This is a genomic window from Paramesorhizobium salinisoli (assembly GCF_003335045.1).
GTDB classification, from domain to species: Bacteria; Pseudomonadota; Alphaproteobacteria; order Rhizobiales; family Rhizobiaceae; genus Paramesorhizobium; species Paramesorhizobium salinisoli.
This window is the reverse complement of sequence record NZ_QOZG01000003.1, coordinates 284,754-400,096: the sequence shown is the minus strand read 5'-3', so window position 1 is coordinate 400,096 and position 115,343 is coordinate 284,754. Positions and strand designations below refer to the sequence as shown.

At 59.7% G+C, this 115,343-nt stretch carries 108 protein-coding genes and 2 tRNA genes (1 of these 110 only partly in view); 66 read left to right on the top strand and 44 right to left on the bottom strand.

Features of this window, described 5'->3' with window-relative positions:
• On the bottom strand, positions 1-993 hold the 5' portion of the coding sequence (locus DUT91_RS08870) for an SLC13 family permease (protein WP_114439998.1). 780 nt of this gene lie to the left of the window's left edge; 993 of the gene's 1,773 nt are visible here — the first part of the coding sequence; it begins with the start codon at positions 991-993; its stop codon lies off the left edge, out of view.
• 234 nt (positions 994-1,227) lie between these two features.
• Between DUT91_RS08870 and DUT91_RS08865 the strand changes: the two genes are divergently transcribed.
• The gene (locus DUT91_RS08865; RefSeq protein ID WP_147272168.1) at positions 1,228-1,704 is read left to right on the top strand and encodes a hypothetical protein; all 477 of its coding nucleotides are present in this window, start codon (positions 1,228-1,230) and stop codon (positions 1,702-1,704) included.
• Between the two features lie 86 nt (positions 1,705-1,790).
• On the opposite strand, the gene DUT91_RS08860 is transcribed toward DUT91_RS08865, so the two are convergent.
• Entirely contained in the window at positions 1,791-2,705 is a 915-nt protein-coding gene (locus tag DUT91_RS08860) for an aminoglycoside phosphotransferase family protein (RefSeq protein ID WP_114439996.1), read from the bottom strand.
• A 143-nt stretch (positions 2,706-2,848) separates the two neighbouring features.
• On the opposite strand from DUT91_RS08860, the gene DUT91_RS08855 reads away from it, so the two are divergent.
• The gene (locus DUT91_RS08855) at positions 2,849-3,643 is read left to right on the top strand and encodes a DUF899 domain-containing protein (protein ID WP_200834928.1); all 795 of its coding nucleotides are present in this window, start codon (positions 2,849-2,851) and stop codon (positions 3,641-3,643) included.
• Between the two features lie 55 nt (positions 3,644-3,698).
• Here the strand turns inward: DUT91_RS08855 and DUT91_RS08850 are convergent, their stop codons facing one another.
• Both DUT91_RS08850 and parE read right to left on the bottom strand, forming a co-directional pair.
• Positions 3,699-6,059, bottom strand: a complete 2,361-nt coding sequence (locus DUT91_RS08850) for a heavy metal translocating P-type ATPase (RefSeq protein WP_114439994.1) — start codon at positions 6,057-6,059, stop codon at positions 3,699-3,701.
• Between the two features lie 76 nt (positions 6,060-6,135).
• Complete coding sequence (parE, locus tag DUT91_RS08845; RefSeq protein WP_114439993.1) at positions 6,136-8,256, bottom strand: DNA topoisomerase IV subunit B; 2,121 nt, start codon at positions 8,254-8,256, stop codon at positions 6,136-6,138.
• A gap of 275 nt (positions 8,257-8,531) precedes the next feature.
• On the opposite strand from parE, the gene DUT91_RS08840 reads away from it, so the two are divergent.
• Positions 8,532-9,470 carry a DMT family transporter gene (locus tag DUT91_RS08840; RefSeq protein ID WP_245419638.1) on the top strand — a complete coding sequence of 313 codons (939 nt, stop codon included), beginning with the start codon at positions 8,532-8,534 and terminating at the stop codon, positions 9,468-9,470.
• A gap of 56 nt (positions 9,471-9,526) precedes the next feature.
• A complete protein-coding gene (locus DUT91_RS08835) occupies positions 9,527-11,536 on the top strand; it encodes an acetyl-CoA carboxylase biotin carboxylase subunit (protein ID WP_114440192.1) in 2,010 nt (669 codons plus the stop codon).
• A gap of 12 nt (positions 11,537-11,548) precedes the next feature.
• Here the strand turns inward: DUT91_RS08835 and lipB are convergent, their stop codons facing one another.
• The 5 genes from lipB to folE form a co-directional block, all read right to left on the bottom strand.
• Entirely contained in the window at positions 11,549-12,355 is an 807-nt protein-coding gene (gene lipB, locus DUT91_RS08830; protein WP_114440191.1) for a lipoyl(octanoyl) transferase LipB, read from the bottom strand.
• 226 nt (positions 12,356-12,581) lie between these two features.
• A tRNA-Leu gene (locus DUT91_RS08825) sits at positions 12,582-12,666 on the bottom strand.
• 179 nt (positions 12,667-12,845) lie between these two features.
• Positions 12,846-13,772, bottom strand: a complete 927-nt coding sequence (locus DUT91_RS08820; RefSeq protein ID WP_425373772.1) for a patatin family protein — start codon at positions 13,770-13,772, stop codon at positions 12,846-12,848.
• Between the two features lie 166 nt (positions 13,773-13,938).
• Positions 13,939-14,394, bottom strand: a complete 456-nt coding sequence (gene hisI / locus DUT91_RS08815; protein WP_114439991.1) for a phosphoribosyl-AMP cyclohydrolase — start codon at positions 14,392-14,394, stop codon at positions 13,939-13,941.
• Between the two features lie 88 nt (positions 14,395-14,482).
• Positions 14,483-15,106, bottom strand: coding sequence for a GTP cyclohydrolase I FolE (folE, locus tag DUT91_RS08810; RefSeq protein WP_114439990.1), 624 nt, complete (start codon positions 15,104-15,106; stop codon positions 14,483-14,485).
• Between the two features lie 266 nt (positions 15,107-15,372).
• Here folE and DUT91_RS08805 point away from each other — a divergent pair, with 266 nt between their 5' ends.
• The 4 genes from DUT91_RS08805 to thrS all read left to right on the top strand — a co-directional run bounded on the left by DUT91_RS08805 (position 15,373) and on the right by thrS (position 19,646).
• Complete coding sequence (locus DUT91_RS08805; RefSeq protein WP_114439989.1) at positions 15,373-15,813, top strand: iron-sulfur cluster assembly scaffold protein; 441 nt, start codon at positions 15,373-15,375, stop codon at positions 15,811-15,813.
• A 3-nt stretch (positions 15,814-15,816) separates the two neighbouring features.
• Positions 15,817-16,188: a membrane protein insertion efficiency factor YidD gene (gene yidD / locus DUT91_RS08800; RefSeq protein WP_114439988.1), complete on the top strand. Its 372-nt coding sequence runs from the start codon at positions 15,817-15,819 to the stop codon at positions 16,186-16,188.
• 113 nt (positions 16,189-16,301) lie between these two features.
• Positions 16,302-17,501, top strand: coding sequence for a D-alanyl-D-alanine carboxypeptidase (locus DUT91_RS08795; protein WP_114439987.1), 1,200 nt, complete (start codon positions 16,302-16,304; stop codon positions 17,499-17,501).
• Between the two features lie 150 nt (positions 17,502-17,651).
• Complete coding sequence (gene thrS / locus DUT91_RS08790; RefSeq protein ID WP_114439986.1) at positions 17,652-19,646, top strand: threonine--tRNA ligase; 1,995 nt, start codon at positions 17,652-17,654, stop codon at positions 19,644-19,646.
• 132 nt (positions 19,647-19,778) lie between these two features.
• Here the strand turns inward: thrS and DUT91_RS08785 are convergent, their stop codons facing one another.
• Entirely contained in the window at positions 19,779-20,681 is a 903-nt protein-coding gene (locus DUT91_RS08785) for a hypothetical protein (protein WP_245419660.1), read from the bottom strand.
• Between the two features lie 241 nt (positions 20,682-20,922).
• Between DUT91_RS08785 and DUT91_RS08780 the strand changes: the two genes are divergently transcribed.
• Entirely contained in the window at positions 20,923-21,513 is a 591-nt protein-coding gene (locus tag DUT91_RS08780; RefSeq protein ID WP_114439985.1) for a nitroreductase family protein, read from the top strand.
• 1 nt (position 21,514) lies between these two features.
• Positions 21,515-22,129 carry a flavin reductase family protein gene (locus DUT91_RS08775; protein ID WP_114439984.1) on the top strand — a complete coding sequence of 205 codons (615 nt, stop codon included), beginning with the start codon at positions 21,515-21,517 and terminating at the stop codon, positions 22,127-22,129.
• Here DUT91_RS08775 and DUT91_RS08770 read toward each other — a convergent pair.
• A complete protein-coding gene (locus tag DUT91_RS08770; RefSeq protein ID WP_114440189.1) occupies positions 22,118-22,987 on the bottom strand; it encodes an HpcH/HpaI aldolase/citrate lyase family protein in 870 nt (289 codons plus the stop codon). The two genes, DUT91_RS08775 and DUT91_RS08770, sit on opposite strands and share 12 nt — an antisense overlap.
• A complete protein-coding gene (locus tag DUT91_RS08765) occupies positions 22,987-23,445 on the bottom strand; it encodes a MaoC family dehydratase (protein WP_114439983.1) in 459 nt (152 codons plus the stop codon). Before DUT91_RS08765 ends, DUT91_RS08770 begins: the two co-directional genes overlap by 1 nt.
• Before the next feature lie 160 nt (positions 23,446-23,605).
• Here DUT91_RS08765 and DUT91_RS08760 point away from each other — a divergent pair, with 160 nt between their 5' ends.
• Positions 23,606-24,745 (top strand): DUF2336 domain-containing protein, encoded by a 1,140-nt coding sequence (locus DUT91_RS08760; protein WP_114439982.1) that lies wholly within the window; start codon positions 23,606-23,608, stop codon positions 24,743-24,745.
• 11 nt (positions 24,746-24,756) lie between these two features.
• Here DUT91_RS08760 and DUT91_RS08755 read toward each other — a convergent pair whose 3' ends face one another.
• From DUT91_RS08755 to DUT91_RS08735, 5 genes are all read right to left on the bottom strand, one after another.
• Complete coding sequence (locus DUT91_RS08755; RefSeq protein WP_114440188.1) at positions 24,757-25,455, bottom strand: polysaccharide deacetylase family protein; 699 nt, start codon at positions 25,453-25,455, stop codon at positions 24,757-24,759.
• Positions 25,456-25,466: 11 nt separating this feature from the next.
• A complete protein-coding gene (locus tag DUT91_RS08750; protein ID WP_114439981.1) occupies positions 25,467-26,201 on the bottom strand; it encodes a glycosyltransferase family 25 protein in 735 nt (244 codons plus the stop codon).
• Between the two features lie 27 nt (positions 26,202-26,228).
• The gene (locus DUT91_RS08745) at positions 26,229-26,582 is read right to left on the bottom strand and encodes a VanZ family protein (protein ID WP_114439980.1); all 354 of its coding nucleotides are present in this window, start codon (positions 26,580-26,582) and stop codon (positions 26,229-26,231) included.
• A 7-nt stretch (positions 26,583-26,589) separates the two neighbouring features.
• The gene (locus DUT91_RS08740; protein WP_114439979.1) at positions 26,590-26,940 is read right to left on the bottom strand and encodes a hypothetical protein; all 351 of its coding nucleotides are present in this window, start codon (positions 26,938-26,940) and stop codon (positions 26,590-26,592) included.
• Positions 26,941-27,012: 72 nt separating this feature from the next.
• Entirely contained in the window at positions 27,013-27,546 is a 534-nt protein-coding gene (locus DUT91_RS08735; RefSeq protein WP_245419637.1) for a dual specificity protein phosphatase family protein, read from the bottom strand.
• A gap of 359 nt (positions 27,547-27,905) precedes the next feature.
• On the opposite strand from DUT91_RS08735, the gene mgtE reads away from it, so the two are divergent.
• On the top strand, positions 27,906-29,324 hold the full coding sequence (mgtE, locus tag DUT91_RS08730; protein ID WP_114439977.1) for a magnesium transporter: 1,419 nt from the start codon (positions 27,906-27,908) through the stop codon (positions 29,322-29,324).
• A gap of 84 nt (positions 29,325-29,408) precedes the next feature.
• The gene (locus DUT91_RS08725; RefSeq protein ID WP_114439976.1) at positions 29,409-29,795 is read left to right on the top strand and encodes a MerR family transcriptional regulator; all 387 of its coding nucleotides are present in this window, start codon (positions 29,409-29,411) and stop codon (positions 29,793-29,795) included.
• Positions 29,796-29,885: 90 nt separating this feature from the next.
• Here DUT91_RS08725 and DUT91_RS08720 read toward each other — a convergent pair whose 3' ends face one another.
• Positions 29,886-30,869, bottom strand: coding sequence for a heparan-alpha-glucosaminide N-acetyltransferase (locus DUT91_RS08720; protein ID WP_114439975.1), 984 nt, complete (start codon positions 30,867-30,869; stop codon positions 29,886-29,888).
• Positions 30,870-30,995: 126 nt separating this feature from the next.
• Between DUT91_RS08720 and DUT91_RS08715 the strand changes: the two genes are divergently transcribed.
• From DUT91_RS08715 to DUT91_RS08705, 3 genes are all read left to right on the top strand, one after another.
• Entirely contained in the window at positions 30,996-31,835 is an 840-nt protein-coding gene (locus tag DUT91_RS08715) for a YdcF family protein (RefSeq protein WP_114439974.1), read from the top strand.
• A gap of 538 nt (positions 31,836-32,373) precedes the next feature.
• Positions 32,374-33,777, top strand: coding sequence for an L-serine ammonia-lyase (locus tag DUT91_RS08710; protein WP_114440187.1), 1,404 nt, complete (start codon positions 32,374-32,376; stop codon positions 33,775-33,777).
• A 67-nt stretch (positions 33,778-33,844) separates the two neighbouring features.
• Positions 33,845-34,282, top strand: a complete 438-nt coding sequence (locus DUT91_RS08705) for a DUF1489 family protein (RefSeq protein ID WP_114439973.1) — start codon at positions 33,845-33,847, stop codon at positions 34,280-34,282.
• A 52-nt stretch (positions 34,283-34,334) separates the two neighbouring features.
• On the opposite strand, the gene DUT91_RS08700 is transcribed toward DUT91_RS08705, so the two are convergent.
• Both DUT91_RS08700 and DUT91_RS08695 read right to left on the bottom strand, forming a co-directional pair.
• The gene (locus DUT91_RS08700) at positions 34,335-34,607 is read right to left on the bottom strand and encodes a hypothetical protein (protein ID WP_114439972.1); all 273 of its coding nucleotides are present in this window, start codon (positions 34,605-34,607) and stop codon (positions 34,335-34,337) included.
• Between the two features lie 74 nt (positions 34,608-34,681).
• A complete protein-coding gene (locus DUT91_RS08695; RefSeq protein ID WP_425373763.1) occupies positions 34,682-36,058 on the bottom strand; it encodes a D-alanyl-D-alanine carboxypeptidase family protein in 1,377 nt (458 codons plus the stop codon).
• A 482-nt stretch (positions 36,059-36,540) separates the two neighbouring features.
• Between DUT91_RS08695 and clpS the strand changes: the two genes are divergently transcribed.
• From clpS to DUT91_RS08675, 4 genes are all read left to right on the top strand, one after another.
• Positions 36,541-36,897: an ATP-dependent Clp protease adapter ClpS gene (clpS, locus tag DUT91_RS08690; protein ID WP_200834927.1), complete on the top strand. Its 357-nt coding sequence runs from the start codon at positions 36,541-36,543 to the stop codon at positions 36,895-36,897.
• A gap of 6 nt (positions 36,898-36,903) precedes the next feature.
• Positions 36,904-39,357 carry an ATP-dependent Clp protease ATP-binding subunit ClpA gene (clpA, locus tag DUT91_RS08685; RefSeq protein ID WP_114439970.1) on the top strand — a complete coding sequence of 818 codons (2,454 nt, stop codon included), beginning with the start codon at positions 36,904-36,906 and terminating at the stop codon, positions 39,355-39,357.
• 216 nt (positions 39,358-39,573) lie between these two features.
• Positions 39,574-40,221: an AzlC family ABC transporter permease gene (locus DUT91_RS08680; protein WP_114440185.1), complete on the top strand. Its 648-nt coding sequence runs from the start codon at positions 39,574-39,576 to the stop codon at positions 40,219-40,221.
• Positions 40,218-40,565, top strand: a complete 348-nt coding sequence (locus DUT91_RS08675) for an AzlD domain-containing protein (RefSeq protein ID WP_114439969.1) — start codon at positions 40,218-40,220, stop codon at positions 40,563-40,565. The genes DUT91_RS08680 and DUT91_RS08675 overlap by 4 nt, the downstream gene beginning before the upstream one ends.
• A gap of 11 nt (positions 40,566-40,576) precedes the next feature.
• Here the strand turns inward: DUT91_RS08675 and DUT91_RS08670 are convergent, their stop codons facing one another.
• The 4 genes from DUT91_RS08670 to DUT91_RS08655 form a co-directional block, all read right to left on the bottom strand.
• On the bottom strand, positions 40,577-40,999 hold the full coding sequence (locus tag DUT91_RS08670) for an HIT family protein (RefSeq protein ID WP_114440184.1): 423 nt from the start codon (positions 40,997-40,999) through the stop codon (positions 40,577-40,579).
• Positions 41,000-41,060: 61 nt separating this feature from the next.
• A complete protein-coding gene (locus DUT91_RS08665; protein WP_114439968.1) occupies positions 41,061-42,251 on the bottom strand; it encodes a GNAT family N-acetyltransferase in 1,191 nt (396 codons plus the stop codon).
• A 103-nt stretch (positions 42,252-42,354) separates the two neighbouring features.
• Positions 42,355-43,080, bottom strand: a complete 726-nt coding sequence (locus DUT91_RS08660; RefSeq protein WP_114440183.1) for a glycerophosphodiester phosphodiesterase — start codon at positions 43,078-43,080, stop codon at positions 42,355-42,357.
• Between the two features lie 2 nt (positions 43,081-43,082).
• A complete protein-coding gene (locus DUT91_RS08655; RefSeq protein WP_114439967.1) occupies positions 43,083-43,547 on the bottom strand; it encodes a RidA family protein in 465 nt (154 codons plus the stop codon).
• Positions 43,548-43,669: 122 nt separating this feature from the next.
• On the opposite strand from DUT91_RS08655, the gene DUT91_RS08650 reads away from it, so the two are divergent.
• The 15 genes from DUT91_RS08650 to lpxB all read left to right on the top strand — a co-directional run bounded on the left by DUT91_RS08650 (position 43,670) and on the right by lpxB (position 58,740).
• A complete protein-coding gene (locus DUT91_RS08650; protein WP_114439966.1) occupies positions 43,670-44,509 on the top strand; it encodes a cell envelope integrity EipB family protein in 840 nt (279 codons plus the stop codon).
• Positions 44,510-44,724: 215 nt separating this feature from the next.
• On the top strand, positions 44,725-45,114 hold the full coding sequence (locus DUT91_RS08645; RefSeq protein ID WP_200834926.1) for an antibiotic biosynthesis monooxygenase family protein: 390 nt from the start codon (positions 44,725-44,727) through the stop codon (positions 45,112-45,114).
• 244 nt (positions 45,115-45,358) lie between these two features.
• Positions 45,359-46,159 (top strand): 30S ribosomal protein S2, encoded by an 801-nt coding sequence (gene rpsB, locus DUT91_RS08640; protein ID WP_114439965.1) that lies wholly within the window; start codon positions 45,359-45,361, stop codon positions 46,157-46,159.
• A gap of 115 nt (positions 46,160-46,274) precedes the next feature.
• Positions 46,275-47,198 carry a translation elongation factor Ts gene (gene tsf, locus DUT91_RS08635; protein ID WP_114439964.1) on the top strand — a complete coding sequence of 308 codons (924 nt, stop codon included), beginning with the start codon at positions 46,275-46,277 and terminating at the stop codon, positions 47,196-47,198.
• A 113-nt stretch (positions 47,199-47,311) separates the two neighbouring features.
• Entirely contained in the window at positions 47,312-48,034 is a 723-nt protein-coding gene (gene pyrH / locus DUT91_RS08630; RefSeq protein WP_114439963.1) for a UMP kinase, read from the top strand.
• Positions 48,035-48,068: 34 nt separating this feature from the next.
• Complete coding sequence (frr, locus tag DUT91_RS08625; protein ID WP_114439962.1) at positions 48,069-48,629, top strand: ribosome recycling factor; 561 nt, start codon at positions 48,069-48,071, stop codon at positions 48,627-48,629.
• A gap of 136 nt (positions 48,630-48,765) precedes the next feature.
• Entirely contained in the window at positions 48,766-49,503 is a 738-nt protein-coding gene (locus DUT91_RS08620; protein ID WP_200834925.1) for an isoprenyl transferase, read from the top strand.
• Positions 49,504-49,544: 41 nt separating this feature from the next.
• Positions 49,545-50,357: a phosphatidate cytidylyltransferase gene (locus DUT91_RS08615; RefSeq protein ID WP_114439961.1), complete on the top strand. Its 813-nt coding sequence runs from the start codon at positions 49,545-49,547 to the stop codon at positions 50,355-50,357.
• A gap of 60 nt (positions 50,358-50,417) precedes the next feature.
• The gene (gene rseP, locus DUT91_RS08610) at positions 50,418-51,557 is read left to right on the top strand and encodes an RIP metalloprotease RseP (RefSeq protein WP_114439960.1); all 1,140 of its coding nucleotides are present in this window, start codon (positions 50,418-50,420) and stop codon (positions 51,555-51,557) included.
• Positions 51,558-51,788: 231 nt separating this feature from the next.
• Positions 51,789-54,173: an outer membrane protein assembly factor BamA gene (gene bamA / locus DUT91_RS08605; RefSeq protein ID WP_114439959.1), complete on the top strand. Its 2,385-nt coding sequence runs from the start codon at positions 51,789-51,791 to the stop codon at positions 54,171-54,173.
• Between the two features lie 51 nt (positions 54,174-54,224).
• Positions 54,225-55,280 carry a UDP-3-O-(3-hydroxymyristoyl)glucosamine N-acyltransferase gene (gene lpxD / locus DUT91_RS08600; protein ID WP_114439958.1) on the top strand — a complete coding sequence of 352 codons (1,056 nt, stop codon included), beginning with the start codon at positions 54,225-54,227 and terminating at the stop codon, positions 55,278-55,280.
• Positions 55,273-55,749, top strand: a complete 477-nt coding sequence (gene fabZ / locus DUT91_RS08595; RefSeq protein ID WP_114439957.1) for a 3-hydroxyacyl-ACP dehydratase FabZ — start codon at positions 55,273-55,275, stop codon at positions 55,747-55,749. Before lpxD ends, fabZ begins: the two co-directional genes overlap by 8 nt.
• A gap of 7 nt (positions 55,750-55,756) precedes the next feature.
• Positions 55,757-56,587, top strand: coding sequence for an acyl-ACP--UDP-N-acetylglucosamine O-acyltransferase (gene lpxA / locus DUT91_RS08590; RefSeq protein ID WP_114439956.1), 831 nt, complete (start codon positions 55,757-55,759; stop codon positions 56,585-56,587).
• Between the two features lie 3 nt (positions 56,588-56,590).
• Positions 56,591-57,457 (top strand): LpxI family protein, encoded by an 867-nt coding sequence (locus tag DUT91_RS08585; protein WP_114439955.1) that lies wholly within the window; start codon positions 56,591-56,593, stop codon positions 57,455-57,457.
• A 98-nt stretch (positions 57,458-57,555) separates the two neighbouring features.
• Positions 57,556-58,740, top strand: coding sequence for a lipid-A-disaccharide synthase (lpxB, locus tag DUT91_RS08580; protein ID WP_114439954.1), 1,185 nt, complete (start codon positions 57,556-57,558; stop codon positions 58,738-58,740).
• A gap of 68 nt (positions 58,741-58,808) precedes the next feature.
• On the opposite strand, the gene gltA is transcribed toward lpxB, so the two are convergent.
• Both gltA and gltX read right to left on the bottom strand, forming a co-directional pair.
• The gene (gene gltA / locus DUT91_RS08575; protein ID WP_114440180.1) at positions 58,809-60,101 is read right to left on the bottom strand and encodes a citrate synthase; all 1,293 of its coding nucleotides are present in this window, start codon (positions 60,099-60,101) and stop codon (positions 58,809-58,811) included.
• 192 nt (positions 60,102-60,293) lie between these two features.
• Positions 60,294-61,715, bottom strand: coding sequence for a glutamate--tRNA ligase (gltX, locus tag DUT91_RS08570; protein ID WP_114439953.1), 1,422 nt, complete (start codon positions 61,713-61,715; stop codon positions 60,294-60,296).
• A 131-nt stretch (positions 61,716-61,846) separates the two neighbouring features.
• Here gltX and DUT91_RS08565 point away from each other — a divergent pair, with 131 nt between their 5' ends.
• Entirely contained in the window at positions 61,847-64,489 is a 2,643-nt protein-coding gene (locus DUT91_RS08565) for a ComEC/Rec2 family competence protein (RefSeq protein WP_114439952.1), read from the top strand.
• Here the strand turns inward: DUT91_RS08565 and lexA are convergent.
• The 7 genes from lexA to DUT91_RS08530 form a co-directional block, all read right to left on the bottom strand.
• Positions 64,483-65,214, bottom strand: coding sequence for a transcriptional repressor LexA (gene lexA / locus DUT91_RS08560; protein WP_114439951.1), 732 nt, complete (start codon positions 65,212-65,214; stop codon positions 64,483-64,485). The genes DUT91_RS08565 and lexA overlap by 7 nt on opposite strands.
• Before the next feature lie 146 nt (positions 65,215-65,360).
• A complete protein-coding gene (locus DUT91_RS08555) occupies positions 65,361-66,215 on the bottom strand; it encodes a D-amino-acid transaminase (protein ID WP_114439950.1) in 855 nt (284 codons plus the stop codon).
• Positions 66,216-66,243: 28 nt separating this feature from the next.
• Positions 66,244-67,467 carry a molybdopterin molybdotransferase MoeA gene (locus tag DUT91_RS08550; RefSeq protein ID WP_114439949.1) on the bottom strand — a complete coding sequence of 408 codons (1,224 nt, stop codon included), beginning with the start codon at positions 67,465-67,467 and terminating at the stop codon, positions 66,244-66,246.
• Position 67,468: 1 nt separating this feature from the next.
• On the bottom strand, positions 67,469-67,966 hold the full coding sequence (moaC, locus tag DUT91_RS08545) for a cyclic pyranopterin monophosphate synthase MoaC (RefSeq protein WP_114439948.1): 498 nt from the start codon (positions 67,964-67,966) through the stop codon (positions 67,469-67,471).
• A gap of 5 nt (positions 67,967-67,971) precedes the next feature.
• Positions 67,972-68,790: an indole-3-glycerol phosphate synthase TrpC gene (gene trpC / locus DUT91_RS08540; RefSeq protein ID WP_114439947.1), complete on the bottom strand. Its 819-nt coding sequence runs from the start codon at positions 68,788-68,790 to the stop codon at positions 67,972-67,974.
• A gap of 2 nt (positions 68,791-68,792) precedes the next feature.
• Complete coding sequence (gene trpD, locus DUT91_RS08535) at positions 68,793-69,812, bottom strand: anthranilate phosphoribosyltransferase (RefSeq protein WP_114439946.1); 1,020 nt, start codon at positions 69,810-69,812, stop codon at positions 68,793-68,795.
• Between the two features lie 9 nt (positions 69,813-69,821).
• The gene (locus DUT91_RS08530; protein WP_114439945.1) at positions 69,822-71,711 is read right to left on the bottom strand and encodes a peptidyl-prolyl cis-trans isomerase; all 1,890 of its coding nucleotides are present in this window, start codon (positions 71,709-71,711) and stop codon (positions 69,822-69,824) included.
• A 167-nt stretch (positions 71,712-71,878) separates the two neighbouring features.
• Between DUT91_RS08530 and tpiA the strand changes: the two genes are divergently transcribed.
• The 17 genes from tpiA (at position 71,879) to DUT91_RS08445 (ending at position 88,163) form a co-directional block, all read left to right on the top strand.
• Positions 71,879-72,643 (top strand): triose-phosphate isomerase, encoded by a 765-nt coding sequence (tpiA, locus tag DUT91_RS08525; RefSeq protein ID WP_114439944.1) that lies wholly within the window; start codon positions 71,879-71,881, stop codon positions 72,641-72,643.
• A 165-nt stretch (positions 72,644-72,808) separates the two neighbouring features.
• On the top strand, positions 72,809-73,219 hold the full coding sequence (gene secG, locus DUT91_RS08520) for a preprotein translocase subunit SecG (protein ID WP_114439943.1): 411 nt from the start codon (positions 72,809-72,811) through the stop codon (positions 73,217-73,219).
• A gap of 261 nt (positions 73,220-73,480) precedes the next feature.
• Positions 73,481-74,182, top strand: a complete 702-nt coding sequence (locus DUT91_RS08515; RefSeq protein WP_114439942.1) for a L,D-transpeptidase — start codon at positions 73,481-73,483, stop codon at positions 74,180-74,182.
• Positions 74,183-74,356: 174 nt separating this feature from the next.
• Entirely contained in the window at positions 74,357-75,985 is a 1,629-nt protein-coding gene (locus DUT91_RS08510; RefSeq protein WP_114439941.1) for a CTP synthase, read from the top strand.
• Between the two features lie 5 nt (positions 75,986-75,990).
• Positions 75,991-76,890 carry a VOC family protein gene (locus DUT91_RS08505; protein WP_114439940.1) on the top strand — a complete coding sequence of 300 codons (900 nt, stop codon included), beginning with the start codon at positions 75,991-75,993 and terminating at the stop codon, positions 76,888-76,890.
• Positions 76,891-76,895: 5 nt separating this feature from the next.
• Positions 76,896-77,735 (top strand): 3-deoxy-8-phosphooctulonate synthase, encoded by an 840-nt coding sequence (gene kdsA / locus DUT91_RS08500; RefSeq protein WP_114439939.1) that lies wholly within the window; start codon positions 76,896-76,898, stop codon positions 77,733-77,735.
• A gap of 95 nt (positions 77,736-77,830) precedes the next feature.
• A complete protein-coding gene (locus DUT91_RS08495; RefSeq protein ID WP_114439938.1) occupies positions 77,831-78,193 on the top strand; it encodes a PRC-barrel domain-containing protein in 363 nt (120 codons plus the stop codon).
• Positions 78,194-78,366: 173 nt separating this feature from the next.
• On the top strand, positions 78,367-79,644 hold the full coding sequence (gene eno / locus DUT91_RS08490) for a phosphopyruvate hydratase (RefSeq protein WP_114439937.1): 1,278 nt from the start codon (positions 78,367-78,369) through the stop codon (positions 79,642-79,644).
• 155 nt (positions 79,645-79,799) lie between these two features.
• On the top strand, positions 79,800-80,129 hold the full coding sequence (locus DUT91_RS08485; protein WP_114440179.1) for an FtsB family cell division protein: 330 nt from the start codon (positions 79,800-79,802) through the stop codon (positions 80,127-80,129).
• A 134-nt stretch (positions 80,130-80,263) separates the two neighbouring features.
• Positions 80,264-81,304: a pyruvate dehydrogenase (acetyl-transferring) E1 component subunit alpha gene (pdhA, locus tag DUT91_RS08480; protein WP_114439936.1), complete on the top strand. Its 1,041-nt coding sequence runs from the start codon at positions 80,264-80,266 to the stop codon at positions 81,302-81,304.
• 15 nt (positions 81,305-81,319) lie between these two features.
• Positions 81,320-82,744, top strand: a complete 1,425-nt coding sequence (locus DUT91_RS08475; RefSeq protein WP_114439935.1) for a pyruvate dehydrogenase complex E1 component subunit beta — start codon at positions 81,320-81,322, stop codon at positions 82,742-82,744.
• Positions 82,745-82,759: 15 nt separating this feature from the next.
• Positions 82,760-84,106, top strand: a complete 1,347-nt coding sequence (locus tag DUT91_RS08470) for a pyruvate dehydrogenase complex dihydrolipoamide acetyltransferase (protein WP_114439934.1) — start codon at positions 82,760-82,762, stop codon at positions 84,104-84,106.
• 7 nt (positions 84,107-84,113) lie between these two features.
• The gene (locus tag DUT91_RS08465; protein WP_114439933.1) at positions 84,114-84,752 is read left to right on the top strand and encodes an SGNH/GDSL hydrolase family protein; all 639 of its coding nucleotides are present in this window, start codon (positions 84,114-84,116) and stop codon (positions 84,750-84,752) included.
• A gap of 128 nt (positions 84,753-84,880) precedes the next feature.
• Positions 84,881-86,326, top strand: a complete 1,446-nt coding sequence (lpdA, locus tag DUT91_RS08460; protein WP_114439932.1) for a dihydrolipoyl dehydrogenase — start codon at positions 84,881-84,883, stop codon at positions 86,324-86,326.
• Positions 86,327-86,450: 124 nt separating this feature from the next.
• Positions 86,451-86,696, top strand: a complete 246-nt coding sequence (locus DUT91_RS08455) for a GlsB/YeaQ/YmgE family stress response membrane protein (RefSeq protein WP_114439931.1) — start codon at positions 86,451-86,453, stop codon at positions 86,694-86,696.
• Between the two features lie 39 nt (positions 86,697-86,735).
• Complete coding sequence (gene lipA / locus DUT91_RS08450) at positions 86,736-87,707, top strand: lipoyl synthase (RefSeq protein ID WP_114439930.1); 972 nt, start codon at positions 86,736-86,738, stop codon at positions 87,705-87,707.
• 6 nt (positions 87,708-87,713) lie between these two features.
• Positions 87,714-88,163 carry a type II toxin-antitoxin system RatA family toxin gene (locus DUT91_RS08445; protein WP_114439929.1) on the top strand — a complete coding sequence of 150 codons (450 nt, stop codon included), beginning with the start codon at positions 87,714-87,716 and terminating at the stop codon, positions 88,161-88,163.
• On the opposite strand, the gene DUT91_RS08440 is transcribed toward DUT91_RS08445, so the two are convergent.
• Both DUT91_RS08440 and DUT91_RS08435 read right to left on the bottom strand, forming a co-directional pair.
• Complete coding sequence (locus DUT91_RS08440) at positions 88,160-88,651, bottom strand: CinA family protein (protein WP_114439928.1); 492 nt, start codon at positions 88,649-88,651, stop codon at positions 88,160-88,162. The genes DUT91_RS08445 and DUT91_RS08440 overlap by 4 nt on opposite strands.
• Positions 88,648-89,841, bottom strand: a complete 1,194-nt coding sequence (locus DUT91_RS08435; RefSeq protein ID WP_114439927.1) for a bifunctional 2-C-methyl-D-erythritol 4-phosphate cytidylyltransferase/2-C-methyl-D-erythritol 2,4-cyclodiphosphate synthase — start codon at positions 89,839-89,841, stop codon at positions 88,648-88,650. The genes DUT91_RS08440 and DUT91_RS08435 overlap by 4 nt, the downstream gene beginning before the upstream one ends.
• A 252-nt stretch (positions 89,842-90,093) precedes the next feature.
• Between DUT91_RS08435 and dusB the strand changes: the two genes are divergently transcribed.
• The 8 genes from dusB to hflX all read left to right on the top strand — a co-directional run bounded on the left by dusB (position 90,094) and on the right by hflX (position 100,906).
• The gene (dusB, locus tag DUT91_RS08430) at positions 90,094-91,029 is read left to right on the top strand and encodes a tRNA dihydrouridine synthase DusB (protein WP_114440178.1); all 936 of its coding nucleotides are present in this window, start codon (positions 90,094-90,096) and stop codon (positions 91,027-91,029) included.
• Positions 91,029-92,198 (top strand): two-component system sensor histidine kinase NtrB, encoded by a 1,170-nt coding sequence (locus DUT91_RS08425; RefSeq protein ID WP_114439926.1) that lies wholly within the window; start codon positions 91,029-91,031, stop codon positions 92,196-92,198. Before dusB ends, DUT91_RS08425 begins: the two co-directional genes overlap by 1 nt.
• Positions 92,195-93,652, top strand: a complete 1,458-nt coding sequence (ntrC, locus tag DUT91_RS08420; protein WP_114439925.1) for a nitrogen regulation protein NR(I) — start codon at positions 92,195-92,197, stop codon at positions 93,650-93,652. The genes DUT91_RS08425 and ntrC overlap by 4 nt, the downstream gene beginning before the upstream one ends.
• Positions 93,653-93,714: 62 nt before the next feature.
• Positions 93,715-96,015: a sensor histidine kinase NtrY-like gene (locus tag DUT91_RS08415; RefSeq protein WP_114439924.1), complete on the top strand. Its 2,301-nt coding sequence runs from the start codon at positions 93,715-93,717 to the stop codon at positions 96,013-96,015.
• Positions 96,015-97,376: a nitrogen assimilation response regulator NtrX gene (ntrX, locus tag DUT91_RS08410; protein WP_114439923.1), complete on the top strand. Its 1,362-nt coding sequence runs from the start codon at positions 96,015-96,017 to the stop codon at positions 97,374-97,376. Before DUT91_RS08415 ends, ntrX begins: the two co-directional genes overlap by 1 nt.
• Position 97,377: 1 nt before the next feature.
• Positions 97,378-98,754 carry a Trk system potassium transporter TrkA gene (gene trkA / locus DUT91_RS08405; RefSeq protein ID WP_114439922.1) on the top strand — a complete coding sequence of 459 codons (1,377 nt, stop codon included), beginning with the start codon at positions 97,378-97,380 and terminating at the stop codon, positions 98,752-98,754.
• Positions 98,755-99,122: 368 nt separating this feature from the next.
• Positions 99,123-99,362, top strand: coding sequence for an RNA chaperone Hfq (gene hfq / locus DUT91_RS08400; RefSeq protein WP_068881513.1), 240 nt, complete (start codon positions 99,123-99,125; stop codon positions 99,360-99,362).
• Positions 99,363-99,511: 149 nt separating this feature from the next.
• Positions 99,512-100,906 carry a GTPase HflX gene (hflX, locus tag DUT91_RS08395; protein WP_114439921.1) on the top strand — a complete coding sequence of 465 codons (1,395 nt, stop codon included), beginning with the start codon at positions 99,512-99,514 and terminating at the stop codon, positions 100,904-100,906.
• A gap of 91 nt (positions 100,907-100,997) precedes the next feature.
• Here the strand turns inward: hflX and mazG are convergent, their stop codons facing one another.
• Positions 100,998-101,822, bottom strand: coding sequence for a nucleoside triphosphate pyrophosphohydrolase (mazG, locus tag DUT91_RS08390; protein WP_114440177.1), 825 nt, complete (start codon positions 101,820-101,822; stop codon positions 100,998-101,000).
• 145 nt (positions 101,823-101,967) lie between these two features.
• Here mazG and galE point away from each other — a divergent pair, with 145 nt between their 5' ends.
• From galE to DUT91_RS08370, 4 genes are read left to right on the top strand one after another with little or no spacing between them, the layout of a single operon-like run.
• Positions 101,968-102,975 carry a UDP-glucose 4-epimerase GalE gene (gene galE / locus DUT91_RS08385; RefSeq protein ID WP_114439920.1) on the top strand — a complete coding sequence of 336 codons (1,008 nt, stop codon included), beginning with the start codon at positions 101,968-101,970 and terminating at the stop codon, positions 102,973-102,975.
• Positions 102,976-102,989: 14 nt separating this feature from the next.
• On the top strand, positions 102,990-103,973 hold the full coding sequence (locus DUT91_RS08380) for a bile acid:sodium symporter family protein (protein WP_114439919.1): 984 nt from the start codon (positions 102,990-102,992) through the stop codon (positions 103,971-103,973).
• Positions 103,970-105,160, top strand: a complete 1,191-nt coding sequence (locus DUT91_RS08375; RefSeq protein ID WP_281032603.1) for a BaiN/RdsA family NAD(P)/FAD-dependent oxidoreductase — start codon at positions 103,970-103,972, stop codon at positions 105,158-105,160. The genes DUT91_RS08380 and DUT91_RS08375 overlap by 4 nt, the downstream gene beginning before the upstream one ends.
• Before the next feature lie 59 nt (positions 105,161-105,219).
• Positions 105,220-106,041: a methyltransferase gene (locus tag DUT91_RS08370; RefSeq protein WP_114439918.1), complete on the top strand. Its 822-nt coding sequence runs from the start codon at positions 105,220-105,222 to the stop codon at positions 106,039-106,041.
• 207 nt (positions 106,042-106,248) lie between these two features.
• On the opposite strand, the gene DUT91_RS08365 is transcribed toward DUT91_RS08370, so the two are convergent.
• The 7 genes from DUT91_RS08365 to DUT91_RS08335 form a co-directional block, all read right to left on the bottom strand.
• Positions 106,249-107,079 carry an MBL fold metallo-hydrolase gene (locus DUT91_RS08365; protein WP_114439917.1) on the bottom strand — a complete coding sequence of 277 codons (831 nt, stop codon included), beginning with the start codon at positions 107,077-107,079 and terminating at the stop codon, positions 106,249-106,251.
• 1 nt (position 107,080) lies between these two features.
• Positions 107,081-107,869: a TatD family hydrolase gene (locus DUT91_RS08360; protein ID WP_114440175.1), complete on the bottom strand. Its 789-nt coding sequence runs from the start codon at positions 107,867-107,869 to the stop codon at positions 107,081-107,083.
• Between the two features lie 11 nt (positions 107,870-107,880).
• Positions 107,881-109,437: a methionine--tRNA ligase gene (gene metG / locus DUT91_RS08355; protein WP_114439916.1), complete on the bottom strand. Its 1,557-nt coding sequence runs from the start codon at positions 109,435-109,437 to the stop codon at positions 107,881-107,883.
• A 121-nt stretch (positions 109,438-109,558) separates the two neighbouring features.
• Positions 109,559-110,632, bottom strand: coding sequence for a DNA polymerase III subunit delta' (locus DUT91_RS08350; RefSeq protein ID WP_114439915.1), 1,074 nt, complete (start codon positions 110,630-110,632; stop codon positions 109,559-109,561).
• A 7-nt stretch (positions 110,633-110,639) separates the two neighbouring features.
• Complete coding sequence (tmk, locus tag DUT91_RS08345) at positions 110,640-111,320, bottom strand: dTMP kinase (RefSeq protein WP_114439914.1); 681 nt, start codon at positions 111,318-111,320, stop codon at positions 110,640-110,642.
• Positions 111,321-111,394: 74 nt separating this feature from the next.
• Positions 111,395-112,564: a D-alanyl-D-alanine carboxypeptidase family protein gene (locus DUT91_RS08340; protein WP_114439913.1), complete on the bottom strand. Its 1,170-nt coding sequence runs from the start codon at positions 112,562-112,564 to the stop codon at positions 111,395-111,397.
• Between the two features lie 163 nt (positions 112,565-112,727).
• Positions 112,728-114,008, bottom strand: a complete 1,281-nt coding sequence (locus DUT91_RS08335; RefSeq protein WP_114440174.1) for a septal ring lytic transglycosylase RlpA family protein — start codon at positions 114,006-114,008, stop codon at positions 112,728-112,730.
• A 456-nt stretch (positions 114,009-114,464) separates the two neighbouring features.
• Between DUT91_RS08335 and DUT91_RS08330 the strand changes: the two genes are divergently transcribed.
• A tRNA-Ser gene (locus tag DUT91_RS08330) sits at positions 114,465-114,554 on the top strand.
• Between the two features lie 129 nt (positions 114,555-114,683).
• Here the strand turns inward: DUT91_RS08330 and DUT91_RS08325 are convergent.
• On the bottom strand, positions 114,684-115,199 hold the full coding sequence (locus DUT91_RS08325) for a BA14K family protein (RefSeq protein WP_114439912.1): 516 nt from the start codon (positions 115,197-115,199) through the stop codon (positions 114,684-114,686).
• Between the last annotated feature and the right edge of the window lie 144 nt (positions 115,200-115,343).

Sequence of the window (115,343 nt, the reverse complement as noted above, 5' to 3'; positions counted from 1 at the left end):
GAACAGCGCCAATTGCCGGGCCGACAGCCCAATGAGCGGCGAGCCGTCAACCACAACCGCCTCGATCGCGTCGATCTCGGCCGAGCTCTCATCTGCCGAAGGCTTGCGTTCGGCGGAAAGCACCAGTTTTCCCTGGTTGATGATCTGATCGAGCGCCTTCGGATCTCCCTCGATCAGCAGAACGTCGTTTTCGCGCAGGATGGCATCGGGGAGCGGCGGCATGTGCCGGTCGCCGCGCACGATGGAGGTGACCTTCGCATCGCCTTCGGCTGACTTTACCAGATGGGCTACCGTCTTGCCGAGCGCCGAGGATTCCTTCGACACTCTCGCCTCGGAGACGTAATTGTTGATCTCTATGGCGTCATCCATGGAGGCCGTTTCCCGGGTTCGGGCTGGAACGAGCCAATAGAACAAGATCAGGAAGACGATGCCGACGACCGCGAGCGTTGCGCCTACGGGCGTGAAATCGAACATCGTAAAACTCTGCCCGGTCATCTCGCCGCGAATGCGCGAAACGACGATATTGGGCGAGGTTCCAATCTGGGTCATCAGGCCGCCGAGCAGCGAGCCGAAGGCCATGGGCATCAGGAAGACGGATGGCGAGACATTCGAACGCTTGGCGAACTGAAAGGCGATCGGGATCATGATCGCCAGCGCACCGATATTCTTGACGAATGCCGAAAGCACGGTAACGGTGATGACCAGGACGGCCAATTGCCCTCTGACCGAGGTCAATTTCGGCGTCAGCCGCTGGATCACGGTTTCCATCAAACCTGATCTTGCCACACCGGCGCTGACGACGAGCGCGCTGGCGACGATGATCACGATCTCATCGCTAAACCCTTTGAACGCGGCATCGAAGGGTACCACGCCAACGGTGACCGCAAGGAGAAGAGAGCACGCCGCCACGATATCGTAGCGGAAACGGCCCCAGACGAACGCCGCCATCATTAGCCCGATCACGATAACGGCCAATATCTGCTGGGGTGTCATGAGGGCGCCTTCACTCCGGCTGAGTGCAAATTTCCAATTGTCCCGAGCCGCCGCAGCGGGACGGCGACTCGCCCAATATCATCCGGCTTCATGCAAAGAAAGCCGGATCGAAAACAGGTCGAGAGGAGCGTGTGGCTTTTTTCTTCAACGCATTTCCCTATTTGTCCTGCAACCAGGTTTGATGTCATAGGTTGAAATATGGCAGGCTTCGAATCTTTTCGGGAGATAGAACGGTTGAAGATCGTTTTTGGTTCGTGGCCGATTCGTGTTTTTGCGAGTATTCCCTTTCATAATTTCCTCGCGCTCGTGAACGAGGCGGGAGAGCCCTTGCGCGAGCTCAATGGTGGCGCGCGAAAACCTGACGGAACCTATCATTACCAAGCTCTCAGTGGGCCGTTGACGGCGATCGAGACGGACTATTCGCAACGCAATCCGCTGTATTTTCCGGAGTTCAGCATTCGACCGACATCGCGCGCCGCTGTCCTGTTCGAGGGAAACGCCAAAGACATCAACGAACTCTGGTCCGGGGCGCTCACCGCCGCGCAGGCCATCGAGCGTGCCAGGCTCCGTTATTCACCGCTTCGCAGGAACAGCAATTCCGTTGCCGCAACCCTCGTACAGGCCATGGGATTGGCATTGCCGAGAGCCGCGTGCAGTGTGCTGCGCGCTCCGGGCGGGCGATGCGTGTTGCTCAATGGCAATGCGCAGTAAGCCTGCCTCGGTTCGCCGTCAGAGCTATCAGTTTCATGACATTCTCGCGCCCTTTGCCCAGGGCGCAGAGAGATCGCGCGCCAATTTCAAATGCTACGCGTTGCCCGATGTTCATCCAGCAACGTGTCTATGACCTGTCGTGATTTCTCGACTTCGCGCTGATTTTTGTCTTGGCCGGCAACGACAATCAGGGCTTTCCATAGCGCCCATCCTCGGGCACGGGCCCAGGTGTCATCGTCAAGTGAAAGCGTGTTGCGAAATGTCTCGCGGCTCTCGCCTGAAAAGAGTGTCCATGCGATCACAAGATCGCTCGCCGGGTCACCCACGGCGGAACTGCCGAAATCGATGACGGCGCAAAGCTTGCCATGCTCGACGAGCAGATTGCCCCAGGAGACGTCTCCGTGCACCCAGACAGGCGCGCGCTGCCAAATCGAAGCGAGGGCGTCTGTCCAGATTTCTTCGGCAACGATCGTATCCATACGGCCCTTCATGGTAACAAGTGCTGCCCGTGTTTCGCGGTCGTAGACGTTGAGATCACCACCACGATGGAAATTGTGCGCACCGGGAGGCGGGGCGTCTGGGTCAACGTCGATCCGGTAAAGCGCCGCGAGAAAACCGGCGAGTGCGCGTGCAAATCCAACAAAGTCGCCAATCCTGAAATCGCTTGCGGGCTCGCCGTCCAGCCAACGATAAATGGACCAAGGCCAGGGATAATCCGCATCGGGCGCCCCTTGCGCCAGAGGCCGGGGGATAGGCAATGGTAGCTGTGGCGCAAGCAGCGGCAGCCAGCGATGTTCCTTTGCCACTTGAGCGGCGTAGCCGGCGGCGCTCGGCAGGCGGACCGTCATGGTGTCGCCCAAGCGGAAGGTGCGGTTGTCCCATCCTCCGGGCTCGACCATTTTGATCGGGAGATCGGACCATTGCGGAAACTGCGCCGCAATCAGGCGACGAACGAGTGCTGCATCTATCCGGGGGGCGGCTGTGTTGTCATTATTCGGCATGCAGGAAGACTAGTGGGTCCGTCGGTCGGATGCCACCCCAGGCCGCCATCAGAATGCCGCCACACTTGTTACTCCCACCTCGGGATTCCAGATGGCAAACTATCTCAGGACCCGTAACGCCAATTCGGACGAATGAGGAAGCCATGACTATATCAACAGAAAACACACGGAGAAATGGACAGTCCGCCATGCGTACACCAGCGGTGGTCTCACCGCAGGTGTGGGAGGCGGCTCGCGAGCAGCTTCTCCTCAAGGAAAAGGCGCATACCCGCGCCCGTGACGCCTTGGCCGCCGAGCGCCGGCGAATGCCCTGGATGGCGGTGGAGAAAACCTATGCATTCGATGGACCCGAGGGCAAGGCCACTCTGCTTGATCTCTTCGACGGCCGACGTCAGTTGATCGTCTACCGTGCCTTCTTCGAACCGGGTGTGTTCGGCTGGCCTGACCATGCCTGCCGGGGTTGCTCCCTGGTGGCCGATCAGGTTGCCCATGTGGCCCATCTCAACGCCCGTGACACGACCCTCGTTTTCGTCTCGCGTGCGCCCCAGGCCGATATTGCGCGGCTGAAGGCGCGGATGGGCTGGAAGATGCCGTGGTATACCATATCGGACAGCTTTGACGCTGACTTCGACGTGGGCGAGTGGCATGGCACCAACGTGTTCTACCGCGACGGCGACCGCGTGTTCCGCACCTACTTCATCAACAATCGCGGCGACGAACAGATGGGCAGCACCTGGAACTACCTCGATATCACGCCGCTTGGCCGGCAGGAGGTCTGGGAGGATTCGCCCGAGGGCTATCCCCAGACGCCGACTTACAAATGGTGGAACTGGCATGACAGCTACGCTGCAGATGCCACGCCCGACCAGAAATGGGTCGAGGTGTCGGACGCCGGAGAGGCGGCAATGCGTAACCGGGATGCGAACAAGACGGCCTGAGCCCAAACTGATGCCGAGCGGAAGTCCAGTGCGTTCGCGCTGGACTTCCGCTATCTCAAAGCTTGAGCGTGCGAAGGCGCAGGGCGTTGGCGATCACCGACACGGAGGACAGGCTCATGGCCGCCGCCGCGAGCATTGGTGAGAGCAGGATACCGAAGACGGGATAAAGCACGCCCGCCGCGATCGGCACGCCCAGCACATTGTAGACAAAGGCAAGGAACAGGTTCTGCTTGATGTTGCGGATCGTTGCTTCCGCCAGATGGCGGGCGCGGACGATGCCGCTGAGATCGCCCTTTACCAGCGTGATTCCGGCGCTTTCCATGGCCACATCGGCGCCTGTGCCCATGGCGATGCCGACATAGGCGGCGGCAAGAGCCGGGGCGTCGTTGACGCCGTCGCCGGCCATCGCGACCTTCGCGCCTTTTGCCTGCAACTGATCGACCAACGCCTTCTTGCCCTCCGGCAGGACACCGGCACGCACTTCGTCGATGCCGAGCTTCGCCGCGACTGCCTTTGCCGTGCGCTCCTCGTCACCGGTCGCCATGATGATCTTCAGGCCGCGCGCGTGCAACTGACTGATCGCCGCCGCCGCATTCTCCTTGATCGGGTCGGCAACAGCTACAAGGCCGGCGATCTTGCCGTCGATGGCGACATACATCGCGGTTTTTCCTGCTGTGCGCAATTTATCGGCCTGGTCTTTCAGGGGAACGACGGCGAGGCCGAGATCCTCCATCATCGCGGCATTGCCCAGCGCCACCAGCTTGCCGGAGATCTGACCTTTGACGCCCTTGCCGGTGACGGCATCAAATTCGCTCGTGTCTTGCAGCTTGATACCGCGTGCGTTGGCACCCTCGACGATCGCCTCGGCCAAGGGATGCTCCGAGCCCCGTTCGAGGCTGGCGGCGAGCGACAGCAAATCATCTTCGCCAAAACCCGGTGCCGCTATGACATCGGTAAGCTTTGGCCTGCCTTCGGTCAGGGTGCCCGTCTTGTCGATGATGATCGTATCGACCTTGGCGAAACGTTCCAGCGCCTCGGCATCCCTGGTGAGGACGCCCGCCTGCGCCCCGCGTCCGGTGGCGGTCATCACCGACATCGGCGTCGCCAGGCCCAGTGCACAGGGACAGGCGATGATCAGCACCGAGACCGCGGAGACGATGGCATGGATCATGCTGGGCGCCGGGCCGAATATCGCCCAGGTGGCGAAGGCCGTGACGGCGACGAGAATGACGGCCGGCACGAAATAGAAGGCGACGGCATCGGCAAGTCCCTGGATGGGCGCGCGGGAGCGCTGGGCCTTTGCCACCATCTCGACGATCTGCGATAACATGGTTTCGGCGCCGACTTTTTCAGCACGCATGATGAGCGAACCATTCCTGTTGAGCGTGCCGCCGGTAATCCTGTCGTCCGCCACCTTCTCTACCGGGACCGGTTCGCCGGTGATCATCGATTCATCGATCGAGGAGCGGCCTTCGACCACCACGCCGTCGACGGGAACAGCCTCGCCCGGGCGAATGCGCAGGCGGTCGCCTACCTGCACCTTATCGAGCGGTACGTCCGTCTCAGAACCATCCCGGGCGATGCGGCGCGCGGTGTTCGGTGCGAGGTTGAGGAGCGCGCGGATTGCCGATCCCGTGCGTTCGCGCGCTTTCAGTTCCAGCACCTGACCGAGAAAGACGAGCGCGACGATGACCGCCGCCGCCTCGAAATAGACGGGTACCGAGCCGCCATGGCCGCGGAAGGAATGGGGGAACATGTCGGGGAAGAGCGTTGCCACGACGCTGTAGCCATAGGCGGTTCCAACCCCGATGGATATCAGCGTCCACATGTTGGGGCTGCGGTTGACGACGGAATCCCAGCCGCGCTTGAAGAACGGCAGGGCAGCCCAGAGAACGACCGGCGTGGCCAGGATGAGTTCGAGCCAGGCGGCAGTGCGCTCGCCGATCCAGTCGCGGACCGGCAGGCCGAACATCGGCCCCATGGTCACGACGAGAAGCGGGATGGAACAGGCGGCACTTATCCAGAGCCGATGAGTGAAATCGACCAGCTCCGGGTTGGGACCCTCATCGCCGGTAGGCACGCCCATGGGCTCGAGCGCCATGCCGCAAAGCGGGCAGGAGCCGGGCTTGTCCCGGACGATCTCCGGATGCATCGGGCAGGTGTAGAGCGTGCCAGGCTTCGCCGGCTCCTGCGGCCTTGGCTCGCCGCTGGCATAGCGCGCAGGATCGGCCTCGAATTTCTTGTGGCATCCGGCGGAGCAGAAATGAAAGACCCTGCCTTCATATTCGGCCGTGGGCTTTCCCGCGTTGGGATCGACATTCATCCCGCAAACGGGATCGCGGGCGAGCGGCTGATCGGCAGCCCCTTTGCCGGGATGGTGATGTTCGTGCCCGTGATCGTGGCAGCACTGAGCCATGATTTGCCTTCCTTTTTCTCGACTGATTGGAAGATAGGGCTTCCAATCGTGGGAAGGTCAAGGGGCAGCGATTGCCTTAAATATCCAACTCCTCGACGAATGCCGCGTGTTCCTGGATAAAGCGGAAGCGGGCTTCCGGCTTGGTCCCCATGAGATCGTCGACGGCGATCTTGGTCTGGGATGCGGTTTCCTCGGTGAGGGCCACACGCAGAAGCATGCGCTTGCGCGGGTCCATCGTCGTTTCCTTCAACTGCTCGGCGCGCATTTCGCCAAGGCCCTTGAAGCGGCCGATCTCGACTTTCCCCTTGCCGGTGAACTCGGTCTTCAGCAATTCGTCCTTGTGCGCGTCGTCGCGCGCATAGGCCGTCTTGCCTCCCTGTGAAAGGCGGTAGAGCGGCGGCACGGCGAGATAGAGATGGCCGCCACGGATCATGTTCGTCATCTCCTGATAGAAGAAGGTGATGAGCAGCGATGCGATATGCGCGCCATCGACATCAGCGTCGGTCATGATGATGACGCGGTCGTAGCGCAAATCCTCTTCGCGATATTTCGAACCCGTGCCGCAGCCGAGCGCCTGGATCAGATCGGCGAGCTGCTGGTTGGCCGAGAGCTTGTCGCGCCCGGCGCTCGCCACGTTCAGGATCTTGCCGCGCAGCGGCAGCACGGCCTGCGTCGCGCGATTACGCGCCTGTTTGGCGGAGCCACCTGCCGAATCGCCCTCGACGATGAAGAGTTCCGCGCCTGCGGCGGCATTCTGCGTGCAATCGGCGAGCTTGCCGGGCAGGCGAAGCTTGCGCACCGCGCTCTTGCGGGTGACTTCCTTTTCCTGACGTCGGCGCACGCGCTCCTCGGCGCGCTCGACCACCCAGTCGAGCAGCTTGGAGGCTTCCTGCGGCGAGGCGGCGAGCCAATGGTCGAAGGGATCGCGGATGGCGTTCTCGACGATGCGCTGCGCTTCCGTTGTCGCCAGCCTGTCCTTGGTCTGGCCGACGAATTCCGGCTCACGGATGAAGACGGACATCATGGCGGCGGCTGAGATCATCACGTCGTCGGTGGTAACAATTGAGGCGCGCTTGTTGTTGGTGAGTTCTGCATAGGCTTTCAGCCCGCGCGTCAGCGCGATGCGCAGGCCCGCCTCATGCGTGCCGCCTTCTGCTGTCGGAATGGTGTTGCAATAGGAATTCACAAAACCATCGCCGCCATGCCAGGTGACGGCCCATTCGACCGCGCCGTGCCCGCCCTCTTTTTCGGTCTTGCCGGCGAAAATCTCGCGTGTGACCTGATATTCCTTGCCGAGCGATGCGGAAAGATAATCCTTCAGGCCGCCGGGAAAATGGAAAACCGCTTTTTCAGGCGTATCTTTCCGGGGATCGAGCAGCGAGGGATCGCAGCTCCAGCGAATTTCGACGCCGCCGAACAGATAGGCCTTGGAGCGCGCCATGCGGCAGAGCCGGACCGGATCGAACCGCGCGCTCTTGCCGAAAATATCTGGATCGGGATGGAAGCGCACGCGCGTGCCGCGGCGGTTATGAACCTCGCCCAGCTCCTCAAGTCCACCTTGCGGAATGCCGCGCGAAAAGCGCTGGCGGTAGAGCTTGCGTCCGCGCGCGACTTCCACTTCCAGAACGTCCGAAAGCGCGTTGACCACGGAAACGCCGACGCCGTGCAGGCCGCCGGATGTCTCATACGCCTTGCCGTCGAACTTACCGCCGGCATGGAGCTTGGTCATGATGACTTCGAGCGTCGATTTTCCCGGCACCTGGGGATGGTTCTCGACGGGAATGCCGCGTCCATTATCCGTGACCGTCAGGAAACCTTCTGCATCGAGATGCACCTCGATGAAATTGGCGTGGCCAGCCACTGCCTCGTCCATGGAATTGTCGATGACTTCGGCGAACAGATGATGCAGCGCCTTTTCATCCGTGCCGCCGATATACATGCCCGGACGCAGCCGCACCGGCTCCAGGCCTTCGAGAACGCGAATGGCCGAGGCATTATAGTCGTCATTGTCGACGCGCAGGGCTGCGCGCAGTGGAGCAGGCGTGGTGGTGACCGGCGGAACGGGCGAGGGCGCCTTTGCCGTCGCCAGGCCCGTGGCCAGGGGCACGGCTATAGTGGGCTCCGCAGTCTCCTGCACAGCCTGGCGCTCCCGCGCGTTGTTCACAACCCTCGAGAAGAGATCGTTACTGTCATCCATATGGTCGGATCGGCCCCATTTCACTGTAAAATCGAATCACCGGGATAGTGCCATGCTTCGCCACCGAAGGCGACAAAGGTTCGCTTTCCGTTCCCATCATTTAGCATGATATCCGGGGATTGCTTGCCAATTCTTAACCAGGAATTACGGCGAGAAAGCGAGAAAAGTCAAATGGCTGGTCGTCGCATGACGATAAACGGCAATGGCGCGGCGGGCGGCAATGGCGTATGGAATCGGTTTTGAGTTCTCCGTTCAGCCTATTTGCAGGTTCCCTGATGCAGGAAAAGATGCAGCCTTCCGTGATGCCGCCGCATGTCAGGGGCATGATCGTCATGGTCACCGCGATGATGTTCCTGCCGCTCCTCGACGCGATAGGCAAATGGCTCGCCACCGTCGACAGCCTGCCGCCGGCCACGATCTCCTTCTCCCGCTTTTTCGTCCAGTCGCTGCTGACATTGGTCATCATTCTGGGAATGAGTGGGATCAAGGGGCTCAGCACACATAATCTGACCGGAAATCTGATCCGCGGCGCACTGATGGGGCTCGGCAGCCTCTGCTTCTTCGCCGCAGTGAAATACATGCCGCTTGCCGATGCGATTGCCATCTTCTTCGTCGAGCCGCTGCTGCTGACGCTGCTTTCGGCCTTCATCCTCAAGGAAGATGTGGGATGGCGGCGCCTTACAGCCGTCGTGGTTGGCTTCATCGGCACGCTGATCGTCATCCAGCCGAGTTGGGAGCTCTTTGGCTGGGTTTCGCTGCTGCCGCTCGGCACGGCGGCGTGCTTTGCCGTCTATCTCATCATGAACCGCAAATATGGGGTCGCCGACAGTCCGATGGTCATGCAATTCTATGCCGGTGTCGGGGGAACGGCGTTTTCGGCGCTGGTGCTCATGGCCGGCGAGATTCTCGGCCACACCGACATGCGGTTCGGTCTGCCAACAATCGGGCTGTCCTGGGGACTGCTGCTGGCGATGGGGGCCATCGCCACGGTGGGCCATCTCCTGGTGGTGCAGGCCTTCCGGCTCGCGCCGGCGTCGGTTCTGGCGCCGTTCCAATATTTCGAGATCGTCATGGCGGTGCTGATCGGCCTCATCGTCTTCAATGAGTTTCCGACGCCGTCGAAATGGCTCGGCATTTTCATCATCGCCGGATCCGGCATCTATGTGTTCATGCGCGAGCGCAGTAGAACGCAGGAGGCGAAAACACTCGCCTGATGCTCTTCCGGCATCGCATGATTTTGCTGTATGACGAGGAGGGAGGAGACGGCCGGATGTTCAAGAAAATACTGATCGCAAATCGCGGGGAAATTGCCTGCCGCGTGATCAAGACCGCGCGCAGGATGGGGATTGCGACAGTCGCTGTCTTTTCCGATGCCGACCGGGACGCATTGCATGTCGAAATGGCTGATGAGGCCGTGCATATCGGTCCGTCCACGGCATCCGAGAGCTATCTCGTCGCCGAAAAGATCATCCAGGCCTGCCGAGAAACAGGCGCCGAGGCCGTGCATCCGGGGTATGGCTTTCTTTCCGAGCGCGCTTCCTTCTGTGAGGCACTGGAACGGGAGAGTATCGTCTTCATCGGGCCGAAGCCTCGAGCCATCGTCGCGATGGGCGACAAGATCGAATCGAAGAAGTTCGCCAAAGCGGCAAAGGTGAGCACAGTTCCGGGATCGCTCGACGTGATCATGGATGCCGCCCATGCCGAGCGCATCGCCGGCGATATCGGCTATCCCGTCATGATCAAGGCTTCGGCGGGCGGCGGCGGCAAGGGCATGCGCATCGCGTGGGATGCCTCCGAGGTCCGCGACGGCTTCGAACGGGCGCGTTCGGAGGCGAAGAATTCCTTCGGCGACGATCGCGTGTTCATCGAGAAGTTCATTGTCGAGCCGCGCCATATCGAAATTCAAGTCCTGGCCGACGCCTATGGCAATTGCCTTTATCTGGGCGAGCGAGAATGCTCTATCCAGCGGCGCAACCAGAAGATCGTCGAGGAAGCGCCGTCGCCTTTCCTGGACGAGGCAACGCGGCGCGCCATGGGCGAACAGGCGGTGGCGCTGGCAAAGGCGGTCGATTATCAGAGCGCCGGCACGGTCGAATTCATCGTCGACAAGGACCGCAATTTCTATTTCCTGGAGATGAATACCCGGTTGCAGGTCGAGCATCCCGTGACCGAGTTGATTACCGGCATCGATCTGGTCGCGCAGATGATCCGCATCGCCAGCGGCGAGAAGCTGGCGCTCAACCAGGCGGATATCGAACTGAAGGGCTGGGCGATCGAAAGCCGCCTCTATGCCGAGGATCCCTACCGTAATTTCCTGCCTTCCACGGGAAGGCTGACGCGTTATCGCCCGCCCGCCGAGGGACTTCAGGGCAAGGCCATCATCCGCAATGACACCGGCGTGGTGGAAGGCTCTGAAATCTCGATGTTCTACGATCCCATGGTGGCCAAGCTTTGCACATGGGCCCCGACACGGATGGAGGCGATCGACGCGATGGCCGATGCGCTCGACACTTTCGTCGTCGACGGTGTCGCGCACAATATCCCGTTCCTCTCCGCGCTTATGCAGCACCCGCGCTGGCGCGAGGGGCGGCTTTCGACGGCGTTCATCGCGGAAGAGTTTCCTGACGGTTTTCAGCCGGTCATCCCCGATGAAAGCGATCTGGAGGTTCTGGCCGCGATAACGCTGGCCGCCGAGCTCGCTCGCAAGCATCGCCTGGACCATTTCGCGGACCGGCTGCGGCCGCATTCCGGCAAAGTCAGCGCGCAATGGGAGGTCAGGATCGGCGAGCGCTATTTCCCGATTGTGCTTCATGAGGCAAAGGCAAAGCCTCCGGCCCATTTTGTCATGAATATCGGCGGGAAGACCATGGCTTTGCGCAGCGACTGGAAGCCGGGTGAGATGATCTGGAGCGGGCTGATCGGCGAGCGTGCCGTGAATGCCCAGATCAGGCCAGTGCTCAACGGTGTGCGTATAGACTGGATGGGCATGTCGGTCATTTCGCGCGCCATGTCGCCCCGGGTCGCTGAACTCGACAGGCTGATGCCGATGAAAGCGCCGCCGGACACATCGAAAATGCTGCTTTGCCCCATGCCGGGCCTCGTTGTCTCGATCAATGTCGCTACGGGGCAGGAGGTCAAGGCGGGTGAAACGCTGGCGGTCGTGGAAGCGATGAAGATGGAAAATGTTCTGCGCGCCGAGCGTGACCTGGTCGTATCCGCGATCAACGCCAAAAAGGGCGAAAGCCTCGCCGTTGATGCCGTGATCATGGAATTCGAATGATCAGCCGCCCATTCAATTATTTGGGCAATTATTCGGGGCGATAGGGCCGAAGACGCTCTGAAATGCCTTGGCAAGCGCAAGATCGAGATCCGGCATCGTCAGCGGCAGCCCAAGATCGACAAGGCTGGTGACGCCGTGCTCGCTCACGCCGCAGGGCACGATACCCCCGAAATGGGCGAGTTCCGGCTCGACATTGATGGCGATGCCGTGAAAACTCACCCAGCGCCGCAGCCTGATGCCTATGGCGGCAATCTTGTCTTCCGCAGGCGAGCCATCCGCAAGGCGCGGCTTTTCCGGACGCGTGACCCAGACGCCGACGCGATCCTCCCGCCGCTCGCCCCTGACGTTGAACTCGGCCAGTGTGCGGATGATCCATTCCTCGAGTGAGGTGACGAAGGCGCGGACATCCTCGTGGCGGCGCTTCAAATCGAGCATGACATAGGCCACGCGCTGGCCGGGGCCGTGATAGGTATATTCGCCGCCGCGTCCCGTCTGGAAGACAGGAAACCGGTCGGGCGCGAGCAGGTCGCTCGCCCTGGCGCTGGTACCGGCCGTATAGAGCGGCGGGTGCTCGACGAGCCAGACGAGTTCCGGCGCGCTTCCCTCGCGAATTGCTGCAACGCGTGATTCCATGAAGGCGAGGGCCGCGGGATAATCGGTCAACCCATCGGCGACGAGCCATTCCACCGGCGGCGAATCGTTTGCGGGAAGGAATGTGGCGGGAAGGGCGGAACGCTCCCTGCGCTCGCCTGTCTGAGAAGGTGGCAAATCGCCAGTTGAAGAGCTAGGGGCTGTGCCAATGGGGTAGCTTGTGGTCATGATCGTCCCATATGGACCTTTTGCCGCCGAACTTCCAGACAGGACATGAAAATGCGGACGGAAGCCCACCGGATCAAGGGCGATGTCATAGGGATGGAGCGAGTGTTCGAAGCAATGAACAGCGCATCCGGCGAGCCGACCTGTCCCGCGCATGGATATGATGTAGGACACATAAAAATTCAAACTGCTGATTTAAAAACAAAAAACCCTGCCGAAGCAGGGTTGTTGGTGCGGTCGAGAAGACTCGAACTTCCACGGGTTGCCCCACAGCGACCTCAACGCTGCGCGTCTACCAATTCCGCCACGACCGCACGTGGTAGAGCCGAACTCATCGGCTCGCGGCATGTAGCAAATCGGTTTGGGGGAAACAAGCCCAATGTCGGGTTTAAAGAGTCTTTTTATTGAAGCTGCCGGAGAGGGAGAAGATGACCGTCGCATGGCCGGGGTGTAACCCTGCGCCGGCATGTTTCGCTTTTGCTCTCCGCGTGAACTACACCAGCACCTTCTGCAGCCGCTTGATATCGTTCAAATGCTTCATCGTCTCCCGATAGCCCATGGCGATGGCCTCGTCGGCACGATGAAATTCGGTGAGGCCGATATGGCCGACTGTTGGCAGGAGCGAAATGTCGGGCGGATCGCCAGCCATGCGGGCGCGCGAAATCCGGTCCTGGATAATATTGAAGGCTTCCATCATCACGCCTGTGATGCCGATGCGCGTCTCACGTCCCATCCGGGCGTCACCGCCGCGGCCCATATCCGCATTCAGCAGTTGTTCCTGCTGCTGGCTGATATGTTTGACCACCGCGGCACGGCCGAATTGGTCGTAGTGCAGGTTGACGGCAAGCACGAGCGGCTGCTCGTTGGCCCGGCATACCGAGACCGGAACCGGATTGACCAATGCGCCATCGACTAGAAGCCGGCTGCCGATGCGCACCGGTTCGAACACGCCCGGCAGGGCATAGGACGCCCGCATCGCCGTTACCAGCGAACCGTTGGAAAGCCATATCTCGTGGCCCGTGCGCAATTCGGTGCAGACGGCTGTGAAAGGCTTGCTCAGGTCGGCGAAGGTCACGCCTTCCAGATGTTCGCGCAGGCGTCCGTCCAGCTTCATGCCGCCGAAAAGGCCGCTGCCGCGCAATGTGATGTCGAGGAGATTGAACATGCGACGCCGGGTCAGTCCGCGCGCGAATTCTTCAAGCTCATCCAGCTTTCCCGCGAGATAGCAGCCGCCTACCAGTGCACCTATGGAGGTGCCGGCGATCATGGATATCTCAATGCCCGCCTCATCGAGAGCCCTGAGCACGCCGATATGGGTCCAGCCGCGAGCGGCGCCGCCGCCAAGAGCCAATGCGATGGGGGTCTTGCGCTCGCTCTGGATCTCAACAGGTTCCTCAGGCGGGGAAGCCCCATCCTTCATGTCGCCATTCCGCACACCACTTCCTGCGCCGCCGCTTTCCGAAACCGCACGATTTTTCCGCGAAACCCACTCGAGCACACCAAATACTCCTCATCGAACGATGATGATGTTATGAAAATAAGGTATCGAAGGAATAAATGTCGCAGAAAAATGGCCAAGCCTATCTTTATACGATCTTTTGATCGGCCGAAGAGAGATGGACATGCGGCTCCTGTTTATCTTTGAGCAGCACGGCCTGGCCGTTTTCCAGCGACACGACACGGTAGAAGCAGGAGCGTCGGCCCGTGTGGCAGGTCGCGCCATGGCCGGCAACATTCACCTTGAGCCATACGGCATCCTGGTCGCAATCGGTGCGGATTTCGACCACTGTCTGGAGATTTCCGGAGGTTTCGCCCTTCTTCCACAGCTCGCCGCGCGAACGCGACCAGTAATGCGCTATGCCGGTTTCGAGCGTCAGGCGCAACGCGTGCGCGTTCATATGGGCGACCATGAGCAACTCACCGTCGCTCGCATCGGTGACGACAGCAGTGACAAGGCCAGAGGCATCGAAACGCGGAGCAAAGATCGCGCCTTCCTCGTTCTCGGCCTTGCTGGCGTAGGGTTGTGGAAATGGGGACGTCATTTATGCACCTTTGGCCGCCGGCAGATCTTGAAACAAACAAGGGGCCGGGCAGGGGAAAATTATCCTCCCGCCCAGCCGCCATATGCGGTCAGCCGTGCCGTACCATGGTCATGAAGCGCACCTGCTCGTTGATGTCTTCCTGATATGCGCCCCTGAAGGTCGTGGTGATCGTGGTCGATCCCTGCTTGCGGATGCCGCGCATCGACATACACATGTGATCAGCCTCGATCATCACGGCGACCCCGCGCGGGCGCAAAATGGTGTCCATCGCGTCCGCAATCTGCGCCGTTATGCTTTCCTGCGTCTGCAGGCGACGGGCAAAGATATCCACGAGACGGGCAATCTTGGACAGGCCGACGACCTTGCCGTCCGGCAAATAGGCAATGTGGGCCTTGCCGACGACGGGCAACATGTGATGCTCGCAATGTGAGTGGAATTCGATATCTTTCACCAGAACGGCGTCGTTGAAGCCCGAAACTTCCTCGAAAGTGGTGCCGAGCACCTCTTCAGGAGATTCGTTGTAGCCGGAGAAAAGTTCCTTATAGGATTTCACCACGCGTTTCGGCGTGTCGAGCAGGCCCTCGCGATCCGGATCGTCTCCAGCCCAGAGCAGAAGCGTGCGCACGGCGGCTTCCGCTTCTTTCTGAGTCGGACGCACAACCGATTTGGCCGGGCGTGCGAGAGTTCCGCGGAGGTTCAAAATAGCGTCCATCAGTATCTCCCGTAGTCTCCTTCGAGGAGGAGACGAGTTAAACGGACAATACAACGATGCGCTTTCATGAGCGGGCGGTGTATTGATGGCGAACGGTCCGTTTGGGGCTCCGTCCGGTTCTCTGGCGCGTGCAAAGGCGGTTCGGCCTTGGCGCTCACAGGTTACATATTATATAGATTGAAATTTGCATATTCAAAGAGCTCCGCAGCGACAATATTTAGCGCATGTGCGTGAAATTCAGGCTGTCTGCGCAAAGGGTCCGCCTCATGATCGACGAAATCTACAACGCCCGGATATTGGAATTTGCCGGAAACATTCAGCGAATGGGGCGTCTCGATGCGCCGGATGCAAGCGCAACGGCCCATTCCAAGCTGTGCGGATCGACCGTCACCGTCGATCTGATGATGCGGGATGGCGTAGTGGTCGATTTCGCCCATGAGGTGAAAGCCTGCGCCCTCGGGCAGGCTTCGTCCTCCGTCATGGCGCGCCATGTGATCGGCGCGACGGCGGACGAATTGAAAGCCGTGCGTGAAATCATGCTGCGCATGCTGAAGGAAAACGGCGCACCGCCGCATGGGCGTTTTGAGGATCTGAAATTTCTCGAACCGGTGCGCGACTACAAGGCGCGCCATGCCTCCACCCTGCTGACCTTCGATGCGGTCGTCGATTGCATCGAGCAGATCGAGAAGAAGAATGCGGCGGCCTGAGCCATGTGCGGAAAGGATACGCATTCGCACGACACCGTGGCGGCCCCCCGCAAGCGCTATAGCCGCAATTTCGACGGTTCGTGGCGTAAGACCCCGGGCCGCCTGTTCGGAACGGCGCTGGTGCGGCTTTACCAACTGACGTTGTCGGGTTTCATCGGCAATTCCTGCCGGCATCTGCCTACCTGCTCGGAATATGCCTATGAGGCCATCGCCCGCCACGGCCTTTGGACCGGCGGGTGGATGGGGTTGTTCCGCGTCATGCGCTGCGGACCGGGCGGCACGCATGGGCTCGACCCCGTGCCTGAAACGCTGAATCCGGATATGGCCTGGTATTTACCCTGGCGCTACTGGAACTGTTCGACCGGCAGAAAATGACCTCGCGAACTTAAATTCGGGAGTGACTGAAATCCTGGGCGACATCGTGTCTTTTTTGAGCCGCAATTCGCCTCCATTCCCCCTCCTGTCGTTCACAATCCTACGAGCCATTTATGCTGAAATTGTCTGGCCGTTTGTCGCGGTTCATCGCATCCTTTGCGCTTGGCCTTGGGGTTTTTTGCGCGTCTGCCGCAATGGCGAGCACCTCATGGGTCGTATTCGACGCCCAGAGCGGACAAATTCTCGGTCAGGATGATGCGAATGTGCAGCGCGCGCCTGCTTCGCTGGCAAAGATGATGACGCTCTATCTTGCCTTCGAAGCTTTGAATACCGGCAGGCTGCATTGGGACGATGCAATGCCGGTTTCGAAAAATGCGGCGGCCAAGGTTCGCATGAAACTCTATTTGAAGCCCGGCGAGACGATCACGGTGCGCGATGCAATCAACGGCATGATCGTCATTTCCGCCAATGACGCGGCCACCGTGCTGGGCGAACATATGGCAGGGTCGGAAGCGGCATTTGGCCGATTGATGACGAACCGTGCTCGTCAACTCGGTATGAAAAGCACGTTCTTCGTCAATCCTTCCGGGCTCACGGCGAAGATGACGCAGCTCACGACTGCTCGGGACATGGCCGTGCTGGGCATGGCGTTGCGCCGTGATTTTCCGCAGCAGTATGAGCTGTTTTCACAGCGTTCTGTCACTTTCCGGAACAGAGTGCTGAACGGCCACAACAATCTGATGTACCGTTACCAGGGTGTAGATGGCATCAAGACCGGCTATACGGATGTATCGGGCTATAACCTTGTCTCATCTGCGATCATCAACGACAAGCAACTGGTTGGCGTGGTGCTGGGCGCCGGGTCGGCGCGCCAGCGCGACGATCAGATGGCGAAGCTGCTGACGCGTTACAGCGGGGAGAGCGTGGACACCGGAAAAGAAATGGTGGCCGCGGTGAAGCCGCAGCCGGCCCCGGCCGATAGTTCACAAGCCGATCCGGTGGCCAGTTTGATCGATGATTCCCAGATCGAACAGGGTGACGGCGGTTCTTCACTTGCGCCTAATTCCGGCGTGGTGTGGGCGATCCAGCTCGGCGCGCCACCAACGCTCGCGGGTGCGCAGAAGCTTCAAACAGAACTGCGCGCCGCAGTCGACAAGGTGGCTTCGGGACTGAAAGCAGTTATTTCGCCTGCTGAAAAACGCCGCAAGGTCTATCGTGTGCGCTTTGCAGGGTTCACGAATTCAGCTTCCGCCCAAAAGGCGTGCGAGCAGTTGAAGCGCCAGAAGATCGACTGCCTTCCGATTCAAAACTGAAGACTGTAATGGCTTCGGTAAAATCTTGGCAGACGCATTTGCCGGCGGGTGCCGCGCTTTACTGGCCAGGCAAATGGGATTAGAAGCCGAACGTCAATTTTCATGTTGAACCACCCGCATTCGTTGGCGGGACTGGATAGGAATATCTCGATGAGCAACCTCGTATCCCTAGAATTCCCCGATGGTTCCAGGCGCGAATACGACGCCGCGATGACCGGTGCCCAATTGGCGGAATCCATTTCCAAATCGCTAGCGAAAAAGGCCGTGGCCTATGTGGTCGATGGCACGGTGCGGGATCTCTCTGATCCGCTGGCCGCATCAGGCAAGGTCGAAATCCTCACCCGTGAAGATCCGCGCGCGCTCGAACTCATCCGCCACGACGCCGCTCACGTATTGGCGGAAGCCGTGCAGGAGATATGGCCGGGGACGCAGGTGACGATCGGGCCAGTCATCGAGAACGGTTTTTATTACGATTTCGCCAAGAACGAGCCCTTCACACCGGAAGATTTGCCGGTCATCGAGAAGAAGATGCGCGAGATCATTGCGCGCAACAAGCCGTTCACCAAGGAGATATGGTCGCGCGAGAAGGCGAAGGAAGTCTTTGCCGCGAAGGGCGAGAACTACAAGGTTGAACTGGTCGATGCCATTCCGGAGGGGCAGGATCTCAAGATCTACGCCCAGGGCGACTGGTTCGATCTCTGCCGCGGTCCGCATATGGCCTCCACGGGGCAGATCGGCAATTCGTTCAAGCTGATGAAGGTCGCAGGCGCCTATTGGCGCGGTGACAGCAACAATCCGATGCTGTCACGCATCTATGGCACCGCTTTCGCCAATGATAATGATCTCAACGGCTACCTCACCATGCTGGAGGAGGCGGAGAAGCGCGACCATCGCCGGCTGGGGCGCGAGATGGACCTGTTCCACTTCCAGGAGGAGGGGCCGGGCGTCGTCTTCTGGCATTCCAAGGGCTGGCGGATGTTCCAGAACCTGGTTTCCTATATGCGCCGTCGTCTCGATGGCACCTATGAGGAGGTGAACGCGCCGCAGGTGCTCGATTCCTCGCTTTGGCAGACCTCGGGTCACTGGGGCTGGTACAAGGAGAACATGTTCAAGGTTCTCTGCGCCGACGACGAGGCGGAGGACCAGCGCGTGTTCGCGCTGAAGCCGATGAACTGTCCCGGCCATGTGATGATCTTCAAGCACGGCCTGAAATCCTATCGCGATCTGCCGATCCGGCTTGCCGAATTCGGCGCGGTGCATCGCTACGAACCATCCGGTGCGCTGCACGGGTTGATGCGCGTGCGCGGCTTCACGCAGGACGACGCGCATATCTTCTGCACCGAGGAGCAGCTTGCCGGTGAGTGCATGGAAATCAATGATCTGATCCTCTCCACCTATGCGGATTTCGGCTTCAAGGAAGTGGTGGTGAAGCTATCCACAAGGCCGGAAAAGCGGGTTGGCTCGGATGAATCCTGGGACCGCGCCGAAGGCATCATGATGGACGTGTTGAAGCGCATCGAGGCGGAATCGGGCGGGCGTATCAAGACCGATATCCTGCCGGGCGAAGGTGCGTTCTACGGTCCGAAGTTCGAGTATACGCTGCGTGACGCCATCGGTCGCGAATGGCAATGCGGCACGACGCAGGTGGACTTCAACCTGCCGGAACGCTTCGGCGCCTTCTATATCGACAAGAATTCGGAGAAGATGCAGCCTGTGATGGTGCACCGCGCCATCTGCGGCTCGATGGAGCGCTTTCTCGGCATTCTCATCGAGAATTATGCGGGGCATTTCCCGCTGTGGTTCGCGCCTCTGCAGGTGGTGGTGGCGACGATCACGTCGGACGCTGACGATTACGCGCAGGATGTGGCGCGCCGTCTGAAGGCGGCGGGACTGATTGCCGAGGCCGATCTTCGCAACGAGAAGATCAATTACAAGGTCCGCGAGCACAGCTTGGCCAAGGTGCCGGTCATCCTCGTCTGCGGCAAGCGCGAGGCAGAGGAGGGGACCGTGAATATCCGTCGGTTCGGCTCACGCGACCAGGAGTCGCTGACGCTCGACGAGGCAATCAGGCGCCTTTCCGAGGAAGCCACACCGCCGGACATTCGCCGGGAGCGAAAGGCGCTGGAGGCGAAGGCTACGGTGTAGTCTCCGTCGATAGGCGCATGCCCGCAAGAAGTGGAAAAGCCGCGGAGGAATTTCGCGGCTTTTTATTTTAGGTAATGATGAACACGGAATTGCGCTTCTTCACAACGCCAACGCCTCTGACAATGAAACACGTCAATCAAGCGATTCGCCGTCAGCCGGCTCGTAATCGCCGTTGGCCAGAACCTCGACTTCTTCGTTCTGGCCCGAAATCACCTTGAAATCGCGCTGGTAGATGCGGTCCTTGTTCTTGGCGATGGCGACATATTCGCCTTCCGCCAGGACCATTGAGGCAAAGGCACCGACACTTTCCCGCACAGGGTCGCCCGATGCGTTGACGACCGACCAGGAGGTATCGGCCATGGCCTCGCCGCCGCGTTCGCGCACCAGCTTCATCGTGACCTGCGCCGCGCGATGCTCCATCGTGGCTTCCGTCAGCTTGCCCGCTTCAACACGAATATCGGCACGGATGATGGCGTTGGCGGTGCCGTAATTGGATACGACGTGGTAGGTTCCGGTATTGAGGCGCACGACGCTGTTTGGCTTTACATCCGGAATGATCAGAGAACGGTCGCTGTCATTGTCGTCGTCGTCTTCATAGATCGAGAAACGCAGCAGCTTTTCGGGAATCTTGCCGCCGCTCGGCAGCACGGCGTTGAGCTTTAACCCGCCCGCATCGAGGATCATGCTTTCGTGCCGCGTGCCCTTGTGCATGGTGATGCGCTTGGTGGCGCCGGCACGGCCGAAGGCGACATGCACGAGATAGCTACCCTCCGGCAGATGAAACGCCGTCGTGCCGCCCTTTGAACTCGCAATCAGCGCCAGCTTGTCATCGTCGCCCGGTTCCGGCGAAAACACGCGCCAGACGAGGCCCCGCTCGATATCCGGGTCGCCGTCCTTGAGTTTTGCTTCCAGGATGAGCTCGGAGGTATTGGCAAGCGGCTTGTTTTCCGGCGCTTCAGGATTGGCATATTCGCTGAGACCGGGGAGTTGGATCTTCGGTGTAGCCAATTTCTCCTGCGCCGATACCGGTGGCATGGAGGCAAGAATACCCGCTCCCGCAATGAGCGGAAGCACGATTGCCAGATAGCCGAGGCGCTGCATCAAAGAGAATGGCATGCGGAGAAATCCCATGCCAAGTTTTGAGACGAATCCAATGGCAATTTCAAGGCTGAATTTTTGTCTGCATCTCTTTACACCGGTTCTTTCAACGCCGATGTATGGAGCGGCTTCCTGCCTGCCGTTCACAGGCCGAAATTCTCTCGCACAGGACAAAATCTTGACATCTCCCGTTCTCGACTTTCTGCTGCAGCGCAGCTCGACCCCGATTTCGGCCATTGGCGAGCCGGGGCCCGGCGACGACGACATCCAGACCATGATTCGCGCCGCGACCCGCGTACCGGATCATGGACGGCTGACGCCGTGGCGCTTCATCATCTATCGCGGCATGGCGCGTGATGAGGTCGGTCAATATCTGGCCGCTCTGGCGGAAGAGCGCGAGGGGCCGCTGTCCGAGGCGCGGCGCGAGCAGGAACTGAAGCGTTTTGCCCGCGCACCCATTGTCATCGGCATCATTTCATCTCCGGTCGCACATGAGCGTATTCCCGAATGGGAGCAGTTCCTGTCGGCGGGCGCGGCGGCAATGAATCTCTGCATCGCCGCCAATGCGCTGGGCTATGCGACCAACTGGGTCACCAACTGGTATTCCTCCGATGAAAAAGGGCGGACGCTGCTTGGGCTTGCGCCGCACGAGCGCGTCGCCGGCTTCGTTCATATCGGCACTTGCGACTTGAAGGTGCCGGAGCGCCCGCGTGCCGAACTCGCTGAAATCGTTTCCGAATATGCCGGCCCCTGGCGGGAGGTTCGCTGAATTGTTTTATGAACCCGCGAATGGACACGGCCTGCCGCACGACCCCTTCAAGGCCATCGTCGCGCCGCGGCCGATCGGCTGGATTTCGACGCGTTCGAAATCAGGAGCACTCAATCTCTCGCCCTATTCCTACTTCAACGTCATTTCGGCCCACCCGCATCTGGTGATCTTCTCATCGAGCGGCCACAAGGACAGCGTCGCTTTCATTGAGGAGACCGGGGAATTCGCCGCCAATCTGGTGAGCGGCCATCTGGCTGAAAAGATGAATGCAAGCTCCGTGAGCGCACCGCGAGGCGTCAGCGAATTTGATTATGCCGGGCTCACGCCCGTGCCTTGTACGCTGATTGGCGCGCCGCGCGTCGCCGAGGCCTATGCCACGCTTGAATGCGTCGTCACCGACATCCGTGTTCCGGCGGACCGGCATGGCAAGCCGTCGGGAAGTTATCTGGTGACCGGAGAGGTCGTCGGCATTCACATCGATGAAGCCATTCTGACTGAAGGCCTGATCGATATCAGGAAAGCGCAGCCCGTCTCGCGTCTCGGCTATATGGATTATGCGACGGTCAGCGACGTCTACCAGATGTGGCGGCCGCGCTGGGACGAATCAAAAGACTGAGCCGGCACGCGCCAGAAGCCGTTCGGCGCGCTTGAGGTGAGGGCGGTCGACCATCTCGCCATCCAGCGCCAGGACGCCGGTCTCCGGCGCCGCGGCAAAGGCGGCCACGATACGGCGGGCTTTGTCTATCGCTTCGGGCGAGGGCGTGAAAACTGCATTGATGACGGGGATTTGCGCGGGGTGGATAGCGAGCTTGGCGCTGAAGCCGTCACGCTCGGCGGCAGCACATTCCGTCATGAGCCCCGCATCGTCCTTCAGATTGACGTAGACCGTATCGATGGCGGCGATTTCTGCAGCCGCCGCGCCAAGAAGCGTCAGCGCGCGGGCCAGGCGGAAAGGATCGGTATAATCTCCGTTGTCGTCCCGCGCCGTTCGCGCGCCGATGGCCATTGAAAGATCCTCTGCGCCCCAGCTCAGTCCGGCAAGTCGCGGCGTGCAGCGGCGATAGCTCGCCATGGAAAGCGTGCCTACCGCCGTTTCGGTGGCGATGGCGATAATCTTCGTCACGCCTTCCGGCATGCCGGCCTCTGCCTCACGAACATTCAGCCGTGCCGAAAGCCTGGTAACATCCGTCCCGCCGTCGGATTTGGGCAGGATGATGCCTTGCGGCCGGGCGCGAACCGTCGCCGCCAGATCGTCATCGGCAAAAGCGCTGGCGAGATCGTTGATCCGCACATAGAGCCGGGGGCTGCCCGCAGGCGCATCTTGCAGGAAAGCGGCAACCATCTCGCGCGCTGCCTGCTTTCGCGAAAAGCTGACGGAATCCTCGAGATCGAGAATAAGCGCGTCGGCGCCGCTGGAAAGCGACTTTTCAAGCTTCTTTTCCGAATCGCCCGGGACAAACAGCAGTGAGCGCATCATGCGGCTTTCGTCTGCGACTTCATCATCGCCTGGCGCCTGCAGCGGGCGACGAGTACGTCATCCTGATTATAGGCGCGGTGTTCGAACTCGACGATCCCGCGGTCGGGTTTCGATCTGGAAGGTCTTACCGAAATGACCTCGGTCTCGACGTGAATCGTATCGCCGTGGAAAAGCGGAGCGGGGAAGGCAACCTCGCTCATGCCGAGATTGGCGATCGTTGTGCCGAAGGTCGTATCATGCACCGAGATGCCGATCATCAGTCCAAGAGTGAACAGCGAATTGACCAGCGGCTTGCCCCATTCCGATCTGGCGGCGAAATCGAAATCGATATGCAATGGCTGCGGATTGAGCGTCATTGTCGAGAACAGCACGTTGTCGCCCTCGGTGATCGTCTTGCGCAGTGCGTGACGAAACCGCTGGCCCGGTTCGAATTGCTCCAGATACAATCCCTGCATTTCCGCCCTTCCTCCTCCACGATGCAGCGAAGATTAAGGGCTGCCGCAGCGGCGGGCAAGCATCAACCTTCCGCCGAAGGGTTTAAGAAACATGGTGAACCATCCGTAAACCTTTTCTCCCTAGGTTCGATTCCGGGGAATATGGGTGCGGGCGGATAGAATGATCATCGAGCATTTTCTGAAATGGATCGGCGGTGCGCCTGTGGCGCAGCGGCAGGCGGCGGCAAGCGCTCTGGCGCGTGCCTATCTCCAATCGAACCTGTCGCTCGACGAGCGGTGTGCGGCGGAAGCGGCGTTGACGCTGCTACTCGACGATTCCTCGCCGAAAGTGCGGGCCGCCCTCGCTGAAGCGCTTTCCATCAGTCATCATGCGCCGCTGCAGATCGTAACGGCGCTTGCCAGCGAGCAGATAGAGATTTCAGGATTCATCCTAGCGCGCTCGCCGCTCCTGGACGATATCGACCTGATTGACCGCGTAGCCGTGGGCGAGGAGGCGGTGCAGCGGCTGATCGCCATGCGCCCTCAGGTATCGTTAGCCCTGTCGGCGGCGATTGCCGAGGTTGCCGCCCCGGCCGCCTGCGCCGATCTCTTGCGAAACAGCGCGGCGCAGATAGCTTCGGTGAGTTTTCGCCGGATGGCGGAACGGCTGGGCCATCATGCGCGAGTGCGCGCAGCACTGCTTGAACATAGCCGGTTGCCGGCTGACTGCCGCCATATGCTGGCCGTGAGAGTGGGCGAAGCGCTCGGCCGGATGGATATTGTTTTGGCGATGATGGGCAAGGCCCGGGTCGAGCGGGTGGCGCGCGATGCCTGCATGAAGGTTTCGCTCGATATTGCCGATGAGAGCGGCCCGCAGGAACATTCCGCGCTTGTCGAGCATTTGCGGCTGCGCGGCGATCTGACCACAGCCTACATCATCCGCAGCGTGGCTTACGGCAAGATCGATTTCTTCGGCGCGATTCTGGTGGCCTTGTCAGGCCAGCCGGAGCGCCGCGTGCGGGCCATACTGGCCGATGGCCGCAGCAGCGCCCTGGCGGCACTGTTGCGCAGTGCCGGCCTCGCCGACAGAACGCATCGTCCACTTATTGTCGCCCTTGATGCCTGGCGCAGAATAGCCAATCAAAAGCTCGCGGCCGGGCCACAGGAAATCTCCGGGATGATGCTTGCTGCCGCCGGCGAGGGCGGGGACAACGACCGGGTTGCAGCAAATGACGATCTCACGGCCTTGATGCGCGGCATCTATCTCGATGTGGTTCGCGAAAATGCGCGCAGCCATGCACTTGCGATCGCTGCGGCCTGAGCCGCAGACTTTTACATCAGGCACTTCTTGAGAAAGTGCAGCCAGCTATCGTTCCGTCGGATCGAGAGACGCGGCAAGCCAAAACCGTCATCGCGGGGCTGCGCCCTGCGGCGCTCGGTCGTCGTCGCGTGGTGGTAGCCCGCTTCCCGCACGATGGTCCGCAGTCGGGCATTCTCGTCGCCATAGGGATAAGCAAATGATGTGACCGGTGCGCCTGTGATATCCTGCAATATGTCGCGCGCCTGGACGATCTGCCGTCGGGCCTCCTCTGCCGGGACATCCGGCAAGCGGACATGGTCCAGCGTATGGGATCCGACTTCATGGCCGAGTGCCGCCCATTCGCGTATCTGCGACGCTGACATGCAAGAAGCGGGCGCAACGCCCAGAGGAATATCCCAGGCGTTCTGCCCGCCGATCTGATTGGCGACGAAGAAATTCGTGGCGGTGAAGCCATATTCCTGCAGCACGGGCAGCGCATTCTCGTAGACATTGCTGAATCCGTCGTCGAAGGTGATGACGGCAACTTTGCCCGATTTGCGACCCTCGATATAGGGAATGGCGTCGTGCAGCGACAATCCTTGGTAACCAAGCCGCCTCAGCCATGCCATCTGACGGCGGAAAGCATCGGGATGTACGATCATGCTTCGAAACGGCATCCGTTTTGCGGGCGGGACATCGATCTGATGATAAAGCAGGATCGGGACTGGCATGGTTGATTTCATCAGTGCTGTTTGTGAGAGGTGTGTTTTACTTTCATGCGGTAGAGCGGACGCAGGATTTCGTGGACGAACCTGTCGAGCATCGATCGATGCTGCTTGATCGTGCTGCCGCCGAGATGCGCGGAAACTTCCCTCACGCCGCCCGGATGGACCGACAGTGGGACCACGCCCGTCACCCAGTTCATCTGCAAGGTCGTGTCCACAGGCCGATCGAGTTGTTCGGTGGCGGACAGCAATCGCTTTGCCGCCTCCCGGCCGACGAGCTGAGCCACCATGCCGAGCCCGACCGGCGCCGGCTTGATGATGCAGGCATTCCCCGCCTTGAAGAGTTCCGGTCCATGCTCCCGCTCGGGCCGAAAGGGCAGGCGGATGAAATGATCCGGTTGAAGATAGGCGAGGGCGGTAGCCAGGGCAGCGGGGAAATCCTCGTTCAACGCCACATCGTCCTCGAGGACGAGGCCCGCGGCGAGGTCCCGATCGACAATGGCTTGCCATGCCTGGCGATGCGACAGGAAGCAGGCAATTTCGTTGGCACTCAGCGCAAAGGGATAGTGGGGCTTGTGCAGATGGCGGCGATAGACGCGTTGCATCTCCGTCGGGTCGAGCATGCGCCCATCGACTGCGTCGATAATCTCGGTTGCGACGGGTAGTTGGCTGGTCAGTTCTCGCACCTGACCAAGGCGATCCGTGGCACGATCGAGATGAATGATGAAGGCTTTTATCGCTGTTGAGTGCATGTTGGTATCAGGAGTAAATTTTTGGTGCTACTTCCTGGGCTTGTCTGCCAGGTACAGGAAACGGCTCATTGCATAACCGCAGATAACACCCGCGAGCCCGCCTGCCGCCTTGAACAGGAAATCGGAGACTTCGCCATGTCGCCCAGGAGCGATACGCTGCAAGAGCTCGAACAAGGCCGCCGACCCGACGACGAGCATCAGGACCGATAGCCAACGCTTGGGATAGGCCAGCGCAAACAAGGCGCCGACAATGAAGAAAGCCAGAAAACGCTCGATGACAACGGGCTCGCCCGTGACCGGACGGAGCGTGATCGGGCCGACGGTGATGATCAGAATGCCGACCAGGACAAACCAGGCGACGCAACGCAAATAGAAATTCATCTAACCATTATTCTTCTGTTGTGTCGCCGCTAGGGTCGCCGCAGGGAATATACATCGCGTCGGTCAACACCTTCTTTACCGGATTGCCGGAGGCGGGATTCTGATGTGCGATGGAATCGACGCCCATGCACCATTGTACCATTCGTGCTGAAAGACCGAATTCATTGCCAAGATAGTCGGAGGCATATGTCATGCCTTCTTCGCAGTGGTCTGTCTTGCAGAAGCCGCCTTCCTTGGCAAGGTCGTAAAGGGCCTTGTGACCTTTCGCCATCGTCCATTGCTGCAGCGCCAGTCCGGCAGCCAGAAGAACGGCGGCGAAAACAACTCCTGTGATGGTGAACTTCCTGGTGCGGCTCATTGAAAGGGTGATCTCAAGCGGCTGGGAGCAAGGCTGCGGGATACGGCATCATGCCGTTGCGCCTTACATAGCTCAAGAATTGGAAAAGCCCAAAGAAGGCTCCAGAGATTCAAACGTCCTGTTCATTGCATAGGTTGAGATGAATGGCAGGGAAAAATGACCGTAGCGGATCGAAATCTGGCGTTCAGCCGCGGCTTCTCCGGTTTTCCGGACGGCAGCGAGATATAGAGCGGAGACCAGGCCGCTTCTGTCGGCACCGGCCTTGCAGTGGATGAGGAGCGGCTTTTCCGCCTTGTCGAGTACGGCAATGATCTGTTCCGCCCTGGCCTTTGACAATTGTTTTCCGGCAGACATGTTGAAGTCGATATGGGTGATGCCAAGCTTGGCTGCTTCTGCGGTTTCGGCCTTGTACCAGGGAGCATTGGGGCTGGCGCCGCGAAGATTGATAATGGTCTTGATACCATATTGTTTTGCATAAGCATCGATCTCCGCGGATGTCGGCTGTGCCGAACGATAGGCTTCACCAGCCACAATCGTGTGAAAATTGCCGCTCAGTTGCAAGTCGGCCAGATAAAGACCGAGCGCGCAAGTCAATCCGATTGCCATCACGCATATCATTTTCCACATGTTCGCCAAACGCAGGCCGACAATGCCACGCATCGCTTTATCCCTGTAATCGATCGCCATCTGCGTGCCGCCGGCCAGCAGGTGCCGGCAGGTGGCCGGCGGGTGGTATGTGTTTCCGTATCATGGCGTTTTCACGTCCTAACCCGCCGGAAGGCGTCATTATTCGGCGAAGGTTCTGCTCTACAGAGACACATCGCTCATAGGCTATCGGGCGGGGGATGCACTGCCGCAGCAGTTTTTAAATCGTCGCAAAATTTATCCGCAAATCGATTTCGGTTTGGGGAATTATGCAGTAGTCCTCGGCTGCAGATGCGACGCATGAACCGATCGGGAACCTGATGGCTGAATCCGAAACGCAGACCAGGCATGAAGTGACGGACAGCCATGGATCCGATATCTATGGCGAGGACGGCGCAATCCGTTCCTCTTTCCTCGCCACCGTCGGAGCGGCTATCGCCGACCGTGACGTGCTGTTCCTGCGTTCCCATGTCGGCGGACTCCACCCGTCCGAACTCGGCCATATTCTCGAAGTCTTGCAGCCGGAACAACGGCAGGCCCTTGTCCAGCTTCTCGGCGAGGATTTCAATTTCGCCGCCCTTACTGAGGTGGACGAGGCGATCCGTCTTCAGATTGTCGATGCGCTGCCGAACGACCAGATCGCCGAGGGCGTCCAGGAACTCGATTCCGACGATGCGGTCTACATTCTCGAGGATCTCGACCAGGAAGACCAGGAAGAGATCCTCGCCAAACTTCCCTTCACCGAGCGCATAAGGCTTCGCCGCTCGCTCGAATACCCCGAGGAAAGCGCCGGACGGCGCATGCAGACGGAATTCGTCGCCGTGCCGCCGTTCTGGACCATCGGGCAGACAATCGACTACATGCGCGAGGATCATGACCTGCCGGATCATTTTTCGCAGGTATTCGTCATCGATCCGACTTTCCGGCTGCTGGGAGCCATCGCCCTTGACCGGGTTTTGCGCACGGGGCGCAATGTCAAGGTCGAGGATATCATGCACGAGACGCGTCATGCCATCCCGGCGACGATGGACCAGGAAGAAGCCGCGCAGATTTTCGAGCAGTACGATCTTCTGTCAGCCGCCGTCGTCGACGAGAACGAGCGGCTGGTCGGAGTCCTTACCATCGACGACGTGGTCGACGTCATCCAGGCCGAGGCCGAGGAAGATCTGATGCGCATGGGCGGCGTCGGCGATGAGGAGTTGTCGGACTCGGTCATCGCCACGTCGCGCTCCCGCGTGCCCTGGCTGCTCGTCAATCTTTTCACAGCCTTCCTGTCGGCTTCGGTCATCGGCCTGTTCGAGGCGACTATCCAGGAGATGGTGGCACTCGCCGTCCTGATGCCCATCGTCGCCTCAATGGGTGGCAATGCAGCCACGCAGACGATGACCGTGACCGTACGCGCCATCGCGACGCGCGATATCGATATCTACAATGCCAGTCGCGTCATAAGGCGCGAGGCCATCATCGGACTGCTGAACGGCCTGATCTTCGCTGTCCTGATCGGCTTGGTCGCCGGTGGATGGTTTCACAATCCGCAACTGGGCGGCATCATTGCCGCCGCCATGGTGATCAACATGCTTGCCGCAGCGCTCGCAGGCATTCTCATTCCGCTGTTGCTGCACCGTTTTGGCGCCGATCCAGCCATTGCATCCTCCGTATTCGTTACAACGGTGACGGATGTCACCGGTTTCCTCGCCTTCCTCGGCCTCGCCACATGGTGGTTCGGCGTCCATCCCTAGAAATCCCTGAAGCCACGTATGATTGACTTTTACGTAAAGCGCGGACACAACAAGGGTGTTACAGAATTTTAGTCGGGGAATGAAATGCGCGAGTACTATACGATCACCGAACTCACCCGCGAGTTCGGGATTTCGACGAGGACACTGCGCTTCTACGAAGACGAGGGCCTGATCCACCCCCTGCGGCGGGGACGCACGCGTCTCTTCCGCCCCTCCGATCGTCATCTGCTCAAACAGATCCTGCGCGGCAAGCGCCTCGGCTTTTCGATCGCTGAAATCCACGAGATCATTCAAATGTATCGCGAGCCGCCCGGCGAGTCCGGCCAGTTGCGGCTTTTGATGAAGCGCGTCGAGGAAAAGCGCGGCGACCTGCGCCAGAAGCGCCGCGACATCGAGGAGACGCTTGGCGAACTCGACCAGATCGAGGAAGCCTGCATCGAGCGGCTGGCGGAACTGGGCGTCAATACGTGATTTATCGCTGGAGCGTCGCGCGTCCCAATTGGACGCGCAAAGGACGTTCTGAGGCATTGAAATGCTGGCGCACGGAATTATTCAGTAGCCCTAATTCCTTGGCACTTCGCTTTCCCGGGTACAGATTCCGGCTATTTCCTTGACGGCAGGATCGGTCTGCGTGTCGGTTCGGCCGGCGAACACGTTGTCGAACATATCCGCCTTTTCCAATTCACCCATCACGCATGAGCAGAAGCGCTGGCAAAACTGCGTGTCGTTTGCGGCGTCGCAGCTCTGCTCGCACGACTTGGCGAATATCGCCTGCGGCGATGCGGCTGCCGGTGGGAAAAGCTGCGCAATGAGGAAGACACAGCCGATCAGCACGGGTTGATGAACCAGATAGAAGGCGAGGCTGTGCGTTCCGATAAAGCGCAGCGGGCGATCGATGAGCGGCAGGCCAGTAGCATTTTGCAGCAATGGCATCAGGCGGAAGCGCTGGAACAGGCGCGCCAGCGCCATGCCGGCCAGCACCGCGCCGAACCAAGGAAACAGCGGCACGTAGTCATTGGAGCGGTGGATGATGGTCGAAAGCCCAACCCACCACAGGGCCGGATGATTGAAGAAAGCCGATCCGAAGTAAAATGGCGTGGCAATCACCGTAGCGGCGAGCAGCAGGAGTAGCGGGATCGGAGCCCGCAGGAATATGAGGCCGAGGACGCTCGCCAGCGCGATCTGATGCAAAATTCCGAAAAAGACAAAACTGTCGGGAGTGGCGTATCTTGTCACGAGCGTGATGGCGAGTGCGGCCGCCGTGATCTGCGCCAGCCTGATGCCGAATGACTTCCAGCGAATGCCCTTTTGATGCGCCAGAACCAGACTGAAGCCGACGAGGATCAGGAAGCTGGATGCAATCGTGCGGGCAAAGAACTTCCAGCCGCCATGGCCCGTCGTGCCGGGGTCGAGATAGCCGAAGAATTCGAAATCCCAGCCGGTGTGATAGATCGCCATGGCGACCAGCGCGATGCCCCTGATGATATCGAGGCGGACGAGGCGCGGCCTGCTTTCGGGCGCTGTAACGGTTTCTTCAAGCTGCATGGGGATCCCGCATTGCCGATCTAGGATCGAGGTGATGAGATTGATTCATTCGCTCGATGTTCTGCTTTATACAAGTCCGGATCATAAAGGGAGCACGGCTTTGAACGGCCGGCTGGAGGGTGTCGCTTGTTTTTCGCCATGTCAAAGATTCTCTGGCTGCTCATCCAGCCGATAACGCTGCTTCTCGCCGGAATTCTGGCGTCCTGGCTGGCGATCGCCTTCGCCCGACGGCGACTTGCACTGATTTTCTCCACGATCACTGCGATTTCGTTGCTGCTCTTCAGCTTTACAACGTTGGGAAATATGCTGCTGCTGCCGCTCGAAGAGCGTTTTCCGGTAAATCCTGCTTTACCAGACCATATCGAGGGGATCGTGGTGCTGGGCGGGTTCATGGAAGGCGAGGTGAATGCTTCGCGTGGCGGTCACGAGATCAACGGCGCGGGCGACAGGATCATCGAGACGATGCGCCTGGCGAGGCTTTATCCCGATGCGCGAATCGTCGTGTCGGGCGGCGAGGGCACCTTTTTCAACAATTCCATTCCCGATGCGGTCAGCACGCGCGCGCTTTTCAGCGATTTTGGAATGACAGGGGAGCGGCTGTCATTCGAGGCGAAATCACGCAATACCTTTGAGAATGCCGTTTATTCCCGCGACCTCGCCAAGCCGCGGGCGGGTGAAACCTGGCTGTTGATCACATCGGCTTTCCACATGCCGCGCGCCATGGGATGCTTCCGGCAGGCAGGTTTTCAAGTGATCGCCTGGCCGGTCGATTATCTGACGCGCAGCGACAGTGGGTTTTCCATCGATTTGCAGGACCCACTGGGTGGCTTGGCGCACGTGACCATTGCCGTGCGGGAGTGGATCGGCTTGCTGTCCTATTGGTTTACCGGAAAGATCGACAACGCATTTCCAGCCCCTGAACAGGTAAATACGCCTATTTCAGCCTCAGGAATGAAAGAAGTGTAAAAGAGTAAACCGCCGGATATCTCATTGAAAAACAACCTCTTCCCGATTGTGAGTAATCTGCCGTTTTTCGGCTGGCCACACTTATGCCCCATTTTGCAGTTGCGAACAGGCCGCGCTCGCTCTATACAGCGGCCCATTCAAGGCGGCGACGCGTTCGTCGAACTGCCTTCTGCCGAAGAACAGGGTAACTGATATCACAATGAACGAAACCATTGAAAAGTCGTGCTGGGGAGTTACTCTCCGGGCAGTTCTTGGTCTGGCCTGCATCATTCTGATAACCTATCTCATAGCTGGAGCCTGAGGGCCGGCGGTATCCGGGCAAGCGCCTCCGGCGACAGGCCCCGAAATATAAATCAGGCAAAAAAGCGCGGCGTCTTCCGCGCTTTTTTGATTCAGGGCTCCCGGCTGGCGCGAAACCGTTGAACAGTGTCGTAGAGGGATAAGCGCAGGTCGGCGTCAGGCGGCGTATTCTTGTAGATGTGGTACATCATTCTTCTGAATGGCGCAGCAGGGCGTTGCCCCGGAAAATTGGAACGGCATGTTTCTGTCTGTCTTCGATCTCTACAAGATTGGAATAGGGCCATCGAGCTCCCATACGATGGGACCGATGACCGCGGCGAACCTGTTTCTGACCGAGTTGAAGGACGGACAATGGCCGCGGCCGTCCGGCGTTAGGGTATTCCGGTTGAAGGCGCGGCTGCATGGCTCGCTGGCCTTCACCGGCATCGGCCATGCGACGGATAGCGCCGTCATCCTGGGATTGTGTGGCTATCTGCCTGATCGGATCGATCCCGACCGCATGGCGCCGCTGATCGAAACGGTACGCGCCGAAAAGCGCATCCACCCCGAAGGCCATCCAGCCTATCATTTCGATCCCGATACGGATCTGGTCATGGATCGCAGGGCGGCACTTCCCGGTCATGCGAACGGTCTTGCCTTTGAAGCCTATGATGTCGACGAGCGGCTTTTGCTGCGTCGCGTCTATTATTCCATCGGCGGCGGCTTCGTCGTTACCGAGGAGGAGTTAAACAGCGTAAAGAGTGGCGGCGCGGCGCCTGCGACCGGCGCCGACGTGCCTTATCCGTTCGCTACGGCCGCCGAGATGCTGGCTATGGCTGGGGCGAGCGGCCTTTCCATTTCGGAAATGAAGCGCGCCAACGAGGAGACGCGGATGAGCCGCGCCGCGCTGGACGAGGGCCTCGACCGGATATGGGACGCGATGCGGTCGTGCATCGAGCGCGGACTGACGCAGGAGGGCATCATGCCCGGCGGACTGAAGGTGCGCCGACGGGCCCGTCATCTGCATGATCGCCTGCAGGAAGAGTGGCGGCAAAACCGCCGCAATCCGCTTCTGGCCAATGACTGGCTGTCCGTCTATGCGATGGCGGTCAATGAGGAGAATGCTTCAGGCGGGCGCGTCGTCACTGCGCCGACAAACGGCGCGGCCGGTGTCGTGCCGGCGGTCATGCGCTATTACCTGCATTTCCACGAGGATGCCGACCAGAATGGCATCCGCGATTTTCTCCTGACATCGGCGGCCATCGGCGGAATCATCAAGTACAACGCCTCGATCTCAGGGGCGGAGGTCGGCTGCCAGGGCGAAGTCGGCTCGGCGGCCTCCATGGCGGCGGCAGGTCTGGCCGCAGTGCTCGGCGGCACGCCGGAGCAGATCGAAAATGCGGCCGAAATCGCGCTTGAACATCATCTCGGCATGACCTGCGATCCCGTAGGCGGGCTGGTGCAGGTGCCCTGCATCGAACGCAATGCGCTCGGCGCGGTCAAGGCGGTAACAGCGGCTTCGCTGGCGGTGAAGGGGGACGGCACGCATTTCGTATCGCTCGACGCCTGCGTAGAGACGATGCGCCAGACCGGGCGCGACATGAACGAGCGTTACAAGGAAACCAGCCAGGGCGGGCTGGCCGTCAATGTGGTGGAGTGCTGAGCGGGCTTGTGGAGAAAAACCGCAAACCGATTGAAGCCCAGCGCCCATAGGTCTACATCCTCCCATCATGGCACTTCATATCGTAAAGCTCTGCGTGGGATGCGACAGCATCGAGGATCTCGCCGCCTGGATCGATTTCCGGCTGGAGGAGAAGCGTGCGGCGGGAGAACTGCCAGAACAGTTCCATACTACAAGGATGGCGCCGAAGCGCGTTGACGAGCTACTCGGCGGCGGCTCGCTCTATTGGGTCATCAAGGGCAATATCCAGTGCCGGCAGCGGCTTCTCGATATCAGGCCGTTTACGGATTCCGAAGGCATCCACCGCTGCCATCTGGTGCTGGAGCCGAAGTTGATCCCCACCGAATGGCAGCCGCGGCGGGCTTTTCAGGGATGGCGCTATTTGAAAACGGAAGAGGCGCCGGCTGATGAGGCGAATGGCGGCAGCGGCAGGGCCGCGCTACCGGCCGAACTGCGCCAGGAACTGGCAGCGCTGGGATTGTTGTGAGAGGGCGAATAGCAACTCTTTTCCCGTCCGCTAATCACTCAATCCGGTCACTTCAATGAAAGCTCATCCGGATCGCCGTTTTGCCTAACGGATCGGCCGTGTGGAGATGAACCGGGGCAAAAGGCAGCGATGCACGCCGGCTCCTTGCTGCATGGCAAATCAGAAGCGCTACGAGATCGCGCGTATTGAGCGAAGATCCTGCGCGATGGAGATCTGCCAGACGCACGGCCGCCTGACGCAGTGCCTGTATATTGAGAAAAGAAGACGGCTTTTCCGTCTTGCCGTGAACAGTCTGGATTTCGAGAATCGTCTGTTTGCTCGACATAGTGAAAACCCTTCTACGAACAACTCTTCGGGGTTTCGGTAAATCGACCGGACGGCATGCCGCCCGGTCGGGGTTTATTGCGCGACCGCATAGCAGCCGAAATTTTTCTTTTTCAGGACTGCGCAGGCGTTCCATGCGGCAGTCTTGGTTTCGAAGCCGACAAAGCGGGCGCGGTAGAACATCGTCGAATTCTTCTGGAATGTCTCGGTGCGGGCAGTCGCGGCTTCGAGAACGGATCCGGCTTCGGCGGCTGCCTTGGCAAGCATTGCCTGCGCCTGGTCAGAGCTCGGCAGCGAACCGATCTGAACGGCCCATCCACCCCTATCGCCGCCAGTTCTTGCGGAAGAAGTGGTGACGGGATCGACCCCGTGGGGCACGGCCCTGGGGATGGGAGCAATGGATGCGGCGGCGACAGCTGCGGCAGGACGGGGAGCCGGTGCGGCAAGCGCCGTCACCATCTCGTCGGTATCTCCCTGGCCGAAACCTTCTTCCATATCTGCGCGGGCGATCGGGACAGGCGCCTCGTGGGCAACGGGCAGATCCACCGGTGTGATCGCAAGCGGCGTCGTTTCCCGTGCGGCGATGAGAGCATCGCCGCCGCGACGTGAAGCACGAGGCAGATATTTCGAGATCAGCGAAGCCATATGCGCATCGCGGGCAGCGCCTGATTTACCGCCCATGACCACGGCAACGAGCTTGCGCCCGTCGAGCTTGACGGAGGAGACCAGGTTGTAGCCGGAATCACGCGTATACCCGGTCTTGATGCCATCCACGCCCTGGATGCGGCCCAACAGGCGGTTATGCCCCCTGATCGTGCGACCTTTGTAATCGAAGCTCTGGGTCGAGAAATAGGCGAATTCGCGCGGGAAATGCTCGCGAAGCGCAATGCCGAGAATAGCCATGTCGCGCGCGGTGGAGCGCTGCGAGCTATTGGGCAGACCGTCGGCATTGCGGAAGGTGGTGTTCCGCATGCCAAGCCGGCGGGCTTTGGCGGTCATCATCTGCGCGAAGCGCTGCTCCGAACCGCCGAGATATTCGCCGATCGCCGTTGCGGCATCGTTGGCCGAACGGGTGATGAGGGCGAGAATGGCCACTTCCGCAGGAATTGTCTGGCCGGCCTTGACGCCGATCTTTGTCGGGGGACGCGATGCGGCGTATCTGGAAACCGGTATCGGGGTATTCTTGTTTACCCGCCCGGCATGCATTGCCTCGAACAGCATGTAAAGCGTCATCATCTTGGTCAGCGAAGCGGGATAACGCCCGGCATCGGCATTGGCCGAGAAAAGCGTCTCGCCTGTGTTCGCATCAACGACGATGGCCGCATATTTGCCTGAGTCGGCATAAGCAGGAGGGATGCTCGTCGTGGAGCAGCCGGTGATGATTGTCAGCGCCAGAATGGCTTGTGCCGCTCTCGTGAACATGGAAGCGGCTTGACGGAACGCTATACGCACGATGACTACCTGCCTGAAATGCAAAACTCATTGAACTGCGATGCATCCGACATGCCGCAGCTGATTTTCATCACCGTAGCGGCGTCAGCGTTACCAATCCGTTTATGGTAACCGCCTCATTCATCATTTCTCGCAAATTTCAGGAAAACTTTATTAAGAATTTATCCAGTCCAGCGCTGTTGTGCCCCAGTTGCGCCGCAACTTGCTCCAAGACTCGGATGGCGATGTGGACATGTTCATCTTGTGGGAGGGTTTCACGCCTCCAGCGTGCCGAGGCACTGGAAAATGGTTAATCATGATCCCATATGCAGCATTCCCTCTTTTTCCCGCAGCAGTTTTTCTTTTGATTCCGTGTTATCATTTAATTCTCGGGAGAGGATTGGAACTGATGTTGCAACTACGAAATGAGGGCTTAAAATCAGTGCGACGCACCCTACATTATGTAGCAGCGCTTAGCACAGGGCCGGTGGGTGTTTGATAGAATGATCCGTTTCGATTTGGTCATGCAAGACGACGAGAATGGGAGCAACGGCAATGGCGTTGGCCGGGGTACCGCCGTCATCACGCGTACGAAGCCGAAAACGAAAAAGCCGAGCCTGTACCGGGTTTTGCTGATCAACGACGATTATACCCCCATGGAATTCGTGATCCATGTTCTGGAGCGCTTCTTCCAGAAAAACAGGGAAGACGCCACCCGTATCATGCTTCATGTTCACAATCACGGTGTCGGGGAATGCGGGGTCTTTACCTATGAGGTCGCAGAGACCAAGGTAACGCAAGTTATGGATTTCGCCCGCCAACACCAGCATCCGCTGCAATGCGTGATGGAGAAAAAGTGAGGTCTCATGCCATCATTCTCCCCAAGCCTTGAAAGGGCGCTCCATCAAGCCCTGACAATTGCCAATGAGCGGCATCACGAATATGCCACGCTCGAACATCTTCTCCTTGCCCTGATCGATGATCAGGACGCGGGCGCAGTGATGCGTGCCTGCAATGTCGATATGGAACATCTGCGGCGGACAGTCACCGATTATGTCGACCGCGAGCTCGATAATCTCGTGACCGGATATGATGAGGACTCCAAGCCGACGGCGGCGTTCCAGCGCGTTATCCAGCGTGCGGTCATCCACGTCCAGTCCTCCAATCGTGAGGAAGTGACGGGCGCCAATGTGCTCGTCGCCATCTTCGCCGAGCGGGAAAGCCATGCTGCCTATTTCCTCCAGGAACAGCAGATGACCCGCTATGACGCGGTCAACTATATCTCGCATGGTATTTCCAAGCGCCCCGGCGCTGCGGAGACGCGCATCCCACGCGGTGCGGAGGCCAACAGCGAGGATCCCCAGGCTCCCGAGCAGGAAGAAGGCGCGAAGAAAAAGCAGGACGCCTTGACCGCCTATTGCGTCAATCTCAATGAAAAGGCCAAGGCCGGTCGCATCGATCCACTGATCGGGCGCGATACCGAGATCAGCCGGACCATTCAGGTGCTCTGCCGGCGCTCGAAGAACAATCCGCTCTATGTGGGCGATCCCGGCGTCGGCAAGACTGCGATCGCCGAAGGTCTCGCCAAACGTATTGTCGAAGGCGACGTGCCTAACGTTCTCCTGAACGCGACGATCTTTGCCCTCGACATGGGCACGCTGCTTGCCGGCACGCGCTATCGTGGCGATTTCGAGGAGCGACTGAAGCAGATCGTCAAGGAACTCGAGGAATATCCGGGCGCCGTCCTCTTCATCGACGAGATCCACACCGTCATCGGTGCCGGAGCCACGTCGGGCGGGGCAATGGACGCATCCAACCTGCTCAAGCCGGCTTTGTCGTCAGGCGCGATCCGTTGTATCGGCTCGACGACCTACAAGGAGTTCCGCCAGTTCTTCGAGAAGGATCGGGCGCTTGTCCGCCGCTTCCAGAAGATCGATGTCAATGAGCCGTCGATCCCCGATGCGATCGAGATCATGAAGGGGCTGAAGCCGTATTTCGAGGATTTCCACAAGGTGAAGTACACCGTGGAGGCGATCAAGTCGGCGGTGGAGCTTTCGGCGCGTTACATCAATGACCGCAAGCTGCCCGACAAGGCCATCGACGTCATCGACGAGACGGGTGCGAGCCAGATGCTCCTGCCCGAGACCAAGCGCAAGAAGACCATCGGCGTCAAGGAGATCGAGGCGACGATCGCCACCATGGCGCGCATTCCGCCCAAATCCGTCTCCAAGGATGACGAGACGGTTCTTGCCAATCTCGATGCCGAGCTGAAGCGCGTCGTCTACGGCCAGGATCTGGCCATCGAGGCGCTTTCAGCCGCGATCAAGCTGGCGCGTGCCGGTCTTCGCGAACCGGACAAGCCGATCGGCAGCTATCTGTTCTCCGGCCCGACCGGCGTCGGCAAGACGGAAGTGGCCAAGCAGCTTGCAAGTTCGCTCGGCGTCGAGCTTCTGCGCTTCGACATGTCGGAATATATGGAGCGCCACACCGTTTCGCGGCTGATCGGCGCGCCTCCCGGTTATGTCGGATTCGACCAGGGCGGCCTATTGACGGACGGCGTTGACCAGCATCCGCATTGCGTGCTGCTGCTCGACGAGATCGAAAAGGCGCATCCGGATCTGTTCAACATCCTGTTGCAGGTCATGGATCACGGAAAGCTGACCGACCATAACGGCAAGCAGATCGACTTCCGCAACGTCATCCTGATCATGACCACCAATGCGGGCGCGGCGGATCTGGCCAAGGCGGCCATCGGCTTTGGTTCCTCGCGGCGCGAAGGCGATGATATGGAAGCGATCAACCGGCTGTTCACGCCGGAGTTCCGCAACCGTCTCGATGCGATCATTCCGTTCGGCGCACTTCCGGTTCCGGTCATCCATCAGGTCGTGCAGAAATTCGTCCTCCAGCTCGAAGCACAGCTCGCCGATCGCGGCGTCACCTTCGAGTTGACCGACGATGCGATCGGCTGGCTGGCCGACAAGGGCTATGACGAACGCATGGGTGCGCGTCCTCTCTCCCGCGTCATCCAGGAACACATCAAGAAGCCGCTCGCCGATGAGGTTCTGTTCGGCAAGCTGCGCAAGGGCGGAACGGTCCGTGTGACGGTCGGCGAAAAAGCTGATGGTGGCGGCAGCATGCTTCTTCTGGAATCTGTTGCCGACGAAGTACCGGTAAAGCCAAAGAAGGATATACCGGCGGAGAAGAAGGCTGCTGCGAAAAAGCGGGTGCCCGCCAAGAAGGCCGAGCCGGAAAAAATTGCTGCCGGGAAGTCCGGTGGCCGGCCCAAGGCATCGGTGCCCAAGGTCCCTCGCAAGAGCTGAACCCGCATCGGTTTCACGAAGGGTTGATATCAAAAGCCGCCTCCATCGAGGCGGCTTTTTCTTGCCGATGGCGATGCGCTGGTCTACTGCGGATCCATGCGCGACGATCGATCCCTCAACTCCTCCTCCGATAGCGGAACCTACGATCTGGCGACGCGCCTGCGCTGGTTCCTGCGCGGCGCATCGCGCATATTCAGCGTGCCCGCCATTCTGCTGATGAGTTCATTCGTTGGGTTTGCGGGGCTCGCCATCGAAAGCGGCATGAAGATCGAGCAGACCGTGTTCATGACCATTGTCATCTGGGCTCTGCCGGCGAAGGTGGTGCTGATCGGGGCCGTGACATCGGGTGCGACATTGCCCGCGGCAGCGCTTGCGGTCGCTCTGTCTTCGGTGCGGCTGATGCCGATGGTTGTGGCCCTGCTGCCGGAATTGCAGGGGCCGCGCACCCGCCGCATCACGCTGCTTTTTCTTTCGCACTTCGTCGCCGTGACGGCCTGGGTGATGGCGATGGAGGAACTGCATAAAATACCGCGCGACCTGCGGACCAGCTATTTCGCCGGTATCGGCGTGGTGCTGGTCGGCGTCAATGCGCTCGTGGTGGCCATTGTCTACATGCTGTCGGCGTCATTCCCGCCGATCGTTTTTGCCGCGCTCTTCATGCTGACGCCGATGTATTTCCTGACGTCGCTCTGGCGCTCGGCGCGTGAAAAAGCAGGGCAGATCGCCATGATCGCCGGCCTCGTGCTCTTCCCGGTCTTCCACGCGCTGGTGCCGGGCTCCGACCTGTTGTTGACGGGCCTGGTCGGAGGCGTCTGCGCATTCATGTTTCACCGTATCCAACGAAACCGTCTGGAGGCGAAATGACCTGGCAAAGCCTGCCCGATTGGTGGTGGCCATTCGTGTTCATCCTGGCCGCAGGATGGTTCGCGACCGATATCTGGCGGTTTCTCGGCGTGTTTATCGGCGGGCGGATCCGCGAAGATTCCGAAGTGCTGGTCTTCGTACGCTGCGTCGCCACGGCGCTCGTCGCTGCCGTGATCGCCCAGCTCATCCTTTTCCCGACCGGCGAACTGGCAAGTTCCCCGATCTGGCTTCGTGTCGGCGCCGCAGCCGGCGGTTTCGCGGTGTACCTCGTCGCCGGCAAGCGCGTTCTTGTCGGCGTCCTGGCGGCGGAGGTGCTACTCGTTACCGGGCTTCTGGCGTTATAAACCGAGTGATATCAAAGCGCTGCGATGATTTTTTGAGCGTTTCTGGAAAGAACTTCGGGGTCTTCCATTTTTCCGCTATGCGGTTTCAGCGCCACGCCTTCGAAGCGCGGGATCACATGAAAATGCAGATGGAATACCGACTGGCCGCCTGCCGGTTCGTTGAACTGCATCACCGTGACGCCATTAGCGTCGAAAGCTTTTTTCACCGCAATCGCGATCTTCTGCACGGCAGCCATCAGAGGGCCAAGCGTGTCCGGTGCAGCGTCGAGTAAATTGCGCGACGGGGCTTTGGGAACAACCAGCGTATGGCCTTCACCCTGCGGCATCACATCCATGAAGGCGATGACATGGGCATCCTCATAGACGCGGGCTGACGGAATTTCACCGCGCAGGATTCTGGCAAAGATATTGGTGTCGTCATAGGTCTCGGTCATTCCCAAAATCTCCATTTTGATCTGCATCGAGCCATAGGCGATCCGGGCCCGGACGAAAAGATCATCCTTCCGCTTTCCGAAAAGGCGTGTGCTCCTGAAGGGCCATGTTCAGCCGCTCGATCTCGCGGCGTTCGCGTTCGAGATAATCCTCGACTGCCCGGCGAAAGCCTTGGTGAACGATATAATGGGCAGAGTGCGTCGTGACAGGGACATAGCCGCGGGCCAGCTTGTGTTCGCCCTGGGCGCCGGCCTCGACGATCTTCAGCCCTTTCGAAATGGCAAAGTCGATCGCCTGATGGTAGCAGACTTCGAAATGCAGATAGGGATGTTCCTCTATACATCCCCAATGGCGCCCGAAAAGCCTGTTCGAGCCGATGAAATTGATGGCGCCGGCGATATAGCGTCCATCGCGCTTGGCCATGACGAGCAGGATGTCGTTGGCCATTCGTTCACCGATCAGCGAATAGAATTTGCGGTTGAGATATGGGCGGCCCCATTTTCGGCCGGCCGTATCCATGTAGAAGGCGAAAAACTCGTCCCAGATCGTCTCGGTCAGATCGCTTCCCGTGAGCCAATCGATACTGATGCCATCGACAAGCGCCTCGCGCCGTTCTTTCCTGAGCGCCTTGCGTTTGCGGGAGGCGAGTGTTTCCAGAAAATCATCGTAGCTGCTGAAGCCATTGTTGATGAAATGGAACTGTTGGTCGGTGCGATGCAGGAAACCTGCTTCGGTCAGGGTAGCGAGTTCGTCCTCGGGCAGAAACGTGACATGTGCTGAAGAAACGCCGCGCTGTTCCGCCATTTGGCGCAAGCCGGCGGCAAGTGCCTGCCGCACACCTTCCGGATGCAGGGATTTGTCGTGGAAAAGCCGGGGCCCCGTTGCGGGTGTGAAAGGGACGGACGCCTGATATTTCGGATAATACTCTCCGCCCGCCCGCTCGAATGCATCGGCCCAGCCATGGTCGAAGACATATTCGCCCTGGCTATGGCCTTTCAAATAGCAGGGAGCGGCACCCAACAGCCGGCCCTTGGCGTCTTCGAGCCGCAGATGCTGCGGGAGCCAGCCGGATTTGCGCGAAACGCAGCCCGACTCTTCCAGAGACGTCAGAAAACTATAGGAGATGAAGGGGTTATAGCCGTTGTCGGGATTGGACGTTCCGGAAAGTCCGTTCCATTCATCGGGCGTGAAGGCCGTCAGGCTATCGCAGACGCGCAAGACAAAACTGTACTCGTCCCGGTCCTGTTCGTTCACGCGTCCGCCCTTGCTGTCGCTGCCATTGCCTTGCCATATCGTGAGAGAGCCAGCCTACGGCAAGGACAAAACCGGATGCAAGCGTTCGAATTGCCGGCGATCGTCAAGCCATCATCGAAATCGGGTTGAAACCCTCGAAGGTGATCTGGTCGGCGAAGAGGTCGCTTTGTGCCTTCGCTGCCTGGTCCCGGACGGTCCATGTAATGACCGGCAGCCTGAGTTTCTCGCGTACGAAGGCGACGAAGGGGTTGGGCAGATGGTGGACATTATAGGAAACGAAGGCAAGTTCATGGGCCAGCATGGAGAAATGCGCTTCGATATTCCTGGTTTTCACACCTTCCGCCGTCAATCCACCGGGAATACCAGGCGCGTCGGCCGGGAAACGCCGAACGAGATGGTGGTCGAACGACATGATGGCGGCGTGGCCCTCATAGCCCTCAAGCTCACTTGCCACCGCCGCGACAAGGCCGTCATCCCGCCCGGGAATACCCTTTAACTCGATAATGACCGGGACACGTCCGGCGATCAGCGCCAGAGCTTCGCGCAGGGTCGGAACGCGGTCCTCCGTTTCGCCGATTTGGAGGGCGGTGGCCTGTGCCGCGGTCAGTTCCTGGATCTGGCCATCCTTGCCGCTCAATCGCTTCAGATCCTCGTCATGAAAGACGATCGCGACGCCGTCCTTTGAGAGATGTACATCGCATTCAATGGAAAAGCCCGCCTTGGCGGCGGCATCGAATGCTGAAAGCGTATTCTCCCAGCACTTGTTATTGAGATCATGAAGACCACGATGGGCTATGGGGCGTTTGGTCAACCAGTCGAGTTGCGTCATGATCATGCAATCTCGATGATCGCTTCGATCTCGACAGGCGCGTTGAGGGGCAGGGAAGCGGTGCCCACCGCCGAGCGCACATGCCGCCCTGCATCACCCAGAACGGCAACGAAAAGATCGGACGCGCCATTGGCGACGAGATGCTGTTCGATGAAATCCGGCGTCGAGGCGACGAAGATGGTGATCTTGACGATGCGCTTGATCCTGTTGAGATCGCCCAATGCGGCCTTGGCCTGCGCCAGGACATTGATTGCGGCGGCGCGCGCAGCTTCCTGCCCCTGCACGATCGTCAATCCATCTCCGAGGAGCCCGGTATGAACCAGCTTGCCGCCGACGAGGGGCAATTGACCTGATGTGAAAAGAAGCGAGCCGCTTTGCGTGTGGGACACATAATTGGCGACAGGCGCCGCCGCCTCGGGGATGACGATGCCGAGATCGGCAAGACGCGTCTCGATGGTAGTGCTCATAATGGATAATCCTCGCGGAATGTGTCGCAGAATCGATGGAAGTTTGATGAAGTTGCGATTTTTGCCTCGCTTCCGCCACGAGTTTTTTTAAGATGAGGCGATATTGAAACGGAGAATCCTTGATGCGTTCGATGAGTGTTCTGGTTGCCGGCGCCGGTCTCGCCGGTTTTGCATTTATATCGTCTCCGGCATTCGCGGCCGGCACGCTCGCTCTCGTTCCTCATCGCGCTGTTTACGACCTGCAACTCGACAATGCCGAGGAGAAATCCGGCATCACGGGTCTGACAGGCCGCATGGTCTATGAGTTCAACGGATCTGCCTGCGACGGCTATACCACCAATTTCCGTTTTGTGACGCGGATCGACATGGATGAGGCGCCGCCGCGTCTCACCGACCAGCAGACGACGACATTCGAGTCGGGCGACGGCAATCTGTTTCGGTTCGTCAACAAGACCTTTGTCGACAAGGAACTGGCCAAGGAAGTCCGTGGCGACGCCAAGCGGACGCCAAAGGAAACCGAGGTTACGCTCACCAAGCCCGAAGCCAAGAAGCTCGATCTTGCGCGTTCGCAGTTTCCCACCCAGCACATGGAAGAGCTGATTTCCAAGGCCGAGAAGGGCGAGGTATTTTACCAGACTTCGCTGTTCGATGGATCGGAAGATGCCGACCGCATCATGGCGACGACCGTCGTGGTGGGCAAGGAAGAGAAGCCCGCCTCCGACGAGGAGGCGAAGGCGATGGGCAAGCTTTCCTCCGACAAGATGTGGCCGGTGAGCATCGCCTATTTCGATGACAAGCAAAATCAGGAAGGCCTGCCCGTTTATCGCATCAATTTCAAGCTCTATCGCAGCGGCATCACCCGTGACCTGACCATGAATTACGGCGATTTCTCCATGAAGGGAAAACTCGTCAACCTGCAGGTGTTCGATCAGCCAAAGGATGCCTCCACCTGCAAGAAGTGAGGTAGTGCGGAATACCCTCATCCGGTCGAACGCAAGGCGGGGTGAGGGTGTTTAATATCTGTCTGCAAGTAAATATATTTAAATTTTGATATTCACTAAATATTCAAGCGGCAATCACTGATATTTGTTCGATGACGACGTTGAAATGCGAGGGTAAATATCTATCTATTATCTGCTTCGCGTCTTTGATCATCTTATTTGAAGGGGATGGTTCAATGAAGTCTGCTTCATCAATTGCCACTACGGCCAAGGGGACGACGATTGCGCCCGCAAGAGGTCGTATTCATCACTCCATCTACATTACGTTGAAAGATAAGAACCCCGCCGCCGTTGAGAAGCAGCTGGAGCTCGGGAAAAAATACCTGAACGATCACCCCGGCGAGCTATCCTTTTTCGCGACGGTCGTGGCGCACGATCTTACGCGCCACAAGCAGGTCTCCTACCTCTTCAATGAGGACGATTTTGACGTAGCCTTTCACATGGTATTCGCCGACCGTCAGGCGCATGATACCTACCAGATTTCCGATGCACACGTGAACCACTTCATCCCGCAGAGCAATCTCAACTGGGTGAAAATCCGCGTATTCGACTCGGTAGAGATCTGAGTCCATCCTCCGCTGCACATTCCGGGGTCCATCCGGGGGCTTGTACATCAGGCCCGAGGATGGAAACCATAAGAGCGATTACACGCTCCAGAATGTCAAAGCTTGCAATTCCACCTCATATCCGCTAACAGCCGCATTATTCCACACACGGGGTTGGGTTGGTATCGGGAGAAATCCGATATGACCTCCGGTGGCGGGCAACCGCCTCTTCCCGTGGAGGTTCAACCGGAAAAGGAAATACAGCATGGCATTGCCTGATTTCAGCATGCGCCAGCTTCTTGAAGCTGGCATTCACTTCGGCCACCAGACACATCGCTGGAACCCGAAGATGGCGCCGTACATCTATGGTTCGCGCAACAACATCCACATCATGGATCTGGCCCAGACCGTTCCGCTGCTGCACCAGGCGTTGAAGGTCGTTTCCGACACGGTCGCTCGTGGCGGCCGCGTTCTGTTCGTTGGCACCAAGCGCCAGGCTTCGGAGATCATCGCCGACGCCGCTGGCCGCTCGGCCCAGTATTACGTGAATGCGCGCTGGCTCGGCGGCATGCTGACGAACTGGAAGACCATTTCCAATTCGATCCAGCGTCTGCGCAAGCTCGACGAACTGCTCTCCGGCGAAGCCCAGGGCTTCACCAAGAAGGAGCGCCTGAACCTCGATCGTGAGCGCGACAAGCTTAACCGCGCCCTCGGCGGTATCCGTGACATGGGTTCGGTTCCCGACCTGATGTTCATCATCGACACCAACAAGGAAGCGATCGCCATTCAGGAAGCCAAGCGTCTCGGCATCCCGGTCGTCGCCATCATCGATTCCAATTGCGATCCGGATCAGATCGACTATCCGATCCCGGGCAATGACGATGCTGCGCGTGCGATTTCGCTTTATTGCGACCTTATCGCCAAGGCCGCTCTCGACGGCATCGCCCGTCAGCAGGGCGCACTCGGCATGGATATCGGCGCCCAGGCGGAAGTGCCTGTCGAGCCTGCGCTCGAAGTACCTGCCGCTCCCGCTGCCCCTGCCGAAGGGACTGAACCCTCCGCGTGAGGGTTCATACACCCGTTGTGACGGGTGGATAATTTTAGTTCGATCCGATGCACGAGGCGTCGGCAATGTGGGCATGCCGGAAACGGTATGCCTTCGCTTTCACGAGAGGCGACAAATGAGCATTTCAGCATCCCAGGTAAAAGAACTTCGCGAACTCTCCGGCGCAGGCATGATGGACTGCAAGACCGCGCTGGCCGAGACCAATGGCGACATGGACGCCGCCATCGACTGGTTGCGCAAGAAGGGGATTTCCAAGGCCGACAAGAAGGCGGGCCGTACAGCGGCCGAAGGCCTGGTGGGCGTTGCTTCCTCCGGCACCAAGGCGGTTGTCGTCGAGGTCAATTCCGAGACCGATTTCGTTGCCCGCAACGATGCCTTCCAGGAAATCGTCCGCAATGTCGCCACGGCGGCGCTTGGAACGGACGGCACCACGGAAGCTGTTGCCGTGGCGACCTATCCCGGCTCCTCCAAGACCGTGACGGACACCATCAAGGATGCCGTCGCCACGATTGGTGAAAACCTCAGCTTCCGCCGCTCGGCCGCACTGACCGTCGGCAACGGCGTGGTTGCCACCTATGTGCACAACGGCGTTTCCGATGGTCTCGGCAAGATGGGCGTGCTCGTCGCCATCGAGACGACGGGCAATGCCGATGCCGCTCAGGCTTTCGGCCGCCAGGTGGCGATGCATGTCGCCGCGACCAACCCGCTCGCGCTGACCCCTGCCGAAATCGATCCGGCCGCTGTCGAACGCGAAAAGGCGATCTTCGCCGATCAGGCCCGCCAGTCGGGCAAGCCGGAAAACATCATCGAAAAGATGGTCGAAGGCCGCCTGCGCAAGTTCTACGAGGAAGTTGTCCTTCTCTCGCAGGCGTTTGTCATCAATCCGGATCTGACGGTTGAGGCAGCGCTGAAGGACGCGGAAAAGACGATCGGCGCTCCGGCCAAGATTACCGGCTTCGTTCGCTTCGCGCTTGGCGAAGGCATCGAAAAGGAAGAAAGCGACTTTGCGGCGGAAGTTGCTGCAGCCGTAAAGAAGTAAGGCCTGGAAAGGCCAACGGTTTGAGGGGCATCGCGTGACATCGCGATGCCCTTCGTGTATCCGGGACCGGAATCATGTTTAGGCACGGCCAATCGCGCGAACGAGGGGATTTCATGTCTGGTACGCCCATCTACAAACGGGTTTTGTTGAAAGCCTCGGGCGAGGCGCTGATGGGGAATCAGGGCTTCGGGATCGATGTTTCCGTGGCCGACCGTATCGCAGGCGATATAGCCGAGGCGAGGTCGCTCGGCGTCGAGGTTGGCGTGGTGATCGGCGGCGGCAATATCTTCCGCGGCGTTGCCGTTGCCTCCAAGGGCGGCGACCGGGTCACCGGGGACCATATGGGCATGCTCGCAACCGTCATCAATTCCCTGGCGCTGCGCACGTCGCTCGTCAAGATCGGCGTCGATACGGTCGTCCTGTCGGCCATCGCCATGCCTGAGATCTGCGAGAGTTTTTCGCAGCGCCAGGCAACCGCCTATATGGATCAGGGCAAGGTCGTGATCTTTGCCGGCGGAACGGGAAATCCCTTTTTCACCACTGATTCCGCCGCAGCCCTGCGCGCAGCCGAAATCGGCGCCGACGCGCTTTTCAAGGGCACGCAAGTGGATGGCATCTATTCCGCCGATCCAAAGAAACATCCCGATGCGGAGCGTTTCGAACGGCTGACTCATAAGGAAGTTCTTGATCGTGGGCTCGCCGTGATGGATACAACCGCGGTTGCTCTTGCGCGTGAGAACAACATTCCGATAATTGTCTATTCCATCCATGAAAAAGGCGGTTTCGCCGAAATCTTGCTGGGCAAGGGACGCTGTACCACGGTTTCCGACGCCTAAGCGGGAATTGAGAGCGGACTGAAGGAGAAAAAGCATGAGTGACGCTCTGGACCTCAATGATATCAAGCGCCGCATGGAAGGCGCCATTCAGGCTTTCAAGCATGATCTTGGCGGCTTGCGCACAGGCCGCGCATCGGCAAGTCTGCTGGAGCCGATCACCATCCAGGCCTACGGTTCGGAAATGCCGATCAACCAGGTCGCCAACATCTCGGTTCCAGAGCCGCGCATGCTTTCGGTGTCCGTCTGGGACAAGTCGATGGTCGGTGCGGTAGAGCGTGCGATCCGCGATTCCGGCCTCGGCCTCAACCCGATCACCGACGGCACGACGCTGCGCATTCCCTTGCCGGAACTGAACGAACAGCGCCGCAAGGAACTGGTCAAGATCGCGCATCAATATGCCGAACAGGCGCGCATCGCAGCGCGTCATGTGCGCCGCGACGGCATGGATCAGCTGAAAAAGCTGGAGAAGGATAGCGTTATCGGTCAGGATGACGGACGTGTCCTTTCCGAAAAGGTACAAAAGCTGACCGACGAGACCATTTCGGAAGTGGACAAGTTGCTGACGGCCAAGGAAGCGGAGATCATGCAGGTCTAGAGCTTCCGCGCGTCCATTGGATGCGCAAAGCACGCTCTGGCACTTCAAGATGCTGCATATTGTCCTTTAATTCGATTTCGATTTAGGAAATTATGCAGTAGCCTGCATTCCGTTTCCGCACTCAAACGGGGGAGCAATGCCCATATCCAATCCGCGCCACATCGCCATCATCATGGATGGCAATGGCCGTTGGGCGAAGGCGAGGGGCCTGCCACGCACCGCCGGGCACAAGGCGGGCATGGAAACCCTGCGTGAGATCGTGCAAAAGGCGGGCGAGCTTGAAATCGGCTGGCTGACGCTCTTTGCATTCTCGTCCGAGAACTGGTCGCGTCCGCGCAGCGAGGTCAGCGATCTGATGGGGCTCCTGAAGCTCTTCATCCGGCGCGATCTGGCCGAACTGCACCGCAAGAATGTTCGTGTGCGGATCATCGGCGAACGCGAGGGGCTTGCGAAAGACATTCGCAGCCTTCTGGCGGAGGCCGAGGCGCTGACATCGGGCAATACCGGGCTCAACCTGGTCATCGCCTTCAACTACGGCGCGCGGGATGAGATCGCGCGGGCGGTGCGGGCGCTTGGCCAGGAGATCGCCGCGGGCAGGCTCGACCCGTCGGCGATAACGCCGGAAACCATAGCGGCGCAGCTCGACACAGCGGATATTCCCGATCCCGATCTCATTATCCGCACCAGTGGCGAAATGCGCCTTTCCAATTTCCTGCTCTGGCAGGCCGCCTATTCGGAGTTTCTGTTCGTGCCGTGTTTCTGGCCGGACTTCAAACCGGCCAATCTCGTCGATGCGATAGAGACGTTCCAGATGCGCGAGCGGCGCTTCGGGGGCGTCGAATCACAGGTTCATGCTCAGGATATCGCGCTGTGAGCTTTCCGGTTCCTCGGTGGCTCACACCGGGAAAGGTCAGTATGTCCAATCTTCAGACACGCATTGTGACCGCGATCATCCTGGGAGCAGGGGCACTCCTGCTGACATGGGTAGGCGGCACCAGTTTCACGCTGCTCGCCATCGTCATAGGCGCTGCGGTCTTCCATGAATGGACGTCGCTTACGGCGTCGCGGCAGACATTGTTCGCTCGCGCCTTCGGATGGCTCTGGCTCGCGCTTGTATCGATTCTGCTCCTGTGGGGCGGGAGCGCCTCTCTGACGATCGGTACTCTCGCCGCAGGAGCCGCTTTTCTGCTGCCGCTTACCTGGGAGAAAAGCAGGGGCTGGCCGGTCGCAGGGCTGCTCTATGCCGGCCTCCCGATGATCTCGCTCTCCCTGCTGAGAGGGGACGAGCCTTTCGGCTTCACGGCAATCGTCTTTCTCTTCGCTGTGGTGTGGGCGACTGATATTGCTGCCTATTTCAACGGTCGTGCCATCGGTGGCCCGAAGCTTGCGCCGCGCTTTTCGCCGAACAAGACCTGGTCCGGGGCGATCGGAGGCGCGGCTGCAGCCGTCGCTGCCGGGATCCTCGTCGCATCGCTGGCGACGCCTCCTGGAAATTTCGTCGTGCCTGTCCTTGCCTTCCTTCTTTCCGTGGCCTCACAGATAGGGGATCTCGCGGAATCCTGGGTCAAGCGGGTTTTCGGCGCCAAGGATTCAGGCCGGCTCCTTCCGGGCCATGGCGGCTTCATGGATCGCGTCGATGGGCTTGTGGCGGCGGCTGTGCTGCTGTACCTCATTGGCGCTATCTTCGCTGAACCGGATGTGCCTTCCGCTATCTTCTTCAGCATGTAATCGACTATTAAGTTATGATGGCGTTCTGCATCGTGCAGGGTGCCACGCCAGGAGCGTATTGTGGGAGACTTCGTCTCATATCTTTTCGGCAGCAACAGCCTGCTTGTTGGAACGCTCGTGCCGTTCCTTTTCGTGCTGACAGTCGTGGTTTTCGTGCATGAGATGGGGCATTATCTCGTCGGACGGTGGTGTGGCATCGGCGTCAAGGCGTTCTCGGTGGGATTCGGTCCTGAACTCATCGGCTTTACCGACCGCAGCGGCACGCGCTGGAAGCTTTCCGCCATTCCGCTCGGCGGCTATGTCAAGTTCGTCGGGGACGAGGGTGTGGCAAGCGCGCCTTCGGAGGGGGCGGAAGAGGGGCTGAGCGAGGCCGAAAAGGTCGTCGCCTTTCACCATCAGCCGGTCTGGAAGCGCGCGGCCACGGTTTTTGCCGGTCCAGCCTTCAATATCCTTTTGACGATCGCCATCCTGGCTGTGTTCTTCGCCCTTTATGGGCGCGTGGTCGCCGATCCGATGGTGGCAGAACTGCGTCCGGACAGCCCTGCCGCGGTAGCCGGCTTCGAGCCGGGCGACCGGTTCCTGACCGTCGACGGGGAAAAGGTTTCGACCTTTGCCGACGTGCAGCGCTACGTGTCGGGCCGGGCGGGCGACCCGATTCGCTTTACCGTGGAGCGTGGGGGGCGCGAAGTCGCACTGACCGCCACGCCGGAGCTTATCGAGCAGACCGATCCTCTGGGCAACAAGGTCAAGATTGGCGTCATCGGCGTTGTCAACAACGAAGCGCTCGGCAAATTCAGGACTATCGAATACGGACCGGTCGAATCGGTACGGCAGGCGGTGCTGGAAACCGGCTATATCGTTGCCCGGACTGGGGAATTCTTCGGCCGGTTCTTTGCCGGGCGCGAGGACAAGTGCCAGCTCGGCGGTCCCGTCAAGATCGCCAATATGGCCGGCCAGGCGGCAAGCAGGGGGTTCTCGTGGCTGGTCCAGCTGACCGCGATGCTGTCCATCGGTATCGGCCTTTTGAATCTTTTTCCGCTTCCGCCTCTTGATGGCGGGCATCTGGTCTTCTATGCCGCTGAGGCGGTTCTGCGCCGACCCGTTCCGGTCGCGGTGCAGGAAATTTTCTTTCGCGTGGGCTTCATTACGGTGATGGGGTTCATGGCGTTCGTACTCTTCAACGATATATTCGCCTGCTGAACAGGTGCTAATCAAAGGTAAAGAAAGAGGGACGATTTCGGGAAAACGGGAAAAGCGTTTACCATAACGCAGGATTGGCGTGGCATGGATGTCACGGTTCGAAGCGAAGTAAACAGAATTTAACCGTAGCGCTTGCTTGTATGAAAAAACCAGTTATTACGGTGGTTTGAGACAGGTGCTTTTTCTGGGATCTCGCCCGGGGACAACGAGAAACGAAGGTTCAGAAAGCCAATGACGGCAAGTTCGAAATTCTTTGGCGCCGCCTCCGCGATCGCCATGTCAGTGGCTCTCGCGGCCTCCGGTGCAACCGCTGTTTCTCTGGTCGCGATCAGTGCCGCCGAGGCCGCCGTGGTCAGCCGCATTGAGGTTCGGGGAAACAAGCGTGTCGATGCGACCACGATTCGCGACAATATCGGCATCCAGCCCGGCAAATCCTTTTCGAACGCTGATATCGATGAGGCGATCAAGCGCCTGTTCGGTATGGGTCTGTTCTCCGATGTCCAGATCCACCAGTCCGGCGGTGCGCTCGTCGTCAATGTCAGCGAATATTCCGTGGTCAATCAGGTCCTGTTCCAGGGCAACAAGAAGATCAAGGATCCCGATCTTGCCCGTGCGGTACAGTTGAAGCCGCGTGAGGCCTTCGATCCTGCCAAGCTCGATGCCGACAAGCAGGCCGTCCAGGACGCTTATCGCCGTATCGGCCGCAGCGATGCGGTCGTCAATGCGCGTACCGTCGATCTGGGCGAGGGCCGCGTCAATGTGGTCTATGAGATCAATGAGGGTGGCCGCACCAAGATCGGCGCCATCAATTTCGTTGGAAACGATGCTTTTGGAGCCCGTCGTCTGCGCGATGTCATTTCCACCAAGCGCTCCAATCCGCTTTCGTGGCTGACGCGCGGCGACATCTACGACGAGGACAAGCTGCGTGCGGACGAAGAGGCTTTGCGCCGCTTCTATTACAATCGCGGCTATGCCGATTTCCGCGTGGTTTCCTCGAATGCCATTCTCGACGAGACGACGAACGAATATACCGTCACAATCACCATTGACGAAGGGCAGAAGTACACCTTCGGCGACGTGCTGGTGGAAAGCACGGTTCCCGGCGTCGATACGGAGTCGGTTCGCAACAAGATCAAGACACAGCAGGGCGGTGTCTACAGTGCGAAGGAAATCGAAGATTCCGTCATCGGCATCACGGAGCGTGTGGCCGGGAGCGGTTATCCTTTCGCCAAGGTCGAGCCGCGCGGCGATCGCGATTTCGAGAACCACACGATCTCGTTGGTCTACAGCATCGATGAGGGCGTGCGCGCCTATGTGCAGCGGATCGAAATCCGCGGCAACGAGAAGACGCGCGATTATGTCATTCGTCGCGAATTCGACGTCAGCGAAGGCGATGCCTTCAATCAGGTGATGATACAGCGCGCCAAGCGCCGCCTCGATGCGCTCGACTTTTTCCAGACGGTCAATATCTCGACCGTGCCCGGTTCCGAGCCGGATCAGGTCATCCTGGTCGTTGACGTCGTCGAGAAGCCGACAGGCGAATTCTCCATCGGCGGCGGCTATACCACGGGCGGCGAAACGCCTGGTGCGTCGGTCGAGGCATCGATCACGGAGCGCAACTTCCTCGGCCGCGGCCAGTATGTCCGCATCGGTGCGGGCGGTGGCCAGGACGATGCCCGCAACTATTCGTTCTCCTTCACCGAGCCCTATTTCCTCGGCCAGCGCATGTCGGCAGGCTTCGATGTCTTCCGCAAGTCGTATTCGCTGAAGGATCGGTATGATGTCGAGCAGACAGGCGGCACGATCCGTTTCGGCCTGCCGATCACCGACAATTTCTCTGCTGGCGTGGCGTATAACTACGTGCAGGAGAAGTATGAGCTCGACGATTACGTCCTGAACGAAGATGGTTCGGTGAACTATGACCGCGTTGCGCCGGCCATCGTTGAGGCTGCGGAAGAAAGCCCGTGGATCAAATCGTCGCTCAGCTATTCGCTGACCTATAATTCGATCGATGATGTCAAGAACCCGCATGAAGGTATTTTTGCGCGCTTTACGCAGGAATATGCCGGTGTCGGCGGCGATGCGAAATACCTGAAGTCGACCTTCAAGGGCAGCTACTACAAGACGCTTTCGCAGGAAGCCGATATCGTCGGCCTTCTCGGTGTCGGCGGCGGTTATATCCACGCCTTCGACGACGACGGTGCGCGCATATTCGATATGTTCAAGAACAATACGGATATCATCCGCGGCTTCAAATATAACGGTATCGGCGCGTTCCAGCGGTCGGGCAATGGCGAGCGCTATTATCTGGGTGGCACGACCTATATGAATGCCACCGCGGAAGTGCAGTTCCCGATGCCAATGGTCCCCGAAAGCCTGGGTATCCGCGGAGCGGTCTTCGCCGATGCGGCAACGCTTTATGGAACCGAATACGAACCGGGTCCTGGCCAAAATGCAGTCGAGGGTGATAGCAGCAAGCTGCGCGCTTCGGCGGGTATCAGCCTGATGTGGGCTTCGCCCTTCGGTCCACTGCGCTTCGATTACGCATGGCCGATCATGAAGGAAGACACGGACAAGGTGCAGAACTTCAATTTCGGCATTTCGAGCAAGTTCTGATAGATTTGCCTTCTCCCGGGGCTTGTCCGTCTCGGGAGAGAAAGTGCTTTGATGGCAGATCCAAATTTTTTCACGCCGTCGCGTCAATTGACAATCGGCGACATCGCCGAGTTTACCGGTGCAAAGCTCCGCGATGCGGAGCTTGCGTCGCGTATGGTCGGGCGTCTGGCCTCGCTTGCGGATTCCGATCCGGATGCCCTGGTTTTCCTGGCGGGCAAGAAAAACGCGGGCAATCTTGCCAATCTGAAGGCGGCGGGCGTTCTCTGCACCGAAGATCTGCAAGGCAGCATCCCTCCGGGCATCGCGGTACTCCTGACCCGCAATCCTCACCGAGACTTTTCTGCAGTTGGCAGAATGCTGTTTCCGGCCTCGGCGCATCCGGTGCCTTGGCTGGGTGAGTCTGGCATATCCAAGAGCGCCAGTATCCATCCAACGGCCGAGATCGAATCGGGCGCCACCATCGAGGCGGGAGCGGTTATCGGCAAAGGTGTCGCCATCGGCGCCGGTACCGTCATTTCGGCGACAGCCGTCGTCGGCGCATTTTGCCAGATTGGACGCGATAGTTTCGTAGCTCCGGGTGTTTCCATCCAGTATGCCTTTATCGGCAACCGTGTTTACCTGCATCCAGGCGTGCGTATCGGCCAGGACGGCTTCGGCTTTGTTCCGGGCGCGCGCGGCATAGAGAAGGTGCCACAGCTTGGCCGCGTCATCATCCAGGACGATGTCGAGATCGGGGCCAACACCGCCGTTGATCGCGGCGCCCTGGCGGATACGATCATAGGCGAGGGCACCAAGATCGATAATCTCGTGCAGATCGGCCATAATGTTCGCATAGGGCGGCATTGCCTGATTGCCGCTCAATGCGGCATTTCCGGAAGCGTCACGATCGGCGACATGACCATGCTCGGCGGCGGGGTCGGGCTGGCGGATCATCTGACAATCGGTTCAAACGTTCAAATCGCGGCGGCAAGTGGCGTGATGAACGACATTCCGGACGGCGAAAAATGGGGCGGCCTGCCTGCACGTCCGTTCAAGCAGTGGTTCCGGGAAGTCGCAGCGCTTCGCAGCATAGGACAGCCAAAAAGGGAGAAGTCTTCGGATGAGTGAGACAGGGCGGGTCAATCTGAACGCGGCCGACATTCAGCGCCTGCTGGCGACCTTGCCACATCGCTATCCGTTCCTGTTGATCGATCGCATCATCGATATCGATGGCGACCAGTCGGCGACAGGCGTCAAAAACGTCACGATCAACGAGCCGCATTTTGCCGGGCATTTTCCCGATAATCCCATCATGCCTGGCGTTTTGATAATCGAAGCAATGGCCCAGACAGCGGGAGCGATTTCGCTTATGCATCGCGGCGCCGACAAACCGGGCATCGTCTATTTCCTGACCATCGACAACGCCAAATTCCGCAAGCCTGTCGTGCCGGGCGATCGCCTGCTGCTCCATGTCAAGAAACTCAGGCAGCGTTCCAACATATCGAGATTCGAATGCGTTGCGGAGGTCGACGGCGTTCGGGTGGCCGAAGCCGAAGTAGCTGCTATGATCGGCATGGCCGAAGACAGCAAAGCGTGAGCCCATCATGAGCGAGACTTTTATCCACCCGACCGCTTTGGTCGAAAAAGGTGCGGAACTCGGCACGGGCGTATCCGTCGGCCCGTTCTGCCATGTCGAGGCCGGCGCCGTTATCGGCGACGATGTCACGCTGATGAGCCATGTCGTGATCACGGATGCTACCACGCTCGGTACAGGATCGAAGGTTTATCCTCATGCGATCCTCGGCTGCGACCCGCAGAATGGCAAGCACAAGGGCGGCCCGACGACGCTGACGGTCGGGCGCAATTGCACCATCCGCGAGGGCGTCACGATGCACCGGGGATCGGATTCGAGCCGCGGCCACACCTCAGTCGGCGACAACTGCACCTTTCTCGCCTACGCGCATGTCGCCCATGACAGCGATGTCGGCAACTACGTGACGTTCTCTAACAATGTGATGATCGGCGGACACTGCTTCATCGGCGACCATGTCATCATCGGTGGCGGCGCCGGCGTGCACCAGTTCTGCCGCGTCGGCCATCATGCTTTTGTCGGGGGCCTTGCGGCACTCGTTCACGATCTCATCCCTTACGGAATGGCAATCGGCGTTCAGGCCCATCTGGGTGGGCTTAATATCGTCGGCATGAAGCGTTCCGGCATGACGCGGCCGGAGATCCACAATGTTCGCCGCGCGTCCCGCATGCTGTTCGACCGCACCAAGCCGGTCAGGGAGCGTGCCGACGACGTTTTGCAGGCGATGCCCGATTCGCCTGCGGTCGCCGATCTGATTTCCTTCATCACCGTCGATACCAAGCGGGCCTATTGTACGCCGCTGATCGACACCGCCGATCATGGCGGGCGTGACGACGAGAGCTGAGGCATGCCCGTGGCGCCCGGTATCGACGCCGCAGGCCGAACGGCCATCATCGCGGGAAGCGGCCTCCTGCCGCTAAAGGTGGCCGAAAGCCTGGAAGCCCAGGGTCGCCCGCCTTTCATCGTTGGTATAAAGGACGAGGCCGATCCCACGCTCTACCGCTACGACCACGCGGAGATTTCGCTTGTGGAATTTCGCAAGCTGATCGGCTCGATGAAGGCCGCCGGGGCGCGTAATGTCATATTGGCGGGTGGCGTGCGCGGCCGTCCGCATTTTGCCGATCTGCGGCTCGATGGCCCGACGCTTGCCGCCATACCGCGGATGATCGGGGCGCTCGGTCGGGGTGACGATGCGCTGTTGCGCGCCTTCATCGGCCTTGTCGAATCCTATGGCTTTAGGGTTGTGGGTGCGCATGAGATCGTGCCCGATCTGCTTGCTCCTCCCGCTGCCTGCCTGACAGAGAAAAAGCCCGGGACGGAAGACCAGCGCAATATCGCCATCGCGCGAGAGGCGGCCCGCCTGATCGGCGTCCTTGATGTCGGACAGGGCACCGTCGCGGTCGGTGGCCGGATCGTGGCGCTGGAAGGCGCCGAGGGTACCGACGCCATGCTGGAGCGTATCGTACATCTCCGCGCAGCCCGGCGGATACCACGCAGGGGCGGTGTCCTGGTCAAATGCGCCAAGCCGACGCAGGACGAGCGCGCCGACCTGCCGGGCATTGGTTTGTCGACAATCGAGAATGCTGCACGCGCCGGACTTTCCGGCATTGCGGTCGAGGCCGGCAAGACATTCATTCTCGGCTTCGGAGAAACCGTAGCGGCGGCCAATGAGAACGGCATTTTCATAGAGACGTTCAGTTCGAAACGAGATTAAGCTACTGCATATTTGATCTTTGGTATGAGAGATGCAGTAGCTCAGGTATTAGAGCATCCCTTGCGCGCGCAAAGGATGGACGCTCAGGAGGAAAGCTGATGGCGCGAAAATTGCCGCTGAAGATCGCGATCATCGCCGGGGAGGAGTCGGGGGATCTGCTTGGCGCCGATCTGATCGATGCGCTGCGCGGCCAAACGGATCGCCTGGTCAATCTCGTAGGCGTCGGCGGCAGCCACCTGCAGCAACGTGGCCTGAAAAGCCTGTTCAATCCGGACGAGATTGCGCTCATGGGGCTTGGCGCGGTCCTGAAAAACCTGCCCAAACTGGTCTGGCGCATCGCGCAGACGGCGAGGGCCGTGGTTGCGGCGAAGCCAGATTGCCTCATCATCATTGACAGTCCGGATTTCACCCATCGCGTCGCGAAGAAGGTCCGGGCCGCCGATCCAACCATACCGATTGTGAAATATATCGCGCCGACCGTCTGGGCGTGGCGTCCGCAGCGCGCCAGGACCATGCGCGCTTATGTCGATCATGTGCTGACGATCCTGCCGTTTGAGGTGGACGTGCTGAAGCGGCTGAATGGGCCGGCGGCGACCTATGCCGGCCATCGCCTTGCAAGCTACAAGCCGATCCTGGATGTCAGGGCGGCCCGGATGAACCGGGAGAAGACGCGGGCGGAAGGCGAGGAGCGGACGCTGCTCGTGCTGCCGGGGTCGCGGCGCTCGGAAATCAAGACGCTGATGGAGCCCTTCGGCAAGGCCGTGGCCGAGCTGGCGGGACGGGTGGAGACGCTGCATGTCATCCTCCCGACGCTTCCGGCAATCGAACCAATGGTGCGCACGCTTTCCGCCGACTGGCCGGTGAAGCCGCTTGTTGTCACGGGCGAGGAAGAGAAATGGAAGGCATTTGCGCAAGCGGATGCCGCACTTGCGGCTTCTGGCACCGTATCGCTCGAATTGGCGCTGGCGCATGTTCCGACCGTTCTTGCCTATAAGATCGACTGGTTCGCCAGGCAGTTTCTGGCGCCGCGCATCACGGCCTGGAGCGCAGCGCTGCCCAATGTCATCGCCGATCAGGCGATTCTCCCCGAGCATTTCAACGAATTCGTCCGGCCCGGGCTGCTGGCGCGCGAACTCGACGGGCTGATGCGGCCTGGACCGGCTCGCGAAGCGCAGATTTCCAGCTTCCAGCATATCGCTGAACTCATGATGACAGAAAGGCCGGCGGGTGAAATCGCGGCCAAGACCGTGCTCGATTTGATCGGAACCGCAAAATCTCGATGAAATGGGGTATCTGCCCTTCATGAAAAAAGGCGCCCAAGGCGCCTTTTTTATCATTCTAATTTTTTCGCTTATTTCCGCTTCGCCAGCGGCACGAAATCGCGTGGCGGCTCGCCGGTATAGAGCTGGCGCGGACGGCCGATCTTCTGCTGCGGATCCTCGATCATTTCCTTCCATTGGGCGATCCAGCCGACGGTGCGCGCGACGGCGAACAGAACCGTGAACATTTCGGTCGGGAAGCCCAGCGCCTTCAGCGTGATGCCGGAATAGAAGTCGATGTTTGGATAGAGCTTCTTTTCGATGAAATATTCGTCGGTAAGGGCGATCCTCTCAAGCTCCATCGCTACGTCGAGAAGCGGATCATCCTTGATGCCGAGTTCGCCGAGAACCTCATGCGTCGTCTTCTGCATGATCTTGGCGCGCGGGTCGTAATTCTTGTAGACGCGGTGGCCAAAGCCCATGAGGCGGAACGGATCGTTCTTGTCCTTCGCCTTGGCGATATATTCGGGAATACGGTCAACCGTGCCGATTTCGGCCAGCATGTTGAGCGCGGCCTCGTTGGCGCCGCCGTGGGCGGGGCCCCAGAGGCAGGCAACGCCGGCCGCGATGCAGGCGAAGGGATTGGCGCCGGACGAGCCGGCGAGGCGCACAGTCGATGTGGAGGCGTTCTGCTCGTGATCGGCGTGCAGGATGAAGATGCGGTCCATGGCGCGGGCCAGAACCGGATTGACCTTGTATTCCTCGCAGGGCACGGCGAAGCACATGCGCAGGAAGTTGGATGCCAGGTCGAGATCGTTCTTTGGATAAACGAAGGGCTGCCCAATATGATATTTATAGGCCATCGCAGCCAGCGTCGGCATCTTGGCGATCAGCCGAATCGAGGCGACCATGCGCTGATGTGGATCGGTGATGTCGGTCGAGTCATGATAGAAGGCTGACATGGCGCCGACGCAGCCGACCATGACGGCCATGGGATGCGCATCACGGCGGAATCCGGTGAAGAAGCGCGTCATCTGCTCGTGCACCATCGTGTGGTGCGTGATGCGATAATCGAAATCCGCCTTCTGCGCCTTGGTTGGCAATTCGCCGTAGAGCAGGAGATAGCAGGTTTCCAGGAAATCGCCATGTTCGGCAAGCTGGTCGATGGGATAGCCGCGATAAAGCAGCATGCCCTCGTCGCCGTCGATATAGGTGATCTTCGATTCACACGCGGCCGTCGAGGTGAAGCCGGGATCGTAGGTGAAGGCATGGGCATTCTTGTAGAGCGGGCCAATGTCGACGACGTCTGGTCCAACAGTGCCCTTGCGGACAGGCAGTTCAAAGCTATTGCCGCCAAGGGTGAAATTAGCTGTAGTATTAGACATAATCGTTCCTTTCAAATCCTCCGTCACCGTCATGGATCGCGGTGAGAGCGAAATAGCCCTGATTTCGTGCTAAACCATCCCCGAGATTTCGCACGTCAAACTATCCCAAACCTCCAATGTTGCAATGCGGAATTTCACCTGCAGGACCAGCTTTTGTAACGACAGCGTGATGTCCGGCAGGCGATCGTCCGTTTAATCGATATGATCCCTAATTCTTGCCAGGGATTCCTCCCTGCCGAGAACGGCGAGTACATCGAACACGCCAGGAGAGGTTGCGCGTCCGGTCAGGGCAGCACGCAAAGGCTGCGCGACCTTGCCGAGCTTCAGTCCCGTCGATTCCGCGTGGACACGTATCGCGGCGTCGAGGCTTTCAGCCGTCCATTCGCTTGCCTGCTCCAGCGCGGGCAGGGCGCCTTTGAGAATGGCCCGCCCCTCTTCGCCGAGCAGGGAAGTCGCCTTCTCGTCGAGGGCCAGCGGACGCAGGGCGAAGATGAACTTTGCGCCATCGGCTAGTTCCACAAGCGTCTTCGCGCGTTCCTTCAGGCCGGGCATGGCGGCGAGAAGCTGGCCGCGACGCTTTTCATCGAGGATAGCAAGCAGGTCAGGCCCCCCCTCGATTTCAGGCAGCACGGCTATCAACGCATTGAAAAGCGCCTCGTCATTGCTGGAGCGCATATAGTGGCCGTTGATCGCCTCCAATTTCTGGAAGTCGAAACGCGCCGCGCCCTTGTTGATGCCCTTGACGTCGAACCATTCGATCATCTGTTCGATCGACATGATCTCGTCATCGCCATGGCTCCAGCCGAGGCGGACAAGATAATTGCACAATGCGGCGGGCAGATAGCCCATGGCGCGATAGGCCTCGACACCGAGTGCACCATGGCGCTTGGAAAGCTTTGCGCCGTCCGCCCCATGGATGAGAGGAATATGCGACATGGACGGCACCGGCCAGCCCATGGCGTCATAGATGACGGTCTGGCGCGCGGCATTGGTCAGGTGATCGTCGCCGCGGATGATATGCGTCACGCCCATATCGTGATCGTCGACCACGACGGCATGCATATAGGTCGGGTTGCCATCCGAGCGCAGGATGATGAAATCATCGAGATCCTTGTTCGGGAAACGAACCTCGCCCTGCACCTCGTCACGCACGACCGTCTCGCCGGTTTGCGGCGCCTTGATGCGGATAACAGGTTTTACACCCGCAGGCGCCCCGGCGGGATCGCGGTCGCGCCAGCGCCCGTCATAGCGCGGAGGGCGGCTCTCGGCGCGGGCCTTCTCGCGCATTTCGTCGAGTTCCTGCGGCGAGGCATAGCAATAATAGGCCTTGCCCTTCGCAACGAGTTCTTCCGCGACTTCCCGATGGCGTCCAGCGCGCTCATATTGCGAGATGGCATCGCCGTCCCAGTCGAGGCCAAGCCAGCGCAATCCGTCCAGAATGGCATCGACCGCGGCTTGCGACGAGCGCTCCCGGTCGGTGTCTTCGATGCGCAACAGCATCTTGCCGCCGGTATGCTTGGCGTAGAGCCAGTTGAACAACGCCGTGCGTGCGCCACCGATATGCAGAAAGCCGGTGGGCGAGGGCGCAAAGCGGGTAATCACGGGTGAAGACATGACAACTCCGGTGAGTGCGGGGCCAGATCGAAAGCCCCACTCGATTTCGGTTGGCGTTCATGTAGCATAGGTGGCTGAGGGTGCAAGTGTCTGGCGGGATTGGTAACGGTTCCGGGCGCGCGAGGGGGCAGATGAGGGGCGTGCACGACACGGGCGAGGTCGATGAACGGGCGCTTTTGCGGCCGGGCTTTGCCGTGCCGCCTGTGGAAGCTCTGCCTCAGCGTATGCCTGTTCCGCATCCGCCGGAGCATCGCGGTTCCACACTTCCAACGCGCGACCTTATCGTCGCGCGCTTCCGGTCGTTGGGCCGCTCTTTTGCGGTCTTGCTCGCGGAAGAGCAGGAGCATGGCACGCATTTCCTTTTCCTGCCGGTCTTTGCCGCCATAGGCGCGATTTCCTATTTCTCGCTCGCACAAGAGCCGCGATGGATGCCGCTTATCTCAGGCATGTCCGTGCTCGTCACTGTCCGCATTCTTGCACGCCAGCGCCAGATCGCAGCCATGGCGCTCACATTCGCCATCGCCGCTCTGGCAGGCATGCTGACGGCAAAGACGGAAACAATGCTGCGCGCCACGCCGATGCTCGGCGGCGATATCACCACGCGCGTAACCGGACGCATCGTCGCCATGGAGCAGAATGCCGGCAATGGGTGGCGCGTCACGCTGGATGTGCTTTCAACCGCGCGACCGACACTTCGCCATGCGCCCGATCGCATCAGGCTTTCCGCCCGCGATCTTCCCGCCTCGGCCGATATCGGTTCGGGGCTTTCCGGTCTCGCGCGCTTGCGCGCCCAGTCCGGTCCTGTGCGTCCGGGAAACTATGACTTTGCTTTTCATGGCTATTTCAACGGCATCGGTGCGAATGGCTTTTTTCTGGGAACGCCGAAAGCTATCGACGTTCCCCAGCCGGATGGCGCCGGCGCCCGGATGCTTCTGTGGATCGCCGCACTGCGCCAAGGGATAACCGAAAGCATTGCTTCCAGCCTTGCAGGTGAGGAGGGGGCCATCGCAGCGGCGCTGATCACCGGACAGCGGGAGGGGATCAGCGAGGCGACCAACGAAGCACTGCGCATGAGCGGCCTTGCGCATATTCTCTCCATATCCGGTCTCCACATGGCGCTCGCCGGCGGGATCGTCATGCTCGTGCTGCGTGCGCTGATAGCGCTTTTTCCGGGCTTTGCGATGCGCCACCCCGTGAAGAAATATGCGGCAGGCGCGGCGCTGCTGGCCTCGGCCTTCTATCTCCTGCTCTCCGGTTCAGGCGTCGCAGCACAGCGGAGCTTCATCATGCTGGCGGTAATGCTGATCGCCATCCTGATGGACCGGTCCGCTATCACCATGCGCAATCTCGCGCTGGCGGCGCTGATTGCCATCATCCTGGTTCCCCATGAAATCGTCGGCCCCAGTTTCCAGATGTCGTTCTCCGCAACGGCGGCGCTGATCGCGGCGTTCGCCTGGTGGACCGAAAGAAAACGGAACCGCGCGAAAGAGGCGCCGATCTCGTCATTCGGCGCAAATGGTTTTGTCGGCAAAATCGTCATGTCAGTGGGGGCAACGGCGGCCACATCGGTGATCGCCGGAACTGCGAGCGGCATTTTTGCGCTCTATCATTTCAACAATACCGCGCCGCTCGGTCTACTCGGCAACGTGCTGGCACTGCCGGTCATATCGGTCTGCGTCATGCCCTTTGCCGTTCTCAGCCTGTTGATGATGCCGTTCGATCTCGAATGGCTTCCCCTGCAGGTGATGGGATCGGGCATCGAGATGGTCAAATGGGTGGCGCGCGAGGTGGCGTCGATCTCGCCCGATGCCAATCCGGGAATCATGCCCATTTCAACCCTGCTGCTGTGGTCATGCGGCCTGGTGCTGGCCATGTTCTTGCGAACGCGCCTGCGCGCCGTTTCGCTCGCCTTCATTGCGGCCGGGCTCGTGTTCTTCATTCGGGAGCGTGGTCCGGATCTGATCATATCCGATGACGGGCGGCTGGTCGCCATGCGGACTGAAGAAGGCGCGCTGGCCGTCAACCGCAAGCAACCGTCACGCTTTACCATCGAAAATTGGCGAAAAGCTTATAATGCAACTGATATCATCAAGCCGCAGGCTGGCTCCGTCATCGCGGGAGGCTTTACCTGCGAGAAAAGTGTCTGCCTTGCCGAGATGCGCAACGGACAGATGCTGGCCTATACGGACGTTCCGGACGGGCGGAAGACCGCCTGCGCTATCGGCGACATGGTCATACTTGCTTTCGCCGGCAAGAACCTGTCATGTGGCTGGAAGGACAGGCACGAGGGAAAAATTGTGATCACCCTGCGCGATCTCGCGATAAAGGGATCGCTGGAGATCAGGCTCGGTGAAATCGGGCAGGTGGCATCGACTGAACCTGTCTCGATGAAGCATGTCTGGCGAGAACCGATTCCCCCTGACAATGCGAGCCCGATTAAAACGAAAACTGCTTTTTCATATGATGCAAACGAGCCGTTTGGCGAGCCATTCGAGCCGCTTTACGTTTCCGTGGAAACAGAAAACGCATCACGCGATGCCGAAAACCACCAAAGCGCTTCAACCGACATGCAGTCCGGGCAGTCCGGGCAACCCGCGATACTGACCTACGCCATCGGCCCGCCACAACGACCATGGAACCAATATCGGCTATTTTCGCGCGCAGCACGCGGCCTTCCAGAGAAAACGTCCGCGAGCCGCACGTTTAAGGCCAAGCAGAAACCGCCCGGGAAATTCACGGGAAAACCGGCGATAATCCCTTCCGCCAATCAATAGCGGCGAATGAGACCGACCAGCTTGCCCTGCACCTGAACCCGATCCGGCCCGAAGATACGCGTCTCATAGGCTGGATTTGCCGCCTCAAGTGCGATCGAGGCGCCCTTGCGGCGAAAGCGCTTCAGTGTCGCTTCCTCATCATCGACGAGCGCCACAATGATCTCGCCGGGGCTGGCCGTATCGCTGCGCCTGATGACGACCGTATCGCCATCGAATATGCCTGCCTCGATCATCGAATCGCCCTTCACCTCCAGCGCGTAGTGATCGCCCGGCCCGATCATCTCGGGTGGCAAGCTGATGGAGTGGGTCTGATTCTGGATGGCGGAGATCGGAACGCCGGCTGCGATCCGCCCCATCACAGGGACACTGATCGTGGCCATGGCATCATCATTGGCGACGCGATCATTGACAATACGGGGACGCGGCGAACTGGCCGCCATATTACGTCCAAGACTGCCTTCGATGACGCTCGGCGCAAACTTCTTCTGCGCATTGAGCCCCGGTGCGATTGAATCAGGCAGGCGTAGGACTTCAAGAGCGCGCGCCCGGTTGGGCAGACGGCGGATGAAACCGCGTTCCTCCAGCGCCGTGATCAACCGATGGATGCCCGATTTCGACGCGAGATCAAGCGCTTGCTTCATCTCATCGAAAGAAGGAGGGATTCCGGTCTCCTTCAACCGTTCGTGGATGAAAAGCAGTAGCTCATGTTGCTTGCGCGTCAGCATGGCAGGTTCCTCTAAGGGAATCGGAGCAAAAACAAAACCAGAACGAAACACTATCTGTTCCAGTCTTGTTCTGCAACTGTTTTAAAATCGTTAACAGCGCCAGCGATGAAAACGCTATTTGAACCCGGAGCCGGGAAAGCCATACATCAGATCGCGTTGGCGCATCTGTCCTCGATATAGGCGGCGCGCAGGCGCTGCGTGACCGGGCCGGGCTTGCCGGCGCCGACGGGCTGCCCATCGATGCGCGTCACAGGCATGACGAAACTCGTTGCGGAGGTGATGAAGGCTTCCGCCGCGTCCTTCGCCTCCTGCGGCGTGAAGGCCCGCTCCTCGGTCGGAACGCCCGCAGCGTGGGCGAGGTCCAGGATGGATGCGCGCGTGATGCCATGGAGGATCGCCGTGCTGAGGCTGCGGGTTATAAGCTTGCCTTCTTTTGTCACGATATGCGCGTTGGCCGAGCTTGCCTCTGTGACGAAGCCATCCTCGACCAGCCAGGCATCTTCGGCATTCTGGCGCATGGCTTCCGTTTTTGCCATCGAGGGATAGAGAAGCTGCACGGTTTTTATATCACGTCGGGCCCAGCGCAGGTCAGGCACGGTGATGACGGAAATGCCGGTTTCAAGCTTGGGATTGCTCAAAATGGCCTTTTCCTGCGTAAAAAGCGTGATGGTTGGGGTAGGATTTGCCGGAAATGCGAAATCGCGATCCGCTGGCCCGCGCGATATCTGCATGTAGATGAGACCTTCGCCAAGATTGTTGCGGGCAACGATCTGACGATGGACCTCCAGCAGGCTGTCGGCGTCGATAGGGGAGGTGATGCCCAGTTCGCCCAGCGACCGCTTGAGGCGCGCGGCGTGGCCGGGATAATCGATGAGTTTCCCGCCGATCACGGCGGTGACCTCGTAAATGGCGTCGGCGAAGAGAAAGCCGCGGTCGAAGATGGATACCTTGGCTTCGCCTTCTGGAAGCCATTCGCCGTTCAGATAGACAATACGGGACATGTTCAAAATCCTTCATAGCCGCTGGAGTTCAGCGTAGCATGAACACTTCGCACGATTCTCCCGCACGCGCTGCTTCAGCATGCGGTTCGCGAATGATCAAGCCGTTTGCACGGGCGAGCGCGCTCAGCATGGATGAATCCTGTAGGGGCAGGGGCGTGGCGACCGGGTCGCCGTTCTCGTTTTGGATGATTTCCGCGCGGATATGATCGCGCCTGAGATCGTTGGCCGGCATGTCTGCGCCGAGGTGCACCCTGCGCATGTCAGGTCTGTAGGGCCTGCCCGCCAGTGCGGAGACGAGCGGAGCCAGGAAGAGATAGCTGCATACAAGGCTCGACACCGGATTGCCCGGCAGACCGAGAACGCGCAGGCTCGTATCATGCAGCCCTTGCAACTTGCCCGACATCAGAGGTTTGCCCGGGCGCATGGCAATTTTCCAGAAATCGAGCTCCATCCCGCGTCGGGTAAGCGCCTCATGGACAAGGTCATGGTCGCCAACCGAAGCCCCACCTGATGTGACGAGTATGTCCGCACCTCTCTCGATGGCCGTGCCGATAGCGATATCGAGATCCTGTACATGATCACCTACAATGCCAAGATCAAGCGCTTCGCCGCCATGGATACGGATAATCTCCGCGATACCAAGAGAGTTGGAGGAAATGATCTGATCGGGCCCTGGCGCTTCACCCGGCGCAACAAGCTCATCGCCGGTTGTGATGATCGCGACCCTGGGCTGGCGCCACACCCGGATTTCGGCATTGTTCGCGGCAGCAGCCAGGGAAAGGGCTGCAGGATCGAGAATGCGGCCCGGCTGGAGCAGGATATCGCCCTTTGTGAAATCGAGCCCGGCGCGGCGGATATTCCGGCCCTCGGCTACCGATTGCAGGACAGAGACGGTGTCGTCGGCAAGTCGTTCGGTGTTCTCCTGGATAAGAACCGTGTCGGCACCTTGTGGAACGGGCGCGCCGGTGAAAATGCGCACGGCTTCTCCGGCGGCGACAGCGCCGGAATAGCGGTGTCCGGCAGCCGATTCGCCGATCACCTTCAATTGCGCGGGAATCACTGCGACATCGGCGGCGCGGATCGCATAGCCATCCATCGCGGAGGCATTGAAAGGCGGCTGGGTATGATGCGCTTCGACCGGGCTGGAAAGCACGCGCCCGCCAGCTTGAGCGACAGGCAGGCATTCCCAGCCCAAGGGGGCGGCACCGGCCAGAAGCCGCGCAAGCGCTTCGTCTACGGACAAAAGCGCCATCTCAGGAAGGCTTTCCCTGCAAGGGCGCGGTCCAGTCTCCGGACTTGCCGCCGCTCTTGGAAAGAAGCCTTATATTGCCGATCACCATCCCTTTGTCGGCGGCCTTCGCCATGTCGTAGATGGTGAGGCAGGCAACCGAAACTGCGGTCAATGCCTCCATCTCGACGCCGGTCTTGCCAGTCAGCTTAACTGTGGCCTGTACGCGCAGACCGGGCAATGTCTCATCGGCATTGATCTCAACTGCTACATTCGTCAGCATCAGCGGGTGGCAGAGCGGTATCAGTTCGGCCGTTTTCTTTGCCGCCATGATGCCTGCGATCCGCGCTGCGCCGATCACATCACCCTTGGCGGAGTTGCCTTCCAGGATGCGTTCCAGCGTTTCAGGAAGCATGGTCACGAAGCCCTCGGCCACCGCGACCCGCCCCGTCTCACCCTTCGCCCCGACATCCACCATGTGGGCTGCGCCCGTTTCATCGAGATGCGTGAGCTTGCCGGCCATGACGTTCAGCCCGCCGCGCGGCGGGTTTGTGCGTCGCCGTGAAGAAGCGCGAGGGTGGCGGCGGTGACATCATCCTGTCGCATCAAGCTTTCGCCGATCAGGAAGGTGCCGATGCCTGATTTTTGCAACCGCAGGCAATCCGCATGGGTGAAGATGCCGCTCTCGCCGACGAGAAGCCGGTCGTCTGGCGCCATCGAAGCAAGCCGTTCGCAAACGGCGAGATCGACGTCGAAGGTTCGCAGATTGCGGTTGTTGATGCCGAGCAGGCGCGACGACAGTTTCAGCGCGCGTTCCATCTCCTCCTCGTCATGGACTTCGACGAGGACATCCATATCGAGCGAAAAGGCAGTCTCCTCCAGCTCATGGGCGAGATCGTCGCTGACGCTCGCCATGATGATCAGGATGCAGTCAGCGCCCCAGCTACGGGCCTCATGAACCTGATAGGTGTCGAAAAGAAAATCCTTGCGCAGCGCGGGAAGCGAACATGCCTCTCGGGCGGCGGCGAGGAATTCCGGCGCGCCCTGGAACGATGGCGTGTCGGTCAGTACGGAGAGGCAGGCGGCTCCGCCTGCTTCATAGGCCTTGGCAAGCGCCGGCGGATCGAAATCCGGCCGAATCAGTCCCTTCGACGGGCTGGCCTTCTTGATTTCGGCGATCAGCGCGAATTCACTCTCGGCACGCTTGCGCTGCAGGGCATCGAGAAAACCGCGCGGCGGTGGCTGGTCTGCCGCCTTGGCCTTAACCTCGGCAAGCGGCAGCCGTGCCTTGGCGGCGGCAATTTCTTCGCGCTTGTAGGCTTCGATCTTCTTCAGAATATCAGCCATGGTCAGTTTTCTTCGCGATTGGAAACGGCGATGAGCTTCTTCAATACCGCATGTGCGGCCCCGCTGTCGATCGAATGAGCGGCCAGTTCTATTCCCTCATCGAGACTTTCCGCCTTGCCGGCAATGACGAGCGCTGCGCCTGAATTAAGCACCGTGATGTCGCGAAACGCGCCGCTGATGCCTTCAAGCACGCCGCGCAACGCTTCGGCATTATAGGCGGCGTCGCCCCCCTTGAGCTCGGCCGGATCGACGCGCCGCAACCCGACGCTTTCCGGCGTAACTTCGAAGCTGCGTATGTCGCCGTTTTCCAGGGCGGTGACATGGGTCGTGCCCGCTGTAGTCATCTCGTCGAGACCGTCGCCATGCACAACCCAGACCGTTTCCGATCCGAGCTCCTTCAGCACATGTGCGATCGGCTCCACCCACTGGCGGGCGAAGACACCGACGAGCTGGCGCTTGACGCCGGCAGGATTGGAGAGGGGACCGAGCAGGTTGAATATGGTGCGCGTGCCGAGCTCGACGCGGCTGGGGCCGACATGGCGCATCGCCGAATGGTGTGACGGCGCGAACATGAAGCCGAGGCCCGTCTCACGGATGCATTGCGATATCTGTTCTGGCCCGACCTCGATATTGATGCCGAGAGCGGCAAGCGTGTCGGCTGCGCCGGATTTTGACGACAGTGCCCGGTTGCCGTGCTTGGCGACCGGAACGCCCGCACCCGCCACCACGAAGGCGGAGCAGGTAGAGACATTGTACGAGCCTGACTGGTCGCCGCCTGTGCCGACGATATCGATGGCATCTTCCGGCGCGGAAACCGGCAGCATCTTGGCCCGCATGGAGGCCACGGCGCCGGCAATCTCGTCCACCGTCTCGCCGCGCACACGAAGCGCCATCAGGAAGCCGCCGATCTGGGACGGTGTCGCTTCGCCCGACATCATGATGCCGAAGGCTTCTTCCGCCTCCGCCCGCGAAAGCGGAGCGCCGGAGGCGGCCTTGCCTATATGTGTCTTCAAGTCAGCCATGAGTGTTTCTCAAAAGGCCAGCGCCCGATCGATGGCGGCCTGATTGACGGTGACGGGGAATTCGGTCTGCAACTGCGCGACAAGCTGATCCAGAAGATCGTCGGAAAGCCGCGACTTGAAGGCCTCGCGCTGGTCCTCCGGGATCGACTCGGGTCCGGTTCCAGCCGGCTCGACCGATTCGGTCACCTTGAAAAGTATCTGCGCTTCATCGGCAGCGGCGGGCGCGATACCCGTGAGGCCGTCCGGACCGCCGAAGACCTGCGTAACGGCCTGCGGCGACAGTTCCGCATCGTTGCCGAGGCGGGTGATGCCGCGCTTGGTCTCCTTCTGGAGATTGAGTTCCGTGGCAAGCGCATCAAGCGTCGTGCCGCTGTCGAGGCGCTTCTTCAGTTCATCGGCCTTGGCGGTGAGCCGCTTCGTTGCTTCCTCCGACTTCCACTGCGCCAGCACCTTGTCCTTGACTTCGTCAAGCGTACGGTCGCGGGCAGGCGTCACGCTATCCACATGATACCAGATATAGCCGTTGGATCCGACGGGAAGCGGGTCATTATCAATGCCTGCATCCGTCTGGAAGGCGGCCGGCAGGAGCCGCGCCTTTTCCGGGACATTGGCGACGGGCGATCCATCGGGGCCGTTTCCGCTCGCGTCCACCGCATCAATGGTGACAGCTTTCAGTTTCAGCTTCGCCGCCGCTTCGGCCATCGTCGCGCCGGAAGAACGATCATCCTCATAACCGTCATGGACGGCGGGAACCTCGTTTGCCGCCTGCGAGACGGCAAGGGTCTTGCGGATCTCTCCTTCGACTTCGGCAAGCGGCTTGACCGTCTGTGGTGTAATGGCGGAGACGCGCAAGATGACCGGGCCAAAGGCACCGTTCACCACGTCACTCACGCCATCCCTAGGCAAGGCAAAGGCCGCATCGGCGATCGACTGATCGGGAAGGCTGCTCTTCTGGAAGGTGCCGAGATTGACGTCCTGCGGCGTCTTGCCCTCTGCCTTGACGATATCGTCGAAAGATGTTCCGGCGAGGATTTTCTCGTGCGCGGCTTTCGCGGCGTCGGCATTGGCGAAGCTCAACTGATCGACGGTCCGGGTTTCAGCCGTCGTGTAGCGCGCGATGTTCTTCTCGTAATAGTCCTTGATCTCGTCAGGGGTAATTGAGGAGAAATCGGCAATATCTTCGGGCTCGAGCTTAACATAGGTGATCTTGCGGTATTCCGGCGCCCGGTATTCAGCGACATGGGCGTCGAAATAGGTCTTCAGTTCGCTGTCGGACGGGTTGGCGATCTCGCCGACGCTAGAAAGCGGAAGGGTGATGTAATCGATAGTCCGGCTTTCGCCCTGATAGAGCGCCGCCGCCTTGAGAAGCGTGTCCGGCACCTTTATGCCGTCCGCTACGGCCTCGACGATCTGCTGACGGCGAGCGATCTGCGCGCGGCTTTGCAGATAATCGTCCGGACGCATGCCAGCCTGACGCAGGACGTCGAAGAACCGGTTCCTGTCGAAACGGCCGCTTGCATCATGGAAAGCGGGATCTTCACCGGTGAGTTGCGCAAGCCGCGTCTCGGATAGGCCGAGATCCATCCGCCGTGCTTCCTCGTCGAGAACGACCCCGGCAACGAGTTGCGACAGGACCTGATTATTGATGCCGAGCGCCTGCGCCTGTTCGCGGGTGATACGCTGGTTGAATCTCTGCGACAGGAGCTGCAACTGCCGGTCATAGGCGAGACGGAATTCCGTTGCCGATACCTTGGAGCTACCGGCGGACAGGACGGTGTTGCCACCGGCATCGCCCCTGAATGCGTCAGCTATACCCCAGGCGGCGAAACTCAGCACCAGAACGCCGAGGAGGAGTTTGGCAACCCATGAACGGGCGGCATCACGCAAACTGTCGAGCATAGGAATACCGTTGTTGTGTAAGGTTTCTCTTGTTCTAGAGGGGGATAGCCTCAAGCAGGGGCCGTATGCAAGGATTCATTGATGTCACGACGTTTGCTTTGCAATCCGGATTTGCTAGTCAGGGATGATTTTGCCAGTCGCTGTCACGGAATAAAGAGGAGCAGAACATGACCCCAGCCATCCGCCCACTGGTCGCAGGCAACTGGAAAATGCATGGGATGGGGCAGTCTCTCGCCGAATTGCGGGCAATTGCAACCGGCTTGAGTTCCGACCTCGCGCAAAGACTGGACGCCGTGATCTGTGTTCCTGCGACTTTGCTGTCGCGCGCCACGGACGCGCTGGTTTCCGAAGCCGTCAGCCTTGGCGGTCAGGATTGCCATGTGAAGGAATCAGGCGCCCACACCGGCGATATTTCCGCCGCCATGTTGAAGGAGGCCGGCGCGAGCCATGTGATCGTCGGCCATTCCGAACGGCGCACCGATCACCATGAAACAGACGCACTTGTCAGGGCAAAGACGGAAGCGGCCTGGAACGCCGGCCTCGTGGCTATCGTCTGCGTCGGCGAAACGGCGGCGGAACGCCAGGAAGGGCGCACGCTTGACGTGATCGGCCGACAATTGCGCGGTTCTCTGCCCGACAACGTACGGAGCGACACGACCGTCATCGCCTATGAACCCGTTTGGGCAATCGGCACCGGCCAGACACCGACGGCCGAGGATGTCGAGAAGGTCCACGCCTTCATGCGCGGCGAACTAATCGCGCGCTACGGCTCGGAAGGTGCAAGGCTGCGCTTGCTCTATGGCGGCTCGGTGAAGCCGGCGAATGCGGTCGAACTTCTCGGCATCTCCAATGTCGACGGGGCGCTCGTGGGCGGCGCAAGCTTGAAAGCGGCTGATTTCCTCGCCATTTGTGAAGCCTACAGGGTCCTTTGAGCATTCGCGCCACGTTCGGCAAGTAGTGACATTTCCGGAAGATAATGGGCGTTACCGCTGGTAAGTGGTTTTCCCTGAGCCCGGTGGACTTTTGAATATCACTTGGATTATCGGCCAATAGAGTGTAAGGAGCCGCGTCCAAAGCCAGAAAGCAGACGAGAATCCATGCAAACCGTCATCATCGCCATTCATCTTCTGATCGTCCTCGCGCTGGTCGGCGTGGTGCTTATTCAGCGCTCCGAAGGCGGTGGCCTCGGCATAGGCGGCGGCTCCGGCTTCATGACGGCGCGCGGCGCGGCAAATGCCCTGACCCGGACGACGGCAATTCTGGCGGCGGCTTTCTTTGCCACTTCGATCATTCTCGGCATCATGGCGCATCGCGGCGAGCGGCCGACCGACATCCTGGACCGCATCCCAGGCGCCACAGGCACTCAGAACCAAGCTCCGGGCGCCGGCGGCGTGCTCAATCAGCTCGGCGGCCCATCGTCGCAGAGCGAACCTGCACAGAATACGCCGACGCAGGAAGCCCCGGCTCAGCCTGCCACCCCGGCAAACCCGGTGCCGAATTCGCAATAACAGCGAGTCCAGCCTTCAGCTCTCAATACAAAAGCCTCCTGCATCATCGGGAGGCTTTTTTGTCGTTGGAGCTCAGGGTTATGCTTCAGTCTTCACGTAAAGTGTTGCAGCAGGGCAATACACGGGGCTGAATCCTTCCTCATCTCAACATTGTGCGTTGAGCGGAAAAACCGTTTGGCGTACTGAAGTCGAAAGGCTGGCGCGTGCGACGTCTCAAGTCCGCACCGGTCTACGAGGAATAATTCTTTCGGGGGCAGACCCATGTTTTCAAGCCGTATTCTTCTCGCCGGTGTCGCGGGATTGTTTTTAACCGTTCCAGTGTCCGCTCAATCTGCCGGGCAAGGTGCTGCTGCGGTAGTTGACGCTGGAGCGAAGGTGCAGAAGGTTTCGCTCGCCACCGAGAGCAAGAAATCGCCTGCAATCAAAAAGCCGCAGGCGCGCCAGAAGAAGAAGGGCGGGGAGCAGGCGAAGGCTCCGTCGGGTCGCAAATACAATATCGATCCGAAATTCATGCCGCAGGAAGTCTCGTTTTCGGGATATAAGCCGGGGACGATCGTCATCGATCCCGCACAGCGCTTCCTCTATCTGGTGGAAACTTCCAGCACGGCACGCCGCTACGGCATTGCCGTCGGCAAGGAAGGGCTGGAGTTCAAGGGAACAGCGAAGATCCAGACCAAGCGCGAATGGCCACGCTGGATTCCGACCAAGGAAATGATCGAGCGCAGCCCGGCGCAGTATGCCAGGTACAAGGATGGCATGGATGGCGGTCCAGGCAATCCGCTTGGCGCCCGCGCGCTCTACCTTTCCCAGGGCAATAAGGATACCTATGTGCGGATCCACGGGACCACGCAGCCCTGGACGATCGGTAGCTCCGCCTCCAATGGCTGCTTCCGGATGGTCAACGAGCATGTCATGGACCTTTACAGCCGCGTCGATGTCGGCACGGAAGTTATCGTCCGCTGATATAAAACAGATCAAATCGGTGAAAAAGCCGGGTTTCAGCCCGGCTTTTTTGCTGCGTTTTGGCACATATCACAAATAGTCAAACCCATTCCGCGGGATCGGCTGGGGGGAAATATCCCCTGAACCGATTTTTTTGTGGCGGAATCATTCAGGAGAGTCTAACGACGTAAGCCCATGGCGCGATATGTATTCATCACTGGCGGCGTGGTTTCCTCACTCGGAAAAGGCATCGCTGCCGCAGCACTTGCGGCTCTCCTGCAGGCACGCGGCTACCGCGTGCGCATCAGGAAGCTCGATCCTTATCTCAACGTCGATCCCGGCACGATGTCGCCTTACCAGCATGGTGAGGTTTTCGTGACGGATGACGGGGCGGAAACCGACCTCGACCTCGGACATTACGAACGGTTCACCGGGCGTCCTGCCAACAAGCAGGACAACATTACCACCGGTCGAATCTACCGCAACATCATCGAGAAGGAACGCCGCGGCGATTATCTCGGTGCGACGGTGCAGGTCATTCCGCACGTCACCGACGAGATCAAGAACTTCATTACCGAAGGCAATGAGGATTTCGATTTCGTGCTTTGCGAGATCGGCGGCACAGTCGGCGATATCGAGGCGATGCCGTTCCTCGAAGCGATTCGCCAATTGGGCAACGATCTGCCGCGCGGCAGCGCGGTCTATATCCACCTGACGCTGATGCCCTATATTCCGGCGGCGGGCGAGCTGAAGACCAAGCCGACGCAGCATTCGGTCAAGGAGTTGCGCTCGATCGGCATCGCGCCGGATATTCTGCTGGTGCGCGCCGATCGGCATATCCCCGAATCGGAACGCCGCAAGCTCTCGCTGTTCTGCAATGTGCGACCGTCTGCGGTCATCCAGGCGCTTGATGTGGCGAGCATCTATGACGTGCCGATCGCCTATCACGCGGAAGGGCTCGATTCCGAAGTGCTCGCGGCCTTCGGCATCGATCCCGCGCCGAAGCCCCGCATGGAGCGCTGGCAGGAGGTTTCCAACCGTATCCACAGCCCCGAGGGCGAGGTGACCATCGCCATCGTCGGCAAATATACCGGCCTGAAGGACGCCTATAAGTCGCTCATCGAGGCGCTGCATCATGGTGGCATCGCGAACCGCGTGAAGGTCAATCTAGACTGGATCGAGTCGGAAGTCTTCGAGCAGGAAGATCCCGCACCCCATCTCGAAAAGGTGCATGGTATCCTGGTCCCGGGCGGCTTCGGCGAGCGCGGCTCCGAGGGCAAGATCCTGGCGGCGAAATTCGCCCGCGAGCGCAAGGTGCCTTATTTCGGTATCTGCTTCGGCATGCAGATGGCCTGCATCGAAGCCGCCCGCAATCTCGCCGGTATCGAGAATGCCTCTTCGACGGAGTTCGGCCCGACAAAGGAGCCGGTCGTCGGCCTGATGACGGAATGGCTGAAGGGCAACATGCTCGAAAAGCGCAATCAGTCCGGCGATCTCGGCGGCACGATGCGGCTCGGCGCCTATGAAGCGCGGCTCAAGGCTGGAACGCGCATTGCCGACATCTACGGTTCTTCCGACATTTTTGAACGTCATCGCCACCGCTACGAGGTCAATATCGACTACAAAGAGCGTCTGGAGGAATGCGGGCTGATCTTTTCGGGCATGTCGCCGGATGGCGTTCTCCCCGAAACCATCGAATATGCGGATCATCCATGGTTTGTGGGCGTTCAATATCATCCGGAGCTGAAATCGCGTCCGTTTGAGCCGCATCCGCTCTTTGCCTCGTTCATTACGGCGGCCGTCGAGCAGAGCCGGCTCGTCTGACGGCAATGTCAGCCTCCCTCCCACCACGCCAAGCCCGTCCGGTCGATCATCTGGTATTGCCGGCGGCCAGCCTGGACGTGGCGCGGGGGCGGCTGCATAGGTTGGGCTTTACCGTTGCGCCGACAGGCGAACACCCTTTCGGGACCGTCAATGTCTGCGCCTATCTCGCCGACGGGACGTTCCTCGAAGCGCTCGCCATCGGCCAGCGCGAGACTTGCGAACAAGCAGCGATCACGGGCAATGTCTTTGTCGCCCGTGATCAGGCATATCGCTTCCGCCAGGGCGATGAGGGCTTTTCCGCCCTCGTCATGGGGACGGAGAACGCCAAGGGCGATCACGCAGCTTTTGTCGAAGCAGGCGTATCGGCCGGCAACATCCTGGATTTCTCGCGGCCCTTCGTGACGCCGGACGGCAAGCACGACAAGGCGGCTTTCCGGCTCGCCTTTGCCGCTGATCTGCGCGCGCCGGATGTCTTCTTCTTCACCTGTGAGCGGGTTAACGTGCCTGCTGTCGACCGCAGCGCTCTCCAGAGGCATGAGAACGGCGCGCTTGCCATTCGCGACGTGATCCTGAGCGAGACCAATCCGACGGATTTTCAGTATCTCATGCAGGAAATCGTCAATGAGCGCGAGGTGAATGCCCATTCCTTCGGTATGGATATTCGTGCCGCCAATGCCAATATAGCGGTTCTGACGCCGGCCGGGCTGGAAGCGTTTCTCGGCGCAAAGGCGCCGCCGCTCGGCGAGCGTGGATTGCGCCTGCAGGGCATCGTCTTTGCCGTGCGCGACCTCGCGTATGTCGAAAGACTCCTTTCCGGCAATGGAGTCGCATTTGAGAAACGCGGCGCACGAATCGTCGTGCAACCCGCTGCCGGGCAGGGCGCAATATTCGCATTCGAGGCTTGAACGTTATGACTTCTCCCAATTCCACGGTTTCCGCCGGCTCGGTTTCGTTTTCGAATTCCGGTCCCCTCTCGCTCATTGCCGGCCCCTGCCAGATGGAAAGCCGGCAGCACGCGTTCGACATGGCTGGCGCGCTGAAGGAACTGACGGGGAAACTCGGCATCGGTCTCGTCTACAAGTCGAGCTTCGACAAGGCCAACCGTACATCGCTCACCGGCACGCGAGGCATGGGACTCGAGAATTCGCTTGAAGTCTTCGCCGATCTGAAAAAGCAGTTTGGCCTGCCGATGCTGACGGATGTTCATACGGAAGAACAATGCGCTATCGTCGGCGAAGTGGTCGATGTGCTGCAGATTCCGGCTTTCCTGTGCCGCCAGACCGATCTTCTGATCGCGGCTGCCAAGACCGGGCGGGTGATCAATATCAAGAAGGGCCAGTTTCTCGCACCCTGGGACATGAAGAACGTCATCGCCAAGGTAACAGAGAGCGGCAATCGGAATGTCCTGACGACGGAGCGCGGGGCCTCCTTTGGCTATAACACGCTCGTCTCCGACATGCGCTCCCTGCCGATCATGGCCGGCTTCGGCGCACCTGTCATTTTCGACGCGACCCATTCGGTGCAGCAGCCGGGCGGGCAGGGCGCTTCGAGCGGCGGTCAACGTGAGTTCGTCGAGACCCTCGCGCGCGCCGCTGTTGCCGTCGGCGTTGCCGGTGTGTTCATCGAAACCCACGAGGCCCCTGATAACGCGCCTTCCGACGGCCCCAACATGGTTCCTCTCGACCAGATGCCGCGCCTTCTCGAGACGCTGCTCGCCTTCGATCACATCGCCAAGGCCAGCGGGCGCTGATCACGCGATATAGCCAAGCTTGTTTTCGAATAGGGAACCTTGCCGGCGTCCGCTCATTGAGTTGAAGCAAATCAACGAAATGAGGAGATCGTGCCATGCCGACAGCGTCCGGTCATACCACAGCCATTCGCGCCAGCCGCGTCATCGGAACCAATGTGTACAACAGGGAAGGCGAGAAAATCGGCGAAATCGAGGATCTTATGCTCGATAAGCTGTCCGACCATATCATGTTCGTCGTGATCGGCTTTGGCGGCGTCTTCAGCATTGGCGAGAAGTTCCACGCGATTCCCTGGTCGGTTCTCGATTATGTTCCTGAGCAGGGCGGCTATGTCGTTCCCTATTCGCGTGAGCAGCTCGAGGCCGCCCCGGTCCAATCCATCAGCGAGCTTTCCGAGGACGATGGCCAGAGAGCCCGCAATCTGTCCTTCGACTATTACAAGGTCCCGAAATATTGGTGATCGACTGATCGGCAGAAAGCTGATGAAAACGGCTCCGGATACGGGGCCGTTTTCGTTTGTGACAGCGATTTCACGCGATAGGGATTTTCCTCGCCCCCTCCTTTCGCTATGGAAGGCGCGACGGCTTTATGCTCGCTCTTTATCCGCTCAGGGAAATGGAAGGAATATCCCCCATGACTGCTATTATCGACATCGTCGGTCGTGAAATTCTCGACAGCCGCGGCAATCCGACCGTGGAAGTCGATGTGAGGCTGGAAGACGGTTCTTTCGGCCGGGCGGCGGTGCCGTCGGGTGCGTCCACGGGGGCGCATGAAGCGGTAGAACTGCGCGATGGCGGGACCCGCTACCTCGGCAAGGGCGTGCAGAAGGCCATCGATGCGGTCAATGGCGAGATATTCGATGCGTTGGGCGGCATGGATGCGGAAAACCAGATCCATATCGACCAGACGATGATCGATCTCGACGGTACGCCGAACAAGAGCCGCCTGGGCGCCAACGCCATTCTCGGCGTCTCGCTTGCCGTTGCCAAGGCCGCGGCGGAAGCTTCCGGCCTGCCGCTCTATCGTTATGTCGGCGGTCCGAACGCACATATCCTTCCTGTGCCGATGATGAATATCATCAATGGCGGCGCCCATGCCGACAATCCGATCGATTTTCAGGAGTTCATGGTCCTTCCCGTCGGCGCGTCTTCGATGGCCGAAGCGGTGCGCTACGGCGCGGAAGTGTTCCACACGCTGAAGAAGCGCCTTAAGGATGCCGGACATAATACCAATGTCGGCGACGAGGGCGGCTTTGCGCCGAACCTCAAGAGCGCGCAGGCCGCACTGGATTTCATCGTCGAGTCGATCGAGAAGGCCGGTTTCAAGCCCGGCGAGGAGATCGCCATCGGGCTCGATTGCGCGGCAACCGAATTCTTCAAGGACGGCAATTACGTCTATGAAGGCGAGAAGAAGACGCGCGATCCGAAGGCCCAGGCGAAATATCTGGCGAAGCTTGCCGGTGATTACCCAATCATATCGATCGAGGACGGCATGTCCGAGGACGATTGGGAAGGCTGGAAATATCTGACCGACCTGATCGGCAACAAGTGCCAGCTCGTGGGCGACGATCTTTTCGTCACCAACTCGGCACGCCTGCGCGACGGCATCAAGATGGGTGTGGCGAATTCAATCCTGGTCAAGGTCAATCAGATCGGTACCCTGACGGAAACGCTGGACGCCGTCGAAACGGCGCACAAGGCGGGCTATACTGCCGTCATGTCACACCGCTCGGGCGAAACCGAGGATTCGACCATCGCGGATCTTGCCGTCGCCACCAATTGCGGACAGATCAAGACAGGCTCTCTCGCCCGCTCCGACCGGCTCGCCAAATACAACCAGCTCATCCGCATCGAGGAAGAGCTCGGGCCCCAGGTACGCTACGCCGGCTATTCGGTATTCAAGCGCATCTGATCCTTACGCAATGCCGCGCGTCTCTTTAGGCGCGCGGCTGCAGTTTCGCTGTCATGGCCTCGGCGAATTGCTCACCATTTTACATCAGGCATTGCGAATGTAAGCATCTGTTAAGCAAAACAATGTTTCTGTGGTTCCCGAAGGTTCGGGAAATCATGTGGACAAAACAGAAGCGCAAATCCATTCGTGGGCGATTTATCGTGCCGGCTCTCGCCGCCGCATTCCTCTCCTATTTCGGCTTCCACGCCTATCATGGCGAATACGGGCTTTATTCCCGGATGAGGCTCGAGGAGCAGGTAAAGATCATGAACGATCAGCTTGCGACACTTACCGGGCAGCGGATTGCGCTGGAACGCGAGGTGGCGCTCGTGCGTGATGGCTCCATCGAAAAGGACATGCTGGACGAGCAGGCGCGTCGGGCGCTGAATCTTTCGCGTCCGGATGAGGTGACGATTATGTTACCCCGTCCACCGTCAGCATATTAACTGAATTCCAGTTAATATCCTTTTTATCTAGTATTTTTAAGACCTTATTCTCATAGCAGCTATGCTCCCCATGCATATTGTATCTTGGGCGAGGCACGTTTATCCTTCGCACCAACCATAACAGGGAGTGAGATATGGCACCGAGGGCTAAACAAGCTCCTGCGTCTAAAACGCAGGCGGCTTCATCAAACGCACCCAAGGCACCAAAGCCGGCCAATTTTGACCGCGAACAGGAACTCAACGCCTATCGCGAAATGCTGCTGATCCGGCGCTTCGAGGAAAAAGCGGGCCAGCTTTACGGCATGGGCTTCATCGGCGGTTTCTGTCACCTTTACATCGGCCAGGAAGCCGTCGTCGTCGGCATGCAGCTTGCGCTGAAGCCGGGCGACGAAGTGATCACCGCCTATCGCGATCACGGCCATATGCTCGCCACCGGCATGAGCCCGCGCGGCGTCATGGCGGAACTGACCGGGCGGCGCGGCGGCCTTTCCAAGGGGAAGGGCGGTTCCATGCATATGTTCTCCAAGGAAAAGCATTTCTATGGCGGCCACGGCATCGTCGGCGCGCAGGTTCCGCTCGGCACAGGGCTGGCGTTTGCCAACAAATATCGTGGTAACGACAATGTCTCGCTGACCTATTTCGGCGACGGCGCGGCCAATCAGGGCCAGGTCTACGAGAGCTTCAACATGGCTGCGCTGTGGAAGCTGCCGGTCGTGTATATCATCGAGAACAATCGCTATGCGATGGGCACCTCGGTTTCGCGCGCTTCCGCCGAGACGGATTTCTCGCGCCGCGGACTTTCCTTCAATATCCCCGGCATCCAGGTCGATGGCATGGATGTGCGCGCGGTGAAGGCCGCCGGTGACGAGGCGACCGAATGGGCGCGCTCCGGCAAGGGACCGATCATTCTCGAGATGCAGACCTACCGCTATCGCGGTCATTCCATGTCCGACCCCGCGAAATACCGTACCAAGGATGAAGTTCAGAAGATGCGTTCCGAACATGACCCGATCGAGCAGGTGAAGTTCCGGCTCATCGAAAAGGGTTGGTCGAGCGAGGACGAATTGAAAGCCATCGACAAAGAGGTTCGCGACATCGTCGCCGATGCGGCGGATTTCGCCCAGACGGATCCTGAACCTGATGTATCCGAACTTTATACCGATATCTTGCTCTAAGGGGAGGGTGTAGACATGCCTGTAGAGATTCTCATGCCTGCGCTCTCGCCGACGATGGAAGAGGGCAAATTATCGAAATGGCTGAAGAAGGAGGGTGACGCCGTTACCTCCGGTGACGTCATCGCCGAAATCGAGACCGACAAGGCCACGATGGAAGTGGAAGCTGTCGACGAGGGCACGATTGGCAAGATCCTTGTCGCCGAAGGCACGGATAATGTGAAGGTCAACACGCCTATCGCCGTGCTGCTCGCCGAGGGCGAGAGCGCCGGTTCCATTGGTTCCGCTGCAGCATCTGCACCAAAGGCGGACGCGGACACGCCTGCGGCCACATCGGAGGCTGCAGGCGGCAAAGCGCGTCAGTCAGCTGACGAGCCATCGAGCGCCACCGACAGCAAGGTACCAGCCCAGCCGAAGGTGGATGTCGCCGCCGATCCCGATATCCCGCAAGGCACTGAAATGGTGAAGACGACGGTCCGCGAAGCGCTGCGCGACGCGATGGCCGAGGAAATGCGCCGGGACCCCGATGTTTTCATCATGGGCGAGGAAGTCGCGGAATATCAGGGCGCCTATAAGATCACTCAAGGGTTGCTTGACGAATTCGGTCCGCGCCGCGTGGTCGATACGCCGATCACCGAGCATGGCTTTGCCGGCGTCGGCGTCGGCGCTGCAATGGCCGGGCTTCGCCCGATCGTCGAATTCATGACCTTCAATTTCGCTATGCAGGCGATCGACCAGATCGTCAATTCGGCGGCGAAGACGCTTTATATGTCAGGCGGCCAGATGGGCGCGCCCATCGTGTTCCGCGGGCCAAGCGGCGCCGCCGCGCGCGTCGGGGCCCAGCACTCGCAATGCTATGCCGCCTGGTACAGCCATATTCCGGGGCTCAAGGTGGTGATGCCTTACACTGCCGCCGACGCCAAGGGCCTGCTCAAGGCAGCGATCCGCGACCCGAACCCTGTCATCTTCCTCGAAAACGAAATCCTTTACGGCCACAGCTTCGATGTGCCGAAAATGGACGATTTCGTGCTACCGATCGGCAAGGCGCGCATCCACAAGACGGGCAAGGATGTGACATTGGTTTCCTTCGGCATCGGCATGACCTATGCGGTCAAGGCCGCCGAAGAACTCGCCGGTCTCGGCATCGATGCGGAGATCATCGACCTCAGGACGATCCGCCCGATGGATCTGCCAACGGTAATCGAATCGGTCAAGAAGACGGGCTGTTGCGTGACGATCGAGGAAGGCTTCCCGCAATCCTCCGTCGGAACCGAGATCGCAGCGCGCATCATGCAGCAGGCATTCGATTATCTCGACGCTCCGGTGATCACCATCGCGGGCAAGGATGTTCCGATGCCCTATGCCGCCAATCTCGAAAAGCTGGCGCTGCCGACTGTTGCTGAAGTCGTCGAGGCGGTAAAAGCCGTAACCTACACCGCTTAAGGGAAGGATCAGGACATGCCGATCAATATCACCATGCCGGCCCTTTCCCCGACGATGGAAGAGGGCAATCTGGCCAAATGGCTGGTCAAGGAAGGCGACAAGGTTGCGCCGGGCGATGTGATCGCCGAGATCGAAACCGACAAGGCGACGATGGAAGTCGAAGCCGTCGATGAAGGCACTGTCGCCAAAATTGTGGTGCCTGCCGGCACCGAAGGCGTCAAGGTCAATGCGCTGATCGCCGTTCTGGCCGAGGAAGGCGAGGACGTCGCGGCCGCAGCCAAGGGGGGTGATAGCGCCGCTCCGGCCAAGGCCGAGGCACCGAAGGCCGAGGAGAAATCCTCGCCCGCCCCTGAGGCAAAGCCGGCCGAGCAGGCGAAGCAGGAGCAACCCAAAGCCGCTCCCGCGCCTGCAGCGCAAGCCGACGGCTCGCGTGTCTTCTCTTCGCCGCTCGCCCGTCGCATCGCCAAGGAAGCTGGCGTCGATATTGCACGTGTCACGGGTTCAGGCCCGCATGGGCGCGTGGTCAGGAAGGACGTGGAAGCGGCCATCTCGGGCGGCGGCGCCAAACAGGCTTCTGCCGGTGCGGCTCAGCAGCCGGGCGCGGCCAAGCCGGTTTCGGACGATGCCGTGCTCAAGCTCTTCGAAGAAGGCTCCTACGAACTCGTTGCCCATGACGGCATGCGCAAGACGATCGCCCGCCGTCTGCTGGAATCGAAGCTCAGCATTCCGCATTTCTACCTGACGATCGACTGCGAACTCGACGCGCTTCTGGCGCTGCGCGCGCAGATCAATGCGTCGGCGCCACTCAAGAAGACGGAAAACGGTGAGGTTCCCGCCTTCAAGCTTTCGGTCAACGATCTCATCATCAAGGCGACGGCGCTGGCGCTTCGCGACATCCCGGAGGCGAATGTCTCCTGGACTGACGCCAACATGGTCAAGCACAAGCACGCCGATGTCGGCGTCGCCGTATCGATCCCCGGCGGGCTGATCACGCCGATTGTGCGGCGCGCCGACGAAAAGTCGCTTTCCGTTATTTCCAACGAGATGAAGGATCTTGCCAAGCGCGCGCGCGAGCGCAAGCTGAAGCCCGAGGAATATCAGGGCGGCACGACCTCGGTTTCCAATCTCGGCATGTTCGGCGTGAAGGACTTTGCAGCGATCATCAATCCACCGCACGCCACGATCTTCGCCATCGGGGCGGGCGAGCAGCGTGCCGTGGTGAAGAACGGCGAGATCAAGGTCGCCAACGTCATGTCCGTGACGCTTTCGACCGACCATCGCGCCGTTGACGGTGCTCTCGCGGCGGAACTGGCCCAGGCCTTCAAGCGGCGCATCGAGAATCCGATGGGCATGCTGGTCTGACGGGATCATGAAAACCGTCCTCTGCTACGGCGATTCTCTGACCTGGGGTTATGACGCCCCCGGGCCGGGGCGTCATGCCTTTGAGGATCGGTGGCCATCGGTGCTGCAGGATACGTTCGGCGGTCAGGTTCGCGTGATTGCCGAAGGCCTCAACGGACGGACAACCGCCTTCGACGATCATGTCGCGGCGGAGGATCGCAACGGGGCGAGGGTGCTGCCGACCATTCTGGGCACCCATGCGCCGCTCGACCTCGTCATCATCATGCTCGGCACCAACGACATGAAACCGTTCATATCGGGTAGCGCGCTTGGCGCGAAGCAGGGCATGCGGCGCCTGGTTGATATCGTCCACAGGCACCCGTATTTTGGCGAGGCTGAGACACCTGACGTTCTAATCGTCGCGCCGCCGCATATCAGCGAGACGGCTAATCCTGATTTCGCCGCCCTGTTGACCGGTGGCGTCGCTGAATCACGCAAGCTCGCGATCCTCTATGCCGACATGGCGGATGAGACGGGCTGTGGTTTCTTCGATGCCGCGCAGGTGGCCAAGACCACGCCGATCGACGGCATCCATATGGATGCGAACAATACGAAGGCCCTGGGGCGTGCGCTTGCACCGATTGTGCGCGTGATGCTCGGCCTCTAGAGCATGATCCCGAAAAGTTGCAGACTTTTCGGACGAGATCATGCGCAAAGACAGAAATTTAGAGCGCCTGGTTTGATTCCGTCAAATCGGATTGTGCTCTAAAACAAACAGGACCAAGGAGAAACGCGGTGGCAAACAATTACGACGTCATTGTTATCGGTTCGGGTCCGGGAGGCTACATCGCCGCCATCCGCGCCGCCCAACTGGGGCTCAAGGTGGCGGTCGTCGAGCGCGAGCACCTCGCCGGCATCTGCTCGAACTGGGGCTGCATTCCGACCAAGGCGCTGTTGCGCTCGGCCGACGTGTTGCACACCGCCCAGCACGGCAAGGATTACGGCCTGACCCTGGAAGGCTCCATCACGCCCGACATCAAGGCGATCGTCGCCCGCTCGCGCGGCATCGCGCACCGCATGAACAATGGCGTCGGCTTCCTGTTCAAGAAGAACAAGGTCGACATCATCTGGGGTGAAGCCAGGATTACCAAGCCCGGTGAAGTCGTCGTATCCAAGTCCACCAAGAAGCCGGTCGAGCCGGTCGGACCAGTTCCCAAGAACACGTTGGGCGAGGGTACCTATACCGCCAAGCACATCATCATCGCCACTGGCGCCCGCCCGCGCGCGCTTCCCGGAATCGAGCCGGACGGCAAGCTGATCTGGACCTATTTCGAGGCGATGAAGCCGGAAGAAATGCCGAAGTCGTTGCTCGTCATGGGTTCCGGCGCAATCGGTATCGAATTCGCGAGCTTCTACCGCACCATGGGCGTCGAGGTCACGGTCGTCGAGATCATGAACCAGGTCATGCCGGTCGAGGACGCGGAAATCTCCGCGCTGGCCAAGAAGCAATTCGAGCGCCAGGGCATGAAGATCATTCTGGAGGCCAAGGTCGCCAAGGTGGAGAAGGGCGCCAACTCCATCACCGCCACCATCGAAAAGAAGGATGGCACGACGGAGAAGATCACAGCTGACCGGATGATCTCCGCCGTCGGCGTGCAAGCCAATATCGAGGGTATCGGTCTTGAGGCCGTCGGTGTGAAGACCGATCGCGGCTTTATCGCCATCGACGGTTATGGCAAGACCAATGTGCCGGGCATCTATGCGATCGGTGACGTCGCTGGCCCGCCGCTGCTCGCTCACAAGGCCGAGCATGAGGCAGTCATCTGCATCGAAAAGATCGCCGGCCTGCCGAACGTCCACCCCATGGACAAGCTGAAGATCCCTGGCTGCACCTATTGCCACCCCCAGGTCGCTTCGGTGGGGCTCACCGAGGCGAAGGCCAAGGCCGAGGGCCGTGACATCCGCGTCGGCCGCTTCCCCTTCGTCGCAAACGGCAAGGCGATCGCGCTCGGCGAGGATCAGGGTCTGGTGAAGACCATCTTCGACAAGAAGACGGGCGAACTCATCGGCGCCCACATGGTAGGTGCGGAAGTCACGGAACTGATTCAGGGCTTCGTGATCGCGATGAATCTGGAGACGACGGAAGAAGAGCTGATCCACACGATATTCCCGCATCCGACCATTTCGGAGACGATGAAGGAAAGTGTGCTGGACGCCTATGGACGGGCGTTGAACGCTTAGTTTAAGACCCGCATGATCGTGAAAAGCCCTCAACTTTTCGCGATCATGCCGCAGCATTGCCAATGGGCGGATAATCCCCCATATCTTTTGTGACAATTATTCTTGCTTGGGACGAGGTATTCAGATGGGCGTGGGTTGGATTGCAGCGATTATCATTGGCGGCTTGGCAGGCTGGCTTGCCGGCATCCTGATCGGACTTCGCTTCGGTGTCTTCATGAATATCGTGATCGGCATCATCGGCGCGTTGCTCGCCAACGCTATCTTCGATAGCGCGAATATTCATGTCGCAAGCGGATGGCTCGGTTATCTGGTGCAGGGTTTCGTGGGTTCCTGTATTTTGCTGTTCGTCGCCAAACTCGTGCGCAACTGACGATCCCACTGAACAGGCGCGGCTGAAGGCAGGTTTTTGATGGTTACCGTTCTCGACAGGACGATCCTTTCTGAAGAAAAGCGCGTCCGTCATCCCGAAAAGGCGCACCGGCCGGATTCCGAGATTCTGAAGAAGCCGGATTGGATCCGTGTGAAGGCGCCTACGTCAAAGGGCTATGGCGAAACGCGTGAGATCGTGCGTTCGCACAACCTCGTTACCGTCTGCGAAGAGGCTGGCTGCCCGAATATCGGGGAATGCTGGGACAAGAAGCACGCCACCTTTATGATCATGGGCGAGATATGCACCCGCGCCTGCGCCTTCTGCAATGTCGCGACCGGCATTCCGACGGCGCTCGACCCCAATGAGCCGGAGAATGTCGCCAAGGCCGTCAAGCAGATGGGCCTCTCGCATGTGGTCATTACGTCGGTAGACCGCGACGATCTCGACGATGGCGGTGCGCAGCATTTCGCCGATGTCATCCATGCGATCCGGGCAGCGACGCCTAAAACCACGATCGAAATCCTCACGCCGGATTTCCTGCGCAAGGATGGCGCGCTGGAAATCGTGGTCAAAGCAAGGCCCGACGTGTTCAACCATAATCTTGAGACCGTACCGTCGAACTATCTGAAAGTGCGTCCCGGCGCCCGCTATTTCCATTCGATCCGGCTTTTGCAGCGGGTCAAGGAGCTCGATCCAACGATCTTCACCAAATCCGGCATCATGCTTGGCCTGGGCGAGGAGCGTAACGAAGTGCTGCAGCTGATGGACGACCTTCGCTCGGCCGACGTGGATTTCATGACCATCGGCCAATATCTCCAGCCGTCGCGCAAGCACCATCCGGTCATCAGCTTCGTCACGCCGGAGGAATTCAAATCCTACGAAACCATAGGGCGGACCAAGGGGTTCCTGTTGGTGGCGTCGAGCCCGCTGACCCGTTCCTCGCACCACGCCGGAGAGGATTTCGCCAAGCTCAAGGCGGCACGTGAAGCGCATATTTCCGGACAGGCCTGATACCGCATGCCCCAGTTCACCACGATACGGCAGGTCCGGCACCGGGCGGAGGAAATGTTCGCGCTCGTGGCCGATGTCGAGAAATACCCTGAGTTCCTCCCCATGTGCGAGGCGCTGACGGTACGCTCGCGCAAGGAACGCGACGCAAGGACATTGCTCGTTGCCGACATGACAGTCGGCTACAAGCTGATTCGGGAAACGTTCACCAGCCAGGTGTTTCTCAACCCGGAAGAAAACATCATCGACGTGAAATATATCAACGGGCCGTTCCGTTATCTCGACAATCGCTGGGCTTTCCGGCCCATCGGCGACGGTGCGTCCTGCGAGATCGAGTTCTATATCGATTACGAATTCAAAAGCCGGACACTCGGCCTGCTGATGGGGACAATGTTTGACCTCGCCTTCCGCAAGTTCACTGAAGCTTTCGAGCGGCGCGCCGACACGATTTACGGTTAGGCGGCCAGGATTTCGAGCATCAGGTCGAGCGCCGCAATCACCGTTGCATGGCGGATGCCGTCGCGTCCTAGGTCGCCGAAGCGGCATTCGCGGTGAAGCACCGTACCGCTCTCACGCATTGCTGTGATATGGACGAGGCCCACTGGCTTTTCCGGCGTGCCGCCGCCGGGGCCGGCAATACCCGTGACTGCGACCGATATGCCAGCGCGCGAATGGGCGAGCGCGCCCTCGGCCATGGCCAGCGCCACTTCCTTCGATACCGCGCCGAACTCCGCGATAAGCGGAGAGGGGACGCCGATCATTTCTTCCTTGGCCGCGTTGGAATAGGTCACAAAGCCGCGATCGACCACATCGGACGATCCCGCTATGTCGGTCAGCGCGGCTGCGATAAGGCCGCCGGTGCATGATTCTGCCGTCGCCAGCATGATACCGTCCCGGCGGCAGGCATCCAGCACCGCCTTGGCTTTTTCCTCGGCTATCAGGCTCATTCCGGCACCTCGCCGGGATAGATGACGGTCGCCGTGGCGATCGCGGCGATGCCTTCGCCGCGCCCGACGAAGCCAAGCTTCTCATTGGTGGTCGCCTTGATCGAAACGCGATCCGGAGCGATACCCAGCATCTGCGACAGGGAGGCGGTCATCGCCTCGCGATGCGGGCCGATCTTCGGCGCTTCGCAAATCAGCGTGATATCCGCATTGGCGATGCGTCCGCCGGCCTGCCGGACAATACTCGCGGCATGTTCGACGAAGATGCGCGAGGCAGCGCCCTTCCACTGCGGATCGGACGGCGGGAAATGCGTGCCGATATCGCCGGCGCCGCGCGTGGCAAGCAACGCATCCGTCAGCGCATGCAAGCCGACATCGGCATCCGAATGGCCTGACAGTTTCAATGTGTAGGGTATTTCCACGCCGCACAGCGTCACATGATCGCCTGGCTCGAAGGCATGGACATCATAGCCATTGCCGGTCCGGATATCGGGAAATCCGCCATGATCCTGCGCAAAACGCTTGTCGGCCATTTCGATATCCTTCGCCCAGGTGAGTTTCGTGTTGTCGGCCGAGCCCTCGACTACCCGTACGGCGAGGCCATGCCATTCGGCGATGGCGGCGTCATCGGTGAAATCCGAGCGCCCGGCGCGATAAGCGGCTTCATGGGCGTCGAGAATGGGTGCGAACGGAAACGCCTGCGGCGTCTGCGCGGCGTAAAGCCCGGCGCGCGGCACCGTGGCAACCACATGCGCATCCGGGCCCGCCTGCTTCAGTGTATCGGAAACCGCGAGAGCCGGAAGCACGCCGATTGCGGGATGCAGCGTCTGGACGATGCGCTGCAACAAGTCCTGCGCGATGAACGGCCGCACGCCATCATGAATCAGGACGAAATCCGGCTGATGCTCGATCAGCGCCAGTAAACCCAGCCGGGTCGATTCCTGCCGCGTCGGACCGCCGATAACGGTGATGGCCCGTGCGCCAACCGCGCCGGTCGCCTGTTCGTAGAGATGCCGGTCTTCCGGATGGATTACAGATACGATCAGGCCAACATGTGAACAGTCGAGAAACGCCCGCAGCGTATGCGAAAGCACGGCTTCGCCGCCGATCCGGCGATATTGCTTCGGCCCTTCGGTGCTCTGTCCCGCCCGTTCCCCCCGGCCGGCTGCGACAATGACGGCTGCTACTTTGATGGTCCTATGCCTTCTGTGTCATGATTTGATGCTAGAGCGAGTTGCGATTAATGCCTGTGGCGTCCAAACACCAGAAGGAATCAATACTATCCGTTGTCAACGCTGCTTTTCCTTGCGGAAAGACATCATCCTGTCTAAACACTGTGCGACAGGAAAAATGCACATGAAACAGGCACAGCCGTCGTGACCATTCTGGGTGAAGCTTTATACGTAGGCGATGTCCGTTTGCGCAACCGGGTGTTTCTCGCGCCGATGTCGGGTGTTTCGGATCTGCCCTTCCGAAAGCTTGCCTGGGCGGCGGGCGCCGGGATGGTGGTTTCGGAGATGGTGGCGAGCGCGGAGCTTTGCTCGCGCGACCGCGAAAGCCTGATGCGCCTGAAAGGCGAGGGGCTCGATACGCATGTGGTGCAGATCGCCGGGCGGGAGGCTTACTGGATGGGTGAGGCAGCCCGCATTGCCGAAGCCGAAGGCGCGCATATCATCGACATCAACATGGGGTGCCCCGCCAAGAAGGTTACGGGCGGCTATTCCGGATCGGCCCTGATGCGCGATCTCGACCATGCGATGACCCTCATCGAGGCAACCGTCGCGGCAGTTCGTGTGCCCGTCACCTTGAAGATGCGGCTCGGCTGGGACGAACACAGCATCAACGCACCGGAACTGGCCCGCCGGGCCGAGGATGGCGGGATCCGGATGGTGACGGTGCATGGCCGCACACGCTGCCAGTTCTATGAAGGCAAGGCGGACTGGGACGCCATTCGCGCCGTACGGCAGGCGGTCAGTATCCCTCTGGTTGCCAATGGCGATGTGTTGTCCGTGGCCGATGCCGAGGAAATTCTGGCTCGATCCGGCGCGGATGCGGTGATGATCGGCCGAGGGAGCTACGGCCAACCCTGGCTTGCCGGCATGATTGCCTGTGGATTGTCGGAACAGGCCGCCAAACCGGACACAATCTGCGACTATGTGATCGCGCATTATGAAGCAATGCTCGATCATTATGGTGCTTCCACCGGCACCCGTCACGCGCGCAAGCATCTCGGCTGGTATCTGGACCGACATGCCGGTAGCGATTTCTCCGCCGCCGAACGCGCCGCAATCATGACCGAAAACAATTCGTCGATTGTCATCAAGAAAATCGGGCAGGCCCTTTCCCGCTCGCGATCAACCGAACTAAAGAAGGTGGCGTGATGAACGCGCGCGAAAGTTCCGTGCTATCAGACAGACCAGAGGCAACGGTAGCCTCGATCGTGCTCAATACGATCAGCCACCCCGTCATCATGGTTGATCCCGAAGGCTATATCTCCTTTGCCAATGCCGATGCGGAACAGTTCTTTCGTTCGAGCTCAAACATCCTGGCGCGCAACAAGTTGCAGTCCTTTCTGCCGTTCGGCAGCCCGCTTCAGGCGCTGGTCGAGCAGGTGCGGGCCAACCCTTCGCCGGTCAACGAATACCGCGTCGATATTTCTTCGCCCAAGCTTGGCAACGATCGTGTGGTGGACATCTATGTAACGCCGGTGAACGAATTTCCGGGTTCTGTCGTCATTCTTTTCAAGGAAAAGTCGATGGCCGAAAAACTCGACCGGCAGATGACGCACCGCGGAGCCGCGCGCTCGGTCACAGGCCTGGCCTCGATGCTGGCGCATGAGATCAAGAACCCGCTCTCCGGCATTCGTGGCGCTGCGCAACTTCTCGAAAGCGTCGTCAGCGACGAGGACCGCTCGCTGACGCGGCTGATCACCGATGAGACCGACAGGATCGTCTCGCTGGTCGATCGCATGGAGGTCTTTTCCGATGAAAGGCCGATCGACCGCGAGGCGGTCAACATCCATGTCGTGCTCGATCATGTAAAGGCCATCGCCCGCAACGGCTTCGCCAGCCATATCAAATTCAACGAGGACTATGATCCATCGCTTCCGCCGGTTTTTGCGAACCGCGACCAGCTGGTGCAGATTTTTCTCAACCTCGTCAAAAATGCCGCCGAATCGATCGGCCATGAGGAGCCGGGCGAGATTACGCTTTCGACAGCCTATCGCCCGGGCATCCGGCTTTCCGTGCCCGGCGTGCGGGACCGGGTGGCGTTGCCGCTCGAATTCTGCGTGCACGATAGCGGGCCTGGCGTGCCGACCGATATGCTGCCGCATCTGTTCGATCCGTTCGTTACGACGAAGCCCAATGGCTCCGGGCTTGGCCTGGCCCTGGTCGCCAAGATCGTTGGCGATCATGGTGGCGTGATCGAATGCGATTCACAGTCGCGGCGCACCACGTTTCGCATCCTGATGCCCGCATGGCGCGGGCAGGATCCCGAGAGCAACACAGGTGGTTCTTCTTCCCTCCATACGACAGGAACTGACGAATGAGTCTTGGCAGCATACTTGTCGCCGATGATGATGCCGCGATCCGGACGGTCCTCAACCAGGCGCTGTCGCGTGCCGGCTATGACGTGCGCGTCACCTCCAATGCAGCGACGCTCTGGCGGTGGATTTCGGGCGGCGACGGCGATCTGGTCGTCACCGACGTGGTCATGCCGGATGAAAACGCTTTCGATCTCCTGCCGCGCATCAAGAAATCGCGTCCGGACCTGCCCGTTGTCGTGATGAGTGCGCAAAACACCTTCATGACGGCTATCCGGGCCTCCGAAGCTGGCGCCTACGAATACCTGCCGAAGCCCTTTGACCTGACGGAACTGATCAGCATCGTCGGCCGCGCCCTGGCGGAACCGAAGAAAAAGCCCGAGGCGCACCCTGCCGAGGAACAGACGGACACCATGCCACTGGTCGGCCGTTCACCGGCAATGCAGGATATCTACCGTGTCCTGGCGCGCATGATGCAGACCGATCTGACGATGATGATCACCGGCGAGTCAGGCACAGGCAAGGAACTCGTTGCCCGGGCGCTTCATGAATATGGCCGCCGCCGCAAGGGGCCGTTCGTCGCCATCAACATGGCGGCCATACCGCGCGATCTTATCGAATCAGAGCTTTTCGGCCATGAAAAGGGCGCCTTCACCGGCGCGCAGAACCGGTCGAGCGGCCGCTTCGAACAGGCCGATGGCGGCACGCTGTTTCTCGACGAGATCGGCGACATGCCCATGGAGGCACAGACACGTCTTCTGCGCGTGCTCCAGCAGGGCGAATACATGACCGTCGGCGGACGTACGCCGATCAAGACCGATGTGCGTATCGTGGCGGCCACCAACAAGGATCTCCGAACCCTGATCAATCAGGGCCTGTTCCGGGAGGATCTCTATTATCGTCTGAACGTGGTGCCGCTGCGGCTGCCGCCGCTGCGCGAGCGCAGCGAGGATATTCCCGACCTTGTGCGGCATTTCTTCAAGCAGGCCGTCAAGGATGGGCTGCCGGAAAAACGCATCACCACGGCGGGCTTCGATCTGATGCGTCGTTATCCCTGGCCGGGCAATGTTCGCGAACTGGAGAACATGGTGCGGCGTCTGGCGGCGCTTTACCCGCAGGAAGAAATCACGCCGGAGGTCATCGAAGCAGAGCTGAAATCCGATCTGCACGGCTCCGAGCCTGCCGGCGGATCGCTTGTTTCGGAAGATATGACGATTGCGCAGGCGGTCGAGCTCAACATGCAGCGCTATTTCACATCCTTCGGCTCCGACCTGCCACCGCCCGGCCTATACCAGCGCGTGCTGACCGAGATGGAATATCCGCTGATACTCGCGTGCCTCACAGCGACACGCGGAAATCAGATCAAAGCCGCGGATCTTCTCGGGCTTAATCGCAACACCCTACGCAAAAAAATCCGCGAACTGGGCGTGAATATCTATCGCGGTTCAAAGACCAGTTAAATTTTCTCAATTCCTTAGTGCATAAGCCCTGACTTCATCAAAAGCGTTGCACTTTCGCCACAATGCGTTGCATCAGTGCAACGCATTCGGTTAGCGTGGTGAGCATGGCGACATTGAACCCGGTGAGTCTCTTCGGACGATTGAGCGGATCCTCGCGTAATGGCGAGGGGCGCAAGTTGTTGGCTTTGCCGGGCATCATCACCGTCGTCCTGGCTTTGGTGACTGCCACCGTTTCTTTCGTTATTCTCCTCGATCTTACGCCGATCACACCTGACCGCAACGTCACACTGGTGCTGATGACGATCAATGTGGCGTTGATCCTGTTCCTGATCCTGCTGATCTGCCGCGAGATCTACCGCATCGTTCAAGCGAGGGGACATGGCAAGGCTGCGGCAAGGCTGCACGTGCGCATCGTCGCGCTCTTCTGTCTTATCGCCGCGGTTCCCGCGATCATCGTGGCTATCGTCGCATCGGTGACGCTCAATCTCGGTCTCGACCGCTGGTTCGAGACGAACACCAGGACAATCGTCGAATCCTCGCAAAGTCTCGCCGACGCTTACATCTACGAGGCCGCCCGCAACCTGCAGGGCTCGACCTATTCAATGCTGCAGGATCTCGACGCGCAGCGTACCCTCTATAGCCTCGATCCCAGCGGATTCGTCAAAATGCTGTCGCTGCAGGCGCGCGGGCGCGGACTGCTCGGGGCTTTTTTGCTGCGCGACAATGGCGACATCATTCTCAAGAGCGATCTCGGTACTGAAAACGGGCTGCCGCCACCGCCGCCGAATACGCTCCATACGGCAAGGGACGGAATTCCTGTCATGATACCGCCCGGCGACAGCAATTTCGTCGGCGCCATCATCAAGATGCGGCAGATACCTGACGCCTATCTCTATACGATCCGGGCCGTCGAACCGAAATATACGGATTCGATGAAACTGATGAAAGCCAACAGGCAATCCTACCAGGAGATGGAAGCCAACCGCCTTCCCACGCAGATTGCCTTCGCGCTGCTCTATTTCGGCCTGACGCTGGTCGTGCTGCTTTCGGCGATCTGGACGGGCATTGCGGTTGCCGACCGATTGGTTCGTCCGATCCGCCTTTTGATTGGCGCTGCCGACGATGTGGCATCGGGCAATCTCGATATATCCGTGCCGGTCAGAAGCTCCGATGGCGATGTCGGCGCGTTGGCCGGCACGTTCAACTATATGGTGGCGGAGCTGAAAAGCCAGCGCAACGAGCTGATTGCCGCGAAGGATCAGATCGACGAGCGCCGGCGGTTCTCAGAGGCCGTTCTGTCCGGCGTGACCGCCGGTGTCATCGGCATCGATACCGATGGGCTGGTCAGCATCGTCAATCGCTCGGCGGAGCAGATGTTCGGTATCGACACGGACGAGACCATCGGCAAGGATCTGAGCGGGATCGTGCCTGAACTCGGACATGTATTCGAGATCACGCGGGCGACGCGGCGTTCCGTCCATCGCGAGCAGGTAACGATGACGCGCGGCGGTACCTCGCGGACGTTCAACGTGCAGATCACGGTGGAAGATGCTGCGTCGGACGAACATTCCTATGTGGTGACGGTGGACGACATCACCGATCTCGTCCAGGCACAACGTTCCTCCGCCTGGGCGGACGTGGCGCGGCGTATCGCGCACGAGATCAAGAACCCGCTTACCCCGATTCAGTTGTCGGCGGAGCGGATACGCAGGCGCTATGGCAAGGTCATCACCGAGGATCGCACGGTGTTCGACCAATGTATTGAAACCATTATCCGGCAGGTGGGCGACATCGGCCGCATGGTCGATGAGTTCTCGGCTTTTGCGCGCATGCCGAAGCCCGAGATTAAATCGATCGATCTGCGCGATGCGCTGCGTGAGGCATCATTCCTGATCGAGGTGAGCCGTAACGATATCCGCTTTGAACACGCTTTCAGCGATGAGCCGCTGATCGGTGATTTCGATACTCGACTGCTTGGGCAGGCATTCGGCAATGTCATCAAGAACGCAAGCGAGGCGATTGATGCCGTGTCGAAAGAGGAGCGCGGCGTCGGACATATTCTGGTCCGCGCGTTCCGCGAACACGACGCGCTCGTTGTCGACGTGATCGACAATGGCAAGGGCTTGCCGGGGGAAAACCGGCAGCGGCTTCTCGAACCATACATGACGACACGCGAGAAGGGGACAGGCCTCGGTCTCGCCATCGTCAAGAAGATCGTTGAGGAGCATGGCGGCCACATGGAGTTGCACGACGCACCGTCGGATTTCCATGAGGGCAAGGGGGCAATGATCCGCATGATCTTTCCAGCGGTGGAAACAGCAAGTGGTGAGCAAACCCATACGAAGGCAGGACAGGTGAACTAATGGCGTCTGATATTTTGGTAGTGGACGACGAAGCGGACATCCGTGAGCTTGTTGCCGGCATTCTGAGCGACGAGGGCCATGAAACGCGCACAGCTTTCGATGCCGACAGTGCCCTGGCGGCGATCGACGACCGCGTGCCGCGGCTGGTCTTCCTCGATATATGGATGCAAGGGAGCCGGCTCGACGGCCTGGCGTTGCTCGATGAACTGAAGAGCCGCCACCCGGAGCTTCCAGTGGTGATGATTTCAGGTCACGGCAATATCGAAACGGCGGTTTCCGCCATCCGGCGTGGCGCCTATGATTTCATCGAAAAGCCATTCAAGGCCGATCGCCTCATCCTCATTGCCGAAAGAGCGCTTGAGAACTCCAAGCTGAGACGCGAAGTATCGGACCTGCGCAAACGCAGTGGCGACACGCTGGAGCTGCATGGCAACTCTCTCGCCATGAATCAGTTGCGCCAGACCATAGAACGCGTTGCGCCAACCAACAGCCGTGTAATGATCCTCGGACCTTCCGGCTCCGGCAAGGAAATGGTGGCTCGCGCCATTCACGGCCTTTCAAACCGTGCGCGGGGACCTTTCGTCACCGTGAATGCGGCGACGATCACGCCGGAGCGCATGGAAATCGAGCTTTTCGGCACGGAGATGGATGGCGGCGAGCGCAAGGTCGGCGCGCTCGAGGAGGCGCATGGCGGCATTCTCTATCTGGACGAGATCGCCGACATGCCGCGCGAGACGCAGAACAAGATCCTGCGCGTGCTCGTCGATCAGCAGTTCGAACGCGTCGGCGGTACGAAGCGGGTCAAGGTCGATGTCCGGATCATTTCATCGACGGCACAGAATCTGGAAGGCATGATTGCCGAGGGACGTTTCCGCGAGGATCTCTTCCACCGCCTGGCCGTCGTGCCGGTCATGGTTCCGGCGCTGGCGGCGCGACGCGAAGATATCCCTGTTCTTGTCGAAGTCTTCATGCAGCAGATCGCGGGACAGGCAGGCATCAAGCCGCGCCGCATCGGACCTGACGCCATGGCTGTCCTTCAGGCTCATAGCTGGCCGGGCAATGTGCGCCAGCTACGCAACAATGTGGAGCGCCTGCTGATCTTGGCGCGAAGCGAAGATCCGGACGCCCTGATCACGGCCGACCTTTTGCCGGCGGAAATCGGCGACTCGCTGCCGCGGGCGCCAACGGAGTCCGATCAGCACATCATGGCGCTGCCATTGCGAGAAGCGCGGGAACTGTTCGAAAAGGAATATCTGATCGCACAGATAAACCGCTTCGGCGGAAACATCTCGCGTACGGCGGAATTCGTTGGTATGGAACGCTCCGCGTTGCATCGTAAGCTTAAGTCCCTCGGGGTATAATATGCGTGTTATCATCTGCGGTGCGGGACAGGTCGGCTACGGCATTGCCGAACGTTTGGCTGCGGAAAACAACAATATCTCCGTGATTGACACATCGGCCGATCTCGTTCAGCGGATACAGGACACGCTCGACGTGCGCGGCTTTGTCGGGCACGGCTCACAGCCGGATGTTCTGGCGGCGGCAGGCGCCGACGAAGCCGATATGATCATCGCCGTGACGCTCTATGACGAAGTCAACATGGTGGCTTGTCAGGTGGCGCATTCGTTGTTCAACGTTCCTACCAAGATCGCGCGTATACGCGCCCAGTCCTATCTCCAGGCCCATTATCAGGACTTGTTTTCTCGCGAGAACATGCCGATCGACGTGATCATTTCACCGGAACTGGAAGTGGGCGAGATGGTGCTGCGGCGCATCGCACTTCCCGGCGCGATGGACGTGCTGCGTTTCGTCGATGACAAGGTGGTTGTCCTTGCGATCGAATGTCTGGAGGAATGCCCCGTCATCAACACGCCGCTTGCACAGTTGAGCGACCTTTTTCCCGATCTGCCGTCAACGGTGGTCGGCGTCGTGCGCAACGATCAGTTGTTCATCCCCCACTCCACCGACCAGCTTGTCGCAGGCGACCTGGCCTATGTCGTGACGACGCGCGAGCAAGTGCGCCGCACATTGGCGCTGTTCGGTCATGAGAAGCCGGAGGCGACGCGTATCCTCATCGCCGGCGGCGGTAATGTCGGCCTTTATGTCGCCAAGACCATTGAAGAGCGCCAGCCGCGCGTCAAGATGAAGATCATCGAGGCTGACCGCAGTCGCGCTATGACCATCGCTGATCAGCTGAGCCGGACCATGGTGCTGCATGGCAGCGCGCTCGACCAAAACCTGCTGCGGGAGGCCGATGTCCAGGATGCCGACCTGATGGTGGCGCTCACCAATCAGGACCAGATCAACATCCTGGCGAGCATCATGGCCAAGCGCCTTGGCTGCAAGGCCAATCTGGCGCTCATCAACGATCCGGCCTACCAGAGTTTTACCCGCACGGTGGGCATAGACGCCTATATCAATCCACGCACGGTGACGATCTCGCGCGTGTTGCAGCATGTCCGCCGCGGGCGAATTCGCGCAGTGCAAAGTGTTCACCGCGGGCTTGCCGAAGTGATCGAGGCGGAAGCGCTGGAAACGTCGCCGCTGGTCGGTCCTCCCATGCGTGATCTCGACCTGCCGGATGGTTTGCGCATCGGGGCCATATACCGCGACGGCAAGGTGCTGAAGCCCGACGGCTCGATGCGAATCAAGCCGAAGGACCGGGTGGTTATCTTCGCGACATCGGAAGCCGTACGGCATGTGGAACAGATGTTCCGCGTCAGTCTCGAGTTCTTCTAGACGTTCTGAACCCCAGCCTTCAGCTGCCGCAGAAGTTGTGTCGGTTGCTGCATAATTTCTCCCATCGCGATCGATGCGGAATAAAACTATGCGGCATTCAAAGTGCTGGTCCGATTGGATACGGTGCGCTCCAAAGCGGCGCATTGTTTTAGATTTGCCACTGTCCGGCAGGACTTTCATTGTACAAGACATTTTTGAGATTGCAGAAAAAACCCCATCCTGTTAACCGGAGGATTGAGGGTTAGATTTAGTGTTCGTATATTCTGCCACTAGCTGGTCCGTCTGTCGTGGTATCCGACTTAGTCCAGGTGCCGTGAGTTACATGCACGTGTGAGTCAGTTGCTGATCGAATTAAAGGAATAAAAACAATGGCTGAACGATCGCAAAATCTTCAAGATCTCTTTCTTAATTCCGTTCGGAAGCAGAAGATATCATTGACGATCTTTCTCATCAACGGCGTCAAGCTAACCGGAATTGTAACTTCATTCGACAATTTCTGCGTGCTTTTGCGGCGCGACGGTCATTCGCAGCTTGTCTACAAGCATGCGATCTCGACCATCATGCCAAGCCAGCCGGTGCAGATGTTCGAAGGCGAAGAAGGCCAGTAATCCGCCTGTGCTTCTCGCAGGCCTACTGCATAGTTCCTGAATCGGATACGATTCAAGGATGAATTATGCAGCATTTATAAGTGCTAGAGTGTCTTTGTGCGTCCAACAGGACGCGCGGGCGCCTCAGCAGTTGGCCCAAGGATTGAGCATTGAGTAAATCGAAAGGGCGTTCGGCGCATGATGGGAATGCGGATACCGGTTTCGGTACTTCCGCAAAAGGCCCGACGCGCGCTGTCGTCATCGTTCCGGTTTTGCCCGAGCGCATGCAGGATGCAGGGCAGGGGGATGACGCTCATCGCCCGCAATTCCGGCGCAGCAACGAAGCCCGGCTCGAAGAGGCGATAGGGCTTGCGCGCGCGATCGATCTCGAACTCGTGCATTGCGACATCGTCACGGTCGCCAATCCAAGGCCGGCAACTCTCCTCGGTTCCGGCAAGGTCGAGACGATAGCCGAAACCATCAAGGAAAAAGAGGCAGAGCTCGTCATCGTCGATCACGCTTTGACTCCGGTGCAGCAGCGCAACCTCGAAAAGGAATGGCACGTCAAGGTCATCGACCGGACGGGGCTGATTCTGGAGATTTTCGGGCGGCGAGCACAGACGAAGGAAGGCGCGCTTCAGGTCGAACTGGCGCATCTGAACTACCAGAAAGGGCGTCTCGTCAGAAGCTGGACGCACCTTGAGCGGCAGCGCGGCGGCGGCGGCTTCCTCGGTGGTCCGGGTGAAACGCAGATCGAGGCCGACCGACGCATGCTGCAGGAGAAGATCCTGCGCCTTCGCCGCGAACTCGAGACGGTGGTGCGCACCCGCAAGCTGCATCGTCAGAAGCGCAAGAAAGTGCCGCATCCGATCATCGCACTGGTCGGCTATACCAATGCCGGAAAATCGACGCTGTTCAACCGTCTGACCGGTGCAGATGTGCTGGCCGAGGACATGCTGTTTGCCACGCTCGATCCTACGCTGCGGCGCATCCGCCTGCCGCATGGCGAGACAGTGATCCTGTCGGATACGGTCGGTTTCATCTCGAACCTGCCGACCCATCTCGTGGCAGCCTTCCGGGCGACGCTCGAAGAGGTGGTGGAAGCGGATCTGATCCTGCATGTGCGCGACATTTCCGACCCCGACAATGCCGCGCAGGCAGAGGATGTCGAGGGCATTCTCGCAAGCCTCGGCATCGAACGCGGCGATAACAGACGCATATTGGAGGTCTGGAACAAGATCGACCTGCTGGACGAGGGCGGCCGCGAAGCAGCGCTGCGACTGAGCGCGGCTGCGCCGGAAGATGCACGTCCCATCGCCATTTCCGCCGCGACGGGGGAGGGCGTCAACCATCTCCTCTCTGTCATCGAGAGCCGGATCTCCGGCACCCTTGAGCATGTCGAACTCGACCTGGCGCCCGGCGATCTGCACATGCTTGACTGGATCTATCAGCACGCCAGTAATATCCGCCGCGACAATCTGGAAGACGGGTCGTTGCGAATAGAGGCCGATCTGACCGCCACGGCGCGGAAAATCCTGCGCGAGAGGATGCAAGGCTCGAAATAGCACGTCACATTCAATTGGGGCGCTGGCATGCCAGAGGAGGGGCAAAGAACCGCCAACCTCTCCATCAAAAATGTGAACCGCTCAAGCTCCGCTATTCCCGGGGCTTTTTCGCTTTTTGCCAGAGCTCTTCCATCTCGTCGAGCGAAGCCTCGTCAAGCGAGCGCTCCTGCTCCTTCAACGATTTCTCGATGAAATGAAATCGCGAACGGAACTTCTCGTTCGTCCCGCGCAATGCGCTCTCCGGCTCGATATCGAGGTGGCGGCCGAGATTGACGATGGCGAAGAGCAGATCGCCATATTCTTCCGCGACATCCGACTTCCTGCCGCTTTGCAGCGCATCCCGCAATTCGGCAGTCTCTTCGGCGATCTTGTCGAGGATGGGCTCAGCCTCGGACCAGTCAAACCCGACCTTCGCCGCTTTCTGTTGCAGCTTGAGCGCCCGCATCAGCGCCGGCAACGCCTGCGGCACGTCGTCGAGGAAACCGTTCTTCTCGCCATCGTCCAGTCCGAGCTCTGCCCGGCGTTGCAAGCGTTCGGCCTTTTCCTCAGCCTTGATGCGATTCCAGGCGCCTTTGGCCATGCCCGCGCCACGTGCATCCTCGTCCCCGAAAACATGCGGATGGCGGCGGATCATCTTGGTCGTGATGGCATCGACCACATCGCCGAAATCAAAGGCGCCTTGTTCCTCGGCCATACGCGCGTGGAATATGACCTGGAGCAAGAGATCGCCCAACTCCTCCCTTAGATCATCCAGATCGCCGCGCTCGATCGCGTCGATCACCTCGAAAGCCTCTTCGAGCGTATAGGGTGCGATAGAGCGGAAATCCTGTTCCAGATCCCACGGGCATCCGGTCCCCGGCGTCCTCAGAGCGGCCATGATCTCGATCAGGCGGGTGATGTCGCGGGAAGGCTTCATGAGTGGAATCCGTGATTGGAAGGAATGATAAACGTAGCTGATTCTTGGATATGCTGCAGTGCGGGCTTGCGGTGCGCCGGACATTTTGCATAACTCCATCCCGCTCCAATAAATGCTGCAGATCTGTGGCGAAAGGCAAAACGGAATGACGATTCTGGTGACCGGCGGCGCCGGCTATATCGGCTCCCATACATGTGTCGAACTGCTTCAGGCCGGGCACGATGTCGTCATCGTCGACACTTTTGACAACAGCCATCCGGAAGCCTTGAACCGCATCGCTGAGATCGCGGGCAGGGCACCCGCAAGTGAAACCGGCGACATACGCGATCGGGCATTTCTTGAAGACGTGCTGCGCCGCCATGGCTGCACCTCGGTCATCCATTTTGCCGGGCTGAAAGCGGTCGGCGAATCCGGCGAGAAACCGTTGCTCTATTACGATTATAATGTCGTCGGCACGCTGCGTCTGTTGCAGGCCATGCAGGCCGTTGGGGTGCGCAAGCTCGTGTTCAGTTCTTCCGCCACCGTCTATGGCGAGCCGCAGAGGCTGCCGCTGGAGGAGGATCACCCGCTGTCGGCCACCAATCCCTATGGACGGACGAAGCTGGTGATCGAGGAGATGCTGCGCGATCTGCACAACAGCGATCCGTCATGGCATATCGCTATCCTGCGTTATTTCAATCCTGTCGGCGCGCATGAGAGCGGCCTTATCGGCGAGGATCCGAAAGGCATTCCGAACAATCTGATGCCTATTATCGCCCAGGTCGCCAGTGGACGGCGCGAGAAGCTCAATGTCTGGGGGAACGATTATCCGACGCCCGACGGCACCGGCATCCGCGATTATATCCACGTGGTCGATCTTGCGAAGGGGCATCTGAAGGCATTGGACAGGCTGGATGAGCCGCAATGCTTTGCCGTCAACCTGGGGACGGGGCAGGGCTATAGCGTCAGGGACGTCATCAAGGCATTCGAGCATGTCTCGAACCGCAAGATCGACCATGAAATGGCACCGCGCCGTCCGGGCGATGTGGCGGTTTGCTATTCCGACCCGTCTCATGCGAAGGATTTGCTCGACTGGTCTGCTACCAAAGGTCTGCGTGAGATGTGCCAGGACATGTGGAACTGGCAGGTCAAGAACCCGAATGGATACGAATAGGCTTTATTTTCTTCATGCGATTTCTCCCTGACAAATTCATCCTCGCCCTTATCGCGGCGATCATTGCTGCATCTTTCCTGCCGGTCAGGGGAGAATTTGCAGAATGGTTCGCCATCGCCACGAAGATTGCGGTCGGGCTCCTGTTCTTCCTGCACGGCGCGCGCCTGTCGCGTCAGGCGGTGGTGGCCGGGGTTACGCACTGGCGGCTGCATCTCCTCGTGCTCGCCACCACGTTCGTGCTGTTCCCGCTTCTGGGGCTAGCGGCGGGGTGGCTTGTGCCGGACCTCAGGGCTTCCGCGTTCTATACCGGCATCCTGTTTCTCTGCGTGCTGCCGTCGACGGTGCAGTCCTCGATCGCATTCACAGCGATCGCGGGCGGCAATGTCCCGGCGGCAGTCGTTTCGGCGTCCGCGTCGAACCTCCTCGGCATGTTCCTAACGCCGCTGCTGGTCGGCCTACTCCTTACCGTGCAGGGCAGCCATGGCATGTCGCTCCATGCGCTGGAATCGATCCTCCTGCAATTGCTGGCACCCTTCGTGCTGGGGCAACTGCTGCAGCCCCTGATCGGCAATTTCATGCGTCGGCATCACAAGGCGCTGGGTCTCGTCGATCGTGGATCGATCCTGATGGTGGTTTATCTCGCTTTCAGCGAGGCAGTGGTGGCGGGCCTGTGGCACAGCGTATCCGGGCACGACCTCGCCATGATGGTGGCCGTCGATATGGTGCTCCTGGCCCTCGTATTGATCATCACCGCCTATGGCAGCAAATGGCTTGGGTTTCCCCTGGAAGACCGGATCACCATCATGTTCTGCGGCTCGAAGAAGAGCCTCGCCAGCGGCGCGCCCATGGCGAACGCGATTTTCCCCAGCCAGACTGTGGGCAGCGTCGTCCTGCCATTGATGCTGTTCCACCAGATACAGCTCATGATCTGCGCCATGCTGGCGCGCAAATATGCGGACAGAAAGTTGAAGCTCGAAGCGGACAAGGCCGCGTCTTGAACACCAGCCCTGAAGATTTCGACGTCGTGGTGCTTGGCGCCGGGGCGGCGGGCATGATGTGCGCCATCGAGGCCGGCAAACGCGGACGGTCCGTGCTGATCGTCGATCACGCGAAGGCGCCGGGCGAGAAAATTCGCATATCGGGAGGAGGGCGCTGTAACTTCACCAATCAGAATGCGGCGCCGGAAAACTTCCTTTCCGCCAATCCCCGCTTCTGCATCTCGGCCCTGAGGCGCTATACGCAACGCGACTTCATCCGCCTGGTCGAGCGCTATGGCATCGCCTATCATGAAAAGACGCTGGGGCAGCTTTTCTGCGATGGCTCTTCGCGCCAGATCATAGATATGCTGCTCAAGGAGATGCGTGATGCCGGCGTTAACTTGCGGCTGGCGACCGAGATCGGCCATGTCGAAAGAGTGGGCGAGGGGTTCTCCGTCGGCCTGTCGAGCGGCCCTGTCCGCTGCCATTCGCTCGTCGTGGCAACAGGCGGCAAGTCCATTCCCAAGATGGGTGCGACCGGGTTTGGCTACGAGATTGCCGCGCAATTCGGCCTGCTGCTCGTGGAAACGCGTCCGGCGCTGGTGCCGCTGACATTCGAGGCACGAACGCTGGAACGGCTGAAGGATCTGTCGGGGATCGCGGTCGATGCGGTGGTCGGCTGCGACAAGACACGTTTTGCCGAAGCGATCCTGTTCACCCATCGCGGCCTCAGCGGCCCCGCCATTTTGCAAATATCGTCCTATTGGCGGGAAGGGCGGGAAATCTCCGTTTCCATGCTGCCGGGGATGGATATATTCGAGCGCCTGAAAGCGGCGCGTGCGCAAAATGGCCGCCAAGCCTTGCAGACGGCACTCGGGACATATCTGCCAAAACGTCTGGCGCAGCATATTGCCGAACAGGAAAAAGCCGCCGGAAATCTCGCTGATTTCTCGGACAAGGACTTGCGACGCATCGCTGCCGCTGTCAATGACTGGCGCATAAAACCGGCGGGATCGGAAGGCTACCGCACCGCGGAGGTGACGCTTGGCGGCGTCGATACGCAGGCGCTCGACTCCCGGACGATGCAGGCGCGAACGGTTCCGGGGCTTTACTTCATCGGCGAAGTCGTGGATGTCACGGGCTGGCTGGGCGGCTATAATTTCCAATGGGCCTGGTCATCGGGCTGGAGCGCCGGACAGGCCGCCTGAAAAGGTCACTGTAACATATTGAATTTGCGCGTGAAAAGCGCCATCAGGAAACGATAGAGATGAGTGATTTCGACGAGAAAGCGCTTGAAAAAGCCTATAACCGGGCGCTGAAACTCGAAAAATCCGGCGACCTCGACGGCGCTGCTCTGGCTTATGCCGAGGTGCTGAAGATCGATCCGGACGATCATGGCGGTGCGGCCGTCAGGCTCGCCAGCATCGGCCGCGGAGCAGTGCCACCGAAGGCGCCGGACGCCTATGTGCAGACGCTGTTCGACCAGCACGCGGAAATGTTCGATACCATTCTCGTGGACCAGCTCGGCTATGACGTGCCGTTGCAACTGCGCGACATGCTGCTGACGCGTGATCCGTCAGCGCATTTTACGCGAATGCTCGATCTCGGCTGCGGCACCGGTTTGTCGGCCGATGCGCTGGATGACGTGGCCGACCACAAGACCGGCGTCGACATCTCGGAAAACATGGTCGAGATCGCCTATGAAAAAGGAGATTACGATATCCTGTTCGTCGGCGAAGCCGTCCGCTTTCTGCAGACGACGGAAGGCCCGGCTTGGGACCTGATCGTGGCAACAGACGTGCTGCCGTACATGGGAGAGCTCGACGATTTCTTCGCCGGCGTCGGCGGTCATCTGCAGCCAGGCGGAACCTTCGCATTCTCAAGCGAGACGCTTTCTGATGAGACCTTCAATGGCCAGCCGTTTATGGTCGGACCATACCAGCGCTTTGCACATTCAGCGGCCTATGTCAGCAGGGCACTCGAAGACAACGGCATGCAGAGCATCGAATGCGCCGACATCGTCGTGCGTCATGAACAAGGCCAGCCGGTGCCGGGTCATCTGATGCTGGCGGTGAAATCATTGCCCTGAGATCGCAGGATGCTGATCCAATCTCTTGATTTGAAAACGAAATATCACATTTTGAGATTGGAAGTGACGCCATCGTCCGCACAAACGATGCAACACGATAGTTCCATAATCTATCTTATGTGATCGGATTATATGGCCGGGCACATTCTATTTTGAAGTCGATTTAGACTCGATGGGATAACCCGGTCTACTCTGCTGGGCGCTTCTCTAACCAGCCCTATCGATCTTTGAGGCATCCGCCTCGATGCGCATTCCGTCATAGGCGGGCTCGACATGATCAGGGGTCTCGTGCAGGACCGTCTCATAGTCGAGCGGTACATGCATATGCGTCAGGATCGCTCGCTTCGGCGCGAGGCGCTCGATCCATTCCAGCGCTTCACTGAGCGAAAAATGGCTGGGATGCGGGCGATACTGTAGCGCGTCGATGATGAGTACGTCGAGGCCCTGAAGCCGCTCGACGGTTTTGTCTGGAAAAGCGCTGACATCGGAGCAATAAGCGACATCGCCGATGCGGAAGCCGAGGGACATGATGTCGCCATGCACCTGCGGCAGTGGCAGAAACGGAATGGCTCCGCCCGGGCCGTCGATCCTAAACGGTGTATCCTCGTCGATCTGGTGCGCTTGCACGATTGGCGGGTATTTCGATCCCGGCGGCGTTGCGAAGCAATAGCCGAACGCCTCGTCCATGCGTGACAGGGTCATGCGGTCGGCATAGATGTCCATCAGCCGCCGCTTTTCGACGACATAGGTCCGCAGATCATCCAGGCCGTGGATATGGTCGGCATGGGCATGGGTATAGACCGCCGCATCGAGCATCCCTGCCCCCGCGTCGATCATCTGCGCACGGAAATCCGGGCCTGTGTCGATGACGACGGTTGTTGTCTCACCGTTTTTTGCGATGCGCTCGACCAGCATTGCGGCGCGGCGGCGCTTGTTCCTGGGATTACCCGGATCGCAATTTCCCCAGTCGCCGGTGATCCGCGGCACACCGGGCGAAGAGCCGCAGCCGAGAATGGTGAAGCGTAAGCGGTCAGCCATTTCAGGCATCCGTCGGCTTCGGCATTTTGGAGAACAGCCGGAAGACGTTTTCGGTTGTGATCGCAGCCAGTTCATCCGCCTCGATGCCGATGGTCTCGGCCAGGACGGCGGCGGTATGTCGCACGAAGGACGGCTCGTTGCGTTTTCCCCGATAGGGCACCGGCGCAAGATAGGGCGCATCGGTTTCGACGAGCAGGCGGTCGCGCGGCACGATCCGTGCGATGTCTCGCAACTCGATGGAATTCTTGAACGTCAGAATGCCGGAGAAGGAGACATAGCCGCCCAGTGCGATGCCGATTTCCGCCAGTTCCTTACCGGAGGAAAAACAGTGCAGGATGAAGGGGAATGCCCCCTTCCCCGTTTCCTCGGTCAAGATATCAGCCATATCCGCATCGGCGCTACGCGCGTGGATGACCAGCGGCAATCCGGTCTGGCGTGCCGCCTCGATATGGGCGCGAAAACTCCTGGCCTGCACGTCAGGCGACGCATAATCATAGTGATAGTCGAGACCGGCCTCGCCTATGGCGACCACCTTCGGATGCCCGGAGAGCCGGATCAACTCCTCTGCGGTAACGTCAGGCTCCTCATGCGCATTGTTGGGATGCGTGCCGACGGAGCAATAGACCTGATCATAACTTTCCGCGATTTCGAGGATCTGGGCAAAGCGGCGGACGCGGGTGGAGATCGTTACCATGCGGCGAACGCCGGCATCGAGGGCGCGCTGCACGATGGCATCGCGCTCCTCGGCGAAATCCGGAAAGTCCAGATGGCAATGACTGTCGACAAGCATTGCCATCCCGATCAATCCTGCTTGTCGGCCTGCTTGTCGGCTTCCACATAGCGCGGAAAGATCGGCTGCGGCGCTGGCAGCGGCGCGCCGCCCGCTAGCTCTCCGCCCTTGAGATCGGCGAAATTGCGCCGGTCTGCCGGGACAGCCAGAATATCGAGCAGCTTTCCGGCAGAGCCGGGAATGAAGGGCTGCGCGAGGATGGCGACGCGGCGCAGCACTTCCGCCGTAACGTAGAGTACGGTCGCCATGCGATCCGGATCGGTCTTGCGCAACGCCCAGGGCTCCTGCGCGGCGAAATAGCGGTTCGCTTCGGCGACGACCGCGAAGATGATCGCGAGCGCGTGGTGGAGCCCCTGCTCGGCCATTGCCTTGCGGGCCGTTTCCAAAGCAGCGCTTGCCTGATCCAGAATGGCGTTGTCCGCATCGGTAAACGCGCCCGGCCGCGGCACCTTGCCGTCACAATTCTTGGCGATCATCGAGAGCGAACGCTGGGCCAGATTGCCGAGATCGTTGGCGAGATCGGCATTGGTGCGATTGACGATCGCATCATGGCTGTAGCTGCCGTCCTGTCCGAACGGCACCTCGCGCAGGAAGAAATAGCGCACCTGGTCGAGCCCGTAATGTTCGACCATGGTGAAAGGATCGATCACATTGCCGACCGACTTCGACATCTTCTCGCCGCGGTTGAACAGGAATCCGTGCGCAAAGACGCGGCTCGGCAGTTCTACACCCGCCGACATCAGGAACGCCGGCCAGTAGACGGCATGGAACCGCACGATATCCTTGCCGATGATGTGCGTCGCGGGCCAATAGCCCCACTTGTCCGAAGTGGTATCGGGGTAGCCGGCGGCCGTGAGGTAATTGGTGAGCGCATCGACCCACACATACATCACATGCTTTTCGTTTCCCGGAACGGGAACGCCCCAGTTGAACGTGGTTCGCGAGATCGAAAGATCGCGCAGGCCGGATTTGACGAAGCTCAGCACTTCGTTACGCCGTTCGGCCGGACCGATGAAATCCGGATGGCTTTCATAGAGCGCGAGGAGCCGGTCCTGATAGGCGGAGAGGCGGAAGAAATAGGTTTCTTCCTCGTTCCACTCGACCGGTGAGCCCAAAGGCTCGCGGCGGACGCCATCCTCGCCGACTGTGGTTTCGCTCTCATCGAAATAGGCTTCCTGGCGCACGGAGTACCAGCCGGCATACCGATCCAGGTAGATATCGCCATTGTCGGCCATGCGCTGCCAGATTGCCTGGCATGCTTTGTAATGGCGCTCTTCGGTGGTGCGGATGAAATCGTCGTTGGAGCAGCCGAGTGTTGCGAGCATGTCGCGGAATATCGCCGAGTTGCGATCCGCCAGCGCCTTTGGAGTGAGCCCCTCCTTTTCAGCCGTCTGCTGCATCTTCAGGCCGTGCTCGTCGGTGCCCGAGAGGAAGAAGACGTCGAGGCCATCCAGCCGCTGGAAACGTGCAAGAGCATCCGTGGCGATGGCCGTGTAGGCGTGGCCGATATGCGGCTTGCCGTTGGGGTAGAAGATCGGCGTGGTGATATAGAATTTTTCGCGGCTCATGCGGGACCTGGCGTGATCTGACTGAATAATCCGGATTCAGTTGAATTTTCGATTTCGAGCGGCTGACATACCGCATGTCGGCTGCGAATGCTACGGTCGTAGGAATTGTGTAGGCCTGAAACTAACCGGGAATCCCGTTCTGGAAGGCGCGGTGGGCCTTTTCGAGCAGGATAAGGGCCGCCTGTTTTTTGTCGAGGTTGAAGGCTTGCGTCTCCATGCCGTCCTGACGGACCCGATTCCAGAAAGCAGACCATGCGTTGGCCGGCATTATGGCGCCCTCGCCCGCGTTCAGACGCGCGCGATCGGCGATGCGCTGAAGAACATGATCGAAAAACAGATCGTACTGAATTTCCATTTCTCGCCCTCCGATGGCGGCTGCGAGCGCCTGTGCCTTCGGCAGATCGAAACTTTTCGTCTCCAGAATTGCATCGGCTGTTTGCGCTATTTCGAGGCCGCCATGGGCAATCAGCAGCGCCGCCTTGCGCACGCTGCCTTCCGAGCGCTCGATGAGGGCCGCCGCCGTCTCCCCGTTCACGTCGAAACCGATTCCCGGACCGATTCCCGCAAGAGCCTTCTGCATCGAAGCCCTGTCGAGAGGCTTGAACTGCAGCGTCTGGCAGCGGGAGCGGATCGTCGGCAGCAGGCGGCCGGCGGAATGCGATATCAGAATGAAGAGCGCGCGGGCCGGCGGCTCCTCCAGCGTCTTCAGGAGAGCGTTGGCCGCATTCCGGTTCATGTCGTCGGCGGGATCGACGATGACGATGCGCCAGGCGCCATCATGCGAGGTGCGCGTCAGGAAATGCGTCACCTTGCGGATTTCCTCCACGGTGATGCCTGTCTTGAACTTGGCCGTCTTCTGGTCCAACGGGCGATCCACATGCAGGATAGCGGGATGGATGCCGCCTGCGATCTGGCGGAAAAGCGACTTTTCGAAATCGGGAAATGCGATATCGTCCGGCGCTCGCGCGCTGTCGGCATGGCTCAGCATATGGCCGGCCAGATGATATGCGAGCGTTGCCTTGCCAACCCCGCGCGGCCCTTCGAACAGCAGTGCGTGATGCATCTTGCCCGTGCGGTAGGTGCGGGCGAGAAAGGCGCGTATCTCCTCATGCCCCGCCAGAAAGGCGTTGGCCGATGGCGCAGGCACACCGTCGATGGTGTCATGCGTGTCCTGGACGGCAAGTTCGTTGATCATGTGGAGATCATGCTGGTTTCGCCAATGTTTTTCCTGTTTTCGGCAGTGTTTCGGAGCGGTTTTCGATCAGTTTGTCAACAATCGCGATGATATCGGCGCTTACTTCTTCCTCGGGCCGATCTGCATCAACGACCCGGCAGCGCTCCGACTCGGCGGCTGCGATGGTGAGATAGGCCTGGCGGCGCGCCTCATGGAGGCCGAGCGTTTCCTTCTCGAAACGATCCGCGACCTCGTCCCCTCGCCTGAGCCTCGCCCGCGCCAGCCCCTTTTCCGCCGGCAGGTCCAGAATGACAGTCAGGTCGGGCACGATTCCGTCGATCGCCACGCGTTCGAGCGCACGCATGAAGGACTGATCGAGGCTGCCGGTTACCCCTTGGTAGACACGGCTCGAATCGATGAAGCGATCGCATAGCACGGTCTTGCCTGCCATGATCGCCGGGCGGATGAGCTGCTCCACATGATCATTGCGCGCAGCGGCGAAAAGCACAGCCTCCATGGCCGGCCCAAACTGTTCGGCGGCGCCGCTCAGGATGACGTGGCGTACCGCCTCGGCGCCTGGAGAACCGCCGGGTTCGCGGCTGACCAGCGTATCGACGCCTGCGGCGGCAAGATGCGCGGCAAGACGCCTGATCTGAGTCGATTTGCCCGCCCCTTCACCGCCCTCGAACGTGATGAACAATCCTGCCACGGATGCGCGTTCTCCCTTGTGTCCAGGGCTTTCTATCCATCCGCAGGATAAAGGTCGAGGCGCGCGTCAGGATTTCAGCGATATTTCCTGATCCATCCGGTGGAGAGTTCGAGTGCGGCGTCGAATGCCTTCTTGCCGATCCCGCCCTCTTTCACTTCCCCGGTGGTAAAAACAGGCTTTTCCAGAACCAGGACGTCGCCCATCCAGATCTTCAGCGTTCCGGCCTGTCTGCCTGCCTCGACAGGCGCGATCAGCGGTCCGGTATAGACGATGCGGGCTTTCAGGGGCGGACGGTCCCGCTTCGGCAGCAGCAACTCCACCGCCTCCCCCGTCCGAAGTTCGACCCCGGAATGTTCGCCGCCATAGACGCTCGCCTTTCCTACGACGTCATTTTCTGGAAACAACTGCACGTCCTCGAAATTGTTCATTCCCCATTCGATAAGCTTGCGCGCCTCCTCAGCACGCTCCTTGTCGCTGGGAACGCCGCTTATGCCGAGAAACAGCCTGCGTCCATTGCGCTCGGCTGACGCGATCAGCCCATATCCGGATTCCTGCGTGTAACCGGTACCCAACCCGTCCGCGCCGATATTCAGCCGCAGAAGCGGGTTGCGGTTGCGCTGGAGGATATTGTTCCAGGTGAAGCTCTCCTGCGCATAGTATTTGTAGAACTGCGGGTATGTCCGGTGAATATGGCGGGCTAGGCTGACCAGTTCCGCGATGGTCACCTTCTCGCCCGGCGCGGGCAGTCCGGTGGAGTTGACGAAAACCGATTTGTCGAGTCCCAGCTCCCGCGCACGGTCGGTCATGCGCCCGGCGAACTGCTCCTCTGTCCCTGCCATGCCTTCGGCCAAAACGATGCAGCCGTCATTTGCCGACTGGACGATGACGCCCTGAATGAGGTCCTCCACTCGTGGCGTCGACTTGATCTTGGCAAACATGGTCGAGGTGCCGGACGGTGCGCCGCCGGTGCGCCAGGCATATTCGCTGACGGGAAATGTCTGGTCGAGCGACAATTCGCCCTTCGACAGCGCGTCGAAGACGACCTCCATGGTCATCAGCTTCGCCAATGAAGCAGGCGGAATGGCCGCGTCAGGATCTTTGGAATAAAGGACGGTGCCGGTCTTGTCGTCGATCAGCAATACCTGCTTGGCCTTGACTTCCAATGGCTGGGCCAGGCAAGCGGATGCGGCGATGACACCGATCAGCCCGCATAAACCGGCTACTGCATATTTGATCGACGGCATGTCGCTCCCTGCCCTTGCCTGCCCGTGATCCTGTTCGAATTTACCCGAATTCGAATCACCCGCCAATATCGCCGTTCAGGCTAGAGCATGATCTAGGCCGAAAACTGCAGGCTCTTCCGACAAGAAATGACGCCGGCCATTGCGGCGTCATGAACGGGTAGTCCTATTCCGGGCGAACCACAAAGGCATCGGCAGCACCTGCCGCCCACGCAGCTTCCAGCAGGGCATCGCTGCTGCCGGCAAGCGTAACGCCGTAGAGTTCGCCATTCCCGGTCGGCACATTGGTCCGCTGAACCTTGCCGAGCGAGGAAAGGGCTGCGGCGATGCGATCGGCTTCGCGCCTGTCGTTGAAGAAGCCGGCGTCGATATATTCCGCATGGCTGGAAACATCAGTCCTGTCGGCGTTGAGCTTTTTCCAGGCGTCGGAAATCGCCGAAGGCGTCAGCACGCTGGCATAGGCCGTCGCCTCGACACTGTTGGCGGCGGCGATACGCTCATCGGCATACCCAGCAAGCGCCGACGTAACCGCCCCTCCGGGGCCTCGGGCGATGCCGAAGGGAACCGTGGGTCGTTCGGTCACGATTGGCCCTATGGCCGGCAGGATCGGATCGCCGGCGCCTACCGCGCCAGGCAGAGGTGGCGGCTGAAGCACGCCTGGCTGAGACATGGACGGTACCGGGACGGCATGCATGCCCGCTGCATTCGCCATGGCGGACATTGGCTGCGATCCGGGCATCGGCGTCGTCGGCGTCGGCCCGTTCATCGCGATCATGACGCCGCTGGCGGGCTGACCGATCGGATCGGAGCCGTCGCGGAACGACGCCAGCAGGAAGGCATCGTCATGCCCCTCCAACGGCGCGCGGCCGACATATTCGACCTTTACATTCGCCGTTCCGTGATGCTGGTAATCGAGCATTTCCGCAGCGCGCTGGGACAAATCGATAACGCGGTCGCTGGCATAGGGGCCGCGATCATTCACACGAACGATGAGTGAATTGCCGTTTGAAAGATTGGTGACGCGCGCATAGCTCGGCAAGGGCATGGTCGGATGTGCGGCGGAGAGATGGCGCATATCGTAGACTTCGCCATTAGCCGTCAGCCGCCCATGAAAGGCTGAACCGTACCACGAGGCTTTGCCGACGCGCTTATAGCCAGGCTCTTCCTTGGGATAGTACCACTTGCCCCTCACCTGATAGGGCTTGCCCACCTGATTGCGCCCGCCGCCGCGCGGCATCTTCGCAACATTGGTGGAGATGACGCGCGGACTTGCCTTCACGCCATATTCGGATTCGGCAAAATATTCCTTGGGGCGTTGTTTGCTCTTCGACTTGGGCTGCGGCGTGGCGCACGCCGCGACCATTGCGCCGAGAATGACGACCCCCGCCAAGCGCAGATTGACGCGGACAGAGCGCGATCGGCCCGTATTTTCTGACGCTCTATCCATATGCCCAATCAATAATCCATCTTCAGCCGACAATTGGCCGCCCCCGTCTTGAAACCATTGCAGTGCCGGATTTCCCACCCATGCGATCAGCGTGACAACCGGCGGCATAGAACCCACCAGCCAAACTCTTGCCATCGATTCGTTGATACGACATTAAAAAATTGTGACCTTCCAGCGGCAGGAAGAAGACGCCAACTAGTCGCCAGTTTTGTATGACCCCTCGCGGCTTTGCAAGGCCCCAGTCTCCAGATTTCATGAAACGATCTGAAACAACCTCCCCGCCCCCCTGAAACAAATGGTTTTCAGGTAAACGGCCCCGTTCCGTTTCGGTGGATCGGCATGACTGAAGGCGTTGACGCGGATATCCCGCAGGCTGTAAACAGGCGTCGATGACGATAGCCGCAAATCAGCTGAAGCAAGCTGGTCGGGCGAATAGTCCAGTCAAGTCATCCGGTTGGAGGGGTGGCCGAGCGGTTTAAGGCACCGGTCTTGAAAACCGGCGTGCGGGAGACCGTACCGTGGGTTCGAATCCCACCCCCTCCGCCATGAATCCTGATACAATTCAGATGCTTAAGATCAAATTTTTAGTATTCAGTTCACCAGTCGCCTGCACGATATAGCAAAGGAAGGCGACTCCGCGGAGTCGCCTTCTATAAAATGCTTTGCCCCAATGCCTTAGTAAGGTGAATAGCACTGGCGGCGCGGGCCGTTATAGGGCTGGTAGGTGTTGTCGTAGGCACGATACGAACGATAGCGGTTGGCGCACCATTGGACATGGGAGTTGCCATAGGTGGGCACGGCCCGCGGCTGGCTGGCGATGGCTCCGCCGATCACGGCGCCGGCGCCGAAGGCAGCCAGAGGATACCACCATCCATCCCGGTGACGCCGATATCCATAACGGCCATATCGATAGCCGCGGTGCCCGCCCCAATATCCAGGACGATTCCAGCCGCCGCGATGATGCCAGCCGCCGCGGTGATTCCAACCTCTCCGACCGCCCCAATCACCCGGCCGCCGATGATTCCAGCCGCCATGAGAACGTCGGATTTGTCTATCTCGAATTTGCTCGACGTTCGAACCTGTTTCGATCTGCGTCACCACCAGAGGAGCCGCGCTCACCGGAATGGCAGATGTGAACGCGATGGCCATGCCAAGCGTTCCTGCACAAAATGCTGACAAGAACTTCTTCATAACAACTCCCGTTGATAAACTGCCCATCTTGCAGCAACAGACTGCGCCTGCATTTATGAAGACATCATGAATGTGTAAAACTACATTCTATCTATCTTTAATCATACTCCATTTTAAAGTAAAAATCTGCAATCCAGGCATCAA

Coding starts and splice junctions, on each gene's coding strand:
- DUT91_RS08530 (WP_114439945.1), bottom strand. CDS start 71,711: ATGCTCGACAGTTTGCGTGATGCCGCCCGTTCATGGGTTGCCAAACTC.
- DUT91_RS08485 (WP_114440179.1), top strand. CDS start 79,800: ATGTGGACAAAACAGAAGCGCAAATCCATTCGTGGGCGATTTATCGTG.
- DUT91_RS08360 (WP_114440175.1), bottom strand. CDS start 107,869: ATGCTTGTCGACAGTCATTGCCATCTGGACTTTCCGGATTTCGCCGAG.
- DUT91_RS08325 (WP_114439912.1), bottom strand. CDS start 115,199: ATGAAGAAGTTCTTGTCAGCATTTTGTGCAGGAACGCTTGGCATGGCC.
- DUT91_RS08510 (WP_114439941.1), top strand. CDS start 74,357: ATGGCGCGATATGTATTCATCACTGGCGGCGTGGTTTCCTCACTCGGA.
- DUT91_RS08705 (WP_114439973.1), top strand. CDS start 33,845: ATGGCACTTCATATCGTAAAGCTCTGCGTGGGATGCGACAGCATCGAG.
- DUT91_RS08820 (WP_425373772.1), bottom strand. CDS start 13,772: ATGAAGGATGGGGCTTCCCCGCCTGAGGAACCTGTTGAGATCCAGAGC.
- DUT91_RS08515 (WP_114439942.1), top strand. CDS start 73,481: ATGTTTTCAAGCCGTATTCTTCTCGCCGGTGTCGCGGGATTGTTTTTA.
- DUT91_RS08465 (WP_114439933.1), top strand. CDS start 84,114: ATGAAAACCGTCCTCTGCTACGGCGATTCTCTGACCTGGGGTTATGAC.
- fabZ (WP_114439957.1), top strand. CDS start 55,273: ATGAGTGAGACAGGGCGGGTCAATCTGAACGCGGCCGACATTCAGCGC.
- tsf (WP_114439964.1), top strand. CDS start 46,275: ATGAGCATTTCAGCATCCCAGGTAAAAGAACTTCGCGAACTCTCCGGC.
- lipB (WP_114440191.1), bottom strand. CDS start 12,355: ATGACCACAAGCTACCCCATTGGCACAGCCCCTAGCTCTTCAACTGGC.
- mgtE (WP_114439977.1), top strand. CDS start 27,906: ATGGCTGAATCCGAAACGCAGACCAGGCATGAAGTGACGGACAGCCAT.
- DUT91_RS08555 (WP_114439950.1), bottom strand. CDS start 66,215: ATGTCCCGTATTGTCTATCTGAACGGCGAATGGCTTCCAGAAGGCGAA.
- DUT91_RS08855 (WP_200834928.1), top strand. CDS start 2,849: ATGACTATATCAACAGAAAACACACGGAGAAATGGACAGTCCGCCATG.
- DUT91_RS08755 (WP_114440188.1), bottom strand. CDS start 25,455: ATGCCAGTCCCGATCCTGCTTTATCATCAGATCGATGTCCCGCCCGCA.
- lpxD (WP_114439958.1), top strand. CDS start 54,225: ATGGCAGATCCAAATTTTTTCACGCCGTCGCGTCAATTGACAATCGGC.
- DUT91_RS08415 (WP_114439924.1), top strand. CDS start 93,715: ATGCGTTGCATCAGTGCAACGCATTCGGTTAGCGTGGTGAGCATGGCG.
- DUT91_RS08620 (WP_200834925.1), top strand. CDS start 48,766: ATGCCCATATCCAATCCGCGCCACATCGCCATCATCATGGATGGCAAT.
- DUT91_RS08675 (WP_114439969.1), top strand. CDS start 40,218: ATGACCTGGCAAAGCCTGCCCGATTGGTGGTGGCCATTCGTGTTCATC.
- ntrX (WP_114439923.1), top strand. CDS start 96,015: ATGGCGTCTGATATTTTGGTAGTGGACGACGAAGCGGACATCCGTGAG.
- DUT91_RS08740 (WP_114439979.1), bottom strand. CDS start 26,940: ATGAGCCGCACCAGGAAGTTCACCATCACAGGAGTTGTTTTCGCCGCC.
- DUT91_RS08495 (WP_114439938.1), top strand. CDS start 77,831: ATGCCGACAGCGTCCGGTCATACCACAGCCATTCGCGCCAGCCGCGTC.
- clpS (WP_200834927.1), top strand. CDS start 36,541: ATGATCCGTTTCGATTTGGTCATGCAAGACGACGAGAATGGGAGCAAC.
- ntrC (WP_114439925.1), top strand. CDS start 92,195: ATGAGTCTTGGCAGCATACTTGTCGCCGATGATGATGCCGCGATCCGG.
- clpA (WP_114439970.1), top strand. CDS start 36,904: ATGCCATCATTCTCCCCAAGCCTTGAAAGGGCGCTCCATCAAGCCCTG.
- DUT91_RS08615 (WP_114439961.1), top strand. CDS start 49,545: ATGTCCAATCTTCAGACACGCATTGTGACCGCGATCATCCTGGGAGCA.
- metG (WP_114439916.1), bottom strand. CDS start 109,437: ATGAGCCGCGAAAAATTCTATATCACCACGCCGATCTTCTACCCCAAC.
- mazG (WP_114440177.1), bottom strand. CDS start 101,822: ATGAAGCCTTCCCGCGACATCACCCGCCTGATCGAGATCATGGCCGCT.
- trpC (WP_114439947.1), bottom strand. CDS start 68,790: ATGGCTGATATTCTGAAGAAGATCGAAGCCTACAAGCGCGAAGAAATT.
- DUT91_RS08440 (WP_114439928.1), bottom strand. CDS start 88,651: ATGAGCCTGATAGCCGAGGAAAAAGCCAAGGCGGTGCTGGATGCCTGC.
- DUT91_RS08750 (WP_114439981.1), bottom strand. CDS start 26,201: ATGCACTCAACAGCGATAAAAGCCTTCATCATTCATCTCGATCGTGCC.
- folE (WP_114439990.1), bottom strand. CDS start 15,106: ATGGACGCTATTTTGAACCTCCGCGGAACTCTCGCACGCCCGGCCAAA.
- DUT91_RS08795 (WP_114439987.1), top strand. CDS start 16,302: ATGCTGAAATTGTCTGGCCGTTTGTCGCGGTTCATCGCATCCTTTGCG.
- yidD (WP_114439988.1), top strand. CDS start 15,817: ATGTGCGGAAAGGATACGCATTCGCACGACACCGTGGCGGCCCCCCGC.
- hisI (WP_114439991.1), bottom strand. CDS start 14,394: ATGACGTCCCCATTTCCACAACCCTACGCCAGCAAGGCCGAGAACGAG.
- DUT91_RS08660 (WP_114440183.1), bottom strand. CDS start 43,080: ATGACGCAACTCGACTGGTTGACCAAACGCCCCATAGCCCATCGTGGT.
- DUT91_RS08710 (WP_114440187.1), top strand. CDS start 32,374: ATGTTTCTGTCTGTCTTCGATCTCTACAAGATTGGAATAGGGCCATCG.
- lexA (WP_114439951.1), bottom strand. CDS start 65,214: ATGCTGACGCGCAAGCAACATGAGCTACTGCTTTTCATCCACGAACGG.
- DUT91_RS08770 (WP_114440189.1), bottom strand. CDS start 22,987: ATGCGCTCACTGCTGTTTGTCCCGGGCGATTCGGAAAAGAAGCTTGAA.
- DUT91_RS08505 (WP_114439940.1), top strand. CDS start 75,991: ATGTCAGCCTCCCTCCCACCACGCCAAGCCCGTCCGGTCGATCATCTG.
- DUT91_RS08725 (WP_114439976.1), top strand. CDS start 29,409: ATGCGCGAGTACTATACGATCACCGAACTCACCCGCGAGTTCGGGATT.
- DUT91_RS08720 (WP_114439975.1), bottom strand. CDS start 30,869: ATGCAGCTTGAAGAAACCGTTACAGCGCCCGAAAGCAGGCCGCGCCTC.
- DUT91_RS08380 (WP_114439919.1), top strand. CDS start 102,990: ATGCGATTTCTCCCTGACAAATTCATCCTCGCCCTTATCGCGGCGATC.
- gltA (WP_114440180.1), bottom strand. CDS start 60,101: ATGTCTAATACTACAGCTAATTTCACCCTTGGCGGCAATAGCTTTGAA.
- DUT91_RS08585 (WP_114439955.1), top strand. CDS start 56,591: ATGCCCGTGGCGCCCGGTATCGACGCCGCAGGCCGAACGGCCATCATC.
- DUT91_RS08805 (WP_114439989.1), top strand. CDS start 15,373: ATGATCGACGAAATCTACAACGCCCGGATATTGGAATTTGCCGGAAAC.
- DUT91_RS08455 (WP_114439931.1), top strand. CDS start 86,451: ATGGGCGTGGGTTGGATTGCAGCGATTATCATTGGCGGCTTGGCAGGC.
- secG (WP_114439943.1), top strand. CDS start 72,809: ATGCAAACCGTCATCATCGCCATTCATCTTCTGATCGTCCTCGCGCTG.
- DUT91_RS08700 (WP_114439972.1), bottom strand. CDS start 34,607: ATGTCGAGCAAACAGACGATTCTCGAAATCCAGACTGTTCACGGCAAG.
- DUT91_RS08760 (WP_114439982.1), top strand. CDS start 23,606: ATGATCATCGAGCATTTTCTGAAATGGATCGGCGGTGCGCCTGTGGCG.
- frr (WP_114439962.1), top strand. CDS start 48,069: ATGAGTGACGCTCTGGACCTCAATGATATCAAGCGCCGCATGGAAGGC.
- DUT91_RS08350 (WP_114439915.1), bottom strand. CDS start 110,632: ATGATCAACGAACTTGCCGTCCAGGACACGCATGACACCATCGACGGT.
- lpxB (WP_114439954.1), top strand. CDS start 57,556: ATGGCGCGAAAATTGCCGCTGAAGATCGCGATCATCGCCGGGGAGGAG.
- DUT91_RS08425 (WP_114439926.1), top strand. CDS start 91,029: ATGAACGCGCGCGAAAGTTCCGTGCTATCAGACAGACCAGAGGCAACG.
- DUT91_RS08370 (WP_114439918.1), top strand. CDS start 105,220: ATGAGTGATTTCGACGAGAAAGCGCTTGAAAAAGCCTATAACCGGGCG.
- DUT91_RS08645 (WP_200834926.1), top strand. CDS start 44,725: ATGAAGTCTGCTTCATCAATTGCCACTACGGCCAAGGGGACGACGATT.
- kdsA (WP_114439939.1), top strand. CDS start 76,896: ATGACTTCTCCCAATTCCACGGTTTCCGCCGGCTCGGTTTCGTTTTCG.
- DUT91_RS08445 (WP_114439929.1), top strand. CDS start 87,714: ATGCCCCAGTTCACCACGATACGGCAGGTCCGGCACCGGGCGGAGGAA.
- gltX (WP_114439953.1), bottom strand. CDS start 61,715: ATGTCTTCACCCGTGATTACCCGCTTTGCGCCCTCGCCCACCGGCTTT.
- DUT91_RS08365 (WP_114439917.1), bottom strand. CDS start 107,079: ATGGCTGACCGCTTACGCTTCACCATTCTCGGCTGCGGCTCTTCGCCC.
- tpiA (WP_114439944.1), top strand. CDS start 71,879: ATGACCCCAGCCATCCGCCCACTGGTCGCAGGCAACTGGAAAATGCAT.
- thrS (WP_114439986.1), top strand. CDS start 17,652: ATGAGCAACCTCGTATCCCTAGAATTCCCCGATGGTTCCAGGCGCGAA.
- DUT91_RS08340 (WP_114439913.1), bottom strand. CDS start 112,564: ATGCCGTCGATCAAATATGCAGTAGCCGGTTTATGCGGGCTGATCGGT.
- pdhA (WP_114439936.1), top strand. CDS start 80,264: ATGGCACCGAGGGCTAAACAAGCTCCTGCGTCTAAAACGCAGGCGGCT.
- galE (WP_114439920.1), top strand. CDS start 101,968: ATGACGATTCTGGTGACCGGCGGCGCCGGCTATATCGGCTCCCATACA.
- hfq (WP_068881513.1), top strand. CDS start 99,123: ATGGCTGAACGATCGCAAAATCTTCAAGATCTCTTTCTTAATTCCGTT.
- DUT91_RS08475 (WP_114439935.1), top strand. CDS start 81,320: ATGCCTGTAGAGATTCTCATGCCTGCGCTCTCGCCGACGATGGAAGAG.
- DUT91_RS08835 (WP_114440192.1), top strand. CDS start 9,527: ATGTTCAAGAAAATACTGATCGCAAATCGCGGGGAAATTGCCTGCCGC.
- lipA (WP_114439930.1), top strand. CDS start 86,736: ATGGTTACCGTTCTCGACAGGACGATCCTTTCTGAAGAAAAGCGCGTC.
- lpxA (WP_114439956.1), top strand. CDS start 55,757: ATGAGCGAGACTTTTATCCACCCGACCGCTTTGGTCGAAAAAGGTGCG.
- DUT91_RS08680 (WP_114440185.1), top strand. CDS start 39,574: ATGAGTTCATTCGTTGGGTTTGCGGGGCTCGCCATCGAAAGCGGCATG.
- pyrH (WP_114439963.1), top strand. CDS start 47,312: ATGTCTGGTACGCCCATCTACAAACGGGTTTTGTTGAAAGCCTCGGGC.
- DUT91_RS08565 (WP_114439952.1), top strand. CDS start 61,847: ATGAGGGGCGTGCACGACACGGGCGAGGTCGATGAACGGGCGCTTTTG.
- moaC (WP_114439948.1), bottom strand. CDS start 67,966: ATGGCCGGCAAGCTCACGCATCTCGATGAAACGGGCGCAGCCCACATG.
- trkA (WP_114439922.1), top strand. CDS start 97,378: ATGCGTGTTATCATCTGCGGTGCGGGACAGGTCGGCTACGGCATTGCC.
- DUT91_RS08735 (WP_245419637.1), bottom strand. CDS start 27,546: ATGGCAATCGGATTGACTTGCGCGCTCGGTCTTTATCTGGCCGACTTG.
- parE (WP_114439993.1), bottom strand. CDS start 8,256: ATGGATGACAGTAACGATCTCTTCTCGAGGGTTGTGAACAACGCGCGG.
- DUT91_RS08745 (WP_114439980.1), bottom strand. CDS start 26,582: ATGAATTTCTATTTGCGTTGCGTCGCCTGGTTTGTCCTGGTCGGCATT.
- DUT91_RS08470 (WP_114439934.1), top strand. CDS start 82,760: ATGCCGATCAATATCACCATGCCGGCCCTTTCCCCGACGATGGAAGAG.
- DUT91_RS08850 (WP_114439994.1), bottom strand. CDS start 6,059: ATGGCTCAGTGCTGCCACGATCACGGGCACGAACATCACCATCCCGGC.
- bamA (WP_114439959.1), top strand. CDS start 51,789: ATGACGGCAAGTTCGAAATTCTTTGGCGCCGCCTCCGCGATCGCCATG.
- trpD (WP_114439946.1), bottom strand. CDS start 69,812: ATGGCTGACTTGAAGACACATATAGGCAAGGCCGCCTCCGGCGCTCCG.
- DUT91_RS08550 (WP_114439949.1), bottom strand. CDS start 67,467: ATGGCGCTTTTGTCCGTAGACGAAGCGCTTGCGCGGCTTCTGGCCGGT.
- DUT91_RS08670 (WP_114440184.1), bottom strand. CDS start 40,999: ATGACCGAGACCTATGACGACACCAATATCTTTGCCAGAATCCTGCGC.
- eno (WP_114439937.1), top strand. CDS start 78,367: ATGACTGCTATTATCGACATCGTCGGTCGTGAAATTCTCGACAGCCGC.
- DUT91_RS08655 (WP_114439967.1), bottom strand. CDS start 43,547: ATGAGCACTACCATCGAGACGCGTCTTGCCGATCTCGGCATCGTCATC.
- DUT91_RS08765 (WP_114439983.1), bottom strand. CDS start 23,445: ATGCAGGGATTGTATCTGGAGCAATTCGAACCGGGCCAGCGGTTTCGT.
- rpsB (WP_114439965.1), top strand. CDS start 45,359: ATGGCATTGCCTGATTTCAGCATGCGCCAGCTTCTTGAAGCTGGCATT.
- DUT91_RS08860 (WP_114439996.1), bottom strand. CDS start 2,705: ATGCCGAATAATGACAACACAGCCGCCCCCCGGATAGATGCAGCACTC.
- DUT91_RS08840 (WP_245419638.1), top strand. CDS start 8,532: ATGCAGGAAAAGATGCAGCCTTCCGTGATGCCGCCGCATGTCAGGGGC.
- dusB (WP_114440178.1), top strand. CDS start 90,094: ATGTCGGGTGTTTCGGATCTGCCCTTCCGAAAGCTTGCCTGGGCGGCG.
- DUT91_RS08785 (WP_245419660.1), bottom strand. CDS start 20,681: ATGCCACCGGTATCGGCGCAGGAGAAATTGGCTACACCGAAGATCCAA.
- DUT91_RS08650 (WP_114439966.1), top strand. CDS start 43,670: ATGCGTTCGATGAGTGTTCTGGTTGCCGGCGCCGGTCTCGCCGGTTTT.
- DUT91_RS08335 (WP_114440174.1), bottom strand. CDS start 114,008: ATGGATAGAGCGTCAGAAAATACGGGCCGATCGCGCTCTGTCCGCGTC.